Annotated in this window: 108 protein-coding genes, 2 other RNA genes and 2 pseudogenes; 39 read left to right on the plus strand and 73 right to left on the minus strand. The window is 60.4% G+C overall.

The features are described from left to right. Positions 1-252: 252 nt before the first annotated feature. Positions 253-1173, plus strand: coding sequence for a class I SAM-dependent methyltransferase (locus A7K61_RS06280; RefSeq protein WP_047710767.1), 921 nt, complete (start codon positions 253-255; stop codon positions 1171-1173). 148 nt (positions 1174-1321) lie between these two features. Further along, positions 1322-2038 (plus strand): phosphatidylcholine synthase, encoded by a 717-nt coding sequence (gene pcsA, locus A7K61_RS06285; protein WP_003191017.1) that lies wholly within the window; start codon positions 1322-1324, stop codon positions 2036-2038. Positions 2039-2042: 4 nt separating this feature from the next. Here the strand turns inward: pcsA and A7K61_RS06290 are convergent, their stop codons facing one another. Beyond that, on the minus strand, positions 2043-2264 hold the full coding sequence (locus tag A7K61_RS06290) for a hypothetical protein (protein ID WP_139129465.1): 222 nt from the start codon (positions 2262-2264) through the stop codon (positions 2043-2045). Between A7K61_RS06290 and A7K61_RS33560 the strand changes: the two are divergent. Then, positions 2263-2355 (plus strand): annotated as a pseudogene (locus A7K61_RS33560) (LysR family transcriptional regulator); the annotation flags it as partial. The gene A7K61_RS06290 and the pseudogene A7K61_RS33560 sit on opposite strands and share 2 nt — an antisense overlap. 361 nt (positions 2356-2716) lie before the next feature. Beyond that, complete coding sequence (locus A7K61_RS06295; RefSeq protein WP_003191011.1) at positions 2717-3496, plus strand: TSUP family transporter; 780 nt, start codon at positions 2717-2719, stop codon at positions 3494-3496. On the opposite strand, the gene nudC is transcribed toward A7K61_RS06295, so the two are convergent. Then, on the minus strand, positions 3464-4297 hold the full coding sequence (gene nudC / locus A7K61_RS06300; RefSeq protein ID WP_069557188.1) for an NAD(+) diphosphatase: 834 nt from the start codon (positions 4295-4297) through the stop codon (positions 3464-3466). The genes A7K61_RS06295 and nudC overlap by 33 nt on opposite strands. A gap of 5 nt (positions 4298-4302) precedes the next feature. After that, positions 4303-5115, minus strand: coding sequence for a crotonase/enoyl-CoA hydratase family protein (locus tag A7K61_RS06305; RefSeq protein ID WP_069557189.1), 813 nt, complete (start codon positions 5113-5115; stop codon positions 4303-4305). A 184-nt stretch (positions 5116-5299) separates the two neighbouring features. On the opposite strand from A7K61_RS06305, the gene A7K61_RS06310 reads away from it, so the two are divergent. The 3 genes from A7K61_RS06310 (at position 5300) to A7K61_RS06320 (ending at position 7892) form a co-directional block, all read left to right on the plus strand. Beyond that, positions 5300-5854: a UPF0149 family protein gene (locus tag A7K61_RS06310; protein WP_044273543.1), complete on the plus strand. Its 555-nt coding sequence runs from the start codon at positions 5300-5302 to the stop codon at positions 5852-5854. Between the two features lie 252 nt (positions 5855-6106). Continuing rightward, positions 6107-7363 (plus strand): 3-phosphoshikimate 1-carboxyvinyltransferase, encoded by a 1257-nt coding sequence (locus tag A7K61_RS06315; RefSeq protein WP_069557190.1) that lies wholly within the window; start codon positions 6107-6109, stop codon positions 7361-7363. Positions 7364-7502: 139 nt separating this feature from the next. Next, positions 7503-7892, plus strand: coding sequence for a hypothetical protein (locus A7K61_RS06320; RefSeq protein WP_047710762.1), 390 nt, complete (start codon positions 7503-7505; stop codon positions 7890-7892). Position 7893: 1 nt separating this feature from the next. Here the strand turns inward: A7K61_RS06320 and A7K61_RS06325 are convergent, their stop codons facing one another. Then, positions 7894-8493: an NAD(P)H-dependent oxidoreductase gene (locus A7K61_RS06325; RefSeq protein ID WP_047710761.1), complete on the minus strand. Its 600-nt coding sequence runs from the start codon at positions 8491-8493 to the stop codon at positions 7894-7896. 72 nt (positions 8494-8565) lie between these two features. Here A7K61_RS06325 and A7K61_RS06330 point away from each other — a divergent pair, with 72 nt between their 5' ends. Continuing rightward, the gene (locus A7K61_RS06330) at positions 8566-9168 is read left to right on the plus strand and encodes a TetR/AcrR family transcriptional regulator (protein ID WP_069557191.1); all 603 of its coding nucleotides are present in this window, start codon (positions 8566-8568) and stop codon (positions 9166-9168) included. Here the strand turns inward: A7K61_RS06330 and A7K61_RS06335 are convergent. Both A7K61_RS06335 and A7K61_RS06340 read right to left on the minus strand, forming a co-directional pair. After that, positions 9158-9835, minus strand: a complete 678-nt coding sequence (locus tag A7K61_RS06335; protein WP_047710759.1) for a GNAT family N-acetyltransferase — start codon at positions 9833-9835, stop codon at positions 9158-9160. The two genes, A7K61_RS06330 and A7K61_RS06335, sit on opposite strands and share 11 nt — an antisense overlap. 56 nt (positions 9836-9891) lie before the next feature. Next, positions 9892-10776, minus strand: coding sequence for a LysR family transcriptional regulator (locus tag A7K61_RS06340; protein WP_044273537.1), 885 nt, complete (start codon positions 10774-10776; stop codon positions 9892-9894). A 113-nt stretch (positions 10777-10889) separates the two neighbouring features. Between A7K61_RS06340 and A7K61_RS06345 the strand changes: the two genes are divergently transcribed. The 6 genes from A7K61_RS06345 (at position 10890) to A7K61_RS06370 (ending at position 18865) form a co-directional block, all read left to right on the plus strand. Beyond that, positions 10890-12122 (plus strand): MFS transporter, encoded by a 1233-nt coding sequence (locus A7K61_RS06345; protein WP_069557192.1) that lies wholly within the window; start codon positions 10890-10892, stop codon positions 12120-12122. 38 nt (positions 12123-12160) lie between these two features. After that, entirely contained in the window at positions 12161-12871 is a 711-nt protein-coding gene (locus A7K61_RS06350; RefSeq protein ID WP_047710756.1) for a FadR/GntR family transcriptional regulator, read from the plus strand. A 107-nt stretch (positions 12872-12978) separates the two neighbouring features. Beyond that, entirely contained in the window at positions 12979-14172 is a 1194-nt protein-coding gene (gene lhgO / locus A7K61_RS06355) for an L-2-hydroxyglutarate oxidase (protein ID WP_047710755.1), read from the plus strand. 56 nt (positions 14173-14228) lie between these two features. Further along, on the plus strand, positions 14229-15554 hold the full coding sequence (locus A7K61_RS06360; RefSeq protein WP_069557193.1) for an MFS transporter: 1326 nt from the start codon (positions 14229-14231) through the stop codon (positions 15552-15554). 81 nt (positions 15555-15635) lie between these two features. Then, on the plus strand, positions 15636-16487 hold the full coding sequence (locus A7K61_RS06365; protein ID WP_034135509.1) for a CAP domain-containing protein: 852 nt from the start codon (positions 15636-15638) through the stop codon (positions 16485-16487). A gap of 173 nt (positions 16488-16660) precedes the next feature. Next, entirely contained in the window at positions 16661-18865 is a 2205-nt protein-coding gene (locus A7K61_RS06370; RefSeq protein WP_069557194.1) for an ATP-binding protein, read from the plus strand. Here A7K61_RS06370 and A7K61_RS06375 read toward each other — a convergent pair. The 4 genes from A7K61_RS06375 to A7K61_RS06390 form a co-directional block, all read right to left on the minus strand. Further along, entirely contained in the window at positions 18844-20004 is a 1161-nt protein-coding gene (locus A7K61_RS06375; protein WP_069557195.1) for a diguanylate cyclase, read from the minus strand. The two genes, A7K61_RS06370 and A7K61_RS06375, sit on opposite strands and share 22 nt — an antisense overlap. 42 nt (positions 20005-20046) lie before the next feature. Further along, on the minus strand, positions 20047-22293 hold the full coding sequence (gene glgB / locus A7K61_RS06380; protein WP_069557196.1) for a 1,4-alpha-glucan branching protein GlgB: 2247 nt from the start codon (positions 22291-22293) through the stop codon (positions 20047-20049). Then, on the minus strand, positions 22290-25637 hold the full coding sequence (gene treS, locus A7K61_RS06385) for a maltose alpha-D-glucosyltransferase (RefSeq protein WP_069557197.1): 3348 nt from the start codon (positions 25635-25637) through the stop codon (positions 22290-22292). The genes glgB and treS overlap by 4 nt, the downstream gene beginning before the upstream one ends. Positions 25638-25793: 156 nt before the next feature. After that, a complete protein-coding gene (locus A7K61_RS06390) occupies positions 25794-27782 on the minus strand; it encodes an alpha-1,4-glucan--maltose-1-phosphate maltosyltransferase (RefSeq protein WP_069557198.1) in 1989 nt (662 codons plus the stop codon). A gap of 204 nt (positions 27783-27986) precedes the next feature. Here A7K61_RS06390 and A7K61_RS06395 point away from each other — a divergent pair, with 204 nt between their 5' ends. Next, on the plus strand, positions 27987-28175 hold the full coding sequence (locus tag A7K61_RS06395; protein WP_032892035.1) for a hypothetical protein: 189 nt from the start codon (positions 27987-27989) through the stop codon (positions 28173-28175). Between the two features lie 14 nt (positions 28176-28189). Here the strand turns inward: A7K61_RS06395 and A7K61_RS06400 are convergent, their stop codons facing one another. Then, complete coding sequence (locus A7K61_RS06400; RefSeq protein WP_044273527.1) at positions 28190-28681, minus strand: MgtC/SapB family protein; 492 nt, start codon at positions 28679-28681, stop codon at positions 28190-28192. A 123-nt stretch (positions 28682-28804) separates the two neighbouring features. On the opposite strand from A7K61_RS06400, the gene A7K61_RS06405 reads away from it, so the two are divergent. The 4 genes from A7K61_RS06405 to A7K61_RS06420 all read left to right on the plus strand — a co-directional run bounded on the left by A7K61_RS06405 (position 28805) and on the right by A7K61_RS06420 (position 32755). Next, positions 28805-29044, plus strand: coding sequence for a DUF3203 family protein (locus A7K61_RS06405; protein ID WP_044273526.1), 240 nt, complete (start codon positions 28805-28807; stop codon positions 29042-29044). 184 nt (positions 29045-29228) lie between these two features. Then, positions 29229-30638 (plus strand): cytochrome c oxidase accessory protein CcoG, encoded by a 1410-nt coding sequence (ccoG, locus tag A7K61_RS06410; protein ID WP_044273525.1) that lies wholly within the window; start codon positions 29229-29231, stop codon positions 30636-30638. 155 nt (positions 30639-30793) lie between these two features. Continuing rightward, positions 30794-32203: a GntR family transcriptional regulator MpaR gene (gene mapR, locus A7K61_RS06415; protein ID WP_069557199.1), complete on the plus strand. Its 1410-nt coding sequence runs from the start codon at positions 30794-30796 to the stop codon at positions 32201-32203. A gap of 63 nt (positions 32204-32266) precedes the next feature. After that, positions 32267-32755 (plus strand): hypothetical protein, encoded by a 489-nt coding sequence (locus tag A7K61_RS06420; RefSeq protein ID WP_241771009.1) that lies wholly within the window; start codon positions 32267-32269, stop codon positions 32753-32755. 12 nt (positions 32756-32767) lie between these two features. On the opposite strand, the gene A7K61_RS06425 is transcribed toward A7K61_RS06420, so the two are convergent. From A7K61_RS06425 to A7K61_RS06460, 8 genes are all read right to left on the minus strand, one after another. Continuing rightward, entirely contained in the window at positions 32768-33514 is a 747-nt protein-coding gene (locus A7K61_RS06425; RefSeq protein ID WP_044273522.1) for an SDR family oxidoreductase, read from the minus strand. A gap of 54 nt (positions 33515-33568) precedes the next feature. After that, positions 33569-35665 (minus strand): bifunctional diguanylate cyclase/phosphodiesterase, encoded by a 2097-nt coding sequence (locus A7K61_RS06430; protein ID WP_069557201.1) that lies wholly within the window; start codon positions 35663-35665, stop codon positions 33569-33571. A 353-nt stretch (positions 35666-36018) separates the two neighbouring features. Further along, positions 36019-37560: an efflux transporter outer membrane subunit gene (locus A7K61_RS06435; RefSeq protein WP_083263055.1), complete on the minus strand. Its 1542-nt coding sequence runs from the start codon at positions 37558-37560 to the stop codon at positions 36019-36021. Next, positions 37557-40664: an efflux RND transporter permease subunit gene (locus tag A7K61_RS06440; RefSeq protein WP_069557203.1), complete on the minus strand. Its 3108-nt coding sequence runs from the start codon at positions 40662-40664 to the stop codon at positions 37557-37559. The genes A7K61_RS06435 and A7K61_RS06440 overlap by 4 nt, the downstream gene beginning before the upstream one ends. Continuing rightward, positions 40661-43762, minus strand: coding sequence for an MdtB/MuxB family multidrug efflux RND transporter permease subunit (locus A7K61_RS06445; protein ID WP_047710745.1), 3102 nt, complete (start codon positions 43760-43762; stop codon positions 40661-40663). Before A7K61_RS06445 ends, A7K61_RS06440 begins: the two co-directional genes overlap by 4 nt. Further along, positions 43759-45057 (minus strand): MdtA/MuxA family multidrug efflux RND transporter periplasmic adaptor subunit, encoded by a 1299-nt coding sequence (locus A7K61_RS06450; protein ID WP_014718695.1) that lies wholly within the window; start codon positions 45055-45057, stop codon positions 43759-43761. Before A7K61_RS06450 ends, A7K61_RS06445 begins: the two co-directional genes overlap by 4 nt. A gap of 231 nt (positions 45058-45288) precedes the next feature. Then, complete coding sequence (gene tpx, locus A7K61_RS06455; RefSeq protein ID WP_044273518.1) at positions 45289-45789, minus strand: thiol peroxidase; 501 nt, start codon at positions 45787-45789, stop codon at positions 45289-45291. A 245-nt stretch (positions 45790-46034) separates the two neighbouring features. After that, positions 46035-46436, minus strand: a complete 402-nt coding sequence (locus tag A7K61_RS06460) for a hypothetical protein (protein WP_044273517.1) — start codon at positions 46434-46436, stop codon at positions 46035-46037. Positions 46437-46678: 242 nt separating this feature from the next. Between A7K61_RS06460 and A7K61_RS06465 the strand changes: the two genes are divergently transcribed. From A7K61_RS06465 to A7K61_RS06515, 11 genes are all read left to right on the plus strand, one after another. Continuing rightward, entirely contained in the window at positions 46679-47968 is a 1290-nt protein-coding gene (locus A7K61_RS06465; RefSeq protein ID WP_069557204.1) for a glycosyltransferase, read from the plus strand. 72 nt (positions 47969-48040) lie between these two features. Next, entirely contained in the window at positions 48041-48946 is a 906-nt protein-coding gene (locus tag A7K61_RS06470; RefSeq protein WP_069557205.1) for an AraC family transcriptional regulator, read from the plus strand. Positions 48947-49272: 326 nt separating this feature from the next. Further along, positions 49273-49509: a DUF6124 family protein gene (locus A7K61_RS06475; protein ID WP_034135497.1), complete on the plus strand. Its 237-nt coding sequence runs from the start codon at positions 49273-49275 to the stop codon at positions 49507-49509. Positions 49510-49710: 201 nt separating this feature from the next. Then, on the plus strand, positions 49711-51021 hold the full coding sequence (locus A7K61_RS06480) for a sugar ABC transporter substrate-binding protein (protein WP_069557206.1): 1311 nt from the start codon (positions 49711-49713) through the stop codon (positions 51019-51021). 176 nt (positions 51022-51197) lie between these two features. Further along, complete coding sequence (locus A7K61_RS06485) at positions 51198-52088, plus strand: carbohydrate ABC transporter permease (RefSeq protein WP_014718700.1); 891 nt, start codon at positions 51198-51200, stop codon at positions 52086-52088. A 10-nt stretch (positions 52089-52098) separates the two neighbouring features. After that, complete coding sequence (locus tag A7K61_RS06490; protein WP_005788583.1) at positions 52099-52929, plus strand: carbohydrate ABC transporter permease; 831 nt, start codon at positions 52099-52101, stop codon at positions 52927-52929. A 22-nt stretch (positions 52930-52951) separates the two neighbouring features. Next, positions 52952-54055, plus strand: a complete 1104-nt coding sequence (locus A7K61_RS06495; protein ID WP_069557207.1) for an ABC transporter ATP-binding protein — start codon at positions 52952-52954, stop codon at positions 54053-54055. Between the two features lie 18 nt (positions 54056-54073). After that, the gene (locus A7K61_RS06500; RefSeq protein ID WP_069557208.1) at positions 54074-55555 is read left to right on the plus strand and encodes a mannitol dehydrogenase family protein; all 1482 of its coding nucleotides are present in this window, start codon (positions 54074-54076) and stop codon (positions 55553-55555) included. Between the two features lie 136 nt (positions 55556-55691). Further along, entirely contained in the window at positions 55692-57173 is a 1482-nt protein-coding gene (gene xylB, locus A7K61_RS06505) for a xylulokinase (RefSeq protein WP_069557256.1), read from the plus strand. Positions 57174-57185: 12 nt separating this feature from the next. Further along, complete coding sequence (locus tag A7K61_RS06510) at positions 57186-58124, plus strand: carbohydrate kinase (RefSeq protein ID WP_047710739.1); 939 nt, start codon at positions 57186-57188, stop codon at positions 58122-58124. A gap of 145 nt (positions 58125-58269) precedes the next feature. After that, complete coding sequence (locus A7K61_RS06515) at positions 58270-60864, plus strand: autotransporter outer membrane beta-barrel domain-containing protein (RefSeq protein ID WP_069557209.1); 2595 nt, start codon at positions 58270-58272, stop codon at positions 60862-60864. Positions 60865-60936: 72 nt separating this feature from the next. Here A7K61_RS06515 and A7K61_RS31025 read toward each other — a convergent pair. Further along, positions 60937-61207 (minus strand): annotated as a pseudogene (locus A7K61_RS31025) (DUF1652 domain-containing protein). Between the two features lie 370 nt (positions 61208-61577). On the opposite strand from A7K61_RS31025, the gene A7K61_RS06520 reads away from it, so the two are divergent. Then, positions 61578-61778, plus strand: coding sequence for a ParD-like family protein (locus A7K61_RS06520; RefSeq protein ID WP_003190946.1), 201 nt, complete (start codon positions 61578-61580; stop codon positions 61776-61778). Next, a complete protein-coding gene (map, locus tag A7K61_RS06525) occupies positions 61778-62548 on the plus strand; it encodes a type I methionyl aminopeptidase (RefSeq protein ID WP_069557210.1) in 771 nt (256 codons plus the stop codon). The genes A7K61_RS06520 and map overlap by 1 nt, the downstream gene beginning before the upstream one ends. Before the next feature lie 37 nt (positions 62549-62585). On the opposite strand, the gene sfnG is transcribed toward map, so the two are convergent. Beyond that, positions 62586-63710, minus strand: coding sequence for a dimethylsulfone monooxygenase SfnG (gene sfnG, locus A7K61_RS06530; protein ID WP_069557211.1), 1125 nt, complete (start codon positions 63708-63710; stop codon positions 62586-62588). Between the two features lie 656 nt (positions 63711-64366). After that, positions 64367-65152, minus strand: coding sequence for a sulfite exporter TauE/SafE family protein (locus A7K61_RS06535; RefSeq protein ID WP_003190943.1), 786 nt, complete (start codon positions 65150-65152; stop codon positions 64367-64369). A 193-nt stretch (positions 65153-65345) separates the two neighbouring features. Here A7K61_RS06535 and A7K61_RS06540 point away from each other — a divergent pair, with 193 nt between their 5' ends. The 3 genes from A7K61_RS06540 to A7K61_RS06550 all read left to right on the plus strand — a co-directional run bounded on the left by A7K61_RS06540 (position 65346) and on the right by A7K61_RS06550 (position 67155). Next, positions 65346-65867: a DUF3455 domain-containing protein gene (locus tag A7K61_RS06540; RefSeq protein WP_003190941.1), complete on the plus strand. Its 522-nt coding sequence runs from the start codon at positions 65346-65348 to the stop codon at positions 65865-65867. An 86-nt stretch (positions 65868-65953) separates the two neighbouring features. Continuing rightward, complete coding sequence (locus tag A7K61_RS06545) at positions 65954-66484, plus strand: sigma-70 family RNA polymerase sigma factor (RefSeq protein WP_032892062.1); 531 nt, start codon at positions 65954-65956, stop codon at positions 66482-66484. Then, a complete protein-coding gene (locus A7K61_RS06550) occupies positions 66481-67155 on the plus strand; it encodes an anti-sigma factor domain-containing protein (RefSeq protein ID WP_069557212.1) in 675 nt (224 codons plus the stop codon). Before A7K61_RS06545 ends, A7K61_RS06550 begins: the two co-directional genes overlap by 4 nt. On the opposite strand, the gene A7K61_RS06555 is transcribed toward A7K61_RS06550, so the two are convergent. Both A7K61_RS06555 and A7K61_RS06560 read right to left on the minus strand, forming a co-directional pair. Beyond that, positions 67156-68457: an ATP-binding protein gene (locus A7K61_RS06555; RefSeq protein ID WP_047710734.1), complete on the minus strand. Its 1302-nt coding sequence runs from the start codon at positions 68455-68457 to the stop codon at positions 67156-67158. 3 nt (positions 68458-68460) lie between these two features. After that, positions 68461-69162 (minus strand): response regulator transcription factor, encoded by a 702-nt coding sequence (locus A7K61_RS06560; protein ID WP_003190934.1) that lies wholly within the window; start codon positions 69160-69162, stop codon positions 68461-68463. A 171-nt stretch (positions 69163-69333) separates the two neighbouring features. Here A7K61_RS06560 and A7K61_RS06565 point away from each other — a divergent pair, with 171 nt between their 5' ends. Both A7K61_RS06565 and A7K61_RS06570 read left to right on the plus strand, forming a co-directional pair. Further along, positions 69334-70476: an efflux RND transporter periplasmic adaptor subunit gene (locus A7K61_RS06565; RefSeq protein ID WP_032892065.1), complete on the plus strand. Its 1143-nt coding sequence runs from the start codon at positions 69334-69336 to the stop codon at positions 70474-70476. Between the two features lie 6 nt (positions 70477-70482). Continuing rightward, positions 70483-73581: an efflux RND transporter permease subunit gene (locus A7K61_RS06570; protein ID WP_069557213.1), complete on the plus strand. Its 3099-nt coding sequence runs from the start codon at positions 70483-70485 to the stop codon at positions 73579-73581. A gap of 186 nt (positions 73582-73767) precedes the next feature. Here A7K61_RS06570 and A7K61_RS06575 read toward each other — a convergent pair whose 3' ends face one another. The 49 genes from A7K61_RS06575 to A7K61_RS06815 all read right to left on the minus strand — a co-directional run bounded on the left by A7K61_RS06575 (position 73768) and on the right by A7K61_RS06815 (position 106926). Beyond that, the gene (locus A7K61_RS06575) at positions 73768-74322 is read right to left on the minus strand and encodes a DUF4376 domain-containing protein (protein ID WP_069557214.1); all 555 of its coding nucleotides are present in this window, start codon (positions 74320-74322) and stop codon (positions 73768-73770) included. Further along, complete coding sequence (locus A7K61_RS06580; RefSeq protein ID WP_069557215.1) at positions 74322-75680, minus strand: hypothetical protein; 1359 nt, start codon at positions 75678-75680, stop codon at positions 74322-74324. Before A7K61_RS06580 ends, A7K61_RS06575 begins: the two co-directional genes overlap by 1 nt. Beyond that, complete coding sequence (locus A7K61_RS06585; protein WP_069557216.1) at positions 75680-76255, minus strand: YmfQ family protein; 576 nt, start codon at positions 76253-76255, stop codon at positions 75680-75682. The genes A7K61_RS06580 and A7K61_RS06585 overlap by 1 nt, the downstream gene beginning before the upstream one ends. After that, positions 76252-77322 carry a baseplate J/gp47 family protein gene (locus A7K61_RS06590; RefSeq protein WP_069557217.1) on the minus strand — a complete coding sequence of 357 codons (1071 nt, stop codon included), beginning with the start codon at positions 77320-77322 and terminating at the stop codon, positions 76252-76254. Before A7K61_RS06590 ends, A7K61_RS06585 begins: the two co-directional genes overlap by 4 nt. A 1-nt stretch (position 77323) precedes the next feature. Then, positions 77324-77674 (minus strand): phage GP46 family protein, encoded by a 351-nt coding sequence (locus tag A7K61_RS06595; RefSeq protein WP_069557218.1) that lies wholly within the window; start codon positions 77672-77674, stop codon positions 77324-77326. Between the two features lie 80 nt (positions 77675-77754). After that, positions 77755-78252, minus strand: coding sequence for a phage baseplate assembly protein (locus A7K61_RS06600; protein WP_371914719.1), 498 nt, complete (start codon positions 78250-78252; stop codon positions 77755-77757). Between the two features lie 44 nt (positions 78253-78296). After that, positions 78297-79436, minus strand: a complete 1140-nt coding sequence (locus tag A7K61_RS06605; RefSeq protein WP_256557712.1) for a phage baseplate assembly protein — start codon at positions 79434-79436, stop codon at positions 78297-78299. Beyond that, positions 79420-80790: a DNA circularization protein gene (locus A7K61_RS06610; RefSeq protein WP_069557220.1), complete on the minus strand. Its 1371-nt coding sequence runs from the start codon at positions 80788-80790 to the stop codon at positions 79420-79422. The genes A7K61_RS06605 and A7K61_RS06610 overlap by 17 nt, the downstream gene beginning before the upstream one ends. Next, positions 80787-83198 carry a phage tail tape measure protein gene (locus A7K61_RS06615; RefSeq protein WP_256557713.1) on the minus strand — a complete coding sequence of 804 codons (2412 nt, stop codon included), beginning with the start codon at positions 83196-83198 and terminating at the stop codon, positions 80787-80789. The genes A7K61_RS06610 and A7K61_RS06615 overlap by 4 nt, the downstream gene beginning before the upstream one ends. Positions 83199-83375: 177 nt before the next feature. Next, positions 83376-83762 (minus strand): hypothetical protein, encoded by a 387-nt coding sequence (locus A7K61_RS06625; protein ID WP_069557222.1) that lies wholly within the window; start codon positions 83760-83762, stop codon positions 83376-83378. A 4-nt stretch (positions 83763-83766) separates the two neighbouring features. Next, on the minus strand, positions 83767-84138 hold the full coding sequence (locus A7K61_RS06630; RefSeq protein ID WP_069557223.1) for a phage tail protein: 372 nt from the start codon (positions 84136-84138) through the stop codon (positions 83767-83769). Between the two features lie 13 nt (positions 84139-84151). Further along, positions 84152-85252, minus strand: a complete 1101-nt coding sequence (locus A7K61_RS06635; RefSeq protein ID WP_069557224.1) for a phage tail sheath C-terminal domain-containing protein — start codon at positions 85250-85252, stop codon at positions 84152-84154. After that, positions 85249-85440, minus strand: coding sequence for a hypothetical protein (locus A7K61_RS06640; protein WP_069557225.1), 192 nt, complete (start codon positions 85438-85440; stop codon positions 85249-85251). Before A7K61_RS06640 ends, A7K61_RS06635 begins: the two co-directional genes overlap by 4 nt. Beyond that, positions 85440-86006: a phage protein Gp37 gene (locus A7K61_RS06645; protein ID WP_069557226.1), complete on the minus strand. Its 567-nt coding sequence runs from the start codon at positions 86004-86006 to the stop codon at positions 85440-85442. Before A7K61_RS06645 ends, A7K61_RS06640 begins: the two co-directional genes overlap by 1 nt. Further along, positions 86006-86497, minus strand: a complete 492-nt coding sequence (locus tag A7K61_RS06650) for a phage protein Gp36 family protein (protein ID WP_069557227.1) — start codon at positions 86495-86497, stop codon at positions 86006-86008. Before A7K61_RS06650 ends, A7K61_RS06645 begins: the two co-directional genes overlap by 1 nt. Next, positions 86494-87048 (minus strand): HI1506-related protein, encoded by a 555-nt coding sequence (locus tag A7K61_RS06655; protein WP_069557228.1) that lies wholly within the window; start codon positions 87046-87048, stop codon positions 86494-86496. The genes A7K61_RS06650 and A7K61_RS06655 overlap by 4 nt, the downstream gene beginning before the upstream one ends. A 9-nt stretch (positions 87049-87057) precedes the next feature. Continuing rightward, positions 87058-87951, minus strand: a complete 894-nt coding sequence (locus tag A7K61_RS06660) for a Mu-like prophage major head subunit gpT family protein (protein ID WP_044269141.1) — start codon at positions 87949-87951, stop codon at positions 87058-87060. A 28-nt stretch (positions 87952-87979) separates the two neighbouring features. Next, positions 87980-88954 (minus strand): phage protease, encoded by a 975-nt coding sequence (locus A7K61_RS06665; RefSeq protein ID WP_069557229.1) that lies wholly within the window; start codon positions 88952-88954, stop codon positions 87980-87982. Between the two features lie 253 nt (positions 88955-89207). Next, a complete protein-coding gene (locus A7K61_RS06670; RefSeq protein ID WP_069557230.1) occupies positions 89208-89771 on the minus strand; it encodes a phage virion morphogenesis protein in 564 nt (187 codons plus the stop codon). A gap of 9 nt (positions 89772-89780) precedes the next feature. Continuing rightward, complete coding sequence (locus A7K61_RS06675; RefSeq protein WP_069557231.1) at positions 89781-91043, minus strand: PBECR2 nuclease fold domain-containing protein; 1263 nt, start codon at positions 91041-91043, stop codon at positions 89781-89783. 2 nt (positions 91044-91045) lie between these two features. After that, positions 91046-92602 carry a DUF935 domain-containing protein gene (locus A7K61_RS06680; RefSeq protein WP_069557232.1) on the minus strand — a complete coding sequence of 519 codons (1557 nt, stop codon included), beginning with the start codon at positions 92600-92602 and terminating at the stop codon, positions 91046-91048. Beyond that, on the minus strand, positions 92602-94155 hold the full coding sequence (locus A7K61_RS06685) for a hypothetical protein (RefSeq protein ID WP_069557233.1): 1554 nt from the start codon (positions 94153-94155) through the stop codon (positions 92602-92604). The genes A7K61_RS06680 and A7K61_RS06685 overlap by 1 nt, the downstream gene beginning before the upstream one ends. Next, a complete protein-coding gene (locus A7K61_RS06690; RefSeq protein WP_069557234.1) occupies positions 94152-94664 on the minus strand; it encodes a DUF3486 family protein in 513 nt (170 codons plus the stop codon). The genes A7K61_RS06685 and A7K61_RS06690 overlap by 4 nt, the downstream gene beginning before the upstream one ends. Before the next feature lie 4 nt (positions 94665-94668). Next, positions 94669-94977, minus strand: a complete 309-nt coding sequence (locus A7K61_RS06695; RefSeq protein ID WP_069557235.1) for a hypothetical protein — start codon at positions 94975-94977, stop codon at positions 94669-94671. Then, positions 94974-95285, minus strand: coding sequence for a hypothetical protein (locus tag A7K61_RS06700; protein ID WP_069557236.1), 312 nt, complete (start codon positions 95283-95285; stop codon positions 94974-94976). Before A7K61_RS06700 ends, A7K61_RS06695 begins: the two co-directional genes overlap by 4 nt. Next, positions 95282-95503: a TraR/DksA C4-type zinc finger protein gene (locus tag A7K61_RS34185; RefSeq protein WP_010564660.1), complete on the minus strand. Its 222-nt coding sequence runs from the start codon at positions 95501-95503 to the stop codon at positions 95282-95284. The genes A7K61_RS06700 and A7K61_RS34185 overlap by 4 nt, the downstream gene beginning before the upstream one ends. Next, entirely contained in the window at positions 95494-96135 is a 642-nt protein-coding gene (locus tag A7K61_RS32255) for a DNA-packaging protein (RefSeq protein ID WP_069557237.1), read from the minus strand. The genes A7K61_RS34185 and A7K61_RS32255 overlap by 10 nt, the downstream gene beginning before the upstream one ends. Next, on the minus strand, positions 96132-96728 hold the full coding sequence (locus A7K61_RS06710) for a transglycosylase SLT domain-containing protein (protein WP_069557238.1): 597 nt from the start codon (positions 96726-96728) through the stop codon (positions 96132-96134). The genes A7K61_RS32255 and A7K61_RS06710 overlap by 4 nt, the downstream gene beginning before the upstream one ends. Before the next feature lie 43 nt (positions 96729-96771). Then, positions 96772-97023, minus strand: coding sequence for a putative holin (locus A7K61_RS06715; protein WP_083263058.1), 252 nt, complete (start codon positions 97021-97023; stop codon positions 96772-96774). Between the two features lie 38 nt (positions 97024-97061). Continuing rightward, a complete protein-coding gene (locus A7K61_RS06720) occupies positions 97062-97403 on the minus strand; it encodes a hypothetical protein (protein WP_069557240.1) in 342 nt (113 codons plus the stop codon). 120 nt (positions 97404-97523) lie between these two features. Next, positions 97524-98018 (minus strand): DUF4339 domain-containing protein, encoded by a 495-nt coding sequence (locus A7K61_RS06725; RefSeq protein WP_069557241.1) that lies wholly within the window; start codon positions 98016-98018, stop codon positions 97524-97526. Continuing rightward, positions 98018-98464, minus strand: coding sequence for a Mor transcription activator family protein (locus tag A7K61_RS06730; RefSeq protein ID WP_069557242.1), 447 nt, complete (start codon positions 98462-98464; stop codon positions 98018-98020). The genes A7K61_RS06725 and A7K61_RS06730 overlap by 1 nt, the downstream gene beginning before the upstream one ends. Then, the gene (locus tag A7K61_RS06735) at positions 98461-98877 is read right to left on the minus strand and encodes a gp16 family protein (protein ID WP_069557243.1); all 417 of its coding nucleotides are present in this window, start codon (positions 98875-98877) and stop codon (positions 98461-98463) included. The genes A7K61_RS06730 and A7K61_RS06735 overlap by 4 nt, the downstream gene beginning before the upstream one ends. Then, on the minus strand, positions 98874-99152 hold the full coding sequence (locus A7K61_RS06740) for a hypothetical protein (RefSeq protein WP_069557244.1): 279 nt from the start codon (positions 99150-99152) through the stop codon (positions 98874-98876). The genes A7K61_RS06735 and A7K61_RS06740 overlap by 4 nt, the downstream gene beginning before the upstream one ends. Further along, positions 99153-99223, minus strand: an RNA gene (locus A7K61_RS06745) — hammerhead ribozyme type II. A 1-nt stretch (position 99224) separates the two neighbouring features. Then, positions 99225-99896 carry a DUF2786 domain-containing protein gene (locus A7K61_RS06750; protein ID WP_069557245.1) on the minus strand — a complete coding sequence of 224 codons (672 nt, stop codon included), beginning with the start codon at positions 99894-99896 and terminating at the stop codon, positions 99225-99227. 4 nt (positions 99897-99900) lie between these two features. Further along, entirely contained in the window at positions 99901-100317 is a 417-nt protein-coding gene (locus tag A7K61_RS06755) for a hypothetical protein (RefSeq protein WP_069557246.1), read from the minus strand. 5 nt (positions 100318-100322) lie between these two features. Beyond that, positions 100323-100393, minus strand: an RNA gene (locus tag A7K61_RS06760) — hammerhead ribozyme type II. Beyond that, complete coding sequence (locus A7K61_RS06765; protein WP_069557247.1) at positions 100392-100613, minus strand: hypothetical protein; 222 nt, start codon at positions 100611-100613, stop codon at positions 100392-100394. Before A7K61_RS06765 ends, A7K61_RS06760 begins: the two co-directional genes overlap by 2 nt. 75 nt (positions 100614-100688) lie before the next feature. Then, on the minus strand, positions 100689-101192 hold the full coding sequence (locus tag A7K61_RS33565; protein WP_256557715.1) for a hypothetical protein: 504 nt from the start codon (positions 101190-101192) through the stop codon (positions 100689-100691). Between the two features lies 1 nt (position 101193). Further along, a complete protein-coding gene (locus tag A7K61_RS06775) occupies positions 101194-101424 on the minus strand; it encodes a hypothetical protein (protein WP_069557248.1) in 231 nt (76 codons plus the stop codon). Position 101425: 1 nt separating this feature from the next. Next, positions 101426-102046, minus strand: coding sequence for a DUF3164 family protein (locus A7K61_RS06780; RefSeq protein WP_069557249.1), 621 nt, complete (start codon positions 102044-102046; stop codon positions 101426-101428). Positions 102047-102057: 11 nt separating this feature from the next. Further along, positions 102058-102381 carry a hypothetical protein gene (locus A7K61_RS06785; protein WP_069557250.1) on the minus strand — a complete coding sequence of 108 codons (324 nt, stop codon included), beginning with the start codon at positions 102379-102381 and terminating at the stop codon, positions 102058-102060. Next, positions 102365-102745, minus strand: a complete 381-nt coding sequence (locus A7K61_RS06790; RefSeq protein WP_069557251.1) for a hypothetical protein — start codon at positions 102743-102745, stop codon at positions 102365-102367. Before A7K61_RS06790 ends, A7K61_RS06785 begins: the two co-directional genes overlap by 17 nt. Then, complete coding sequence (locus tag A7K61_RS06795) at positions 102742-103353, minus strand: hypothetical protein (protein WP_256557716.1); 612 nt, start codon at positions 103351-103353, stop codon at positions 102742-102744. The genes A7K61_RS06790 and A7K61_RS06795 overlap by 4 nt, the downstream gene beginning before the upstream one ends. Positions 103354-103356: 3 nt before the next feature. Continuing rightward, complete coding sequence (locus A7K61_RS06800; RefSeq protein ID WP_069557253.1) at positions 103357-104076, minus strand: AAA family ATPase; 720 nt, start codon at positions 104074-104076, stop codon at positions 103357-103359. A gap of 24 nt (positions 104077-104100) precedes the next feature. Further along, the gene (locus A7K61_RS06805) at positions 104101-106254 is read right to left on the minus strand and encodes a Mu transposase C-terminal domain-containing protein (protein ID WP_371914718.1); all 2154 of its coding nucleotides are present in this window, start codon (positions 106252-106254) and stop codon (positions 104101-104103) included. Beyond that, complete coding sequence (locus A7K61_RS06810) at positions 106145-106585, minus strand: hypothetical protein (RefSeq protein WP_044269078.1); 441 nt, start codon at positions 106583-106585, stop codon at positions 106145-106147. Before A7K61_RS06810 ends, A7K61_RS06805 begins: the two co-directional genes overlap by 110 nt. Before the next feature lie 2 nt (positions 106586-106587). Then, the gene (locus A7K61_RS06815) at positions 106588-106926 is read right to left on the minus strand and encodes a helix-turn-helix domain-containing protein (RefSeq protein WP_044269076.1); all 339 of its coding nucleotides are present in this window, start codon (positions 106924-106926) and stop codon (positions 106588-106590) included. Between the two features lie 45 nt (positions 106927-106971). On the opposite strand from A7K61_RS06815, the gene A7K61_RS32260 reads away from it, so the two are divergent. Together A7K61_RS32260 and A7K61_RS06820 are read left to right on the plus strand one after the other, a co-directional pair. After that, a complete protein-coding gene (locus A7K61_RS32260; RefSeq protein ID WP_138739401.1) occupies positions 106972-107172 on the plus strand; it encodes a hypothetical protein in 201 nt (66 codons plus the stop codon). Continuing rightward, positions 107169-107825: a S24 family peptidase gene (locus A7K61_RS06820; RefSeq protein WP_069557255.1), complete on the plus strand. Its 657-nt coding sequence runs from the start codon at positions 107169-107171 to the stop codon at positions 107823-107825. Before A7K61_RS32260 ends, A7K61_RS06820 begins: the two co-directional genes overlap by 4 nt. Positions 107826-108054: the final 229 nt, after the last annotated feature.

The raw sequence follows: 108054 nt of genomic DNA on the forward strand, positions 1-108054 counted from the left end.
TGGCCGTTACCTAAATAACGGATATATACCCGGTCCAACTGTGTTGACCGTCAGGCCGCCTTCGCGAGCAAGCCCGCTCCCACAGTTGGATGGTGGGGTGTCAGGTAGAGAAGTGTCGGCTGGTAGGCCGCCATCGCAGGCAAGCCAGCTCCCACAGTTGGATCGCGGGGTGTCATCCCCCTTCACAGACCAGCCACCCTCCCACCCAATTGTGTTTAAAATGCCGCCCGCCCCGATGACCGACGCTTAACGATGACCCCAGACGCCCTCGCTACCCTGCACGCCCACCTGCTCACTGCCCTGGCTGACGCGCCTGCAGAAACCCGGCGCCTGTTCCATGGCCGTGGCCGCTGCTGGCCAGGCCTGGAGCAACTCACCGTAGACTGGCTGCAAGGGGTCGTGCTGGTCGCCCTGTTCAAAGAAACCGAGCACCTGCAAGCCCTGAAGCACACCCTGTTGCAGATCGAATGGAGCCGTTTCGGCGTGCACACCGTAGCCCTGCAACACCGCTACCTGCCGCAAAGCACCACCGAATGGCTGGTGGGCGACGCCATCGATGAACTGACCATCACCGAAGGCGGCCTGCGCTACCTGATCGACCTGGGCAAAAAACAGAACAGCGGGCTGTTTCTCGACATGCGTTACGGGCGCAACTGGGTGCGCGAACAGGCCAAAGGCCAACGCGTGCTCAACCTGTTCGCCTATACCTGCGGTTTTTCCGTGGCCGCCATCGAAGGCGGCGCCGACCATGTGGTGAACCTGGACATGGCCCGTGGGGCCCTCAGCCGTGGCCGCGACAACCATCGCCTGAATGGGCATGACCTGAGCCGGGTGAGCTTCCTGGGTCACGACCTGTTCAAGTCCTGGGCCAAGGTGACGAACAACGGCCCTTACGACCTGGTGATCATCGACCCGCCCTCCTTCCAGAAAGGCAGTTTCCTCCTGACCAAGGATTACCAGCGCGTGCTGCGCCGCCTGCCGGACTTGCTCAGTGCCCACGGCACCGTGCTGGCATGCATGAACGATCCGGCCTTCGGTGAAGATTTCCTGATCGACGGCGTGACCCGCGAAGCACCGGGCCTGCGCTTTGTGCAGCGGCTGGAAAACCCACCGGAATTTCCTGATATCGACCCCCAGAGCGGGTTAAAGGCACTGGTGTTCCGTCAGGGCTGATGCCCAAATGTCCTACGCTTGCTACGCTAACGGATACGCCGGGCGGTGAACCTTATCCTCCCCTTCCCGGTCGATACCTGCATTCCCTGGCCAGACTCGACGGCGCTACGTCGTCGGCTGCCCCGTTTGACCTTTTGGAGAACCGCCCGTGATATCGACCCTGCATGTAGCCAGACTCAAAGCCTGGGGCGCCCACGGCTTTACCGCCACCGGTGTGGTACTGGCCTTTTTGGCCACCCTGGCGCTGCTGGAAAACTCCCCCAAGGCGTGCCTGCTGTGGCTGGGCCTGGCACTGGTGGTGGATGGCGTCGACGGCTCGCTGGCGCGACGGGTGAATGTCAGCACGGTGCTGCCCAGCTTTGACGGCTCGGTGCTGGACCTGGTGATCGACTACCTCACCTACGTATTCATTCCTGCACTGTTTATCTACCGCTACATCGACCTGCCCGATTTCACCCACCTGTTTGCAGTGTCGGTGATCCTGGTGTCGTCGCTGTTCTGCTTTTGCAACGTGAACATGAAGAGCAAGGACAACTACTTCGTCGGCTTCCCTGCCGCCTGGAACGTCGTTGCCCTGTGCGTCTATATCATCCAGCCGGATGCCTGGGTCACCTTGCTGACCGTGATTGGCCTGGCGCTGCTGACCGTGACGCCGATGAAGTTCCTGCACCCGTTCCGGGTCAAACGCTTCATGCCGATCAACATCGCGGTGACCACCATCTGGCTGCTGTGCAGCTTCCTGATGGTGGTGGATTATCCCAACACCAACCCTTGGACATTCGGCTTGTGGTCGCTGATGTCGGCCTACTTCCTGGGTATCTGCATCTGGCGCACGGCCGTGGAATGGCTGGGCGCGCACAAATAACGCTCTAGAACGCCCCGTTGTCGTGGGGTACGACATCGGGGAACACCGCCGCTACCTGCCATTGTTCAGCGATCTTTGCATGCGCATCGACTCTGAACAGATCCCGGAAGGTGTGGGTTTGACCATTGACCCGCCCTTCTGACTGGACCGCGACAAACTCACCTTCAGCCACCACCTGCCTGATCGCGACATACTCCTTGTCGCTCACCGCCAACGCTTGCTCCATGGTCGCCGAGCACGGCGGGTTTTCGGCGGCAGGACGAGTGCTGGGCATCCCCAAGTCGCGCCTCAGCGCACGCGGCGCGGCGCTCGAACAAAGTGTCTACCCGCTCCCACAGGGGTTTTGTGCCAAGCGCTGATTTTGTCGGCAATGCATAACCAATGTGGGAGCTGGCTTGCCTGCGATAGCGGAGGTTCAGTTGAATTTTCATTGACTGACACACCGCCTTCGCGAGCAAGCCCGCTCCCACAGGGGATCTGTGCCAGGCCTGATTTTGTGGGCAATACATAACCTATGTGGGAGCTGGCTTGCCTGCGATAGCGGTGGTTCAGTTGAAAATTCAGTGACTGACACTCCGCTATCGCAGGCAAGCCCGCTCCCACATTTGAATCGCCTAGACCCGCCACATCGCAGTAAGATGCTGGCTTTCTGCGGCCCTCCAACAATAAGCCCTGCCCATGCCTTTCGAACTCAGCGTTGACCTCACTACCCTGGCCATCCTGGCCGTTGTCGCTTTTATCGCCGGTTTTATCGACGCCATCGCCGGCGGTGGCGGTTTGTTGACCACGCCTGCCCTGCTCACCGCTGGCATGCCGCCGCATCTGGTACTGGGCACCAACAAACTCAGCTCCACCTTCGGTTCGGCCACCGCCAGCTTTACCTTCTACCGCCGCAAGCTGTTCCACCCACGCCAATGGGTGCACGCCATCGTCGGTACACTGATCGGTGCGCTGACCGGCGCGGTCGTCGCCCATTACTTGCCCGCCGAAACCCTGAACAAGATGCTCCCGGTGATCGTCTTCGCCTGCGGTGTGTACCTGCTGTTCGGTGGCACGCCCAAGGCGCCACTGGACGCCGAGGCACCGATCAAGAAGAAATGGCAAGCCACCCAGGGCTTCGGCCTGGGCTTCTACGACGGTGTGGCAGGGCCCGGCACGGGGGCGTTCTGGACGGTCAGCACGATGCTGCTGCACCCCATCGACCTGGTGAAGGCCAGCGGCGTGGCGCGCAGCATGAACTTCGTCAGCAACGCGGCGGCGCTGACGGTGTTCATCATCAATGGGTCGGTGGACTGGATTGTCGGCCTGGCGATGGGGGTGTCGGTGATGTGTGGCGCGTTCTTTGGCGCACGCAGCGCGATCAGCGGCGGCGCCAAATTCATTCGCCCGGTGTTTATCACCGTGGTGCTGGGCCTGACCGTGCGCCTAGCCTGGCAGCACTGGTTCAGCGTGGCCTAAGCGACGGGCCACGTAGAGGTCGATGAGGTAACGCGCAATCGAGCGTGACGCCGGCAACGGCGGCAGCTCGTGGATATTGAACCACTGCGCATCTTCGATCTCGTCGGCCTGGGGCACGATATCGCCACCGGCGTATTCGGCATGAAAGCCCAGCATCATCGAGTGAGGGAACGGCCAGCATTGGCTGCCCATGTACTGGATGTTCTTGACCTCCACCTGCACCTCTTCACGCACTTCCCGGATCAGGCAGTCTTCGGCGGATTCACCCGGTTCGGCAAAACCGGCCAGGGTGCTATAGACCCCCGTGACGAAACGCGGCGAACGCGCCAGCAGGATCTCATCGCCACGGGTCACCAGCACGATCATGCTTGGCGAGATACGCGGGTAGCTGCGCAGGTCGCAGGCCTGGCAATACATCGCCCGCTCCCTCGGCACCTGTACCATCGCCTGGCCGCAACTGCCACAAAAGCGGTGCTCCCGCGCCCAGGTACCGATCTGCGCGGCGTAGCCCAGCACCTTGTACAGGGTGTGATCGCCTTGCAGCATAAAACCGCGCAGGCCCTGCCAACTGCACCCTGGCACCTCTGCCGGCGCGTTGAGCTCCAACAGGTACACCGGCTCGCCATCAAGGTGACCGATACCGTGTTCGGCAAACACCGACAGGTCCTGGCGTTTGAGCCATTCGCGCGGGAACAGCGGGCCATTGGTGTCGTGTAAAAAGCCTTCGCGGCTGCGGGCGACGGCCCAGCCGCCAGGGGCGTCGTTGTCCAGCAGCGTTGTAGTAATCCAGCCTGGGGTCATGTCGGTCAATCCACGAATTCGGGTTTCTGCTTACTCATGTGGGCCGCGATGGCCACGCGCAGGTCGTTGGATTGCAACATAGCCGAGTTCCAGGTGGCAACGTATTCCAGGCCGTCATTGACTGTGTGGTCACGCATGTAGCTGATCATGGCCTTGGTGCCGGTCACGGCAATCGGCGACTTGGCGGCGATTTGCTGGGCCAGGTCCATGACACCCGCCAGCAGGCTTTCATGATCGGCAAACACGCGGTTGACCAGGCCGATGCTGCGCGCTTCTTCAGCGCCGAACTGACGGCCGGTGTAGGCCAGTTCGCGCAGCATGCCGTCGCCGATAATGCGCGGCAGGCGTTGCAAGGTGCCGACGTCGGCGGCCATGCCGATATCGATTTCCTTGATCGAGAATTGCGCGTCCTCGGCGGCATAGCGCATGTCGCAGGCACTGATCAGGTCGATGGCGCCGCCGATGCAGTAGCCCTGGATCGCCGCCAGCACGGGCTTGCGGCAAGTGTCCACAGCGTTGAACGAGGCTTGCAGTTCAAGGATCTTGCGGCGCAGCAGACGCGCATTGCGCCCCACGTCCTTGCCAAAATCATTGGCGATCGAGGCCAGCATCATCAGGTCGATGCCCGAGGAAAAGTGCTTGCCCGCCCCGCTGAGCACCACGGCACGCACGGCGTCGGTTTCGTCGATCCATTGGAAGATGTCGATGATTTCGGTCCAGAACGCCGCGTTCATGGCGTTGATCTTTTCCGGGCGATTGATCTGCACATGGGCAACGTTGCCGCTGAGTTCGACAACGAAGGCTTGGTATTCGGACATGGCAGTGATCCCTGACTGGCGATTGAGAAAGGCCAGACTATATCAAGGGTGCGCCACGGCGCATCGGCCAAAAGCGGGACTGGCACCGGCGCAGGAAAAGACGCTGGATAAAACCCCGTACACACGCCATCCTTCGCGCTTTAAGCCACCCCAACCGCGGCGCTCGACGTTTAAAGGACATGCCATGCAACTTCATCCCCTCGCCCCTGCCGATTTCGACGCCATCGAGGCCATCTTGCTGCAATACGGCGACGACCACTCGGTGCTGAACATGGCCGAACTCGACGGTTACTTCACCGCGCTGGTCTCAAGCCCCGCCCAAGTGGACGTGGCCGAGTGGTTCCCGGCTATCTGGGGCGGGCAGAACCCCGAATGGGACAACATGGACGAAGCCCAGGCTTTCCTTGATCTGTGCGTGCGTCATATGAATACCCTGGCCGCGCAGTTGGCCACCGACGCCCAGGCATTCAAGGCCCGTTTCGATGACACCGAGCATCAGGGCCAGGTGGTGACCCTTGCCGAGGAATGGTGCTTTGGCTATGTGCGCGGCGTGGCGATCGCCAACTGGCCGCCATTGCCCGCTGTACAAGCCGGGCAACTGGAGCGGATTTCCTGGTGCGCCGAGCAGGACAATTTCGAGCTGCCGGCAGACCTGGATGTAAACGCCCATCAACAGCGGGTCAGCGAGATCGAACCGGCTGCGCGTGCGCTGCATGACTACTGGCTGAGCCAGCGTTAAGGCAGGCAAACCTTTTTTGTAGGAGCGAGCTTGCTCGCGAAAAACTTCCAGGCGCCGCGTTCATTCAGGAAGCCCGCTTTATCGTTGGCGTTTTTCGCGAGCAAGCTCGCTCCTACAGTTAGGGCAAGTCCCTCACACATTTGGGCACGCAGATCACCCGCTCACTCGACAAGCATGGCGTGTTTGCCTGATGATTCGGGTCCGCACGTCGGCCACTCCACGCCACCTCGCCTTGACCAGGAGCCTTGTACCTTGAGTTCGCAGAAAACCGTGACCGTTACACCGCCCAACTTCCCCCTCACTGGCAAGGTCGCGCCCCCCGGCTCCAAATCTATTACCAACCGCGCGCTGTTGCTGGCGGCACTGGCCAAGGGCACCAGCCGTTTGAGCGGTGCGCTCAAAAGCGATGACACGCGCCACATGTCGGTCGCCCTGCGGCAGATGGGCGTCACCATCGACGAGCCGGACGACACCACCTTTGTCGTCACCAGCCAAGGCTCGCTGCAATTGCCGGCCCAGCCGTTGTTCCTCGGCAACGCTGGCACCGCCATGCGTTTTCTAACGGCTGCCGTGGCCACCGTGCAAGGCACCGTGGTGCTGGATGGCGACGAGTACATGCAAAAACGCCCGATTGGCCCGCTGCTGGCTACCCTGGGCCAGAACGGCATCCAGGTCGACAGCCCGACCGGTTGCCCACCGGTAACCGTGCACGGCGTGGGCAAAGTCCAGGCCAAGCGTTTCGAGATTGACGGTGGCTTGTCCAGCCAGTACGTATCGGCCCTGCTGATGCTCGCGGCGTGCGGCGAAGCGCCGATTGAAGTGGCGCTGACCGGCAAGGACATCGGCGCCCGTGGTTATGTGGACCTGACCCTCGATTGCATGCGTGCGTTCGGGGCCCAGGTGGACGCCGTGGACGACACCACCTGGCGCGTGGCCCCCACCGGCTATACCGCCCATGATTACCTGATCGAACCCGACGCTTCCGCCGCCACTTATTTGTGGGCCGCAGAAGTACTGACCGGTGGGCGTATCGACATCGGTGTAGCCGCGCAGGACTTCACCCAACCCGACGCCAAGGCCCAGGCCGTGATCGCGCAGTTCCCGAACATGCAGGCCACGGTGGTGGGCTCACAAATGCAGGACGCGATCCCGACCCTGGCGGTGCTCGCCGCGTTCAACAACACGCCCGTGCGTTTCACTGAACTGGCGAACCTGCGCGTCAAGGAATGTGACCGCGTGCAGGCGTTGCACGATGGCCTCAACGAAATTCGCCCGGGCCTGGCGACCATCGAGGGCGATGACCTGCTGGTCGCCAGCGACCCAGCCCTGGCTGGCACCGCCTGCACCGCACTGATCGACACCCACGCCGACCATCGCATCGCCATGTGCTTTGCCCTGGCGGGGCTGAAAGTCTCGGGCATTCGCATTCAAGACCCGGACTGCGTGGCCAAGACCTACCCTGACTACTGGAAAGCCCTGGCCAGCCTGGGCGTTCACCTAAACTACTGACACAGCCACCTGTAGGAGCGAGCTTGCTCGCGAAAAACGCACAGGCTCCGCGTTTCTTCAAGACACACGCGTTATCGCTGACGTTTTTCGCGAGCAAGCTGGCTCCTACAGTTGCAGTGACACCTTGCCGGGAGCGTCAATGACCCTTCGCCAACCCTGCCCACCCGGCGCCTGTGTCTGCAACCGTGAACAACTGCTGCAAGCGCCCGGCGCTGACCTGCGCATTCTCCAACTGACGCGACAGCAGGAAAAAATCCTGCTGGAGCGCCTGGAAAACCTCAAGAGCCTGCAAGACCTCGAACACCTGCAACAGCGGATGTACGACCAGTTGGGCATCCGCGTACACATCGCGCCAGGGCATACCGAGGTCAAGAGCATGCGCGGGATCCAGATCGTCATCGACGAACTGCCGGGCATGTGTCGCAAGACCCGCCAGTCCATCCCCGCGTCCATTCGCCGAGGCCTGGAGAAAAACCCAGAGATTGCCTACCGCTTGCTGGACGCCCACGACCTGTTTCGCGACGTCTGAATTATCCCGCCACGGCTTCTCGCTCGAACAACTCTTGCCCCACCGCCCGGGCCTTGTGCAAGTGCGCCTGGGCCGTGCCACTTTCCGAGTCCAGCAACAACTGCGAGGTGAGTACCCGCGCCCCGCAATAATCAAAGATGCCGTAGTCGATCTGGGTGTTCATGGCCTTGGCATAACCGTGTCGGTCAAAGGCACTTTCGTCAGCCGCCCCCAGGGCCAGCAGATGCACCTGCAAATGCCGCAGTTTCTTCTGCACCGGTGTATCGGGGCTGTAATCAATCGCCCAGCCATTGACGAATACGCGGTCTACCCAGCCCTTGAGCAATGCAGGCATCGACCACCAGTAGATGGGAAACGCCAGCACCAGCGCATCGGCGCGGTCAATACGGGCCTGTTCGGCCTGCACGTCGGCTGGTGGCGTGGCGCGTGTACGGTGCACCCGATGGTCGGCGGCGGTGTAACGTGGGTCGAACCCTTCAGCGGCAAGGTCAGCGATTTCGAAAGTGTGACCACAGTCGGTCAAGCCGGCGCCCACCTCGGCGGCCACGCTATGGGTGAGGGATTGTGGGTCGTGATGGGCAACAACGATCAGTGCGTGCATGACTTTGACTCCGTTTCGGCTTAATCTACTTTTAGTAAGTTACGTCGAATAAGTTACTTTTGGTATATAAGCATGTCAAGCCATGAATCTCCTGCCCCACGTCGTCGTTTATCTCGTGAAGATCGCTTGCGTCAGTTACTCGACGTGGCCTGGCAATTGGTGCGTGACGAGGGCACCGACGCCCTGACCCTGGGCCGCCTGGCCGAGTTGGCGGGCGTCACCAAGCCGGTGGTGTACGACCACTTTGCGACGCGTGCGGGGTTGCTGGCCGCGCTGTATGCAGACTTCGACGCGCGCCAGGACCAGGTATTTGCCAATGCCATCGCCACCAGCAACGCGACCCTTGAGGACCGCGCGTGGGTCATTGCCTCGTCGTATGTCGATTGTGTGTTGTTGCAAGGTCGGGAAATACCCGGGGTGATTGCCGCCTTGAGCGGTTCGCCGGAGTTGGAAGCATCCAAGCGCGAATACGAGGCGATCTTCCTCGATAAGTGCAGAGACGCGCTGTCGCCCTTCACCCACGGCGGCAGTATTTCCCAGGCCGGGTTGCGCGCCATGCTCGGCGCGGCGGAAGCGCTGTCCCACGCGGCGGCCAATGGTGAAATCAGCCGCGAGGAAGCTCAGCAAGAGCTGCTGGAGACTATCCTCGGGATGGTCAGGCGCGTCAGGCCGTAGGCAGACGGCTCTGGACGAACAGTTGCGCCTTGCGCGCCAACTGGTCCAGGTGCCGGTCGCGCTGTTTCTCTGCGTCGACCATGGCGCGCTTGCCGTGTTTTTGCAGCAGGTAGGTGTGGATCTGCCGCACTTCCAGCGAGCTGTAGATCGAGGCCACATCCAACACGCCCATCAGCCCTTCGCTGCCATAGTTACGGGTGTTCATCACGACCTGGGTACCCCGCGCACCGCGCACCTGGAACCCCATGGCTTCGAACACCGCAACCTTCTCTACCGCACAGGCCAGTTCGGCGTGGGGATAACGCGCCAACACCTCGTCCAGCATGCTGCGTGCCACACCCTGGCGACGAGATCCTGCCTGCACCGCCATAAACGCGATGCCACAGGCGTGCGGATCATCCTTCACCGGCAGATACAGGCAAAAGCCCACCACCGCGTCGTCTTCCATCGCCACGACCAACTCCACCGCAACGCCTTTTTCGCCATTCAGCGCCTCAAGGTACAGGTGCACCTCAAACCCGATGGCGTACTGGTAGATGTTGTACAGCAGGTTGCTCGGTGCCAACGCCACGCTGCTGATGTCGGTGAGGTTGTCTACCACCATCTGCAGGATCTGGCTGTTGATCGGTTCGGGGCACGGTGTGGTGTAGCGGGTAAGGCTGAACATGCAAATTCCTGGGGTTTCGCGTCAAGGCAGCGGCGATTGTACCTGTTGCGGGCTGCTCATGGCCCGCACACCTCGCGCAAACAGGTGCGCAGCCAGCGATGGGCCAGGTCGGCGTCCTGTCGCGGGTGCCACAGCATCGCCACGGTAAACGGCGGCAATGTCACCGGCAGCTCAAAGCAGTGCAAGCCTCGAGGCGGCACGGTGATATAGCGCTCAGGCACGCTGGCGATCAGGTCGGTGCCCCGCGCCAGGGCGATGGCCGTGTTGAAACCGGCGACCACAATGCTGACCTGCCGAACCAGACCTTGCGCCTCAAGGGCATCGTCGATCTGGCCACGGTCCTGCCCGCGCCGCGACACATAAACGTGTTGTCCCTGGGCGAAACGTGCTGCGCTGAGGGGGACGCGGCTCAGCGGATGGCCCTCGCGCACCACGCCCACCAGCCGGTCACGGAACAGCGCCTGGGTCAGCACCTCCGGGCTGGCGCCCACATCGACCACACCGGTTTCCAGGTCAACGCCACCGTCGCGCAGCAACGCACTGTGCTTGTCGCTCTTGTGCACGAAACGCAAGCGCACCCCTGGGGCGTCCTGGGCGATACGCGCGAGCAATGCAGGGCCGAAGCGTTCGACGAACTCCTCACTGGTGCGCAAGGTGAAGGTGCGTACCACTTCACCCAAATCCAGGGTGTGCGCGGGGCGCAATACGGCGTGGGCGTCCTGCACCAATTGGCTGACCTGCTCGCGCAGTTGCAACGCCCGGGGCGTCGGCACCAGGCCGCGGCCGGCACGCACCAGCAACGGATCGCCCGTGGCCGCACGCAAACGCGCCAGGGCCCGGCTCATGGCCGAAGGGCTCAGGCGCAAGCGCTGGGCGGCGCGAGCGACGCTGCCTTCGGCAAGCAGCACGTCCAGGGTGATGAGCAAATTGAGGTCGGGCATGCGGGCTCCTTATCAGGCGTTCGGTGCAGCTATAACCTGCAATCCATGCGTCTTCCGCCATGTTAGGCGACGCCGTAGATTCGTGACAGGTGCATTTACTCAAGGAAACGCGCATGCAAACCTCCACACGCGGCGGCCTGGTCGCTTTGTCGTTGTCCATGTTGCTGGCCGCCCTGGGCACCAGCATCGCCAATGTCGGCCTGCCCAGCCTGGCGCACGCCTTCGGGGCCTCGTTTCATGCCGTGCAGTGGGTGGTGCTGGCCTACCTGCTGGCCATCACCGCCGTGATCGTCAGCGCCGGGCGCCTGGGCGACCGTCTGGGGCGCCGGCGCTTGCTGCTCGCCGGCTTGCTGGTGTTTGCCCTGGCCTGCGCCGGCTGTGGCATCGCGCCAACCCTGCCCTGGCTGATCGGCGCACGGGCATTCCAGGGCCTGGGCGCGGCGATCATGATGGCGATGACCCTGGGCATGGTGGGTGACACCGTCACTAAAGAAAATACCGGCCGAGTCATGGGCCTGCTCGGCACCATGTCGGCACTCGGCACGGCCATGGGGCCAAGTGTCGGCGGGGTATTGCTCAGCCTGTGGAGCTGGCGCGCGCTGTTTTTGATCGGCCTGCCCTTGGCGGGCGTGGCTGCCGCCCTCGCCTACCGTTATTTGCCGGTGGATGCTGACCGCCGCGACGCTTGGCCAGGCGATACATTTTGGGCGCCCCTGCGCGATGCGCCGTTGCGCGCCGGCTTGGCCATGAGTGCTCTGGTGTCGGCGGTGATCATGGCCACGTTTGTGGTGGGCCCGTTCTACCTGTCCCGTGGACTGGGCCTCGATCCCGCCTGGATGGGCTTGGCCATGGCCGTGGGGCCTGCGGTCGCGGCGCTTACCGGTGTACCGGCGGGTTACCTGACCGATCGCCTCGGCAGCCAACGCCTGACCCTTGTGGGATTGGGCGTGATGCTCTGCGGGGCCTTATTGCTGTCGCAGGTGTCCGGGCTTGGCGTTTATCTCGCGGCCCTGATCGTGTTGACGGCCGGCTACAGCCTGTTCCAGGCGGCCAACAACACAGCGGTGATGAGCGACATACAGGCGACCCGCCGAGGCACGGTGTCCGGCCTGCTGAATCTGTCGCGCAACCTGGGCCTGATTTTCGGCGCATCGGCCCTCGGCGCGGTGTTCGCCCGCGTCACTCCGGATGTCAGTCACGCCGCGCCACAGGCGGTGGCCGCCGGTCTGCACGCCACCTTCGCCGTGGCAACGGGTTTGCTGCTGGTGGCCGCACTGATCGCCTGGAAACGTGCGCAAAGGCCGAGCAGCGCGAAGCAGACAAATATTGACAAGCTAAAATCGTAACGACTATTGTCTGACAACCTGATCACCAAGGTTTTCCCATGCTTGAGCTCCAGCGCCCCGATTCGCTTGTCGTACGGGTTGTCAGCGCCATTCGCGCAGAAATCGAATCCGGCCAACTGGCCCCGGAGTCGCGCCTGCCGACCGAACAGCAACTGGCCGAACAACTCAACGTCAGCCGTTCCGTGGTGCGTGAAGCCATTGCCCAGCTCAAGGCCGACGGTGTGCTCACCGCCCGCCGGGGGCTGGGCTCGTTTATTTCGCAGACCCCTGCGGGCACGGTGTTTCGGTTTCCGCAACCCAACGGTCGACGACCTGACCTGGCGCAGATGTTCGAAGTGCGCCTGTGGATCGAAACCCAGGCCGCTTCGATTGCCGCCCAGCGCCGCGACAGCGCCGACCTGCAACGCATGAAAAGCGCGTTGCAGGCCATGCAGGACAACCGCGACAACTTTGAAGCCGCAGCCCTGGCCGATGTGGAATTCCACCGCGCCATTGCCGACGCCAGCAAAAATGACTACTTCGTGGCCTTCCATGACTTCCTCAGGAGCCAGTTGGCCAGTGCGCGTAAAACCGCGTGGGAAAACTCGGCCTCGCGCTTTGCCACCGGGTCGGCCGACGCGACCCAGGAACACCAACAGCTCTACCAGGCCATTGCCGATGGCGACGCCCAATGTGCGGCTGCCTGTGCCGAGGCGCACCTGCGTGCCGCGGCGCGGCGCCTGCAACTGGAATTACCGACCACGAATTGATCCGTACTGTTTGCAGCGTGTCCCCGGACACGCCATTTTTTTAACAAAAACATTAGTCTGACAACCTGATAAGCAGACTGAAATGTTCAGCCTTAGGTAACCCTGCAATGATTCATGACTTTTGCATTATCGGCGGCGGCATCGTCGGCCTGGCCACCGCCATGGAGCTGCTCAAGCGCCAACCTGGCGCGTCGCTGGTGATCCTGGAAAAAGAGTCGGTGCTGGCCAAGCACCAGACCGGCCACAACAGCGGCGTGATCCATGCCGGCATCTACTACGCGCCCGGCAGCCTCAAGGCCGATTTGTGCAAGCGCGGCGCCGAAGCCACCAAGCAGTTCTGCCGCGAACACGGGATCAAATTCGAGGTGTGCGGCAAGCTGCTGGTGGCCTCAAGCCCGCTGGAAATGCAACGCATGGAAGCGCTGTACGCCCGTGCCCAGCTCAACGGCATGCAGGTCGAGCGCTTGAATGCCGAACAACTGTGCCAGCGTGAACCGAACATCGTCGGCCTCGGCGGCTTGTTTCTCGATGCCACCGGGATTGTGGATTACCGCCAGGTGTGCGAGACCATGGCCCAGGTGATTCGTCGCAACGGTGGGCAGATCTGCCTGGAACGCACCGTCACTGCCATCCACGAAAACACCGATACGGTCACCGTCAACACCGAGGGCGAGACTTGGCAGGCCCGCCACCTGGTGGTGTGCGCCGGCTTGCAGTCGGACCGCCTGGCACGCCTGGCCGGCATCCGTATCGACCATCAGATCATCCCGTTTCGTGGCGAATACTTCCGCCTGCCCGCCGCCAAGAACAACATCGTCAACCATCTGATCTACCCGATCCCCGACCCGGAGCTGCCCTTCCTCGGGGTGCACCTGACCCGCATGATAGACGGCAGCGTCACCGTCGGCCCCAATGCCGTGCTGGGCCTTGGCCGCGAGAACTACCGCAAGTTTTCGGTGAACTGGCGCGACGTGGCGCAGTACGCCAGCTTCCCGGGTTTCTGGAAAACCCTCTGGCAAAACCTCGGTTCGGGCACCACCGAGATGAAGAACTCCTTGTTCAAGTCCGGTTACCTGGAGCAGTGCCGCAAGTACTGCCCGTCCCTGACCCTCGATGACCTGCTGCCCTACGAGGCCGGTATCCGTGCCCAGGCAGTGATGCGCGACGGCAGCCTGGTGCACGACTTTCTGTTCGCCCAAACCTCACGAATGCTGCATGTGTGCAATGCGCCCTCGCCGGCCGCCACCTCAGCCATGCCCATCGGCGCGATGATCGCCGACCGCCTGTTCCACCCCCAGTAAGACCGCACCGCCCGTTCACCCAACAATAACTACAAAGACCCAGAAGGAAGTCCAGCATGTCGGCATCCGCCTCCATCCCCGGTACCGAAACGCCCGAACAAACCCGCAAGCGCCTGCGCAAAGTCGCCGCGGCCACCATCTTCGGCTCGATGCTGGAGTGGTACGACTTTTACCTGTACGCCACCATGGCGGCGATTGTGTTTTCGAAGATCTTCTTCGATAACAGCGACCCGAAGACTGCCACGCTGATGGCCTTTTCGACCTTTGCCATCGGCTTTATCGCCCGCCCTTTTGGCGGCATCCTGTTTGGCTACCTGGGCGACAAGTTCGGGCGCAAGCAAGTGCTGGTGCTGACCTTCTGCCTGATGGGCGTATGCACCACCTTGATTGGCTTGATTCCCAGCTACGCCTCCATCGGCATCTGGGCCCCGATCCTGCTGGTGTTTATCCGCATCATCCAGGGCCTGGGGGCGGGTGCCGAGCTGTCGGGCGCGGCAGTCACCTCCTACGAACATGCCTCCCAAGGCAAGCGTGGCAGCCAGGGCGCATGGCCGGCATTGGGCCTGAACCTGGGCCTGTTGCTGTCCTCGCTGACCATTTACCTGCTGACCATCAACGGCAACGAGTTCCTGCTGGCCGGCGGCTGGCGCATTCCGTTTATCTGCAGCATCGTGCTGGTGGGCGTCGGCCTGTGGGTGCGCAACAGCATTCCCGAAACTCCGCAGTTCGAAGCGCTGAGCACGGAAAAAGCCAAGGCCAAGCCATCCCCCCTCAAAGCCTTGTTCAAGAACGACCTCAAGGGCCTCGCCGTGGTGTTTTTTGTCGCGATTGGCTACAACGCCTTGAGCTACATCTTCAAGACCTTCTCCCTGGCGTACCTGACACAGTTCAAAGACGTGGATGTGCATGTCACCTCGCTGTCGGTGACCATCGCTAGCCTAGTGGCCATCGTCGCCGTGCCCTGCTTTGGCTGGCTGTGTGACAAGTGGAGCAGCAAGACCGTACTGATGCTCGGCGGGCTGTGCTCGCTGTTGTTCGCCTACCCGTTCCTGGCCCTGCTCAACAGTGGTGAAAGCCTGATGATCTACCTCGCCATCGGTGTGGGCACCGGTATCCTCGCGCCGATGATGTTTGCGCCCCAGGGCTCGTTCCTGAGCCGGCAGTTCCCGACGCAAACGCGCTCTTCGGGTTTTGGCACCGGGCGGGAAATCGGCACCGCCATTGCTGGTGGCCTGGCACCGCTGGGCGCACTGTCGATGGTAGCGGCCTCGGCCACCCACTCCACCGATGGTGTGGTGGTGATCCTGGCGATTTCTGCCTTGTTGGTGGTGGTGTTTGCCCTCTGCGATCAGGGCGCGAAACACTCGGCATTCAAGAACTGAGCAAAAAAGTTCGGACCAACGGGTGCATGGATGCACCTGGATCGCGCATCATGGGCACTTCCAAGCTCAAGGGTAACGTCCATGCGCGTTCTGTCATTGATGATGGGTCTTACGACGCTGGCCGCCACTACGGTGTTCTGCGCCAGCGCGATGGCGAATGAAGAAAGTCAGTTAGTCCAACAGATCAACCAATACCGCAGCCAGGTACAACGCTGCGGTGACCAGGGTTCCCAGGAGCTGCCACCGCTGGCCAGCGACACACGGCTGGTATTGCCGGCCTCCAATGTCGGCGATTTGCAGCAGTCGCTGGCGCGGGCTGCGTACCCGATGGTGAACGTGCAGGCCATCAGCCTGTCCGGGCCCAAGGATGCCGAGGCTGCGATGAAAGCGGTACGCGAAAGCTTCTGCCGCGTAGTGCTCGATCCGCAATTTGTCGACATCGGCGTCAGCAACAGCGGCCAGGACTGGCGCATCGTGCTGGCCCGCCCGCTGCTGACCAGTGGACTGGGCGACTGGCAAACCGAAGGGAGAAAACTGCTCGACCTGATCAACACCGCGCGTGCCGAGCCGCGCCAGTGCGGCACCCAGGCGTTCACCGCGACCACACCGCTGTCGTGGAACGACACGCTGGCCAGCGCGGCCAACAGCCACACGCGCAACATGGCCAACGGCAACTTCTTCGACCACCTGGACCACGACGGTCGTACGCCCGGTGACCGCGCCGAACTGGCCGGGTATATCGCGAAGAACATCGGCGAAACCATCGCCGCCGGCCTCGACACGCCGCGCAAGGTCGTCGACGGTTGGCTCGCCAGCCCCGGCCACTGCGCCACCCTGATGAACCCGCAATTTCGCGACTTGGGCGCCGCCTACGCGATGGACCCCAAGAGTGACGCGGGCATCTATTGGACGGGTTTATTCGGCACGCAGTGAAGGTTGGGCGCCGGCCCAACCCGGCCAACAATGACGGCGTGCAAATAGACAATGAAATCAAAGTGCTATCAGGGAGATAATCGCGCTGAACTGAATGCGGTCATTCCGGTCTGTTGCTAGTCGGTCGGGCTCTTCAAAGCTAAACAATACGTGGCAAGCAAGGTGTGAACCCAATGATGAATTGGCTGCAAGGCAGCAGCGAAATGGCAGAGCGGGTTCGTCAGCATGATTGGGCCAGCACGCCCCTGGGGCCGCTTGAGCACTGGCCCGATGTGTTGAAGACAACCGTTGCGCTGTCCTTCGCGTCAAGTTTCCCCCAGGCCATCGTCTGGGGGCCTCAGTTGATTACCCTCTACAACGACGCGTTCACGCCCATCCTGGGCAGCAAACCCGATGCGTTGGGCCGCCCGTTCAACGAGATCTGGCACGAGGTGTGGGACGATATCAGCCCTATCGCCGACGCTGCGTTCGACGGGCACGCCACCTATATCGAAAACTTCCCGCTGTTGATCCAACGCAACGAAGCGCCGGAACAAGCCTATTTCACCTTTTGCTACAGCCCGATTCGCAACGCCCAGGGCGTGGTGGTCGGTCTGCTCGACACGGTGACCGAAACCACTGCCACGGTGTTCCTGGCCCGTCGTCTTGAAGTGCTGGACGCCATTAGCAACTGCGTGACCAACGCCACCGACGCCGAAACCATCATGACGTCGACCACCCGTTTGTTGGCCCAGCACCTGCAGGTATCCATCTGCGCCTACGCCGACATGGACGAAGATCAAGACGGCTTCTCCATTCGCGGCGACTGGTCGGCGCAAGGCTCGCCGAGCATCATCGGCCATTACAGCCTGGCGGCGTTTGGCGAGTGCGCGGTCAACTGCTTGCGTGCCGGCGAGCCACTGGTGATACGCAATAACCTGATCGAGTTGCCGCCCCAGGATGCCGCAAGCTTCCAGGCGCTCGGTGTGACAGCCACTATTTGCATGCCCTTGATCAAAGACGGGCGGCTCACCGCCCTGATGGCCGTACACGACAAAGTGCCGCGTTTTTGGTCGTCCTACGACATCGCGCTGTTGGGCGAAGTCACCGAGCGTTCCTGGGCGCACATCGAGCGCGTGCGCGCCGACGCCGCCGTGCGTAAGGGCCTGGCCGCCTATGCGGAACTCAATGCCAACCTCGAGCAGCGCGTGAATGAGCGTACCCGTGCGCTGGCCGAAGCCGAAGCTGCACTGCGCCAGTCACAAAAACTTGAGGCCATCGGCCAACTGACCGGTGGCGTCGCCCATGACTTCAACAACCTGCTGACCATTATCCGCTCATCCGTGGATTTCCTGCGCCAACCGGGCCTGTCCGAAGAGCGTCGGCAACGTTATATGTGCGCGGTGTCCGACACCGTGGAGCGGGCCAGCAAGCTCACCAGCCAACTGCTCGCCTTTGCCCGTCGCCAACCGTTGAACCCGCAGGTCTTCGATGTCGGCCAGCGCGTGCAGAACATCGGCGAGATGCTCGAAAGCGTCACCGGCGCACGCATTCATGTGCAGGTGCAATTGCCTGATCAGCCCTGCTATGCGCGCATCGACCCCAGCCAGTTCGAAACCGCGCTGATCAACATCGCCCTCAACGCCCGCGATGCGATGGACGGCCAGGGTACCCTGACCCTGAAGGTTGCCGGGCAGCAAACGCTGCCACGTATCCGCGGGGATGCCGAGTCGTGCATGCCCTACATCGCCATTTCCCTGGCCGACACCGGCCCCGGGATTCCCAGCGATACCTTCGAGCGCATCTTCGAGCCGTTCTTCACCACCAAGGCCGTGGGCAAAGGCACGGGCCTTGGCCTGTCGCAGGTATTCGGCTTTGCCAAGCAGTCAGGCGGCAATATCGATGTGGCCAGCACCCTGGGCCACGGCACGGTGTTTACCTTGTACCTGCCGCAAGTAGAAGGCGAAGCGGCGCCGGAACAAGACTCGCATACAGACTTGCCAGCGCCGCAAGAGGCGGCTCATCAGCACGTGCTGATCGTCGAAGACAACCTTGAGGTAGGACGCTTCGCCAGCCAGATCCTCAAGGACCTGGGTTACCAGACCACGTGGGCGACCAATGCCGAACAGGCGCTGAACCTCGCCGGCACAGACGTCCAGGGGTTCGATGCGATTTTCTCCGACGTGGTGATGCCCGGCATGACCGGCGTGGCCATGGTCAAGCTACTGCGCCAGCGCCGCCCGGACCTGCCCGTGGTACTCGTCTCCGGCTACAGCGAGGAACTGGCGGACAGCGGCTATGAAGGCTTTGAATTCCTCGCCAAGCCCTACTCCGCCGACCAGGTTGCGCGAGTGCTGGCAAAGGCGATGAGCAAGGATCAGTCGACGACCGCCACCTGATTGCGGCCCGATGCCTTGGCCTGGTACAGGGCCTTGTCGGCGCTGTTCATCAAGCCGTTCAAATCCAGATGCTGAGCGTGGGTGGATGCCACGCCCAGGCTGGCGCTCACCCCCTGGACCGGGTCGGCGGGCAAGTCACCAATTTTCTGGATCAACTGCTCGGCAATGCCGCGCGCGGTTTCCAATGAGGTATTGGGCAGCAACACGGCAAACTCCTCGCCTCCCAGGCGACCGTAGATATCGGTCTGGCGAAAGGATGCGCTGATCACCGCGCCAATCTGGCGCAACACCTGGTCACCGGCTTGGTGGCCGTAGGTGTCATTGATGGCTTTGAAGTGGTCCATGTCCATCATCAACGCACACAGCGGCTGCTGCTCGCGCAGGCACTGGGCGTAAAGCAACTGGGCTTGCTCGTAAAACGCCCGACGGTTCATCAGCCCGGTCAGTTCATCGGTCTGGGCGGCGCGGGTGGAAATATGATGAGCGCGCTCCATCTGCCGCGTCAGGCGAAAGGCTTTCTCCAGGGCATCGGAGAGTTTGTGCGTCGCCCCGACCACAAACGAGGCAAACACCAGCACCGCCAGCGCCACGCCGACTTGCATCGGCGACGGCTGGAGCAGCATCCATACCGTACAGGGAAGCAACACCAGCGCCATGGAACCCAGCGTCATGTAGCGATAGGCCGAATAACAGGACACCGCACTGACCGACATGCCCACGGTAAACAGCATCACCAACACCTGGGATAAACGGTCATCCACCGGCATCACCGCCAGCGCCCCGCCGCCCCAAATCCCCGCCGACAGCATCAGCGTGACCCAGTAGCGGCGTTCCCAACGGGCGGGTGTGCGCCCCGCGTCCGGGCAGCGAAACCATTGCACGAACAGATGCAGGCGCACCAAGGACGAGCCCGCCAGCACCACCAGCCACACCAGGATGACCTGATGATCGAACCGATCCCAGCACAGCCAGCAGAGCATGACGGCGCCCAGGTAGCTGCCGAAGATCGCCGAGAATGATTGACGAAACAGCTGGTGCAAACGGTCGGTTCGCACCTGCTCTTCGATTTGCTGACCCTGATCTTGCCCGAGGCTATTCATGGGATTGGCCTGTGTGAACGGCGACGACAAAGGCGCCATTGTGGCACCTTGCCAGCAAGCCGAACAGCAGCATCCGCCGCGCTAGAGCGTTTCATGCTCCTCGGGCCGCAAAATCAGCACACCCAAGGGCGGCAAGTTCAGCGACAGCGACACCGGTTGCCCATGGCGCGGCTCATCCTGGGTAGATACCGCGCCGCCATTGCCGTAATTGGAGCCGGCGTAGGTGTCGGCATCACTGTTGATCACCTCACTCCAACGCCCGCCAAACGGCACACCGACTGCGTAGCCTTCGCGAGGCACCGGGGTGAAGTTGGCAACCACCAACACCGGTTTGCCATCCTTGCTCCAGCGCAGCCAGGCGTAAACGCTGTTGATCGCGTCATCACCGATCAGCCATTGGAAGCCCTGGGGCGCATCGTCCTGTTCGTGCAACGCAGGTTCTTCGCGGTACAGGCGGTTCAGGTCGCCCACCAGCTTCTGCACGCCACGGTGCTCGGGGTACTGCAGCAAATACCAATCCAGTTGCTGGTCGTGGTTCCACTCGCGCCATTGGCCAAATTCGCAGCCCATGAACAGCAGCTTCTTGCCGGGGTGCATCCACATGAAACTGAGGTAGGCGCGCAGGTTGGCAAATTTCTGCCAGCGGTCGCCGGGCATCTTGTCGATCAGCGAGTGCTTGCCGTGTACCACCTCATCATGGGAAATCGGCAGGATAAAGCGCTCGGACCAGGCATACACCAACCCGAAACTCAGCTCGTTGTGATGATGGGCGCGGTACACCGGATCTTGCTGGATGTAATGCAAGGAGTCGTGCATCCAGCCCATGTTCCATTTGTAGTTGAAGCCCAGGCCACCCTGTTGGGTCGGCTGGCTGACGCCCGGCCAGGCCGTGGACTCCTCGGCAATCACCAAGGCGCCCGGCGCTTCAAGGGCGACCACGTCGTTCAGGTGCCGCAAGAAGTCGATGGCTTCCAGGTTCTCGCGACCGCCATGGCGGTTGGGCACCCATTCACCGGCCTTGCGTGAATAATCGCGATACAGCATGGAGGCCACGGCGTCCACGCGCAGGCCGTCCACATGGAAATGCTTGAGCCAGTGCAAGGCCGACGCGAGCATGAAACCGTGGACCTCGGTGCGGCCCAGGTTGTAGATCAGCGTGTCCCAATCCTGGTGAAAACCTTCCAAGGGGTTGGCGTATTCGTACAGTGCGGTGCCGTCAAATTGCGCCAGGCCGTGGGTATCGGTGGGGAAATGCGCTGGCACCCAGTCGAGGATCACACCGATATCGGCCTGATGGCAGGCATTGACGAACCAGGCAAAGTCTTCCGGCGAGCCAAAGCGTGCGCTGGGGGCAAACTGGGATAACGCCTGATAGCCCCAGGAGCCACCGAAGGGGTGCTCCATGATCGGCATCAGTTCGATATGGGTGAAGCCCAATTGTTGAACGTAAGGAATCAGCCGCTCGGCCAGCTCACGCCAGCCATATTGCCGGGCCACTTCACCGGCCTCGTCCAGCTCGCACTGCCAGGACCCCACATGCAGCTCGTAGATCGACAACGGCGCGGTGGATTTCTGCTTGTCGCCCCGCGATTGCATCCACTCATGGTCCTGCCAATCCACTTGCAAAGGTGCGGCGACCTTGGAAGCGGTGTCCGGCGGCAGTTGGGTGGCCAGCGCCACGGGGTCGGCCTTGAGCGGCAGAATGCCGTGGGCGCCGAGAATTTCATACTTGTAGGCCGCGCCCGGCTGCAGGCGTGGGATGAAGATTTCCCACACGCCCGATGGATGGCGCAGGCGCATCGGGTGGCGGCGCCCGTCCCAGATATTGAAGTCGCCCACCACCGAAACCCGCCGTGCGTTCGGCGCCCAGACGGCAAAGCGCACGCCCTGCACGCCGTCGACGCTGACCACCTGAGCCCCCAGGCAGTTGCCCAGGTCACGGTGATTGCCTTCGGCAAACAGGTACAGGTCCATTTCCCCCAGCAGCAATTGGCTGAAGCTGTAAGGGTCTTCGGTGATCTGCTCACCGCCGGCCCACTGGATTTTCAGCAGGTAGGGCTGGCGAGGGTTGAAGTGCCCGACAAACAGGCCCGGCACCTGGGTGGCGTCGAGGCTGCCAAACGGCTCGCCCGTGTCACGCGCCAGCACCTGAACACTCAGGGCCTCCGGCAGGAACGCACGGATAAACTGGCCGCCCTGCTCGTCATCATGGGGCCCCAGGATCGAAAAGGGATCGGGGTGCTCGGCGCGCACCAGCGCATCGACGTCCTTGGACGCCGGCAATGCAGTCAACTTGGGCTGCAGCGGTTCTCTCTGTGTAAAACTCATGACGTCTCCCCACCGCGTACAGGTTTCGATATAGGTGTCAGCCCGCTCAGCAAGCCGTGCAGCCCTTGCAGGGGCACCGGCAGCCAGGTCGGGCGGTTTTCTGCTTCGTAGGCCACTTCGTACGCGGCCTTTTCCAGGCTGAACAAGGTCAGCGCTGCGTCGTGGCCGTTGGCATCCTGCCAGTCATGCGCCAGTGTAGACGCAGCGGCCTGATAAGCCTGGGTAAATGCTACGCGGGCTTCATTCAGGTAGCGGTCGGTCACGCGTTTGCGCGCTGCGTTCGCTTCTGGCGTGTGATCCACCCCTTGCACATTCAGCGCCATGGCCGCCGCATAATCGAAGGAACGCAGCACACCGCTCACATCCTTATAAGGGCTGTGCTTGCCGCGCCGCTCATGCAGCGGCCGCGCCGGCTCGCCCTCAAAGTCGATCAAGTAGGCATCGCCCTTGACCACCAATACCTGGCCCAGGTGCAAGTCACCGTGGACGCGAATACGCAACCCGCCCGCCGTGGCTTTGGCCAACGCCTGAACATGCGAGGCGATGGCTTTTTTCTGCGCCAGTAATTCACTGACCAACGCCTGGTCGGCGGGGTTCAACTGGCTTTGATGAAGCTTGAGCAACTGCAGGGCACGGTCGATCTGGGCCCCGACATCCTTGGCCCAGGCTTGGGTGTCCTTGGCCGTGGTGACTTCGGGCTTGAAGGCTTTATCGCTCGTTGGCGCACCCAATACCACGTGCATTTCACCCAGGCGCTGACCGAGCAAACCGGCAAAATCCGCCAACTCGCCGAGGGCGTTGTAGTGCTGTTCCTGTTCAGAGATCGCGTCGGCCAGCTCATCGCGGATCGCCCGCTCCAGGTTGTTCTGGGTCCAGCTCCAGGCATCGCCCTGGTTGCTCAAGTAACCCTGGGCAATCATCAGCAGGTTGTCCTGCCCCTGCCCGTCGCGGCGGCTCATAAAGCCCAGCAGCGGCGAAATGTTCGGGTAGCCGGCGGCGGTCAGGTAGGCGCTCATTTCCAGCTCCGGGTGCACGCCGGCGCTGACTTTACGAATCAGCTTGAGCACCAGGCTGTCACCGACCACCACCGAGCTGTTGGATTGCTCGGCAGACAAATAACGCACCGGCGATTCACGGGTCAGTTGCAGCGCGGCCAAGTGTTCAGTCGCCTCAAACCGTAGATCGCCGTCAGGGGTACTCAGCACGGTAGCGGCCTGCATGGCCTGGATCACCTCAAGGATAAAATGCTCAAGGCTGAAGGCATCGGTCACCAAACCCACCTGGCGGGTGCGTCGCACCCGGGCCAACGCCAATTGCTGGGGCAAGGCGCTGGTGAACTGGTCTTCGCCAAGGAAGCCCAAGGGCAGTTGGTAGCGGTTAACCTGGCCAGCACTGGTCACTTCGATCTCACTGAGCAACACCGGATGCTGCGGGTCGCCAAAACGCACGCCGTAGGCGATGTGCACCGTGTCGATTGCCGTGTCTTTGCCGGCAAACCAGCGACGCTTGGGCAGCCAGGCCGGCAATGAAGTGTGCTCCAGGCTGGTGCGGCAAGGTTCTTCCAATAACTCTTCCATGCGTTTTTTCAGTACCAAAGTGGTGAAGTCGGGCATGCTTTGCGCCGGTTCCACATGCCAGCTGGGCATCTGGTTTTCCGCGGCCAGCACGAACCAATAGAAACCATAGGGCGCCAGGGTCAGCAGGAAATTCAGCTGGCCGATCGGCGGGAAGGCATTACCGCCGAGCATCTCCACCGGCACCATGCCGGCAAAGGCCGACAGGTCCAGCTCCGCCGCCTGGGCGCTGCGCGACACGTTGGCCACGCACAGGATGATCTCGGTGTGGCCGTCTTCACCGGTGTATTCACGGGTGTAAGCCAGGATGCGCCGGTTAGCCGGTGACAACATTTTCAGGCTGCCACGGCCAAACGCCTTGGATTGTTTGCGCACTGCGAGCATGCGCCGGGTCCAGTTGAGCAATGAGTGCGGGTCCTGGGCCTGGGTCTCGACGTTGACCGACTGGTAGCCGTATTGCGGGTCCATGATCGGCGGCAGCACCAGGCTGGCCGGGTCGGCACGGGAAAAACCGCCATTGCGGTCGATGGACCATTGCATGGGCGTGCGCACGCCGTCACGGTCGCCCAGGTAGATGTTGTCGCCCATGCCGATTTCATCGCCGTAGTACAAGGTCGGCGTGCCGGGCATCGACAGCAACAAGCTGTTAAGCAGTTCCACCCGCCGACGATCACGCTCCACCAGCGGCGCCAGGCGCCGTCGAATGCCCAGGTTGATGCGGGCGCGGCGGTCTGCGGCGTAGTAGTTCCACAGGTAGTCACGCTCTTTGTCGGTGACCATTTCCAGGGTCAGCTCATCATGGTTGCGCAGGAAAATTGCCCACTGGCAATTGGCGGGAATCTCCGGGGTCTGGCGCAGAATGTCAGTGATGGGGAAGCGATCTTCCTGGGCCAACGCCATGTACATACGCGGCATCAGCGGGAAGTGGAATGCCATATGGCATTCATCGCCGTCGTCGCCCTTTCTGTCTCCAAAGTACAGCTGCGTGTCTTCCGGCCACTGGTTGGCTTCGGCCAGGAGCATGCGGTCGGGGTAATGGGCGTCGATCTCGGCGCGGATCTGCTTGAGGACGTCGTGGGTTTCCGCCAGGTTCTCGTTGTTGGTGCCGTCTCGTTCGATCAAATAGGGAATGGCGTCCAGGCGCAGGCCATCGATGCCCAGGTCGAGCCAATAGCGCATTACCGACAGCACCGCTTTCATGACCTGCGGGTTATCGAAGTTGAGGTCCGGTTGGTGCGAGTAAAAGCGGTGCCAGAAGTACTGGCCGGCCACCGGGTCCCAGGTCCAGTTGGACTTTTCGGTGTCGAGGAAAATAATGCGCGTGCCGTCGTATTTCTGGTCATCGTCCGACCACACGTAAAAGTCCCGTGCGGCCGAGCCTGGCTTGGCCTTGCGCGCACGCTGGAACCAGGGGTGCTGGTCGGAGGTGTGGTTGATCACCAGTTCAGTGATCACCCGCAGCCCGCGTTGGTGGGCTTGGGCAATAAAGCGCTTGGCATCGGCCATCGTCCCGTAGTCGCTGTGCACGCCGCGGTATTCGGCAATGTCGTAGCCGTCATCACGGCGCGGCGAGGGGTAGAACGGCAGCAGCCAGATGGTGTTCACGCCCAGGTCAGCGATGTAGTCAAGTTTGGCGATCAGCCCGGCAAAGTCGCCAATGCCGTCGTTGTTGGAGTCGAAATAGGATTTGACGTGAACCTGGTAGATCACCGCGTCTTTGTACCAGAGCGGGTCTTTGATAAAGGTGGCTGCCTTGGGTTTCTTGGCCATTGCAAACTCCTGGAAAACTCAACATTTTGCTAACTGAACTCGGTACATGTGGGAGCGGGCTTGCTCGCGAAAGCGGTGGATCAGTGCATAGATTCATTGGCTGACACAACGCTTTCGCGAGCAAGCCCGCTCCCACCATTTCGATCCTCATCAGACTCAGGGTGTGCTGATGCGCCAGATGCCGAACGGCATCTGCGGTTCCAGCCGGGTCCATTGGGTCTTGCCGTACCAGGTCCAGCGGTGGCCGTTCATCAAGTCTTCGCCCTGGGTCTGGGCATCGTCGGGCAAGCCCATCTCCCACAGTGGCAATTCGAAGTGGGCTTCCTGGGCGTTGTGCGGATCGAGATTGACGGCGACCAGAATGAAATTGCTGCCGTCTTCGCTGCGCTTGCCGAAATACAGGATGTTGTCGTTCCAGGCGTTGTAGAGCTTGAGCCCCAGGTGCGTGTGCAACGCCGGGTTCTGGCGGCGGATGCGGTTGAGCTGGGCGATCTCGGCGATGATGTTGCCGGGCGCGGTGAAGTCGCGGGGGCGTATCTCGTACTTCTCCGAGTCCAGGTATTCCTCTTTGCCCGGCACCGGCGCGGCTTCGCACAACTCAAAGCCTGAATACATCCCCCACAGCCCCGAGCCCATGGTGGCCAGCGCAGCACGGATCAGGAAGCCTGCGCGGCCGGATTCATGCAGGAAACCGGGGTTGATGTCTGGCGTATTGACGAAGAAGTTCGGGCGGTAGCACTCACGCCAGGGCGACTGGTTCAGTTGGGTGAGGTACTCGCTCAGCTCAGCCTTGGTGTTGCGCCAGGTGAAGTAGGTGTAGCTCTGGGAATAGCCGACCTTGCCCAGGCGCGCCATCATCGCCGGGGTGGTGAAGGCTTCGGCGAGGAAGATCACCTCCGGGTACTTGGCGCGCACGTCGCTGATCAGCCATTGCCAGAACGGCAGGGGCTTGGTGTGCGGGTTGTCGACGCGAAAGGTCTTCACGCCCTCTTGCACCCAGCCCACCACGATATCGCGCAGTTCGGTCCACAGGCTCGGGATGGCATCGGCCGCGTAGAAATCGACGTTGACGATGTCCTGGTATTTTTTCGGTGGGTTTTCCGCGTACTTGATCGTGCCGTCCGGGCGCCAGTTGAACCAACCCGGATGCTGCTTGAGCCAGGGGTGATCCTGGGAGCACTGGATCGCGAAGTCCAAGGCGATTTCCAGGCCGTGGTCGGCAGCGGCCTGGACCAACCGACGAAAATCATCGCGCGTGCCCAACTGCGGGTGGATCGCCTCGTGACCGCCCTCCTCACTCCCGATGGCATAGGGGCTGCCAGGATCATCGGGGCCGGCGGTGAGTGAATTGTTCTTGCCCTTGCGATGACTGCGGCCGATGGGGTGAATCGGCGGAAAGTACAGCACGTCAAAACCCATGTCATGGATCATCGGCAAGCGCGCGTGCACGTCGTTAAACGTGCCGTGCCGCGCCGGATCGTCGGTGATCGAGCGCGGAAACAGCTCGTACCAGCTGGCAAATTGTGCGGCTTCACGTTCCACGTCAATCGGGTACGCGGGGCTGACGCTCAAATAGGCCCGATGGTCGGCCTGGGTCATCAGGTGTGCACTGTCTTCGTGCAGGAACAACGCCACCTGCTCGGTTTCCAGCAGGCCGGAGAGCTCATGGTGCAACAACATCAAGCGGTCGCGCAGTTCGTTATCACTGCGTTCGGCGGCCTGCAACACCAGGCTGCGGCCCTCCTGCAACTCCAGGCTGACTGGCACGCCAGCTTCATGCTTCTTGCGCAGTTCGTAACAGAAGCTGGCAAAGGTGTCGATCCAGGCTTCGATGCAATACTCATGGCGGCCTTGGCGGGCGACGGTAAACGCGCCCTCCCAACCATTGTTGCCGATATCCAGCATGACCACGCTGTGCCAGCTTTCATCTCTCAGGGCGCGCCAGCGGATCAACACCGCCAGTTTATCGTGGCCATCGGCAAACACTTTGCTGGTCACATGGACCCGCTGGCCCACCACCGCCTTGACGGCAAACTCACCGTTGTCGATGACCGGCATGGTGCTTTCGATCGCGATCCTGGGTAACAGCAGCGCCTGGGACAGCGGCAGCACGGAGTCTTCTGGAACCAGTGTTTCAGCAGTCATCGAGCATCTTCCCCTTACGCCCTGTGGACGCTCTTGGCTTGATCCGAATTCAAAGGCGGCGGCGCTCTCCCCGAGCGTGGCCGTTTAAGGTCCGAGCCTGGGCGCGCAGCAAAAGTTCAGGTGGATATCCCGCCACTGGGCAGGGAATCAATTGCCCCAGGCCGCGGTCCACCGCTAGAGCAAAGCACAAAGGAGGCCACACCGATGAATATCCCGATCCCCCCTGAACCTGAAGATCCGAATATCGACAACCCGCCTCTGCCGCCCGGCGAACCGGCACCCGTTCCGGAGAAAGAACCGCCGGAAAACGACCCACCGCCCGTGGAGGAGCCGCCGACCACTATGCCGCCGGTAATAGGGATCCAAGCCTGGCATTCGCCAAGCATCCAGTGATCCATGATGCGGCATCATTTTTCCAACATTTTGACGATTCTGGGCATGATGCTGAACACCGCCAGGGCCAGCAGGGTACTGAGTACCGCGGTCGATTCACGGCCCATGCCCGCCGCCACGCCAATGGCGGCGGTCATCCACAACCCGGCTGCCGTGGTCAGACCCTTCACATGCTGGCCCTCCTCGTCTTCCTTGCCCTTGAGGATGGTGCCGGCACCGAGGAAGCCAATGCCCGCAATCACCCCCTGAACCACACGGCTCATGGCATCTGCCTGGTTGCCGGACATTTGCGGCACCAGCACGAACAGCGCGGCGCCCAGTGCCACCAGCATATGGGTGCGCACCCCGGCCGCCTTGCCCTTGTGCTCACGTTCAAACCCCAGGATGCCGCCGAGGATCGCCGCGATCAGCAGGCGCACGGTCACTTGGGTGAGTTGCCTGGCATCGCCGATGTCCGCGAATTCGGCTTGCAGGGTTTGCCATACCACATGCCACCAGGCGTCCATGGATACACTCCTTTTTATTATGGGTAGTTAAAGGGTGGACAGCGCAGACCGCCAGTCAGTTGCCTGGAACCTGCCTCCATAGGTGCCGCCTAAGGCTATATAGCCCATAGAAAGGAGATCGCCATGACCCTGCGCATCGACAACCATTTGTGCTACTTCAAGCTCGGCGTGGACGGCCAGGAGCAAAGCCTGCCAGCCACCCGCGTGAAGATCCTTACCGACAATGACAAAGCCATGTCCTATGTGGACCTGGCGGGCGAGCGGATCTATATCACTGAAGCCGAAGCCGACGCGCTGACGGTTGAAGGGGCCACGGATGGCCGTAACCATGTGAAGGCGCAAGAGCCTGGTTCGGTGATTTGATTGATCTGCATCATCGAATCCAATGAATCCCTGCACCCCTATGCCCTGGGGGTGCAGCACATTGACGCACAAGAACGCGCCAGGCCTATCTGATCCGGTTTTTATCGCTCCACCTGAGTCTGTTATGTAAACAGCCCGTCGCCCATATTTCATCGGCCTGATGGAGGCTGATGAGCGAACGACCATGAGCGAACGAATCCCAACCGTGGAAACCTTTGAGCCCATTCACCCAAAGAAGGTGAAGGCCAAATCCAGCGACAACCTGATCCATACCCGCAGTTTTACCGGGCTGTTTCGCACCTTGCGCGTGGGCGGTGCCGGCCTGCTGTTCCTGGCTTTTTTCGGCACCGTGTGGCTGAACTGGGGTGGGCGCCAAGCCGTACTGTGGGACCTGGCCGAGAGCAAATTTCATATCTTTGGTGCGACGTTCTGGCCTCAGGACTTCATCCTGCTCTCGGCGCTGCTGATCATCTGCGCCTTCGGCCTCTTTGCAATCACGGTGTTCGCCGGCCGCGTCTGGTGCGGCTACACCTGCCCGCAAAGCTCGTTCACCTGGCTGTTCATGTGGTGTGAAAAGGTCACCGAGGGTGAACGCAACCAGCGCATCAAACTGCAGGCCGCGCCCTGGAGCCTGAACAAGCTGGCACGTCGCTCGGCCAAACACACGATGTGGCTGGGTATCAGTGTGTTGACCGGGCTGACGTTTGTGGGCTATTTCACCCCCATCCGCCCCTTGGCCGCTGAATTGCTGACGTGGCAGATGGGCGGTGTGAGCCTGTTCTGGGTGTTGTTTTTCACGGGCGCCACCTACCTCAATGCCGGTTGGCTGCGCGAAGCGGTGTGCATGCACATGTGCCCCTATGCACGGTTCCAGAGCGTGATGTTTGATAAAGACACCCTGACCATTTCCTACGACGCCGCCCGTGGCGAGCAGCGTGGCCCGCGTAAGCGTGACGTGCAGCCAGCCGAAGTTGGCCTGGGCGATTGCATCGACTGCCAACTGTGCGTGCAGGTATGCCCCACCGGCATCGACATCCGCGACGGCCTGCAAATGGAATGCATCGGCTGCGCGGCCTGCATCGACGCCTGTGATTCGATCATGGACAAAATGGGCTATGCCCGTGGCTTGGTCAGTTACACCAGTGAGCATCAATTGCAGGGGGGCAAGACTCACCTGCTGCGGCCACGCCTGATCGGCTACAGTGCCGTGCTGCTGGTGATGATCGCGGCATTGGTGGTGGCCCTGATTGAACGGCCGATGGTGTCGCTGGATGTCACCAAGGACCGCGGTATGTTCCGCGAAAACAGCCAGGGCTTGATCGAGAACATCTACAGCCTCAAGGTGATCAACAAGACCCAGCAGCGCCAGGACTACCGCCTGGAACTGGTGGATGCCGAGGGCTTCCAGTTGCAAGGCAAGACCCAGGTCAGCCTGGCGCCCGGGGAAATTGTCGATGTACCGGTGTCGGTGGCGTTGCTGGCGGACACACCCGCCAGCAGTTCTCAAACTATCCGTTTTAAAGTGACGGATGTGGATGAGCCGTGGATTTATACCGCTGCCGACAGCCGCTTCGTTGCGCCCTTGAATCGCTGATATTTCATCAACAATAACGATCAAATGTGGGAGCTGGCTTGCCTGCGAAAGCGGTAGTGCAGTAACAGATGCAGTGACTGACACACCGCCTTCGCAGGCAAGCCAGCTCCCACAGTTCGCCCTGCGTACACATTCAAAAAGCAAATTAGGCCGCCATGAAACGCTACGAAAAATTCGCCGACGACATCGCAGAACTGATCCGCTCCGGCGTCCTCGGCCCCGGCCAGCGCGTGCCATCGGTGCGCTATGCCAGCCAGGCCTACGGCGTCAGCCCGTCCACCGTGTTCCAGGCCTATTACTTGCTGGAGCGTCGTGGCCTGATTCGCGCACGCCCCCGCTCTGGCTACTTCGTCAACACCCATGCGCCCAGCCCGTTTTCCGAACCCGTGGTGAGTGAGCAGGTGCATGAGTCCACCGATGTGGGCGTGAGCGAGCTGGTGTTCTCGGTACTGGACTCGATCAAAGACCCCAACACCGTACCCTTCGGTTCGGCCTTCCCCAGCCCCATGCTGTTCCCGCTGCCACGCCTGGCCCGCTCACTGGCCAGTGCCAGCCGCGAAATGGACCCACGCCTGGTGGTCACCGACATGTCGCCAGGCAACCCGCAACTGCGCCGCCAGATTGCCCTGCGCTATATGGTCGGCGGCCTGATGCTGCCGATGGAGGAGCTGCTGATCACCAACGGCGCCCTCGAAGCGCTCAACCTGTGCCTGCAGGCCGTGACCGAACCGGGCGACCTGGTCGCCATCGAAGCGCCGGCGTTCTACGCCTGCTTGCAAGTGCTTGAACGCTTGAAGCTCAAGGCCGTGGAGATTCCGGTGCATCCGCGTGACGGTATCGACCTGAGCGCCTTGGCCCAAAGCCTTGAGCGCTATCCGATCAAGGCCTGCTGGACCATGACCAGCTTCCAGAACCCCATGGGCGCCACGCTGCCTGAAGAGAAAAAACAGGCGCTGGTGGAACTGCTGCGCAGCCATCAAGTGCCGTTGATCGAAGATGACGTCTACGCCGAGCTGTATTACGGGCAACAAGCGCCGAAACCGGCCAAGGCCTTCGATACCGAAGGGTTGGTAATGCACTGCGGCTCCTTTGCCAAGAGCCTGGCGCCCGGTTACCGGGTGGGCTGGGTCGCCGCCGGGCGCTTCGCACAGAAGGTGGAGCGGCTGAAATTGATGACCTCACTGTGCCCGTCGATGCCGGCCCAGGCGGCGATTGCCGATTACCTGCAACACGGCGGCTATGACCGGCACCTGCGCAAACTGCGCTACGCCCTGGAAGAACAGCAAAGCGCCATGCTGGCGGCCATCGCCCGCTACTTCCCGGCACAGACGCGGGTCAGCCAACCTGCCGGAGGCTATTTTTTGTGGTTGGAATTGCCGGAGCAGACCGACTCGCTGAAATTGTTCCAGATGGCCCTGGCCCAGGGCATCAGCATTGCGCCGGGGCCAATCTTTTCCGCGACCCAGCGCTTCAGAAACTGCATACGCTTGAACTATGGCAGCCCGTGGAGCGAAGCCTCGGAGAAGGCCATGGAGACATTAGGGCGGATTGTGCGCTCGTTCTAAATGGAACCTACCGTCGCGTCTTAACGACTCAGAGGCCTCCACAGACCGAATAAAGAGACCTGCGTGATTACCTGGAAAAACTGCCCACTGCCAGCAAGTGCACCCCTTAACCTGAAGCCTTTTCCCGTCCCTCACCACTACATGCGCTGGGCGGAACAACAGCAGATGCGTCAGATGAAAGGTCCGAGCGGGCGCCCTGCCGGTGATCATCGCTCGGCAGAGGCGATCATTGAGCACAGTAGCGTGACGAAAAACTTCCTCAAGGGCTGCGATTTCTATCAGGTCGTCGATGACCTCAAGCGACAGGTCGGCGACTGGACGCAAGCCAATCCAGACCCGCAGGCCAGAGCTGATGCGGCCTACGATCTGGACAAAGTGCTGCGTTTTCTCGATAACGTCGATGATCGAACCCTCAATGGCAGCGATAGCCGCAATGGCCATATCGAGGGTTTTTCCAACTGCGGCTATGGCGTGGTGAAGCACTCCGAAGCCGACCTGCTCCGGCAGTTCTCCTGGTACGGCTACGAGGTGCTGCGCACGCTGCGGACCTGATCGGCCAACGCCTTAACGGCCGCCGCCCAGGTCAATGAACGTTCCGGTGGAATACGACGCCTTGTCCGACAGTAACCAGATAATCGCCTCCGCCACTTCATCCGGGCGCCCGCCCCGCGCCATCGGGATTCCGGACTCCAGCTTGCTGACCCGGTCCGGGTCGCCGCTCAGGGCATGGAAGTCGGTAAAGATATAGCCAGGGCGTACCGCGTTGACACGGATACCCTCACCTGCGACCTCTTTCGATAAGCCGATAGTGAAGGTATCCAGCGCGCCCTTGGAGGCGGCGTAGTCGACATACTCGCCCGGCGAGCCCAGCCGCGCCGCCACCGACGACACGTTGACGATACTGCCGCCCTGCCCGCCATGCCGTGGCGACATGCGCAGCACCGCGTGCTTGGCACACAGAATCGGGCCCAACACATTGGTCTTGAGGATTTTGAGGATACGAAACTCGGACATCTCATCAACCCGTGACTTGTGCCCCACGGTGCCAGCGTTGTTGACCAGCGCAGTGACCCGCCCCAACTCCGCATCAACACGATTGAACAGGCCGATCACTTCATCCTCGATGCTGACATCGGCCCGCACGGCAATCGCCTGGGCCCCCAACGCACGCACCTGTTCAAGTACACGGTGGGCCGCGTCTTCATCCGCCTGGTAGTTGATGCAGATGCGATAGCCCTGGCGAGCCGCGAGCAATGCTGTCTGGGCGCCAATGCCACGGCTGCCCCCCGTGATGATGACGACTTTGTCCATGGCTGCGGCCTCCTGATTCAACCGGATGTTTAGGGTTGGATCCAAGAATACCTTTCACTTAATGCTTTTGTCAGGCGCTACCGGCTCTTCGGTGCGACGGATATTGGCCATAAAGCTGTCGGCTGGCAACGGGTGCCCCAACAAGAAACCTTGCAAGGCGTCACATCCCAGGCGGGTGAGGAAGTCCTGCTGCATATCGGTCTCCACGCCTTCAGCGACAATTCGCAGGCCCAGGGCCTGGCCCAGGGCCACGATGGCCGAGACGATGGCCGCGTCGTCGCTGTCGTGTTCCAGGTCACGCACAAAACCGCGGTCGATCTTCAACTCGTTGGCCGGCAGGCGCTTGAGGTACATCAGGCTGGAGTAACCGGTGCCGAAGTCATCGATGGACAGGTCCACGCCCATGTCCGAGAGCTGCTGCAACACCGTCATGCTCGCATCGGCATCGCTCATGGCGGTGGTCTCGGTGATTTCCAGCGTGAGGCTGTTGGCCGGCAAGTGGTGAAGCTCCAGCGCCGCCGCTACGCTGTTGACCAGCCCGGCATGGCAGAACTGCAGCGCCGACAGGTTGACGGCGATGCGCCAGCTCTCATAGCCCTGGGCGTACCACAGGCGCATCTGGCGGCAGGCTTCATCGAGTACCCACTCACCGATGGGAATGATCAGCCCGGTTTTCTCCGCCAGTGCAATAAACGTAGCGGGCATCAGCAAGCCCTGTTGCGGATGCTCCCAGCGCAACAGCGCCTCGGCCCCCACGGCAACACCGCTGACGGCGTCGAACTTGGGTTGGTAATGCAAACGAAACTGCCCCTGCTCCAGGGCATTGCGCAGGTCTTGCAGCAATTGCAGCTGTTTGCGCGCGTTGGTGTTCATCGACACATCGAAGAAGCTATAGCCGTTCTTGCCCATGCCCTTGGCGTGATACATCGCCGCGTCGGCGTTCATCAGCAGTTCCTGGGGGTTATTACCGTTGCCCGGGAACATGGCGATACCGATGCTGGCCGAGATTTGCAGCTCATGGTCGGCCACCGTGAACGGGCGGTTGATCAGGCTCACCTGGCGCTCGGCCAAGCCCATGGCATCGTCGGGCTGGGTGAGCTGCACCAGCAACACGAACTCATCACCGCCGATGCGGGCCAGGGTGTCCTGGCTGCGCAAATCCTCGCGCAAGCGCAAGCCGACGTCGCGCAACAACTGGTCGCCCAGGTGATGGCCAAAGGCATCGTTGACTGGCTTGAAACCATCCAGGTCGATAAACATCAAGGCAAAGCAACCGCCCCGCTCGTTTACCGCCTGGATGCCTTGTTGAATGCGATCAGCCAGCAACGTGCGGTTAGGCAGGCCGGTGAGCATGTCATGCAGGGCCAGGTGGGTGAGTTCCTGGTTGGCCAGGGTCAGGGAATCGGTGAGCACGGCGGTGCGCGCTTCCAGGCGCGCATCCAGCACCGAGGTCAACAGCGCAATGACCAGCACCGCCAGCGAAGTGACCAAGACCAGGTTATCCAGGCCCTTGCCGCTCAGGCCGGTCAATGCGGCGCCGCAGAAGCTGCCATCGGCAAAGCGTGCCGCAGCCATCCCGGTGTAGTGCATCCCCACGATAGCCACGCCCATCACCACGGCGGCGCCACCCCGTGCCAGCCGTACATAAGGTGTGTTGCGCCGCAGGTTGAAGGCAATCCACAGCGCGGCGCCGGAAGCCACCACCGCGATCATCAACGAAGCGCCGAACAAGGTCGGGTCGTAATCAATCCCCGGCGTCATACGCATCGCGGCCATGCCGGTGTAATGCATGCTGGCGATACCGGCCCCCATCACCAGCGCGCCCAATGCCAGTTGCCAGGTTGGTAAGCGTGGCTGGCTGACCAGCCATAACGCAAACCCGCTGGATAGCACGGCGATCAACAGCGAGAACAGGGTAATGGCCACGTCAAAGCCCAAGGAAAACGGCAGGCGCAGGGCCAACATCCCGATAAAGTGCATGGACCAGATGCCGACACCCATCGCCACTGCGCCACCCGTGATCCACAGGTAAACAGCCCGCCCCTTGGCCGTCGCGATACGCCCGGCCAGGTCCAACGCGGTGTAGGACGCCAGGATGGCCACGCACAGGGAAATCACGACAAGGGAGGTTGAATAGCTACCGATCAGCATGGCATGTCTCGCAGGCGACGGGGCGCAAAAGCCCGTGCCGGGTGGCAAATCGGGCGATTGTAGCGAGTATGAATCTCGGGTAGGTGATTAATTAACCCATTGGCCATGACGCCGTTTCTGGCGTCAATCGCATGGCGCGATCAGGGTGTTTTCAACATCAAAATGCAGAGCTTGCGCAAGTCCCCTGTGGGAGCGGGCTTGCCCGCGAAGGCGGTGTGTCAGTCACCCCATCTGCTACTGCACTAACGCTTTCGCAGGCAAGCCAGCTCCCACAGGGAACGGTGCTTAACTGGCTGACATTGGGGCAAGCCCACACGTTGGGTCTTGCTCCCACAGGATGCGCGGCGCACCGGTCACTCCTTTTCAGCCAGGGACGTCTGGCCGTCCCAGCCTCCGCCCAACGCAGCGATCAACTGCACACTGGCCACCAGGCGCGATTGCAGCAAGGTCAACACCGTACGCTCGTTACTCAGGGCCGTTGCCTGCACCGTGACCACGTCCAGGTAGGCAATCAACCCGGCCTTGTACTGGTTTTCGGTCAAGCGCAACGATTCACGCGCGGCTTCCAGCGCTTCATTGCTGACCACCGCCTCGTCGGCGAGCACCTTGAGCTGCACCATGTAGTTTTCCACCTCACGGAAACCGTCCAGCACGGTCTGGCGGTACTTGGCCACGGTCTCGTCGTAGCTGGCCACGCTGCGGTCGACTTCCGCCGAACGCTGGCCGCCATCGAACAAGGTCATCGCCAGTTTCGGCCCCACTGACCAGAAACGGTTCGGCAGGCTGATCCAGTCCTCGTACGTACTGCTGGAATAGCCGCCCTGCAGGCTCAGGCTGAGGTCCGGATAATAAGCCGCCTTGGCCACGCCGATATTGGCGTTGGCGGCGATGACCGAGCGCTCGGCCGAGGCGATATCGGGGCGGCGCTCCAGCAATTGGGACGGCAGGCTCACCGGTATCTGCGGCAGGGCCGGGATGTCGTTGCTCACAGCCAGATTGAAGTTAGCCGGCGCCTCGCCGATCAACACCGCAATGGCGTTTTCCAGCTGGGCGCGCTGCCAGATCAGGTCAATCAGGCTGGCCTGGGTGGTCTTGAGCTGAGTTTGCGCCTGGGCGATGGCATCCTTGCCGGCCACACCGGCACGGTACTGGTTTTCGGTCATTTTCAACGAGCGCTGGTAGGTGTCCAACGTGGCTTGCAGCAGGCGCGTCTGCTCGTCCATGACCCGCAATTGCAGGTAGCTTTGCACCAGTTCCGACTGTTGGCTCAGGCGCATTGCGGCCAGGTCGGCCGAGCTTGCCTCGGCACTGGCTTCGTTGGCCTCCAGGCCACGGCGCAATTTGCCCCAGATATCGGCTTCCCAGCTCACACCTAACTGCGCGTTGAGGGTGTCGCGGATGCCGCTGCTGGAACTGCTGAGGCTGGCACTGCTGCTGCCGGTGCCCTGGCTGGCGCGGGTTTTGCCAACGCTCAGGTCAACGCTGGGGTAAAACGCCCCGCGTGAGCTGCGCACCAATGCCTTTGCCTGACGAAAACGCGCTTCGGCCTGGGCGACGGTCTGGTTGGAGGCGTTGAGGCGTACCACCAGGTCGTTGAGTTGACGGTCACCGTACAGCTCCCACCAGGCGCCGCGGGCCAGGGAGTCGCTGGGGTTGGCCTGGCGCCAGCCCTGGGCCTCCTTGAACTGCACCGGCTCGATGACCTGCGGGCGGTTGTAGTCAGGGCCGATGGCGCAGGCGCTGAGCAACATAGCCAGTCCCACTGTAGGAGCGAGCTTGCTCGCGAAAGCCGTCAACGATAACGCGTTCATTCTGGATGAGCGCGGCGCATGGGCGTTCTTCGCGAGCAAGCTCGCTCCTACAGGGGTTGCAGGGGCGTTGGTGGGGTCGGTCATAGCGCAGTGTCCAGGGCAGCATCGGTACGCACGCCGCGCCAGGCATTGAAGCGGTGGCGCGCGCGGTCGAGGTAAAGGTAAACCACCGGGGTGGTGTAAAGGGTCAGGATCTGGCTGAACACCAGGCCGCCAATGATGGTCAGGCCCAACGGGTGACGCATTTCCGCGCCATCGCCGCTGCCGAGCAGCAACGGCAAGGCACCGAGGATCGCGGCCAGGGTCGTCATCAGGATCGGCCGCAGCCGCAAGAGGCAGGCGCTGCGGATCGACTCCAGCGGGCTCATGCCGTCGTTGCGCTCCAACTGCAGCGCGAGGTCGATCATCAGGATCGCGTTTTTCTTCACCACGCCGATCAACAGGAACAAACCCAGCAAGGAAATCAGGCTGAACTCGCCGCCTAGCAGGTAGATCGCCAACAACGCACCGACACCGGCCGACGGCAGCGTAGACAGGATGGTCAGCGGGTGAATGTAGCTTTCATACAAAATACCCAGCACCAGGTACACCGCCACCAGCGCGCCGAGAATCATGAACGGCTGGCCTTTCTGAGTCGCGGCGAACGCATCGGCGGTGCCGGCCATCTTGGCGATCACATCTTCGGGCAACCCGACCTTGGCAATCGCACGCTCGATGGCCGCCGTGCCCTGCTCCACCGTGACGCCGGGCGCCATGTCGAAGGCAATATTCTCCGAAGCAAACTGGCCTTCATGGCTGACACGGTCGTCGGCCAGGCTGTTTTCATAATGGGCAATGGTCGACAACGGTACCCGCGCGCCGTCGGCCGTGATCACCTGCATCTGGTTGAGGGTGATTGGGTCCTGGGCGTATTTGGGGTTGACCTCCATCACCACCTGGTACTGGTTGAGGCTGTCGTAGATGGTGGAAATCTGCCGCTGACTGTAGGCGTTGTTGAGCACCGCCGTGACCATATCCATGTCGATGCCCAGGCGCTTGGCCTGGTCGCGGTCGACAATCAACGTCACCTGGGCCGCGCCGCGGCCTTCGCGGGCGTCGATGGCAGTCAGCTCCGGCAACTCACGCATCGCCGCCACCACTTTCGGGTACCACAGGCGCAACGCGGCCAGGTCGCCGCTTTGCAGGATGTAGGAATATTGCGCGCTGGTCTGGTCGCGGCCGCCCCCGAACTGCAGGTCCTGGTCGGCCATGAGGAACAAGCGCCCGCCCGGCACCAGCGGCACCTCCTTGCGCAAGCGCTCGATCACCGCCTGGGCGGAGATCTTGCGTTCGCCAAGCGGCTTGAGGCGCACCAGCATCACTGCGTTGTTAGTGCCTTGGTTGCCACCGATAAAGCCGGCCACACTGAGCACCGCCGGGTCCTTGAGCACCGCCTGGCGAAAGATCTCCATCTTCGGCTGCATCACGCTGAACGACAGGCCATCGTCGCCGCGCACAAAACCGATCAACTGGCCGGTGTCCTGCTGGGGCATGAAGGTTTTGGGCACCACCACGTACAGCGCGATATTCACGCCCACGGTGACCAACAGGCTGAGCAAGGTCAGGCGCCGATGGCGCAACACCCAATCCAGGCTGGTGGCGTAGCCGGCGACCATGCGGTCGTTGACCTTCTGGCTCCAGCGCTGCAAACCGGTCTGCCGCTCCTTCACATGCGGCTTCAACCAACGGGCACAGAGCATGGGCGTCAGGGTCAGCGAGACAATCAGTGAGACGATGATCGCCGCCGACAAGGTGATGGAAAACTCACGGAACAGGTTGGTGACAATGCCGCCCATAAACAGAATGGACAGGAACACCGCCACCAACGACACGTTCATCGACAGCAAGGTAAAGCCGACTTCCTGAGCGCCCAGGTAGGCGGCTTTCATCGGTGGCACGCCCTCGTCGATGTGCCGGGAAATGTTCTCCAGCACCACGATCGCATCGTCCACCACCAGCCCGGTGGCGAGGATCAGCGCCATCAGCGAGAAATTGTTCAACGAAAAGCCGTACAGGTACATCACCGCAAAGGTGCCCACCAGCGACACCGGCACCGCCAGAGTCGGGATCAGCGAAGCACGGAAGTTACCCAGGAACAGGTACACCACCAGGATCACCAGCCCCACGGCAATCAGCAGGGTCATTTCCGCCTCATGCAGGGTGGCGGTGATCACGGGTGAACGGTCCATGGCCAGGCTGAGCTTGACGCTGGACGGCAACACCGCCTGCAACGCCGGCAACTGCGCCTTGATCTGCCGCACGGTTTCGATGATGTTGGCGCCGGACTGGCGGTTGATCACCAGCAACACCGCCGAATCATTGTTGAAGAAGCCGCTGTTGTAGCGGTCTTCCACCCCATCGGTGATCTTCGCCACGTCTTTGAGACGCAGGGCCGCGCCATCCTGATAACGAATCAGCAGGGGCTCATAGTCCTTGGCTTTTTCCAACTGGTCATTGGCCTGGATCTGCCAATTGCGCTCGCTGTCTTCCAGCGAACCTTTGGGCCGGCGCTGGTTGGCGTTGGCGATGGTGTTGCGCACATCGTCCAGGGCGACGCCGTACTGATCGAGGGCCTTGGGTTCCAACTCGATGCGCACCGCCGGCAGCGAACTGCCGCCGATCTGCACTTCGCCCACGCCCGGCACCTGGGACAGGCTCTGGGACAGGATGGTCGAAGCCAGGTCGTACAACTGCCCTTTCTGCAACACGTCGGAGGTCAGCGACAGCACCATGATCGGCGCCTGGGACGGGTTGATCTTCTTGTAGGTGGGCATGCTGCGCATACCGCTGGGCAGCAGGTTGCGCGACGCGTTGATGGCCGCCTGCACTTCCCGCGCCGCGCCGTTGATGTCGCGGTCGGAATCGAACGCCAGAATCACCCGGGTAGAGCCCTGGCTCGAGGAACTGCTCATGGTGGTGATACCGGCAATCGCGCCGAATGAGCGCTCCAGCGGCGTAGCCACCGTAGACGCCATCACCTCGGGGCTGGCACCGGGCAAGCTGGCCGACACCACAATCACCGGGAAGTCGATCTGCGGCAATGGCGACACCGGCAGCAAGTTGAAGCTGACGCCACCGAGCAGCATGATCGCCAGGCTCAGCAGCATGGTGGCTACCGGCCGGCGGATGAAAGGTCCGGACAGGTTCATGGCTCAACCGGCTCCAGGCGTTGCGGCTCTTTGCGCCAGCGCCGGCCAAGACGATCGAAGTACAGGTAGATCACCGGCGTGGTGAACAGCGTCAACACCTGGCTCACCAGCAAGCCACCGACCATCACCAGGCCCAGGGGCTGGCGCAGTTCGGCGCCGGAGCCACTGGCGAGCATCAACGGCACGGCACCGAACAAGGCGGCCAGGGTGGTCATCAGGATCGGCCGGAAGCGCAGCAGCGCCGCCTGGTAGATCGCCGTCTGCGGGTCCAGGCCCTGGTTGCGTTCGGCGTCGAGGGCGAAGTCGATCATCATGATCGCGTTCTTTTTCACGATACCGATCAGCAGGATGATGCCGATGATCGCGATCATGCCCAGGTCATTGCCGCTGAGCAGCAACGCCAACAAGGCCCCCACTGCCGCCGATGGCAAGGTCGAGAGGATGGTGATCGGGTGGATATAGCTCTCATAGAGCACACCGAGCACGATGTACATGGTGACCACCGCCGCCAGGATCAACAGCAAAGTGCTCGACAACGAGGCTTCAAACGCCTGGGCCGCGCCCTGGAACTGGGTTTGCACGCCCACCGGCATGCCGATGTCCTTCTGGGTCTGGTTGATCAGCTCCACGCCTTTGCCCAGCGCCACGCCGGGCGCCAGGTTGAACGACATCATCACCGCCGGGAACTGGCCGATATGGGCAATTGCCAACTGTGCCTGGCGCTGTTCCACATGGGCCAGGCTCGACAGGCGTACTTGGCCACCGTCGGTGGTCTTCACATGGATCTGGTTGAGGGCCGCCGGGCCGAGGGTTTCGCCGGACTGGGCCTGCAACACCACCCGGTACTGGCTGGCCTGGGTATAGATGGTGGAGATCTGGCGCTGGCCGAAGGCGTCATACAGCGCATCGGTGATGGTCGAGACGCTCACGCCCAGGCGCGAGGCCGCATCGCGATCAATCACCAGGTACACCTGCAAGCCTTTGTCCTGCAGGTCACTGGCCACGTCGGTGAGTTCCGGCAACTGGCTGAGGGCATGTACCAGCTTGCCGCTCCACAACGCCAGCAGTTCGGCGTCCGGCGAGGACATGCTGAACTGATACTGGGTACGGCTGACCCGGTCCTCGATAGTGAGGTCCTGCACCGGTTGCATGAACAAGCGGATGCCCACCAGCTTGTCGATCTGCGGTTGCAGGCGAGTGATCACCTGGGCTGCGCTCAAGTCGCGCTGGCCGTGGGCCTTGAGGTTGATCAGCAAGCGGCCGCTGTTGAGGGTGGCGTTATCGCCATCCACACCAATGTAGGACGACAGGCTCTCGACCGCAGGGTCGGCGAGGATGATCTTCGCCAGTTCCTGTTGGCGCTGGCTCATGGCCGCAAAAGAAATCGACTGCGGCGCCTCGGAAATGCCCTGGATCACCCCGGTGTCCTGAACCGGGAAAAAGCCCTTGGGCACCACCAGGTACAGCACCACCGTGAGCCCCAGGGTGGCGATCGCCACCAGCAACGTCAGCGGCTGGTGCTTGAGCACCCATTGCAGCTTGCGGCCGTAGGCTTCGATCAGCCAATCAATCCAGGCGCCGCTGGCCTTGTAGAAGCGGCCCTGCTCTTCTTCCTTGGGTTCGCGCTTGAGCAGACGCGCGCACATCATGGGCGTGAGGGTCAGGGACACCACCAGGGAAATCAGGATCGCCACGGCCAGGGTGATAGCAAATTCACGGAACAGCCGCCCGACCACATCAGCCATGAACAGCAGCGGGATCAACACCGCAATCAGCGACAAGGTCAGGGATATCAGGGTGAAACCAATCTGCTTGGCGCCCTTGAGCGCGGCCGCCATCGGCGTCTCGCCTTCCTCGATATAGCGCGAGATGTTCTCCAGCATCACGATGGCGTCGTCCACCACAAACCCGGTGGCGATGGTCAGGGCCATCAGCGTCAGGTTATTGATGGAGAATCCGGCCAGGTACATCACGCCAAAGGTGCCCACCAGGGACAGCGGCACCGCGATGGACGGAATGATCGTGGCGCTGACGCGGCGCAGGAACAGGAACGTCACCATTACCACCAGGGCAATGGCGATCAGAAGCTCGTGCTGTACGTCTTTGACCGAGGCGCGGATGGTCTGGGTACGGTCGGTGAGCACCGTCACGTCCAGGCCGGCCGGCAGGTTGTCGGTGATGCTGGGCAGCAGGGCCTTGATGCGGTCCACCACCTCGATCACGTTGGCACCCGGCTGGCGCTGGATATTGAGCAGTACAGCCTGGTTCTCGTTGGCCCAGGCGGCGAGGCGCTCGTTTTCGGCGCCGTCGACGATCTGCGCCACATCCTTGAGCCGCAGCGGCGCGCCATTGTTGTAGGCCAGGATCAGTTCGGCATATTGCTCGGGCGAAACCAACTGGTCGTTGGCGTCGAGCATCGACACGCGGGTGGGGCCGTCAAAGTTACCCTTGGGCTGGTTGACGTTGGAGGCGGCGATCAGGGCGCGTACGTCCGAGAGGTTCAAGCCATTGGCCGCCAGGGCCTCGGGGTTGACCTTGATGCGCACGGCCTGGCGCTGGCCACCGGCGATGCTGACCATGCCGACGCCGCTGATCTGCGCGATTTTCTGCGCCATGCGCGTATCGACCAAATCATTGAGTTTGGGCAGCAACATGGTCTTGGAGGTGATTGCCAGGGTCAGCACCGGGGTATCTGCCGGGTTGACCTTGTTGTACACCGGCGGCGCCGGCAAATCCTTGGGCAGCAGGTTGGTGGCGGCGTTGATCGCGGCCTGCACCTGTTGCTCGGCGACATCCATATTGATGTCGAGGTTGAAACGCAGGGTCAGCACCGAGGCACCGCCGGAGCTGGTGGACGCCATCTGCGTCAGCCCGGGCATTTGCCCGAACTGGCGCTCCAGCGGTGCGGTGACCGCGCTGGTCATCACATCGGGGCTGGCGCCGGGGTACAGGGTCATCACCCGGATGGTCGGGTAATCCACCTGTGGCAACGCCGACACCGGCAGCAGGCGGTACGCGATGATGCCGGCCAGGACAATGGCCAGCATGCTCAGCGTGGTGGCGACCGGGCGAAGGATGAACAGACGCGACAGGTTCATGAACCGACCTTTTGCGCCTTGCCGGCGTCAGCACCGGTCTCCCCTTTTGCTGCGGGCTTGCCTTGCAGGTGTTCGGTCGGGGTGGTCGGCACCTCGCTGCTGGCGTTGACCACTTCGATCTCGCTGCCGTCCTTGAGGCGGTCAGTACCTTCCAGTACCACGCGGTCGCCAGCGACCAGGCCTTCCTTGATCACGGTGTTTTCGCCATCGGTGTCACCTACCACCAAGGGCTGGACCTTGACCTTCTTGTCGCCGTCGAGCTTGTAGACAAAGGTGCCATTGTTGCCGAACTGGATCGCCGCAGAGGGCGCCAGCACCACGTTCTTCAAGGTATCAGCCAGCAGGTGCACATTGACGAACTGGTTGGGGAACAGCGCCTGGTCCTTGTTATCGAAACGCGCCTTGAATTTCAGCGTGCCGGTAGTCACATCAATCTGGTTGTCCAGGCTTTGCAGTACACCGACCGCCTGTTTTTTCACGTCGCTACGGTCCCAGGCTTCCACGGGCAATTTGTTGCCGGCGTGGTAACGGGCCAACACGGTCTCCAGGGTATTTTCCGGCAGGGTGAAAGCCACGCTGATCGGCTGGGTCTGGGTGATCACCGCCAGGGCGGTGGTGTCGTTGGCGGCGACGAGGTTGCCGACGTCAAGCTGGCGCAAACCGACGCGGCCACTGATGGGCGCGCGGATCTTGGTGAATTCCAGGTTGAGCTTGGCGTCGTCCACCGCGCCCTGGTTGGTCTTGACCGTGCCCTGGTATTGCAGAACCAGCGCTTCGGCGGTGTCCAGGGTTTGCTTGGCGATACTGTCCTGGGCGTACAGGTCGCGATAACGCTGTACATCAACCTGGGCGTTCTTCAACTGGGCCTGGTTCTGCAGCAAGGTGCCCTGGGCCTGGAGCAAAGCGTTCTGGTAGCTGCGTGGGTCGATTTCTGCCAGCAGGTCGCCGGCCTTGACCATCTGCCCTTCCTCGAAGGCGATCTTGACCAGCTCACCGCCCACCCGGCTGCGCACATTAATGGTGTTCAGCGCAGTGACCGTCCCCAGGGCCTTGTAGTACACCGGGAACTCCCCCAGCACCGCCGGTGCCACACGCACCGGTACCGGCCCGGTGGAACCACCGAAGCCCGGCCGCGCCATGCCGGTCTTGCCCGTGTGCCCCGCCGGAGCATCTTTATGGGCCGCGCCACTGGGCCAGAATTTCCAGCACAGGCCGGCGATAACCAGCAGCACGAGCAGGCCAAACAGCCAGCGGCGGGAGTTGCGGGAGGAGGATTGCATGGAGTGATCAACCATTGGGGGTGAGAGCTTCTTCTTCGGGAGGCTGAAAGATAAGCACTGGGGTGCGTTTAGAAAAGCACCTTTACCGGCTATTTACCTTAGGCTTACAACGTTTAACTTTTGATCTTAGTCCACCGGCTATTTCGCTAAGCCGCTGACGCTCAAATAAAAACGGCCTGGACTAGGCCAGGCCGCAATCATGCATCATACGTGTTACTGCCAAACGACAGTCATACGTAGAAACAGTTACTTCAACACAGCCAGGGCGGCGTCGTAGTTTGGCTCTTCAGCGATTTCCTTGACCAACTCGCTGTGCAGCACGTTGTCGTTTTCGTCCAGTACCACGACAGCGCGTGCGGTCAGGCCTTTGAGCGGGCCGTCGGCAATGGCCACACCGTAATCAACAGCGAAGTCCGAATCACGGAAGTCCGACAGGTTCTTCACGTTTTCCAGGCCTTCGGAGCCGCAGAAACGTGCCTGGGCGAATGGCAGGTCGGTGGAGATGCACAGCACCACGGTGTTGGCCACGTCGTTGGCCTGGGCGTTGAACTTGCGCACCGAAGTGGCGCAGGTTGGGGTGTCAACGCTTGGGAAGATGTTCAGCACTTTGCGCTTGCCGGCAAAGGTAGCCAGGGTGGCGTTGGACAGATCGCCGGCGGTCAGGGTGAAGTCTGCAGCTTTGGCGCCTACTTTCGGCAGTTCGCCTTCAACCTGGACCGGGTTGCCTTTAAGGGTGACTTGAGCCATGAACGGAATCCTTATGCTGGGTTTGGTTAAACGAATTCGAGAGGCGGAAGTTAACCACAAAGTGCCGAAGCTACCTACCGCCAGACACAAATTGTCATGTCCCCACGCATGATCAATACCGACACCGCCTGGAATCGGGCGCGAACACGTGCTTACCCGCCGAAATTGCGCTGATATAGATTCAGTTCGATAGATAGGAAATGCCGGGCACCGGAGGTGCCCGGCAAGACGTTGGCGCTCGCGAGCTAGATGCTTACGGCATGCGTCGCTATTGCCCGATCATCGGGTCCGGACATATCAAAGATAAACTCTGCCCTGAACGTTATCGTCTGAGTCCCGCTCGGAATCGCTACTGACTTGTAGTTTGACCAAGTATGCCACTGCCCATCCTGCATACGGTCATCGGGCGAGTCCAGGTCCCATACAGTGTTGTTGCCGACCTTGACATCGTAATTAATATTGGCTTTGTTACGTGAACTATCGCCCTTGATCATGTAGTCCTCGGTTGTCAACGTCAGCGTGTTACCTGAGCGCTGAAACCTGATACGCAAATTGCCGCTATAGCCGGTAACACCCCTTGTCAATGTGACGTTATGCCAGTCAGCTTCAACCGCGTTCCCCTTGTTGGTTTGTTCATGGTCATCCATGGTAGGCACCTCCTGAAAACGATTTGATGAGTTTCCGACCGCCCTACATCCGGAAAGCTGTAGCGAACCTAACACCCTGCACAAGCCGCGATAACTGTGAACGTTGACAGGCCAAAAGCTCATTTCGCAATTAAAATCCACGCATTAATCAGCATTTCCTCGCAAGGCTTGTTGCGCCGCAAAAGTGTGATTTAATCAGCCGCTTTTTTAGGCCCGCCCCGACGGCACGAAGGACTCATTTCATGCATCAACCCGCCACCAAAGTCCTGGTCATTGGCTACGTCTGGCCCGAACCCCGTTCTTCTGCAGCGGGCGGGCATATGATGCAAATCCTTGAGAGTTTTCTTACGCAAGGTTGGGACATTACCTTCAGCAGCCCCGCCACCATTGGCGAGCACAAGGCCGACCTGCCCGCACTCGGGATCGCCGAACGCGCTATCGAACTGAATAACAGCAGTTTCGATGATTTTGTCCGCGAATTGGCCCCGGACATTGTGCTGTTCGACCGTTTCATGATGGAGGAGCAATTCGGCTGGCGCGTGGAACAATGCTGCCCCGACGCGCTACGGGTGCTGGAGACCTCCGACCTGCAAAGCCTGCGCGACGCCCGTCACCAGCGTTTCAAAGAACAAGTAAAAGCCAACCCCGACAGCGACGACTTCAGCGCCCTGTTCGCCCCGGCATTGGAGGACGAGTTCCAGCGCATGGCCGATACCGACCTGGCCAAACGCGAAATCGCCGCCATTTACCGCTGTGACATCAGCCTGATGATCTCTGACGTGGAAATCCGCCTGCTCACCGAACAGTTCAAGGTGCCGGCCGCCCTGCTCCACTGGTGCCCGTTGATGCTGCATCCGCCCAGCGCTGCATTTGCGCCCTTTGAAGACCGTGCGCATTTCCTCAGCATCGGCAACTTCCGCCACGCGCCCAACTGGGATGCGGTGCTGTGGATGAAGCACAGCCTGTGGCCGCTGATTCGCCAACAACTGCCGGGCGCGCAGTTGCATATCTACGGCGCCTACACCCCGCCCAAGGCCACGGCCCTGCACAACCCGGCGCAGGGTTTCCATGTGATGAACTGGGCCGAAGATGCATTGCAAGTCATGACCGCCGCGCGTATATGCCTGGCACCGCTGCGCTTTGGCGCCGGCATCAAGGGCAAGTTGGTGGACGCCATGCTGTGCGGCACGCCCGCTGTCACCACCCCAATCGGCGCCGAGGCCATGGGCGATGACCAACCCTGGCCCGGCGTGATCGCAGAGGACGCCCCGGCCCTGGCCGCCGCTGCCGTGGCCCTTTACCAAAACCGCGAGCGCTGGACTCAAGCCCAGGAACAAGGGCGCCAACTCCTGGCCCGGCGCTATGACCAGGACGTGCACGGGCCCGCCTTAGTGGAATGCCTGGAACGTTGCCGCAGCAACCTTGCCGTTCATCGCCGGGACAACTTCACCGGCAGCATGCTGCGCCACCACGCGCATAAAAGTACCCAGTACATGTCCCAGTGGATCGAGGCCAAAAACCGCACCCTATAAACACTGGCGCTGGCGAGGTCGCGCGGGACGGGGCATTATCCTACGCAGCAACCACAATAAAGCGACGGCAGCATGACCCGAGCAACGCGCATCACCGACCCTTCCTACGAGCTGATGGACGACCACAACGGCCTGTCCATCATCTATCGCCAGCACGGCTTCCCCTGCCCCCTGGTGCGCTGGCATTTCCACAAGGAATACGAGCTGCACCTGATCGTCGCCAGCTCCGGCAAGGTGTTTATCGGCGACTACATCGGCAACTTCTACCCCGAAAGCCTGTTCCTCACCGGCCCCAACCTGCCCCATAACTGGATCAGCCAGGTGGAAGAAGACGAAGTCGTGCCCAAGCGCGACATGCTGGTGAACTTCACCGATGAATTGTTCGAACATGGCAGCCACATCTTCACCGAACTCAAAAGCCTGGCGCCGCTGCTTGAACGTGCGCAATACGGCATCGAATTTCGCTGCAAAAAAACCATCGCCCACGCCATGACCCTGATGCAACGCATCGAAGACGCCCGGGGCATGGCACGCCTGGGGCACTTCTTTATCTTGCTGGAAGTGTTGAGCGCCTGTGAGAACTACCAGTTACTGTCCGGCGTGACCACGCCACAGCAAGCCGACGAACACAGCATCGACCGCACCAACCGCGCGGTGGACTACATCTTTGCCCACTACGCCCGCGAGCTGCCGCTGGAAGAAGTGGCGGAGTACCTGGGGATGAAGCCGACGTATTTTTCCCGGGTATTCAAACAGGCGACCGGGCGGACTTTTATTGAATTCGTCAATCGGCTGCGCATCAGCAAGTCCTGTGAATTGCTGGCCGATGGGGACAAGGCCGTGACGGATGTGTGCTTTGAGTCGGGGTTCAATAACATTTCCAACTTCAATCGGCGTTTTCAGCAGCTTAAGGGGATGACGCCGTCTCACTATCGGCGGTTGGCGGTGCAGCGGTTGACGGAGCAGAATTTGGCTTGAGGTTGATCGTTCGTCTAGGTAGTGGGAAACAGAAACGTCTTACAAGGCTTTGAGGTTGCCCCTAGGACACTCGATCTCTAGTCTCCGTACACCGCTGCATACTCAGCGGTCGGGCGTCGCGGCCCGGTTTAATCAGATGCAAAGTGCCATTTCCGCTTTTAGTCGGCGTTTTTTTATCGTCTACTGTGCGGCTTCATGGTGGCTGTGCGCGGGATACCTTCGGGTATGCCGGTTTCCTGATTCCGGTCCGCGAACCTGCGTACAGCTACCACCCAATAGCGTCGCGGCGAAAGGGTGGCAGCTCCACTTAAATCAGGAGTTTCACCATGATCAAACCCACACCAAATCCCCCTGCCAGCGTGCTATTCACCGTTAAAGACGGCATCTGCACCCAAGACCTACTCGTCAACCTCAGCGAATCCCTCGCCTCTGCCCACGCCCTCACCTGCGATTTCGCCTTTGAACTCGACGGCTCGCGACGAGAAGGTGCGCTGGGTATTGCACAGTTGATTGAGGTATCCAGGTTGTTGGCTGAACGCGTATTGGCTGATATCGAGCGCTAAATCCTGCATCGATCGCCCTCAAGCTTCGTTTGAGGGCGATCACCGAGTGCAAAAAAGTATCAGTGAGCGTGCTCCCAAGGATTTGTCACCGCCGCTTTTGAAGGCTGTAATCAACGCACACTCTTCCTGACTCCTGGTAGGAAGACACAACAACAATAACCGTCCTTCTGTAGCCCCCTGGGCGCGGAAATGGAGTGCGCGATGAAGTTCACAGCAAAAGCATTGCTTGCCTGCACCTGCATGACCCTCAGCGCCGTCAGCCTTGGCGCGCAAACCCTGACCATTGCCACCGTCAATAACAGCGACATGATCCGCATGCAGAAGCTCTCGAAAACCTTCGAGGCCGAGCATCCGGAGATCAAGTTGAACTGGGTGGTGCTCGAAGAAAACGTGCTGCGCCAACGCCTGACCACCGACATCGCCACCCAGGGCGGGCAGTTCGATGTGTTGACCATCGGCATGTACGAAGCCGCACTCTGGGGCGCCAAGGGGTGGCTGGAGCCGATGAGGGATTTGCCGGCGTCCTACGACCTTGATGACGTGTTCCCTTCGGTGCGTGACGGTTTGTCGGTCAAGGGCTCGTTGTACGCCCTGCCGTTCTACGCCGAAAGCTCGATCACCTATTACCGTACCGACCTGTTCAAGGACGCCGGGCTGAGCATGCCTGAGCACCCGACCTGGAGCCAGATCGGCGAATTCGCCGCCAAGCTTACCGACAAATCCAAAGAGCAATACGGCCTGTGCCTGCGCGGCAAAGCCGGTTGGGGTGAGAACATGGCGCTGATCACCACCCTGGCCAACGGCTTCGGCGCGCGCTGGTTCGATGAGAAGTGGCAGCCAGAATTCAACGGCCCCGAGTGGAAGAACGCGCTGAACTTCTACGTCGACAACATGAAAAAATCCGGCCCGCCGGGTGCTTCCAGCAACGGCTTCAATGAAAACCTGGCGCTGTTCAACAGCGGCAAGTGCGCGATCTGGGTGGATGCCAGCGTGGCCGGCTCGTTTGTTACCGACAAGAGCCAGAGTAAGGTCGCAGACCATGTCGGCTTTACCTTCGCGCCCCATGAGAAAACCGACAAGGGCACGTCGTGGCTGTACTCCTGGAGCCTGGCGATCCCCACCAGTTCCAAGGCCAAGGATGCCGCCAAGGTGTTCACCAGTTGGGCCACCTCCAAGGAATACGGCCAGCTCGTGGCCAAGACCGATGGCATCGCCAACGTGCCACCAGGTACCCGCCAATCCACCTACAGCGACGAGTACATGAAGGCCGCGCCGTTCGCCAAGGTGACGCTGGAATCGCTGAAAGTGGCCGACCCGACCAAGCCGACCGAGAAACCGGTGCCGTATATCGGTATCCAGTTGGTGACCATTCCTGAATTCCAGGCGATTGGTACCCAGGTGGGCAAGTTCTTCTCGGGGGCGCTGACCGGTCAGCAGACCGTCGATGCTGCATTGACCGCCGCGCAGAACACCACCGAGCGGGAAATGAAGCGGGCTGGTTACCCCAAGTAACCCTGCCCCATCACCGCAAATGTAGGCGCTGGGCTTTTGTGGAAGCTGGCTTGCCTGCGATGCAAACAACTCGGTCTATCCGTAACACCGAGGCGATGCCATCGCAGGCAAGCCAGCTCCCACAGTGACCGCGCTCCGACGCAGATTCTGTAGGCATCTGACTGGTTCTGATCACCATGAATACACCCACCAAAAACCGTCTGGCCAACCCCGGCTGGTTTCTCGTCAGCCCCTCGGTGGCCTTGCTGCTGCTGTGGATGATCGTGCCGCTGGGCATGACCCTGTACTTTTCGCTGATCCGCTACAACCTGCTCTACCCCGGCGAAAACCAATTCGTGGGGCTGGAAAACTTCAGCTACTTCATCACCGATTCGGGCTTCCTGCCTGGCGCCACCAATACCCTGTTGCTGGTGGGCAGCGTGTTGCTGATCAGCGTGGTGTTCGGCGTGTTGATCAGTGCGCTGCTGGAGGCCAGTGAATTTCTGGGGCGCGGCATCGTGCGGGTGATGCTGATCTCGCCGTTCTTCATCATGCCCACCGTCGGCGCGCTGATCTGGAAGAACCTGATTTTTCACCCGGTGTCGGGGATTCTCGCTGCCGTGTGGAAGTTCTTCGGCGCCGAGCCAGTGGACTGGCTGGCGCATTACCCGCTGCTGTCGATCATCATCATTGTGTCGTGGCAATGGCTGCCCTTCGCGATCCTGCTGCTGATGACCGCCATGCAGTCCCTGGACCAGGAGCAAAAGGAAGCCGCACGCCTGGATGGTGCCGGCGCCATTGCGATCTTCTGGCACCTGACCTTGCCCCACCTGGCCCGCCCGATTGCCGTGGTGGTGATGATCGAAACGATCTTTTTGCTCTCGGTGTTCGCCGAAATCTTCACCACCACCAACGGTGGCCCCGGCTACGCCTCCACCAACCTCGCCTACCTGATCTACAACCAGGCGCTGGTGCAGTTCGACGTGGGCATGGCCTCGGCCGGCGGCTTGATTGCCGTGGTCATCGCCAATATCGCGGCGATCATCCTGGTGCGGATGATCGGCAAAAACCTGACTGACAAGCCTTGAGGGCCGCGCCATGACGCTTCAACAATCCCGCCGCCTGCAAAGCCTGTTGCTCGGCACGTTGGCCTGGGCCATCGCGATCCTGATTTTCTTCCCGATCTTTTGGATGGTGCTGACCAGCTTCAAAACTGAAATCGACGCGTTCGCCACGCCGCCGCAGTTCATCTTCACGCCGACGCTGGAGAACTACCTGCACATCAACGAGCGCAGCAACTACTTCGCCTACGCCTGGAACTCGGTGGTGATTTCGTTCAGCGCCACCGCCCTGTGCCTGCTGATCTCGGTGCCGGCCGCCTACTCCATGGCGTTCTACGAAACCCAGCGCACCAAGGGCACACTGCTGTGGATGCTGTCCACCAAGATGCTGCCGCCGGTGGGCGTGCTGATGCCGATCTACCTGCTGGCCAAGAGCTTCGGCCTGCTGGATACGCGCATTGCGCTGATCATCATCTACACCCTGATCAACCTGCCGATCGTGGTATGGATGGTGTACACCTACTTCAAAGACATCCCCAAGGACATCCTCGAAGCCGCCCGCCTGGACGGCGCCACCCTGTGGCAGGAAATGGTCCGCGTGCTGCTGCCGATCGCCAAGGGCGGCCTGGCCTCAACGGTGTTGCTGTCGCTGATCCTGTGCTGGAACGAGGCGTTCTGGTCGCTCAACCTGACGTCCTCCAGCGCCGCGCCGTTGACCGCCTTGATCGCCTCTTACTCCAGCCCCGAAGGCTTGTTCTGGGCCAAGTTATCCGCCGTCTCGACCCTGGCCTGCGCGCCGATCCTGATCTTTGGCTGGATCAGCCAGAAGCAGTTGGTACGCGGTTTGTCCTTTGGCGCCGTCAAATAATAATTCGAAAAGGAGGCCCATCATGGCCAACCTGAAAATCAAGAATCTGCAAAAAGGCTTCGAAGGTTTTTCCATCATCAAGGGCATCGACCTGGAAGTGAACGACAAGGAATTCGTGGTATTTGTCGGCCCGTCGGGTTGTGGCAAGTCCACGCTGCTGCGCCTGATCGCCGGCCTGGAAGAGGTCAGCGACGGCACCATCGAACTCGATGGTCGCGACATCACCGAAGTGACCCCGGCCAAGCGCGACCTGGCCATGGTGTTCCAGACCTACGCGCTGTACCCGCACATGAGCGTGCGCAAGAACATGTCGTTTGCCCTGGACCTGGCCGGCGTGGACAAGAAGCTGGTCGAGAGCAAAGTCAGCGAAGCGGCGCGCATCCTTGAGCTGGGGCCTTTGCTGGAGCGCAAGCCCAAGCAACTCTCGGGCGGCCAGCGCCAGCGCGTGGCGATTGGACGGGCGATTGTGCGCAACCCGAAGATCTTTCTGTTCGACGAACCGCTGTCCAACCTCGACGCGGCCCTGCGCGTGCAAATGCGCCTGGAGCTGGCGCGCCTGCATAAAGAACTGCAAGCGACCATGATCTACGTGACCCACGACCAGGTCGAAGCCATGACCCTGGCCGACAAGGTGGTGGTGCTCAACAGCGGGCGCATCGAACAGGTCGGCTCGCCGCTGGATCTGTACCACCAACCGGCCAATCTGTTTGTCGCGGGTTTTCTCGGCACGCCGAAGATGGGCTTCCTCAAGGGCCAGGTCACCCGCGTCGACAACCAAAGCTGCGAGGTGCAACTGGACGCCGGCACACTGATCAGCCTGCCGTTGAGCGGCGCCACCCTGAGCGTGGGCAGCGCGGTGACCCTGGGCATTCGCCCGGAGCATCTGGAAATCGCCACGCCGGGGCAAACCACCCTGACCGTCACCGCCGACGTCGGCGAGCGCCTGGGCAGCGACACCTTCTGCCACGTCATCACCCGCAACGGCGAGCCGCTGACCATGCGTATCCGTGGCGACATGGCTAGCCAATACGGCGAGACGCTGCAGTTGCACCTGGACCCGGCGCACTGCCATCTGTTCGACACCGATGGCGTCGCCGTGGCCCGCCCACTGCGCGCTGCCGCCTGATTTCGTGAGTATTTCCCGATGAAATTGAATAAAGCCAACCTCACCCGACTGGCACCCGAAGTGCAGGTACCGACCTACGCGCTTGCCGATACCCGCCAGGGCATCGCGCACATTGGCGTCGGCGGTTTCCACCGTGCGCACCAGGCGTTTTACACCGATGCCCTGATGAACACCGGCGAGGGCCTGGACTGGGGCATCTGCGGCGTCGGCCTGCGCAGTGAAGACCGCAAGGCCCGCGACGACCTGGCCGGCCAGGATTACTTGTTCACCCTGTATGAACTGGGCGACACCGACGACACGCAAGTGCGTGTGATCGGCTCGATCAGCGACATGCTGCTGGCCGAAGACGGCGCCCAGACGCTGATCGATAAGCTCGCCAGCCCACAGATCCGCATCGTCTCGCTGACCATCACCGAAGGCGGCTACTGCATCGACGACAGCAACGGCGAGTTCATGGCCCACCTGCCGCAGATCCAGCATGACCTGGCGCACCCGAGAGCGCCGAACACCGTGTTCGGTTTTATCTGCGCCGCCCTCACCCAGCGCCGCGCCGCCGGCACCCCGGCCTTTACGGTGATGTCCTGCGATAACCTGCCCCACAACGGCGCCGTCACCCGCAAGGCCCTGCTGGCCTTCGCCGCCCTGCACGACGCCGGGCTGCATGATTGGATTGAGGCCAACGTGAGCTTCCCGAATGCCATGGTCGACCGCATCACGCCAATGACCAGCACCGCCCACCGCCTGCAACTGCACGACCAGCACGGCATTGACGACGCCTGGCCGGTGGTGTGCGAGCCGTTTGTGCAATGGGTGTTGGAAGACAAATTCGTCAAGGGTCGCCCGGCCTGGGAAAAGGTCGGCGTGCAGTTCACCGATGACGTCACGCCTTACGAAGAAATGAAAATCGGCCTGCTCAACGGCAGCCACCTGGCCCTCACGTACCTGGGGTTCCTCAAGGGCTACCGGTTCGTTCACGAGACCATGAACGACCCCGTGTTCGTGGCGTATATGCGCGCCTACATGGACCTGGACGTCACGCCGAACCTGGAACCGGTGCCCGGTATCGACCTGACCGAATACAAGCAGACCCTGGTGGAGCGCTTTTCCAACCAGGCGATTGCCGACCAATTGGAGCGCGTGTGCTCCGACGGTTCATCGAAGTTTCCCAAGTTCACCGTGCCGACCATCAACCGCCTGATTGCCGACGGCCGCGAGACTGAACGCGCGGCCCTGGTGGTGGCGGCCTGGGCGTTGTACTTGAAAGGCGTGGATGAAAACGGCGTGCGCTACAGCATCCCGGACCCACGGGCAGCGTTCTGCCAGGAGCTGGTGAGCGATGACGCGCTGATCAGCCAGCGGTTGCTGGGGGTGGAAGAGATTTTTGGCACGGCTATTCCCAAGTCGGCGGCGTTTGTGGCAGCGTTCGAGCGTTGCTATGCAAGCCTGCGTGACAAAGGCGTCACGGCCACGCTGCAAAACCTCCTGAACAAACCGGATTAAACATGTGGGAGCTGGCTTGCCTGCGATAGCGGTCCGGCAGTCACTGCAGGGTTGACTGGACCACCGCTATCGCAGGCAAGCCAGCTCCCACATCGACCGTATTTCCAACCCAATAATAATGCTGAGCACCCACCTCATGACCCAGCAAAACCTCTACCTCGGCATCGATTGCGGCACCCAGGGCACCAAAGCCATCGTCCTCGATGCGTCCAGCGGCAAGGTGCTGGGCCTGGGCGCCGCCGCGCACAGCTTGATCAGCGGCGCCAATGGCCGTCGTGAACAACACACCCAGGAATGGCTGGACGCCTTCACCGCCGCCACCCACCGCGCCTTGCAACAGGCCGGCGTGGACGGCCAGGACATCCTCGGCATCGGCGTGTCCGGCCAGCAACACGGCCTGGTGCTACTGGACGAACAAGGTGAAGTGTTGCGCCCGGCCAAGCTGTGGTGCGACACCGAAACCACGCCGGAGAACGACCGGCTGCTGCAGTATCTGGGGGGCGAACGTGGGTCCCTGGAGCGCCTGGGTGTGGCCATCGCACCGGGCTACACCGTGTCCAAGCTGCTCTGGACCCTTGAACAGCACCCGGACGTCTTCGCGCGCATTGCCCATATCCTGCTGCCCCACGATTACCTCAACTACTGGCTCACCGGCCGCGCCTGCGCCGAGTATGGCGATGCGTCGGGCACCGGTTACTTCAACGTGCGCCGCCGCGAATGGGATGTGGCATTGCTCCAGCACATCGACCCCAGCGGCCGCCTGCAAGCCGCGTTGCCGACACTGATCGAAGCCGACCAAGCGGTGGGCACGATCCTGCCGGCCATCGCCGAGCGCCTGGGCATCAACCCTGACGCGGTGGTGTCCAGTGGCGGCGGCGACAATATGATGGGCGCCATTGGCACCGGCAATATCGCCCCCGGGGTGATCACCATGAGCCTGGGTTCATCGGGCACCGTGTATGCCTTTGCCGACCAGCCGAACGTTAGCCCCCAAGCCTCGGTGGCGACCTTCTGCTCCTCCAGCGGCGGTTGGCTGCCGCTGATTTGCACCATGAACCTGACCAACGCCACCGGCGTGATCCGCGAGCTGTTCGAACTGGACCTCGACGCCTTCAACGCCTTGGTCGAACAGGCGCCCATCGGCGCCGATGGGGTGAGCATGCTGCCGTTTCTCAACGGTGAACGCGTGCCCGCCCTGCCCCACGCCACTGGCAGCCTGCTGGGCCTGACCATGACCAACCTGACCCGGGCCAACCTGTGCCGCGCGGTGGTCGAAGGCACCACCTTCGGCCTGCGTTATGGCCTCGACCTGCTGCGCCAGACCGGCCTGCAAAGCCAGAGCATCCGCCTGATCGGTGGCGGCTCGAAAAGCCCGCTGTGGCGGCAGATGGTCGCCGATATCATGCACACCGAAGTGGTGTGTACCGAACAGAGCGAGGCCGCCGCCCTGGGCGCGGCGATCCAGGCGGCGTGGTGCCAGAGCGGTGAACCGCTGGCCAGCCTGTGCAACAAATGCGTGAGCGTTGACCCTGCCAGCCGTACCTTACCCGTGGCGGCCAATGTCAGCGCTTATCAACAGGCGTATGAGCGTTATCAACAGCATGTGGCAACCCTTTAAGAGCGAGCAACTATGTATCTGGTGTGTGGTGAAGCGCTGTTTGATTTTTTCAGCGAGGAGGATGCCAGCGGGCAGGCCGCCAAGCTCCATTACAAGGCGATTGCCGGTGGCTCGCCGTTCAACGTGGCGGTGGGTTTACGGCGTCTGGGGATCGAGTCGGCGTTCTTTGCCGGCTTGTCCACCGATTACCTCGGACGGCGCTTGCAGCAGGTACTGAAAGACGAAGGCATCAGCGAAGGCTTTCTGGTGGAGTTCGACGCGCCGACCACCTTGGCGATGGTCGCCGTGGGTGCCAACGGCTCGCCGCAGTACAGCTTTCGCGGCGAAGGCTGCGCCGATCGGCAATTGCAACTGACGCACCTGCCGCCCCTGGGCGATGAGATTCGCGGGCTGCATGTGGGCTCGTTTTCACTGGTGGTACAGCCCATTGGTGACACGCTGCTGAGCCTGGTCAAGCGTGAAAGCGGCAAGCGCCTGATCAGCCTCGACCCCAACGTGCGCCTTAACCCGCAGCCCGATATTCAGCTGTGGCGCGCGCGCGTCGCAGAGCTGGTGCAACACGCCGACCTGATCAAGGTCAGCGACGAAGACCTGCACCTGCTCTACCCCGACCAGGCACCGGAAAGCGTGCTGCAAGGCTGGCTGCAACACCGTTGCCAATTGGTGTTCCTCACCCGTGGCGGCGACGGCGCGTCGGTATTCAGCCGTCAGCATGGCACCTGGTCGCAACCTGCGGTCAAGGTGGTGATGGCCGATACAGTGGGCGCTGGTGATACCTTCCAGGCGGCGCTGATTGCGTGGCTGACGGAACAGCAGTTGGATTCAGTTGACGGGCTGAAAAACCTGAGCCGCGAGCAGATCGACGCCATGCTGGGTTTCGCGATTCGGGCTGCCGCCCTGACCTGCGGCAAGACCGGCCCAGACCTGCCCTACCGTCACCAACTGGGTTGAGCTGAGCGGGCAAAAACCCAAAGTGCCATCACGCAGGCCACGTATTCCGTGGCCTGCGCGTCATGTACCAAAAAATTGCACTACTGAAAAACTGTGCTAAACCCAAAAACAGAAGCAGTTAATACAACAAACCTAGGACACACCCATGCAAAAGCCCAGTGGTTTCTCGACCCGGGCCGTTTTAGCTGTCGGCCTCATCTCATTGCAATACATGATCCCTCAACCCTCCCACGCCGCCTGCGTTCTCACCCCGGGAACCGGTAACGATACCTATACGTGCGACAACGGCAGCAGTCCCGGCCTGACCGATCTTTCCGGGGATAACAGCCTGACGCTCTCCACAGGCGGCGCCATCAATGGCGATGTGACCTTTGGCCCTGGAATAGATACGGTGGAACTCCGCAACGGCTGGGTCACCGGGATCGTGCAGCAAGGCGACGGTGTTGATCGTGTCGTCATGATGGGTGGGCGAATAGGCGGCCTGCTCCAGGGCGACGGCCGCGACTTGCTTGAAATGTATGACGGCATAATCGACGATGCTTTTGAAGACGGCGATGTGGCCTACCAGCGCGGTGGCAGCATTGGCCGCGTCAATATGAAACTGGACAAGAATTTCTATGAAATGACCGGGGGGAAAATCCTGGGCAACCTGGTCACAGGCTTTGATATCGACACGATCCGCATGTTCGACGGTTTCATCGGTGGCAATATCAGCACCAGCGGCGGTGATGACAGCATCACCGTCAGGGGCGGCGTGATCAATGGCGAGATTCGCGCCAGCGTCGGCAACGATACGTTCCAATGGCTGGGTGGCGGCCAGATCAACTCAGCGGTATTGATGGGTGATGGCGACGACACCGCCCTGCTGCAAGGCTTGAGTGAAAGCACACTGACCCACACACCCTCTATCGACGGTGGCCTGGGCAACGATCAACTGACCTTCGATACTACGACGTCCAGCACCGCCAGCCGCTACCTTGGCTGGGAGACCGTCAACCTCACCAACAAATCGCGCCTGGGCCTGGTCGGGGACTTTTTCTTCGGTGACAGTGACAGCAAAACCGGCATATTCAACATCGACGGCAGCAGTACCCTGGACGTGACCCAAGGCAGCATCCGCCCCTACACCGCCGGGCAACGGGTGACGTTCAATAACGCCGGCACGATCGACATGACCGCTGACAACAGCGCGACCAGCGTGTTGACGGTGCATGGCAACTACGTGGGCAACAACGGCCAGTTGCATCTGCAAACCGTACTCGGCGATGAAAACTCTGCCACCGACAAACTGGTGGTGACCGACGGCAGCATCAGCGGCCACACGCAATTGGCCGTCAGCAACCTCGGCGGTGTCGGTGGGCTTACCCGCAATGACGGAATCGAGGTGGTCCAGGCGCTTAACGGTGCGGTCAGCAGCAACGATGCGTTCGCTTTGAATGGCCCGGTATCGGCTGGGGCCTATCAGTATTTCTTATTCCATGGCGGCACCATCGCGGGCAAGGAAAACAACTGGTACCTGCGATCCTCGGTGGTCGCGGTGCAACCGCCAGCCGTTGTGACGCCGACGCCGCCCGTGATGCCCGCTGCGCCCGTAGCGCCCATTCCGGCAAATCCGCCAGCCGTCGACCCGGACGAGCCGCCTGTCGAACTCCCGACCGCGCAACCGGTAGCACCGGTCGAGCCCCCTGCGCCAGCACCCAACCAGGTTGCGGCGGCCCACTCACCGCAGTCCGCGGCGAGCAACCCGCCATTGCCGACCGCTATCCCCGGTGCCAAGCCGATTCCGTTGTATCGCCCGGAAGTGCCGATCTATTCAGTGGACATCCCGGCGGCGCAGGTCATGACGCTGCAAGCCCTCGGCACCTTTCATGAACGCCAGGGCGAGCAAAGCCTGCTGACCGAGACCGGTGCAGTGCCGGCAGGTTGGGGCCGTGCCTACGGCAGTGACTTCAACAAGAGCTGGTCGGGCATGGTGGCGCCCAGTTTCGACGGCACGTCCAGAGGCTTCCAGGTGGGTCATGATCTCTACGCCGCCCAAACCAGTGGCGGGCAGACGCAACGCTTTGGCCTGTTTATTGGCCAGAGTCGCCTGCGCGGCGACGTCAAAGGGTTTGCGCTGGGCTGGCAAAACCATCGTTCCGGGCGAGTCAAACTCGACGGCGACAATGTCGGCGCCTACTGGACCCTCACTGATCCCACCGGCTGGTACGTCGACCTGGTTGCCATGGGCACGCGCCTGGACGGCGACAACAAGTCCGACCGAGGCGTGAAGATGGACACCAAGGGCCACGCCCTGGCGTTATCCGCCGAGGCCGGCTACCCGATCACGCTGTCCGAGCATTGGGTCGTGGAGCCACAGGCGCAGGTGATCGGCCAGAAGATCGACCTGGATAGCCAGCACGATGGTATTTCCAAGGTCTCGTTTGACTCTCAGGAGTACTGGACCGGCCGCCTCGGCGCGCGCCTCAAGGGCCGCTATCTGGTCAGCAACACACCGGTGGAGCCGTACCTGCGGGCCAATGTCTGGCACACCTTCGGCGGGAGCGACACGGTGACGTACGACGAGGTCGACCGGATCAAAAGCGATCACAAGTCATCCACGGCTGATATTGGCGTCGGTGCTGTGGCTCAATTGTCATCCGCGGTCAGCGCCTATGTGGAGGGCAAATATGGAACCGGGCTGGACGACAATAACTTTGAGGGCGCCAGCGGTAGTATCGGCGTGAGAGTGAGCTGGTAAAGCTGAAGTCTTGTCAGCGTTGTGCCTGGCACATACCAGGCCCACGGTCTCAATTGCCCCTCAAGCGATCAACTAGTGATAACCGCGCCCGCCTGCTCGTTGCAGGACCGGTGCGTGGTGGTGCCTGAGGTCCTCACGCAACCCGGTGATCAGGTTGCAAATGGCTCGACTGCTGTCGAGTTTGTCAGCGTTTATACCTTTGACTTCCAAATCCACCCGGTCACGGTCGCGCTCATCGTAGACCCTGATCGTCAACGACGCATCCCTCGGCTTTGGTGCACTCGCACCGTTTAGGCAGGAAACTTCCTTCAATAATGCTGCGAAGCTCTAGTTCTGAAAGCATGGCTAACCTCTCCTTTTTTGAGACTGCCAACCTGTATATCTAACCGACAGGCACTTGCCTGCCACGTCTTGCCAACCTTGGAAGACGCTTTCAATCAGTAAGCCTACTCGGCAAAAACCGCTGTGGTTGTAACCTTTCCTCATAAGCAAGCCGCTTGCTCATATTAAACAAAACGCTCTTTTTGGCATCATCGTCGAACTACATCGATTAAACGTTTAACCCGCAGCGTGGGGGACAGGCGTTTATGTGGAAATCCGTTTTTCGGCAACATATCGCAACCAATCAGCCCACCACCGTTAAGCCGACGGCGGTTTGCGATAACCATACGAAACATATACGATTCGTATATCAATTAAACACAGTGAACCTCATGGGCATCGTCAAGATTACCGATCAACTGCACGAACAACTGCGCCTAGCCAGCGCCGCCATGGACCGCTCCATCAACGCCCAGGCCGAGTTCTGGATCAAGATCGGCCTGCTCGCCGAACTCAACCCGCACCTGCCCTACAACGAGCTGATCAACAAGCTGCTGCTGGACAAACCCGACCTGATCCGGGGGCGCAGCTGATGATCAAGACCCCCGCGCAGTTGGCCGTGATGCGTGAAGCCGGGCGCCTGTTGGCACAGGTCTTCGACATGCTCGATGGCTTCGTCGCCGCCGGCCGCTCTACCCTGGAACTGGACAGCGCCGTCGAAGCCTTCATCCGCAATGACCTCAAGGCCCGCCCTGCCAGCCTGGGGCAATACGACTACCCCTTTTGCATCAACACCTCGATCAACGAGGTGGTGTGCCACGGCATGCCCAGCGCCAAGCAGTTTCTCAAGGACGGCGACATCATCAACATCGACATCACCCTGGAAAAAGGCGGCTTCATTGCCGATTCCAGCAAGATGTACATGATCGGTAACGTAACACCCAAGGCCAGGCGCCTGGTGGACATGACGTTCGAGGCGATGTGGGCCGGTATCCGCCAGGTCAAGCCCGGCGCGCGCCTGGGCGATATCGGCCATGCGATCCAGAACCATGCGCAAGCCAATGGCTACAGCGTGGTGCGCGAATACTGCGGCCACGGCATCGGCCGGCAAATGCACGAAGAGCCGCAAATCCTGCACTTCGGCCGGCCTGGCACCGGCCTGGAACTGCGCGAGGGCATGGTGTTTACCATCGAACCGATGCTTAACCAGGGCAGCGCCAAAACTCGCAGCCTGAAAGACGGCTGGACGGTGGTCACCAAGGACAACAGCCTCTCGGCGCAATGGGAACATACCGTGGCGGTGACGGCGGATGGGTTTGAAGTGTTGACCTTGCAAACCCCTCAAAACCTTCACACCCTGTAGGAGCGAGCTTGCTCGCGAAGCCCTCAAGGACTACGCGTTAAACCAGGCTCCCCACTTTTTCGTTCACGTTTTTCGCGAGCGAGCTCGCTCCTACAGTGGCCTTGGCTTCGAGCTCGCGCACCAGCGGCAATACACGCTGGCCGAAATACTCCACTTCTTCCTGAAAGTGCAGAAAGCCTGCAAGCACCAAGTCCACCCCCACGGCCTTGAGTGCGACGATGCGCTCGGCGATCTGCTGCGGTGTGCCGATCAGGTTGGTCTTGAAGCCATCGTTGTATTGCACCAGGTCCTCAAAGCTGGACTTGGCCCAGTTGCCCTCGCCCTCCGGCGACGCCTTGCCTGCTTGCCTGGCCGCGTCACCAAAGGCATTGACCGCCTCCGGGTCGGCTTGGTCGATGATCTGCGCCAGCACCGCCCGCGCCTCCTCCTCCGTGTCCCGGGCGATCACAAAGGCGTTCACCCCCACCTTCACCGAGTGGTGGTTGGCAGCGGCCTTGGCGCGGATATCATCGACTTGGGCCTTGACGCCTTCGGGCGTGTTGCCGTTGGTGAAATACCAATCCGACACCCGCGCCGCCATATCCCGCGCCGCCCGCGAACTGCCGCCCTGGAAAATCTCCGGCTGGCCCAAGGGCTTAGGCCTGAGGGTGTACTGGTTGAAGCGATAGAAATCGCCCTTGAAGGTGAAATCGTCCTGGGTCCAGATGCCTTTGAGGGCACGAATAAACTCTTCGGAACGCCGATAGCGCTCATCATGCTCCAGCCAATGCTCGCCAATGGCCTGGAACTCGCCCTTGAACCAGCCACTGACGATATTCACCGCAATACGGCCATTGGTGAGTTGGTCGATGGTCGCCAATTGCTTGGCCGCCAACGCCGGTTGCCACGGCCCGGGCAGAATCGCCGCGATGACCTTGAGGGTGGTGGTTGCCGCGAGCAACGCATGGCTGAACGCCACGGACTCATGCTGGTTCTCGGCGCCATAACCTGCGGTGAAGCGAATCTGCGTCAAGCCATACTCAAAGCCCGCCGCCTCCGCCAGCTGCGCCAGCTTGCGGTTGTACTCGATGCCCCAGTGGGTGCGCTGTTCAATCTTGCTGACGACCAACCCACCGCTGACGTTGGGTACCCAATAGGCAAATTTCACGGCTTGCTGACTCATCGGACGGTACCTCGCACAAGGGATGTACAAGGGCTTACGCAGCAAGCGTGCCAGGGGCAGGCAAATGCCCGTAGCGTGGAGGTTACGAGGCAAAAAGGATGATTGAAGCGCTGGCTTGCCAGTGTCTGGTATCGCAGTGATTTGTGGATCTGCTGTTGCTCAAGCAACAGTGGCGACCGGCGCCGCCAAACGTACCCACGATGCGAAGCGAGCCGCTCTTGATCTGCTCTTGATCTTAGGCGCCCCGTTAAACCACGCTGGCCGTAATCCGACAGGGATTTGGGGGGTAAACCGGCAGGGATGCCGGTTTAGCCGCCCCGCGCCATGGATGGCGCGTGGCGGCGCCCCCCCAAATCACTGGCGGATTACGGGCACACCGAGCCCAAGCGAGGTGCCGAGTGATGGGGCATGAGCCCTTTGGTTACTTTGGGGCTTTTCCAAAGTGACCCGCCGTCAGGGCGGAACCCTAAGCGGCCGTTACCGCAGAAATGGATATATACACAACCCAATTGTGTCGCCTGTCAGGCCGCCTTCGCGAGCAAGCCCGCTCCCACAGTTGGATTGTGCGGTGTCAGGGAGATAGGCGTCGACTGGCAGGACGTCATCGCAGGCAAGCCAGCTCCCACAGTTGGATCAGGGCGTGTCAAGCAGAACACTCAGAACGCCAACTTGTACCCCACCGCCATCAACATCACCGCCAGGCACGGCCGCAATACCCCATCGGGAATCTTACCCGTCATATGGCTACCCACGTAGATCCCCGGCAACGACCCCATCAGCAAAAACCCCAGCAAATGCCAGTCCATATTCCCCATGCTGGCATGGCCCAAGCCCGCCACCAAGGTCAGAGGCACCGCATGGGCGATCTCGGTGCCAACCAGGCGCCGCGTGGCCAGGAACGGGTACAGAATAAACAACGCCACCGTGCCCAGAGCGCCAGCGCCGATCGAGGTCAGCGCCACCATGGTGCCGAGGATCGCACCTGTCACGACAGTGAGCACATTCAGATTGCGCGGGCGCAGATGGTAGGAATCGCCAGCATGACGTTGGGCAAAAGCCAACAAGCTTTTCTTGAACAGGATCGCCAGGGCCGTCAGCAGCAATACCACGCCAAGGGCCTGCTTGATCACCGCGTTCATCGCGCTGGGGTCGGTGTGCAGGCTGGCCAGGAACCATAACGTCAGCAACACCGCCGGCACGCTGCCCAGGGTGAGCCAGCCAGTGATGGTCCAGTCGATATTCTTGTTCTTGCTGTGCACCAGCACACCACCGGACTTGGTGATCGCGGCGTACAGCAGGTCAGTGCCCACCGCAGTGGCTGGGTTGATGCCAAACCACAGCAGGATCGGGGTCATCAGCGAACCGCCGCCCACCCCCGTCATGCCTACGATGAAACCCACGATCAGGCCGGCAACCACGAAACCAATATTACCTACATCCATTCCAGCTACCCGCGGCCTTATAAATTTCTGGCCGCAGGATAGCGATTTTTCTTATAACCACTTATACCGATGCGATCTGAGTTTATGCTTTTTTGGAAATCTTCACTTTTTTTTCAAAGCACTGCATCCAATGGGCGGGCCTGGGCCGTAGTCATCAGCGTAACCCTGCTGTTCTACCCAATGGAGAAACACCATGAACGCTAAAACACTGCTGTGCCTGACCGGCCTGCTCATCGCCGCGCCATCGGCGTTTGCCCAGGCGGGCCTGCCGGACAGCATCAAGGTGCCGGATGGCCACAAGCTGGCGATGCAAACCACCGGGGTCGGTGAAATCACCTATGAATGCCGCGACAAGGCCAACGCCGCCGGCCAGACCGAATGGACCTTCGTCGGCCCCAAAGCTGTGTTGAACGACCGTAACGGCCAGCAGGTCGGCACCTATTTCGGCCCACCCGCCACCTGGCAGGCCAAGGACGGCTCGACCATCACCGGCACGCAATTGGCCGTGGCACCGTCGAGCCCGGGTAACCTGCCTTATCAACTGGTCAAGGCCAACCCGGCCGAGGGCAAGGGTGCGATGAGCGGCGTGACCTATATCCAGCGGGTTGCGCTCAAAGGCGGCGTCGCTCCCGCTACGCCCTGCACCACGGCGAACAAAGGCGCCAAGGAAGTGGTGAAATACCAAGCGGATTACCTCTTCTGGGCCGCCAACTGAGCAAACTCAGCTACGCTGGCCAGGTAGGCGCGAGCAACCTCGCGCCTACCACGCGTAGACGTCTCCTCAGTGGCAGGAATTCTGGTTTGGCTGAAATCATCTTTGATTATGAAGTGTGCCTGTTAGCCTGCGCCCGCGGCGATCAACGCGCCCTGCACCAGCTCTATGAGCAGGACAGCAGCCGCTTGCTCGGTGTGGCATTGCGCATTACCCGCAACAAGGCCCTGGCCGAGGACATTGTGCATGACGCCTTTATCAAGATCTGGCATGGCGCGCGCAGTTTCGACCCCCTGCGAGGCTCCGCACGGGGTTGGGTGTTCAGCGTGACCCGCCACCTGGCCCTGGACGTGGTACGCAGCGCCGGACGTGACGTGCCGCTGGACGATCAGTACGAACCGCTGGCAGAGCCTGCCCAGGCTATCGAGTTTGCCGCACGCTCCGGGCAGATCCACCAATGCCTGGAACGGCTCGACCCGACACGCCGCACCTGCATCCTGCACGCCTATGTGGACGGTTACTCCCACAGCGAAATCGCGCAAAAGCTCAGTACCCCATTAGGCACAGTCAAAGCCTGGATCAAACGCAGCCTCACCGCCTTGCGCGAGTGCATGGCATGAACGACAGCCTGGATGAACTGGCCAGCGAATACGTGCTGGGGACCCTGCCCGCCGAACAGCGCGCGCAGGTGCAACAACGCCTGGCCCATGATGCGGCGCTGCGCGCAGCGGTGGATGCCTGGGAGCAGCGCTTGTTGCCTCTGGTGGCGCTGGCGCAACCGGTACCGCCTTCGGCACAGCTGTGGCGGCGCATTGAACGCCGCATCAAAGCCCCCGAAACGAGCGTGCCGTGGTGGAACCTGCTGGCGTTCTGGCGCGGGCTTTCTGCCGCGGGGCTGATGGCAAGCGTGGTGCTGGCGGCTTTGTTACTGACGCGCCCGCCCATCCCCGCACCCAGCTTCGTGGTGGTGCTGATGGCGCCACAAAGCCAGGCCCCGGGCTGGGTGGTACAGGCCAGTGATAATCAGCAGATTCAGTTGATCCCACTGGGGGTGATGGAGATTCCTGCTGACAAAGCCCTGGAGTTCTGGACCAAGGGCGATGGCTGGCAGGGTCCCGTCTCCTTGGGGCTGGTAAAACCGGGGCAGACCTTGTCGATACCCCTGGACAAGCTGCCGCCGCTGGCGCCGAACCAGTTGTTTGAACTGACGCTGGAAGGGCCCAATGGCTCGCCCACTGGCAAACCCACCGGGCCGATCCACGGGATTGGCCGTGCAGTCAAAGTGCTTTGATCACGAAAGGTTAGGCAGCCACACACGAAACCGCGCCCCGCCCAGGGGTGACGCCAGGGCCGTCAAGGTGCCGCCCTGGGCTTCCAGGGCACGCCGGCTGATCGCCAGGCCCAGGCCAAAGCCGCCGGTGGCGCGGTCGCGGCTGCGGTCCAGACGGTAGAACGGCTCGAAGATGCGCTCACGCTGGTCCGCCGGTATGCCGATGCCATCGTCGTCCACCCAGATTTCACAGCCTTTGGGGCATACACGCACGCCCACCTGGATGCGCTTGTCGCAGTAGCGCGTCGCGTTGCGCAGCAGGTTCTGCAAGGCTCGGGCGGTAAGGCGCGGGTCAAGGCTGAAGCGCTCCACGGCGCAATCGAGCACCACATCGATGACGATGTCGGGGTTTTCCAGCTCATCGTCGACGCTGCCCAACACGCTGTCGATAAACTCATCGAGCGCCACCTCTACCCGCTCCGGCAACTGCGCCGGGTTTTGCAGGCGGCTGTAAGACAGCAATTCCAGCACCAGTTCATCCAGCTCCCGAATATGCGCCACCAGGCTTTGCAAGCGCTCGCGGCTGGCCGCGGGCATGTCTTCGGAAAGCGCCAGGGCCAGGCCGAAATCCAGGCGGGTGAGCGGCGTGCGCAGTTCATGGGAGACCGCATTGAGCAAGTCGCGCTGCTGGTTCAAGAGGCGCTCGATATCGTCGGCCATGGTGTCGAACACCGCCGCCAGGCCACCGATGCTGGAGCTGGGTGCGAGCCCCGTACGCGCCTCCAGATGGCCCTTGCCCAATAGCGCGGCGGTACTTTTCAGGCGCTCCAGGTCACGCCAGTGCGGACGCAGCCACACCAGCAGGCACGCCAGCAAGGCGGCGCCGACCAGCACGTTCATCGACCAGTACAGCAGGTTCATGTCCAGCGGGTCTGGCGGCACGGTCAACTTGACTGCGAACTGCTGGTTGATCGGCGAACTGATTTCTTCCATCCAGCCCCACTCGCCCAGGCGGATCACTGGCTTGCCTTGCTCCAGTAGCTGTTCTTCCTCAGGGGTATAGCGGGCGTCCTGGCGCAGCAACAGCTGCACCTTCAACGGCGCAAAATCATGGCTCAACTGGTCGGTCACCTGGGACCAGCGCTCCACCGGCGCCCGCTGGTACTGCTTGACCATGAGCTTTTGCAGGCCACGGGACTGTTCGATGTTGTAGTCCATGTAGCGGTGTTCGAACAGCTGGATCACCAGCTTGGGAATCAGGTAAATAGCCGCACTGTAAGTGACGATGGTGATCAGGTAGAGGCGCAGCAGTACGCGAAACATGCTTCAGCATTCCCACTCGGAACGGCTGAACAGATACCCCTTGCCCCACACCGTCTTGATCTTGCGCGCCTCGCCCGCATGGTCGTCGAACTTGCGCCGCAGCTTGGAGATGGCCACGTCCACCGAACGGTCGGTGCCGTTGAACTCGATACCGCGCAGGCGTTGCAGGATCTGATCGCGGCTGAGCACTTCGCCGGCATGCCGGGCCAGCACCACCAGCAGGTTGTACTCACCGCTGGACAGCTCCACCGCCTGCTCGCGCCAGGTCACGGTGCGCTCGGACAAATCGATGCAGAGGTTGCCCATGACGATCTGGTCGCTGGCCACCTGGGGCTCGGACAGGCTACTGCGACGCAGCAATGTGCGCACCCGGGCCAGCAATACGCGAGGCTCACAGGGTTTGGTCACATAATCGTCGGCGCCCATTTCCAGGCCCAGTACCTGGTCGTGGCTGTCATCGCGGGCGGTCAGCATCAGGATCGGCAGGCCCGCCGAATCGGCGCGCAGCAAGCGGCACACCTGCAGGCCGTCGAGGCCTGGCAGCATCAGGTCGAGGATCACCAGGTCCGGTGGGTTCAGGCGTGCGCGTTCACGGACATGGTCGCCACGGCTGAGCACGCTGACGTGGTAGCCATTGCGTTCCAGGTAGCTGGCAATCAGCTCGGAGAGTGCGGCGTCGTCTTCCACCAGGAGGATGTTGGGCATGGTGTTTCCAAATAATGCGGTTTGTTGGTGTGTTGCAGGATTGTGCAAGGATATACGCCCCCGGCGCCCTGCGCGCCGTACCTTACACTTCTTCACAGACCCGCTACACAGCTTCACAGCACCACGGCGCAGGTGTCCCTAGGATGCGCCAGTCAATATTGGGATAAGAGCATGTCGAAGAATCTATTTGCGCCGTTTTGCCTGTTGGCCCTCACACTGGCGCTGAGCGCGTGTGGTCAGTCGGCAGACGAGGCGCCACAAATGCCCCTGGCCAAAGTGCGGATCGAAACCCTGCAGGCCAAACCCCTCTCTATTACCAGCGAACTGAGCGGGCGCATCGCCGCACCGCGTATCGCCGAAGTCCGCGCGCGGGTCGCCGGGGTGGTCATGCAGCGGGTGTTTAACGAAGGCCACGACGTCAAGCAAGGCGACGTGTTGTTCCGTATTGACCCGGCGCCGTTCAAGGCCGACCTGGACAGTGCCCAGGCCAACCTGAGCAAGGCCGAGGCCAATGCGTTCCAGGCGCGCCTGCAAGAACAGCGCTACAGCCAACTGGTGGAAGGCAACGCCATCAGCGGCCAGGAATACGACAACGCCCGCGCCGCCTTGCGCCAAACCAACGCCGAAGTCGCCGCCAACAAAGCCGCCGTCGAGCGTGCCAAGCTGAATTTGGGCTATGCCACCGTAACCGCACCGATTTCCGGGCGCATCGGCCGCGCCCTGGTGACCGAAGGCGCGCTGGTCGGCCAGAACGAAGCCACGCCGCTGGCGATTATTCAGCAACTGGACCCGATCCACGCCGACCTGACTCAATCTACCCGTGAGCTGAACGACCTACGCCGTGCGTTTCGTGCCGGCAGCCTGAAGCAGGTCGGCCAGGACCAGGCCAAGGCCACCTTGATCCAGGACGACGGCAGCCAGTACCCATTGCCGGGAAAATTGCTGTTTGCCGACATCAGCGTCGACCCGGGCACCGGGCAGATCATCCTGCGCAGCGAGTTCCCCAACCCGGACCTCGACCTGCTGCCGGGCAGCTTTGTGCGGGTGCGTGTCGAACAGGCCGTCGACAAGCAAGGCCTCAGCGTGCCGCAACGCGCCATTACCCGTGACAGCGCCGGTATCCCGATGGTGTTGCTGCTGGATGCCGAGCAGACCGTCAGCCAGCAACCGGTGGAACTGGGCGCGGTGGTCGACAATCGCTGGATCGTCACCAGTGGCCTCAAGCCCGGCGACCGCATCATCGTCGAGGGCCTGCAACATGCGCGCCCCGGTGAAAAAGTTGAAGTGGACGACAGCCCGCTCGTAAAGGAATAACCCGTCATGCCGCAGTTCTTTATTGACCGCCCGATCTTCGCCTGGGTGGTGGCTTTGTTCATCTTGCTGGCCGGTGCGCTGGCCATCCCGCAGTTGCCGGTGGCCCAGTACCCCAACGTCGCGCCGCCCAAGGTGGAAATCTACGCGGTGTACCCCGGCGCCTCGGCCCAGACCCTGGATGAGAGCGTGGTCAGCCTGATCGAGCAGGAGCTCAACGGCGCCGATCACCTGCTGTATTTCGAATCCCAGAGCAGCCTGGGCTCGGCGACCATTACCGCCACGTTCCAGCCGGGTACCAACCCGGAAATGGCCCAGGTGGATGTGCAAAACCGCCTCAAGGCCGTGGAGCCGCGCCTGCCGCAAGCGGTGACCCAGCAGGGCTTGCAGGTGGAGAAAGTCTCCGCCGGCTTCCTGCTGCTGGTCACCCTGACCTCCAACGACGGCAAGCTCGACGACGTGGCGCTCAGCGATTACCTGGCGCGCAACGTGATGAACGAGCTCAAGCGCCTGGACGGCGTCGGCAAGGCCCAGTTGTACGGGGCCGAACGCGCCATGCGTATCTGGATTGACCCGCAGAAGCTGATCGGTTTCAACCTCACGCCGGCCGACGTCAACGCCGCGATCAGCGCCCAGAACGCCCAGGTCTCTGCGGGCAGCATCGGTGACCTGCCGGGTACCCACACCCAGGAAATCACCGCAGCGGTGCTGGTCAAGGGGCAACTCTCCACCCCGGCCGAATTCGCCGACATCGTGCTCAAAGCCAACCCCGACGGCTCCACCGTGCGCATCGGCGATGTGGCGCGGGTGGAAGTCGGCAGCCAGGAGTACCAGTTCTCCACCCGCCTGAACGGCAAGCCGTCCACCGCCGTCAGCGTGCAACTGTCGCCCGGCGCTAATGCCTTGAGCACCGCAACGCTGGTGCGGGCGAAAATGGACGAGTTGTCGCGCTACTTCCCCGCCAATGTGGAATACAAGATTCCCTACGACACCTCGCCCTTCGTCAAGGTCTCGATCACCAAGGTGGTCTACACCTTGCTGGAGGCGATGGCGCTGGTGTTCGCGGTGATGTTCCTGTTCCTGCAGAACGTGCGCTACACCTTGATTCCTACGCTGGTGGTGCCGATCGCGCTGATGGGCACCTTCGCCACCATGTTGCTGCTGGGTTTCTCGATCAACGTGCTGACCATGTTCGGCATGGTGCTGGCGATCGGTATCCTGGTGGACGATGCCATCGTGGTGGTGGAAAACGTCGAGCGGATCATGGCCACCGAGGGCCTGTCGCCCAAGGACGCGACGAAGAAAGCCATGGGCCAGATCACCGGGGCCATCATCGGTATCACCCTGGTGCTGGTGGCGGTGTTCCTGCCGATGGCCTTCATGCCCGGCTCGGTGGGGGTGATCTACCAACAGTTCTCGCTGTCGATGGCCACCTCGATCCTGTTCTCGGCGTTCCTGGCCCTGACCTTGACCCCGGCCCTGTGCGCCACCTTGCTCAAGCCGATTGCCAAGGGCGAGCACCATGCCAAGGGCGGGTTCTTCGGCTGGTTCAACCAGCGCTTTGACCAACTCACCAACCGCTACGAAGGTTGGGTGGCCTATGCCCTCAAGCGCAGCGGCCGCTACTTGCTGATCTACCTGGTATTAATAGTGGGCATGGGACTGTTGTTCAGCCGCCTGCCCTCCTCGTTCCTGCCGGTGGAAGACCAGGGTTACACCATCACGGATATCCAGTTGCCGCCGGGCGCCAGCAAGAACCGTACGGTGCAGGTGGCCGAACAGATCGAGGCGCATAACGCAGGCGAGCCTGGGGTGGGTGATACCACCATGATCATGGGTTTCAGCTTTTCCGGTTCCGGGCAAAACGCGGCGCTGGCGTTTACCACGCTCAAGGATTGGTCGGAACGTGGCAGTGATGACTCGGCTGCCTCGATTGCCGATCGCGCCAACATGGCCTTCAGCGAACTCAAGGACGCGATTGCCTACGCCGTTCTGCCGCCACCGGTAGACGGCCTGGGCACGTCCAGCGGTTTCGAGTTCCGCTTGCAGGACCGCGGTGGCGTCGGCCATGTCGGGTTGATGGCCGCCCGTACCGAATTGCTGGACGCTGCGGCGAAAAGCCCGATCCTGGCCAACGTGCGCGAAAGCGCCCTGGCCGAAGCACCGCAAGTGCAGCTGGAAGTGGACCGCAAGCAGGCTAATGCCCTGGGTGTGTCGTTTGCCGACGTAGGCAACGTGCTGTCCTCGGCGATCGGCTCGGCGTACATCAACGACTTCCCCAACCAGGGCCGTATGCAGCGCGTGGTGGTGCAGGCCGAAGGCGACCAGCGCAGCCAGGTGGCCGACCTGATGAAGATCCACGTGCGCAACAACGCCGGGAAGATGGTGCCGCTGTCAGCCTTCGTCCAAGCCAAGTGGACCCAGGGCCCGACGCAGTTGACCCGTTACAACGGCTACCCGGCCATCGCCATCAGCGGTGAAGCGGCGCCGGGGCACAGCACGGGCGAGGCCATGAACGAAATCCAGCGTTTGGTCAGCCAACTGCCTGCCGGGCTGGGCCAGGAATGGACGGGGTTGTCATTGCAGGAACGCTTGTCCGGCTCCCAGGCACCGCTGCTGTTGGGCCTGTCGTTGCTGATCGTGTTCCTGTGCCTGGCCGCGCTGTATGAAAGCTGGTCGATCCCTACCTCAGTGTTGCTGGTGGTGCCGCTGGGCGTGCTCGGTGCGGTGTTGGCCGTGAGCTTGCGCGGGATGCCCAACGACGTGTTCTTCAAGGTCGGCTTGATCACCATCATCGGCCTGTCGGCGAAGAACGCGATCCTGATCATCGAGTTCGCCAAGGACCTGTATGACCAGGGCGAAGACTTGATCGACGCCACCTTGAAGGCGGCGCGGTTGCGATTGCGGCCGATCATCATGACGTCCCTGGCGTTCATCCTCGGCGTGGTGCCCTTGGCAATTGCCACCGGGGCCAGCTCGGCCAGCCAACAGGCGATTGGTACCGGTGTGATTGGCGGGATGATCACGGCGACATTGGCGGTGGTGTTTGTGCCGGTGTTTTTTGTGGTGGTGATGAAGCTGGTGCGCAAGCGCCATAAACCAAACTGATCAACGCCGTAGCCAATGTAGTGGCTTGCAAGTTATAGCCGTGGACGGTAACCACGATGCGAAGTGTAAGCGAGCGCCGGTTTTGGCACCGCCTAACGGGATAATTGGCACAAGTAATAATACAGGTGGCTTAATTAATTAGCGCTTTGTTTGGCACCCTATGCGGCCGCCCTCCGGCGCAAGCAGTCACCGGGGGCTTTCAGCGTATTGGGGCCACCCTTCGCCAAGCATCATCTCGGTAAACTCTCCAGCATTCAGCGCATTGAGTAGCTCATGTTCACGCTCAAAGCACGCTTGGACATGCTCATTTACAGCGTCTGCCACAGCAAGCAGTTGAGAGCCGGAGATTTCCACAAACCCATCGGACGTCTTCCATTTCAAGACATGCTCGGGATTGCGCATCCCCTGCAAGGCGGCCGAAGCAATTAAAGCCTTGCTGCGGTCGTCCGTGGCGATAGACATGCCCTGGACAACGATCCCGCCGATTTCACGTTCATAGCGAGTATTTGCGATGGTAAGTGTCAACTGTCGGGCGATTTCTTCTTGCGTAGGCGGTGCGGGCTCGACTTTCGAAATACCCCCGTCCTTGCCTAGGGTCCAGATACCATCAGTTTCCTGGATCAAACGGACCCATAGCTCCTCATCAACGCTCACCGCACCCTTTGGAAGGGTATGCAGACCTTTGATCAGACGCAGGTCCAATGTCCCATCGGGTTTAAATGTCGCATATTTATCAGCCATCAAAATGCCCCTCCAATCGCGAACCATGAGCCCGTCCTAGGCGCGCTATCCGCAGACCCCTTGCCAACAATCATTGCGGTACTTGTAATCCCCTGAGTGCCGATCTGGTCGTTTGCTGCGCCATCAACCCCTGTCCAAGCGTGTAGTACCGTCCCGAACGGAATTGGGAAGTTAACGGCAACTTGAGCCCCTGAATTTGCAGTCAATGAGTACCGACCCCACTGGAACATAAAGCTCCCCATCCAAGTTGGAAAAACGATGTAACCCGTCGCGCCCAGGCTGACGAAGAAGCCTAGCCGAAGGTTCTTAGGTGTTACCGCAGAAAGGGTGTCTGAGCCCTGCTGTGTGGCGGCGAGCGTCGCCAATCTGATAATGCCGGCCACGCCCTCTTGCGCCGTGTCTTTATCAGTAATGAGGCTACCTAAATCCGTATTGTCTACAGTCGCCTTTAATCTGCTGTTAGTGCCGAACCCAAGGAATATTTTATTTTCAGTCGTACCGGTTTGCCCAATGCCGCCGCCTTGCTGCACAGGCACAAAGCCCAGCGATGCCTGAAAGCCTTTCAGTACCTTGGTCACGTACTGCGCAACCCGCAACGATGTAGATGCCTTTGAGTTATCAGTCCCTGCCTCGGCTTCCGCCTGACTGGCAATAGCAATTCCATAGCCAGTCAGGCTGGATGCTGTATCGGCTTTATTGCTGAGCTTTACATTGAGATTTTGCGCAAAGTTCGCGTCATTGCCCACCGCATACGCCAGCTTTTCCAGCGTATCAAGGTTAGCGGGAGGGTCGGCAACGATCTGATCGACCAAGGCTTGCAGATTGGATGTGAACGCCACATACCCTAGATCCGAACTATCGACCGTGACTTTGAGACGCCCCTCCGGCGACCAACCAATTACGACTTTATTTGCTGTGCCAGAGGTTTGCCCAATACCGCCCCCTTGCTGCACGGGCGCGAAGCCCAGCGATGCCTGAAAGCCTTTCAGTACCTTGGTCACGTACTGCGCAACCCGCAACGATGTAGATGCCTTTGAGTTATCAGTCCCTGCCTCGGCTTCCGCCTGACTGGCAATAGCAATATCGTAATCAGCTAAAGATGTTCCTTTATCGGCTTTCCCTGCCGCAGCCGCAGCCGCTTTTGCCTGAGCAACAGCCTTGACCGCGTTCAATATCTGATAATCGTCAGCTGAGTCGAGGGGCGCGCCCGCTCCCATTGCCAAGTGCACCAGTTCGCGCTGGACGGCATTAAGCCAAGCAGCCTTAAGCAACGTCGCATCGACGCCCGCCCCTGGATTGCCCTCGGTGAACTCACCAGCGGCGTTTGCCGTGTTGGTGCTGTCGCTGATCTTCTGCATTAGTTGTCTCCGTAACCGAACAGCAAAATAGATTCTGCGGGCTTCATTTGCCCCAGCCGACACTCAAGGGCTCGATTGCCCCAGGCGGATAAAGGATCGCCAGCGCCAGTAGCACCTGCCCTGGCATGGCTGACGGTTACGTTCGGTGCGTTAACCCGCCAGGTGAAATTCCAGTCGCCCCCATTTATGGGGTCGCCAGCCCGCGCAATTCCTGCACGTGCTGGTCGGAATGTGGTGATGGTGATGTCGTAGCCCATGGACTTTGCCAGGGCTATAAAGAAGGGTTTGCTTTGACCTGCACGACCTTGCAATTTGCTGACAACAGCCTGTACGCGCTGGCCGACAGTTTGAGCCTGGCCAACCAGACAGGGATCAGGCAGCGCGAGTACGCGCTCCCAGTCAGTCAGGCCCTCGCCGGAGTCTGGGAATATGGCGTTGTAGACCATGCTTGCCTGGGTGTCTGCCAAGTCCATCGCATTGGCTTCGGCTTCGATGGTGGCTGACAGATAAGGTGCCGAGCCATCATAGGAAACAGGCGGTAGGAGTAGCCGGAGCTGATCAGCGAGTGTGGTCATTCCATCAGCCCCAAAGTGATGGTCCCTGGCCGAATCCAACCAATGATTTTTGGATCATAAGATGCCTGGACGTTACCGGTCGGTGTAGTAACAGACCTATCCAGAACGCCCGCCAAGTTGTTGATCATTGCCTCAATTTGGGATCTCTTGAGGGACTCACCCGGTTTTAAAGCACCCAAGAGGACGTTGTAAGCCTTCTGCGCGGCAGCCTGCACGTCGGCCATGGTGAAGTCGGGGGCCAGTTCAATTCTGGCGGTGGAATCGACGGTGCGAATCGTCGGTGCGTAGACCCATACATCGACGATGACAGAACACAGGCTTTGGATATGTGCCAGGCAGGCCGCAATTACCTCGGCGGAAGGCGTACCGGTGCTGGCGGTGATGACGACATCGACAGTTCCGCCACCACGGCGCTTAGGGATAACCTTGGCATCGGCAACACCCTCGACCTCCAGCGCCCAACGGCGGTAGTCATAATCGGCACCACCGGCCGGGGGTGACCGGAGAATGTCGAGGTAGCGCGCCAAGAGGGATTCGATTTTTTCCTCATCTTCGCCGCCCGTGGTCTTGCCCACGAATGTTGCTGCCGAGTCCATCCCCAGGGGCGGACTGGTGAGGACCAGAGCGCCGGTCAGGCCGTTGAGAGCTACACCGACGGTCTGAGCTTCGACCAGGACCACGGCGGTGCTGTCGGTGCCAATCTTCGCGCCAGTTTTAGCTGTGAACAGTTCGCCCGTGACAACGTGCCTCAAGGTGGCGCCGATCAGCAGTTCGACACCGGGCGTACCCTTTAAAGCTACGGAACCAGTTGCCGCAACGGGGTCTTTACGGAAGACACCACGAAGCCCGGCCGAGTGAATCAGTTCCTCTTCATCTGCGGTGTCCGGGAATATCTGCCGATAGAGCCAGGCCAGCTTTTGATACAGGCCCTCGATTGCCGACGCCACAGCGGCTGATCGTACATAGTTATCGCTGTCCGGGCCGATATCGGCCTCGGCTTGAAGGTTGCGAATATCGCGCAGGATGTCCCGCAAAATGGCGTCCAGGGATCGACCGGTGTAGGCCATGTCAAATCACTCTTACAGGGTGGCGAAATACCTGCGGATTGCCGGTAGCGTCGATAATTTCGATGTGAAGATAGAGCCAGCCGTTGTGGGGCTGCTCGGCGCTGACAGTTATGGTTTCGGCGCGACCGTCTTCAAGTAATGGCTTGAGAGCATCAGCGGCGTACTGCTTGGCGTTTTTGCTAACCCGTGCGACGTCTTTGGAGCGTTTTAGCTCATGCAGGCGGGAGCCCACGGTGGTGTCTTTCCACCAGGTGCCGAGGGGTGTCATGAGGCGGATGTAAACGGCGTTGCCCAGCGTATTGATACGCTGGCCCGTCAAGTCGCCAGTGGTTGGGTTTATGCCTGCGTCCATAGGTTGGCATACTGACGCGCAGGCTCGCCCGGCTGAGTATCAGCGGGGTTTAAGAATATTTACATCCGAGCAAACTAGGCCTATTGAGGCGGATCTGGCGGCGGTCCATCTGGGTGGCCGTGCGCGTTATACAGATCGCGATCTTGCTGCATGCTTCGGGTATGGTCGGTGATCTCGCCATCAGCCTTTGCATCCCCGCTCATTTCGACCAGGGGCGTTTCAAAACGAACCTTGGTCTTGGCCTTCACCACCAAAGTGTCGGTTTCAATCTCAATCAACCGGCCGCGCTTCATGTGGATGTAGTCGCCTTCATCGGTATACAAAGCCACTTCGCCATCCTTGACCACGACCCGATAACGCCCATCCTCGCTGGCTACGACGACCGTGTGCTTGCTGTTACCGCCTACAGGAATCGCGATAAATTCAGCACCAGGCAACGGCGCCGAACTGAATCCATAGTGCTGCATCAGCTCCCCTGAAACGGACTCACCCGCAAGCCCTTCCATTTCGATGCCAATCAACGTGCCATGGGTATTACGTGCCGCCGTACCCCGAAACGCCTGGCGTACGTTGCTCATCACCCGACTGACCTGATCGCGCACCAGGCGCGCCATATTGCTCATCATGCCCCCTTGATAATTTCGATTAATGCCGCGTCGGGGTTACCTTTCTTACTCTTGCCCTTGCGCTTTTTGGTGGGGTTGCTGTCCAGCACCCACATCTTGTCTTCGCGCAATCGCAGCTCAGTGATAGGCCCTTCGCCACGGGTCAGGCGCAAGGTGCGGGCCATCAGGAAATACGTTGCGTCGAGCCCATGGGGCTCGCTACGCACGATGATGCGCTGACCTGGACTCCAGACCTCACCGTTATCAGCACGGTGGCCCATGACCACAGCGCGGATCTCGAAACCCTCCAAACGACTATCGGCCAGAAGCTTGCGGGCACGGGTGGTAGCCATGTCCTGGTTCTCGCTGGAGCTGTCGATAATCACCTTCGGCCGGAAGATCCCGCGACGGGCCAGAGTTTCGTCCTGGATGACCGAACGCAGGTGGGCGCGCTTGCTGTCCAGGCCGTCATTGTCGTACTGGCCGTGCTGGCCCAAGACGGTGATCTGGCTGTAGCGATTGGCGATAGAACGCCGCACGCTGAGGCGTTGGATGTTATTGCCGACGCCGTCTTCCCGCATGATCAGCGTGCCGACTGGCGCGGCGTTGTAGTCCGGCCCGCCAATGATCAGTCGGCCATCAGGCTCGACCCACGGCCACAGGCCGTTGGCCTCGGCGACCTGGAGCAATGCCTCCCATGCGCTTTGACCTGGCTCGACCTGCACACGGCGCCTGGTCTTGGCCTGGGCTGCGCGGATTTCTATTTGAGTGATGCCCAGCGGCTTTACGACCTGATCCAAGATCTGCGCCAACGTGGCTTCCCGCATCGAAACGAACGGCGCGGAACAGTCGACCAGGGGCGCCGCACGGTCTCGGCCGGTGATGCGCATAGAGATACCCTGACGGGAGATGTCATGTTCGAACTCGTCGACCTGGCCGGTCAAGACGCGATCCTTACCCAAGGTCAGCGAGCACGGCGCGCCCTCGGCCAGCACACTGGGCAAGCGGGTGGCGTCCTTGGTGTACAGCTCCAGTTCGAAACCATCAGCGGCGGTCAGCAGGTCCGACTCAACTGACCAGCCGTCCCATTCTTCATGCGACAGGCCACCAATGGAAAGGCGTATGGATTCGTCCAGGACGTTACTTGGCGTAGGCACGTAGCACCTCACCGGCTTGAATGTTGTGCGGGGTTTTCAGGTCGGGATTCAGGCGGATCAGCTCGACAGCACGGGTATGGTCGCCATACCAGCGGTGAGCCAAAAGACGTAGGCTCGCCGGGGTTTCAACCACGCGCTCCAGCATTGGCGGACTTTGCAAAATCACCTGACGGGCGCGGGCCTGAATCAATGCGGCGACGTTGCGTAAAGCCTCAATGATCGGCCGGGCGGTTTCCACGTCGTATAGGTGACGTTGCAGCAAGATGGACGACTGCACCAGGGAGCGCACCAGGTTAACCAGGCCCTCCAACTCCAGCGGGCTCAAGGTCGGCGTGTCGGCTTCGTCCTCGATGACGGTAGCTACCGCCTGGGCGTGGGCCAACGCCAGTTCGGTGATGACCAGGACAACCAGGGCGAAACCGTTAGCGATCACCGGATCGTCTGGCATTCCATCGGGCAGCAGCACCAGGACGTTACCCGGAATAGTCGGTGCGCCCTCAGTCAGCGGGCCGACGGTAGGCGCCACGCCCTGGCGCGCACCGATCAAAAAGCCCGCCCCTGCACGCGCCGCATCCGCTGTCAGGCTGGCATTGCCTGGCAAGGCTGCGGGCACGCCGGTACGAGCGAGTAGCGCCGTCGACGAACTGGGCGTGCTGCCTTGGATGGCGCTTCGAATCTCAGAGGGCGTGCGCATCAGGTCGACCAAGGGATCAAACGCCCCTGACGGTCGCTTAGCCATCGACCCAACGCCGGACACCACGCCGAGGATCTGCGAGCGCAGTTGTTGCAGGCGCAGGCCAATACCCGGCAGGCCCAAGGCCTTTTCGAGCAGGCCGACCCAGCCCCCGCCTATCCACGATTGAATCTCGCTGACCAGGGAGTCAATGCGGCCGAACAGATCAAAGATGCCGTCCTGCCAGGTGTATTCATCTTCCAGCCCCAATACGCCGATATCGACGAACTCAAACTGCCGCTCAAAGAAAGGTGCGTCGGGCGTGTCCTCCACAAACACGACGCTGATCTCGGCATAGTCCGGCCGCTCGGCGTGGTGCTTGGCCTCGCCGGTACTACTGACGACATTCATGCTGCCGTAGATCGGGTGGATCAGTTCGCCTGTACCTGGTGTATTCAGGGTACGGAGAATGTTCTGGAGTTCGATTTCATAGTTGACGCCGAACACCACCACTTGCATGGGAATGCGTCGGGCGCCACGGCCCAGGTCTTTGACCCGGTCGCCATCCTTGAAAGGCGTTCCATGCTCAGACAAAGCGCGCTGCCATTGCAGGCTTTCGCTTTCGACCTGGAGCGGGACGCCACGGAAAGAAGCATCCAGCAAGTTCTCTGCCCAGCTCATCCGCCGCGCCTCATTTGAATGTCAGTTCGGCGTTCGACCTCGGCCTGGATCATCCGCGAGTCAGTACGCACTTCGATTACCAGGGGCTGGGCGAGCAACGAACGGAGGCGATCCTCAGCGGCTTGCGCGGCAGGATTGGCACCGATTGCACCTGGTGCGGGAGTGTTGCCCGCAATGCCAGGAAAACCCGGAGTGGTGGCCGCTGATAGTGGATTAGCCAGGCGCTGTGCCTGGGAAGCTAACCAGGTCGATGGCTGCGCTGTTCCAGATTGCGACATCATGTCCCGCAGGCGTTGTTGTGCGGTGAAGGTGTCGGCACCCGCAGCCAGGGCGCGATTGGAGATGCCCTGCGCCCAGGTATTTGCGCCATCGATAGGCAGGCCCGCAGCCGTAAGGCCGGTTTCATGGTGCGCCAGGCGCTGCGCCTCGGTGGACAGCCAATCAGATGACTGGTCGGGGTTCTTGTCGGCCAGGGCCATGCGATTACGGTAGAAGGATGTTTGGTAAGTACGCTGATCGTCGTCGAGCAGTTTGCTGCGTTGAGCATCACGCAGCCTGCCTGCATCAGTACTTGCGCTGTCCCCACCTAATTGAGTTGCACTAGCACCGAGTGCCAACGGAGCCAACCACGGCGCGATAAATCCGCCCGGCTTACCCTTGGCCTTGTCCGGGCCAGAACCATTTGGCAGATCTGGCCCGCCACCACTAAGAACGGCACCACCAGGCCAATTGGTGACGAACACTGATGTCACGCCTGTTGCCTCTTCCAGCACCTTGCCCACGGCGATGTTCTTCAAAGTCTCAGGGCCGCCCATGAACTTGTTGATCAATGCACCTGCGCCAGATTTGGCTCCGCGAGCGGCATAGTAACCACCGACACCGAGAGCAGCGCCACCGGCCAGCATCTGCGTGCCCGACAAGTTCAGGTCGTCCAACAAGTAAGAGCCCATATCGGCAAGGCCTTTATTCAACGGAGTTGCCATACGGTCCATGGCCTCAGCCAGTGTTGCCTTCATGCGTGCGGCAGTACCACTTGTGCTTTCGGTGTTTTCTTTCAAGTCTTTGCTGTAAATAGGTTCAGCATTACCCAGCGTTTTAGCACCCGACTTTAAGTCATTCAGCCGGTCGCCAGTTAGCATGCTGCGCCAGCCACGCACGGTGTCCTGGTCCATGCCCTTGAAAACAATGCCCATGAACTTGGCGCGCTGCTCATCATTTTTCATTGCTTCATACTTACGCTTTATTTCGCTGAAAATTTCTTCCGGGTTACGTGAGCTTTTATCTTTATTGAAAAATTTGACGCCAGTTTGCTTGGTAACTTGCTCTCTATACTCTTTAGTGCTGAATACGCGCAGCGTCGACTCAGCTAGCGTGCCAAGTCTTTCGGGCTGTAACTCCACCTTGGATAAAGATTCGGTGAATGCTAATGCTTGCTCAATCGACATGCCCGCAGCCGCTGCGGCGCCACCGATTTTTGGAAACAGGCCAGACAAGTTTTCAAGCTCAGCATTACCAAGCCTTCCCGCAACTGTCATTTTTTGCAGAAGATCAAGCGCGGCACCTTCTTTATTCAAGTCAATGTTAAATGCAGCAGACGCAGCAACAACTGCGTCGCCTAAAACTGCTGGGTTAGCACCAGTAATAGCATTAGCTTGGCCAATCGCATCGCCAGTCTTTTTTGCTGCATCGTACTTCACGCCAGATGCGATCAATGTATTGAATCCGGTATCTACGTCTTCTCGACTGGCCCCGTAAGTTTTAGCGATGCGCCAGCCCTCGGTATGCCATTCTTCCTTTTGTTCGTTGGTCATCCCCGCAGTTTGTTTTGTGCGGATCAATACACGCTCCAAATTGGCATTGGATTTCAGTCCAGCAATGACCCCAACGCCGACGCCAAGCCCCGCAAGCTGACCTTGCATACTGCCGCCCAGGCCCTTGATGCGATCAACCTCCTGACGTACCCCCATAGCGATGGTTTTCAAGGTCCGAAGACTGCGGCCGCTGTTTTGAGCCATGCGTCGGAACGACGCTTCTGTCTTGTCGACGCTCTGACGCAAGGGCTGCACGCCTTGTCGGTCGGTACTCACCAATTCAGTTTTCGCGTCACGCGCTGCCTTGCGAGCGGCGGTGGCCATCTCCTTAAGTTCGACAGAAGTCTTGCTGACCTCGATGCGAGTGCTGGAACCGGCAACGGCGGTTTCGCGCATGGCTGCACGAATGGTTTTATAGCTGTTGGCCCCGACCTGGCCGACCTTGGTGATGGCAGAGGAAGCCTTCCAGCTTTCATCAGCCAAGGACTTAGCGCCTTCTTTACCCGCTTTGCGCAGGTCGCGGTTGATCTGCTCGATCTCGCGCCGACTGTTACCTGCATGGGCTTGGAAACGAAGCGCGACGCGCAGATCGGACATGGATAACTCCTGGAGACGGACTTACAGGGACAAGAAAGGCCCGGTGTCGAGCCTGTCATCTGGGTTTAGGCAACGCCTTGCGCTGGCGCTGACTGACATAGCGTGTGCCTTTGACCTTGCCAATGATCAGATCAATACGAGCATCGATCTCGGCCCTGGTCATCTGGCGCAGCTCTTCTAGCCGGTAGCCGTGCCGGACGAAGGCGTGTTCGATTCGTCGCCAGTCAGCGTTGCCGCGCTCAGCGGCGCGAGCTTTTTTTCCAGTTCAGCATCGGCGTCGGCGATGATGGCCAAGTCGCTTTCCAGCAATGACTCGCGGAGCAATTCAGTGGTCAAGTTCTCGGCTGGAATGTCCCCAATCGAAAGCAATTGGCGACGGAAAACTTCAATGGTTGTGAGATGCCACGGCGCACCTGGATACGTCTCATGGGCACCGATCAAATCACCCGCTACGGGAGCGCGCAGAGTGAAGCGCTTATGCCGTGTTCCTGCGAAGTAAACACCGACGGCCAGGTCGCGGGTGATGGTTAAACCGTCCCACTTTTTATCCACTTGTTCGGTCATAACGTTATTCCGTGTAGTAGTTGAGAGCAGCGATGGTCAGGTCACGGGTGGCTTCACCCTCTACCTGGTATTTGCTGCCCATTTCCATCAGGGAACAGCCCGTCCAGGTCTGACGCTTGCTTCCACCGTCCTGCGGATAGATGGTCAGCTTGGCGTCCATCAGGGCACGCCAATCCGGCTCACCGGTTTTCGGAATGGGTACCGAGATTTTCAGCTCGTGTTCCTCAATGCCATTTGCCGTGCCCAAAGGTCGGCCGGTACGGTTCATGGTCTTGACCACCTTGCGACCGGTTTTGAGACTCGGCTCAACGCTGGTCACCTCATAGTCAGTGCCGTTGATCTCCAGGACAATCTGCCCTACATAGCTATCAGCCATCTAAAATCACCTCTTACAGGAGCAGGTCAATACGACCGGCGAACACGTGTAGGCCGTTGACAACATCGGCCGGAATGGAACTGTTAAGGCGGTTTGCGTCCTGGGTAGAACGCTCGACCACCAGCCCGGCCGCGTTGGCCTCGACCTCTTCGACGATCTCCAGCTCCTGCGCCTTGAGCAGCACGTCCAGCAGCTCGCCGCGTACCGCCGCAGGGGTTTTCTTCGAAAGTTTGGAGCGCGGGAAGCGCAGGCGAATACGGTCACGGCACGCCATGCGGATGTAATACAGGGTGCGAATGGTGGTCAGGTCAAGCAGCGAAACGTCTGTGGCGCCCGCAGCAGACTTGGTATATGTGGTCACGGCACGGACGATCTGAATGACATCGCCCGCCGCGACTTCCAGCGGCGTGACACCGTTAGCCAGAGCGGTTTCCTGCTCGGTACGGCCGAGACGCTGAGTGATGGGCGGCACTTTGATCCCGGCTAGTACTAGGGTGTTCAGCGGCCGCGCCGGATCTTCTTCCGAGGCAATCATCGCGGCATAGGCCGCGGCCACCTGGTGCGGTTTCGATGCAGTGCCTGGCAACACCGCCAGACTGATCGCGCCGGAGTTCAGCGACGTCGCCAAGGTGGTGGCGGCGGACAGCGTGCTGGTCAAAGCCGCAACGCCGATAATGCCTTGCTGCTCCATCGAGTTGGTGTAGACCTTGATGTGCTCGCGCAACGAGGTCAGTGCCGTACTGCTGTTCCAGGCCGGGACCAGGATGGTAAATCCGCCAAGCGCAGTCGCGTCCAGTGCAGCTTTGATGTCCGGTTCTACATCGCCCTCAACGACCACGCCCACGGCCGACACGGCGGCGTAGCGATAAGCCGTGATAAAGGCGTCGGCCATTTCCCCAGCGATGATGCTGCCGAACAAGGCTTTAGCCTCCGGTGCGCTATAGAACGGCGTCGGCACGTTGGCCTCAACGGTTGCCCCTTCGCCCAGGGGAACGATGAAACACACGCTCTGTTTGTTGGTCGGCAGGTTCCGTTGTGCCAGGCTGGTGTTGAACTCCATGTAAACACCAGGTTTACGGATAGACGCCGGGATCGTGTCGAATTCGATGCTCATTCAGTGGATTCCTGTGCGGGTTGTTTGGCACTGGCACGCGGTTTCTTCACGGTCAGCAGCTCCTGCGCCGCCACACGGCGCCGGTAGTAAGAGGTGTCCGGCACGTCGACTGCCTCGGCCTCTTCGATGTACGTGTACGGATCGTTTTCCGTGGGCACCCGATGACCAGGTGCAGCTATAACGTGCATTACACGTCCCTCAGTTCGATGTTATCGGTGGCCACCGGCTCGGGGTTATCCGACGGGGTGTGGTATTCCATGGTGATGCCCAGGAAGTCAGGCAACGCCTCTTTCGGTTTCTCCCAGTCCAGTTCGATGACGAACGATTGCCCCAGGACTGAGAGGTGGTCGCTTGCCAACTTTCCGTTGACCAGGTTGGAAAGTTCAGTTGGTCTGATAGCGGCACGATCAACCCACGGTTGCCAGTCAACCAGTTGGTGCATGCAGGCCTCCCACAACGCGTATGTGCCAATGTCAGTGGGCGTTGTTCCGCGCCGAGTTTCCCTTTCGCCGCGTGGATGACGCGCAGCAATGACCAGTCTGAACGTGATCGGTAAGGTGTAACGGGTGGTGCTTTTCCGGGTGAACGTCACCTTGGGCACCATCAGCAAGATCGCCGGACAACGCTTGAGCAGGCCCGACAATAGATCAGGGTCGCTCAGTTCGCCGCCGTAGCTGGCGACTGTCAGGCGCGGGAGCTTCACGCTCAACTCCCTGAGCCGTGCCTCGATCAAGTCCTCCAGCTCGCCCAGCATTACAAGTTCCTCAACGTGGTACGGGTCATCAGCCGAGGCTGGTGGCTGATCTGAAGACCAGACTGCCCACCATCCGAGGCGCCACGCTCCTTGTCTTCCTTGGCCAAGGTTTCCAGGCGCTTGATTACGTCCTTGTAAAGCACCCGCACAGTCGAATCTTCCTTTCCGGCATCGTCGTACAGGTGGTAGCGGGCGATCTCGGCCAGGTCATCCGTGACCCATGCGGGAGCATCCTCTCCAGCCGCACGGAACCGTAGGTAAAACGAAACTTCGCTACGCGCCCGAGTGACCGCGTCAGCGATCCTGGCCAACGCCATGACCGCGATGGCCACTTCTTCCGCAGGCCAGTCATCCAACGGCTTGCCAGCGGCAGCGGCTACCAGCAGCTCAGGCTCGATGACTCGGTCGGTGTCCGCGACTGCAATCTGGGTGATGTCACGAGGGCCAAAGCGGACCAGGAGCTGACTGGCGGACGGCAGCGAGAGGTTCATTTATCCGCTGCCTTTTTCGGCTTTGCTGGTGCCTTCGTCGCCGTTACTTTGGCCGTCTCCCGCAGTACATCCTCCGCAATCGCTTCATCCCAAAGCGTTTCGGTCTCTGCGTTCGGTTTGGCCGCTTCCCGTTGCTCGGCTTCCAGGAGCGCGGCGGTCCAAAGTGCTTCAAGGTCTGGCTCAGGCTTGACCTTATCTGCCGAAACACCACCACCTACCTGCGACAAATCAAGCCCATGGCTGGCTCCGTCCTGGAGGTTAAGCCCAGCGTTACCCACTGCCGCAGGGTCTGCCTGACCCAAGCTCTGCAAGGCACTTTCAGAGGTGCCGGCCGCTTTCGATACATCGACTTCCTGGAGGTTTTCATCGCGGCGGTCCTGTACCTGGTCGAATTCATCCTCCTCATAAGCGAGGATCAACTGAGGCTCTTTTGACAGAGCCCGCAACTGCGCTTCCGAAAAGAAGTCATCCGGGTAACGCGCTGCCGAGTTGGCGTGGGCGATGCCACAACGGCGGAAACCGTCATGTTTCGAGGTGATCACAATGGTCATGACGCCCCCTTAGCCCAGCCAGGCCGGTGCAAGTACTTCGGCGGTGCCTGCCCATTCGTTGCCGTTGTCCGCATCCTTGACCAGGATCTTGCGAGCAGCACCTTCCAGTTGGGATGGAACAACCAGGAGGCCGGGGTTGATGCCCAAAGGGCGACCGCCATCGGCCTGGAAGTTCTTCATGGCAGCACGGGCCAAGCCGTAGTTTTCAGCTGTCAGCGGGGCTTTAGAGCAGTAAGCGAACTGCCAGAAGCCGAAGCCGACGTTCACACGGGCATCAACGCCATAGCGGTACTCGTCGCGCATAAAGACGCTTTCGTCGTCCATGGCGGTCATCGCTTTCAGATCGTAGTTGCGGCGGTTCTGAAAGATGATGGGTTTCAGGGCGCGGCTGACATCGAGCAGATACCAGGCCGGGCCTGTACCGTCTTGATAGTTGCTGACGGAAACCGCCGTGCCGGTCGCATCGGTCGATGGGTAGACCGGATGATCGGTGTCGAAGAAGTACTGACCGTCGTAACAGGTCGTGGTCAAGCCAGCCTTGAGCAGCGCGAACACCAGCTCGTCCGGGTGCGCACTGGAAGCACGACCCATCTCGGCAAACAGCGGCTTATAAACGCCGATCTCGTCGTCTTCGATGGCATCACGCGGGACACCCACCGAAGATTCAAATTTCTTGTTGGTGATGGAGTAGCCATGCGCTGCCATGTTCTTGAGAACGCGGTCGCCGATCCACTCACGGAACGTCGGGAACTGACCCAGCCAGCCATAGGTATTGCTGGCGGATGAGGACGGGACAGGCGTGGCAATACGTTTCCAGTCGGTCGGTGTCGCGGCCTGGGCGTTTTGGAACTCAGCCTTGTACGCAACAAACAGTGCGTTCAAGACACTGGCGTTAATGATCATGAATCTCTTCCTTTATATAGAGGGGGAGTTACGCCTTGCCCTTGATGAATTCCGCTTCGCTCATACCCAGCAACGATGCGACCTTTTGTTCCTCTGCATTGAGGGCTGTGCCGGTATTCGCCGGGTTCCTGTTGCCCAGGTCAGATGCCGCAGCCACGACAGGGGCCGCTGTCACAAAATCTTTGAACCGCGCCAGGCCCGCTTCGTCATGGCACATGGCGCGGTGGTACTCGACGGTGGATGGGGTGATTTTTCCGGCCTGGGTAGCCGAGGTTATGACCGCATCGACTTCCTTGTCGTGCTCGGCCTTCTTCTGGCTGGCCAGCGCCTGTTCGGCGTTGGTGGCACGGCCGACCAGGGCGTCGTAGTCCGCACGCGGGACGAACTGCGCCAAATTTGGCTGTTCGGTGTTAGCGGCCTGGGCGGTAGTTTTGAGTTGGCTTGCGGCCGACATGGCCTGCTCTTCAGTGGCGGTGTCGGGCAGGCCGAGCAGTGCCAAAAACGCAGCTGAAAGTTTCACTGGTGTGTTCTCCGGGGCTTCTTGGTTGAGGGCGGTCATGATGAGGTTGGGGATGTTGGTCAGCGCCGCGCTGACCATGCGCACGATGCGTTTGTTGTCGAGGTCGTAGTCGAACACCGGGGACAGGTAGCGATACTCTTTGGCCTCGACCTGAGCAGCACCGCGAGGCGTCCATTCAACGCGGCCCCACAGAGCGCCATTGCGGACTTCGAATTGTTTGACCCAGGCACCGGCTGGGGCTTCCTGGCCAACGGATGCACGGAGCTGTGTGGCGTGCTCCCGGTCAATGACCAGATCGATTGCTCGGCTGATGAAATTGGACTGCACCAGTTCGGAGGCCATGTCATCGAACAGCCAGGCGCGGCCATCGCGACCGGTGACGGTCGGACCTGCGGGGATAAGTTCAACCCAGTCGGGAGCCTTCCCATCGGAAAGCTCGACGGAGCTGTAAATTTCTGAGTTAGCGGCGAGTTGAGTTTTCATGCCGCCAGTCTGTGCGGCTAGGCGGAATGAGTGAGTATCAGCGGGGTTTAAGAATTTGCGCCTTAGGGGAAGGCTGCGAGGGAATGTAACGTCAACCCATTCTATACGCAAAGAGTGGGGGTAGCGGTCTCGCGAAGACGTTATCAATACTGCTACAACTGAATCTAACGCAGGTCTAACGCTGTTTAGCTAATCCACAGGCGGCGGATGTACCTGTAAGCCGCTATTAGAGCGCCTACGTGATTCTGCGTCGTTACTCTGTTATTGGTTCCATAAGATAGTCCTGGATGATCGCCAGTATCTCGATATCGTCGTCTGATGATAGGCCCAGGTAGGGTCTTGCCTTGATCTCGGAGTCATGAGCACCACGGGTAACCCACTGCGCAAAGTTGGACTTGCTCTTCTTCACAAAGCGGTTGCCCACTGAGCCATCTTTGCCCTGACGGAAGTAGACCTGCTGTGATCTGGCTGCATGCTGGACCTTGCCACCGAACTGGTGGATGGCGCCGTACACGCGGTCTGTACCGAACGACAGTTCATTGCGGCTGACGTTGTGACGCAATGTATCCTGGAGCGTGCCCTTGTCGCGCAGGATGCGACCTCCTTTCTTACGCGCCAGGGTCGAGGGGGCAAGTGGCGCCCAGGGCGAACCGTCTGGAGCGACCTGCTGACGAAAGCGGTCATCAGTCGATTGGTGCAGGTATTCCGCGATGTCATTGAGCGGCGTTGTCAGGTCGCCCAGTCGCTCGACCAGATCGTCCAGAGCTTTGCCTACTGGGCTTGTATCGACGGATACCTCAAGCATTGAACCAGCCATGTCTGCTCTCTATTCGGTACGTCGGTAAAGCAGGACACCCAGGCGCAATGCCTCAAGGTACTGCTCACTGTCATCTACAAACCCTGTAACGCCGGTCCAGCCATCTGCGCCCTGGTCGAATACAGCAACAGCTGGATCAGTCTTCCCTTTGACCTGGACGTGCGCCAGGTAACGACGGCGCAACACCGCTTTGCCTTGGTCTGGCTGCCATTCCAAGCGCGCCCAGATCTCATCAGGTGCCTTAATGGCTTCAGCCAACAATGGCAACTCGCGAGCCTTGACTTGTTGGGCCAACGCTATTGCGCCTGTTTTGGCATCGCTGAACATCTCCCGCCCGATGACCAGGGCATCACCGGTCACATCACGGAACACTGCTGGGGTGGTGTCGGTAGCCCCGAACTCGCCCAGGAACTGCATCACCGCTTGAGGGGCAGGTGTTTTGGCCGGGAGCAGACTCTTTGCCGGGACCTGCCGGGGTTGCGGTAAAGGTCCGCTTGGCTGCTTGTTGGGTAAACCTATTGTCGGTGCCGGAGCGGCTGACGATGCAGGTATCAAGTCGCGGGTGCCCAGCTGGGGCACGTGGTTGGCCAACCGTGATTGACCAGGTGCATATTCAAAGCCGGGATCAATCCCCTTGGGTACTCGCACGGTGCTTGGACCATTCGGGCTGTTCTTGCCAATGACCCGATCTTCCCATTCAATGGCCGGTGCCGGACCAATCGTCAGCCCTTGGCGCTCAACGTCCCTGACCGAGAGCATGAATTTTTTGCACTTGCAGCCCCAGCCGTTTTGCGGGGTATGAGTTGCCCACCATGGGTCATCGAGCGGCAACGTGATGCCGTTCCAGGACAGGTGCATTGGTCGTGGGTGTGCGCTGTCGCCATGACGATAGACTGCATAGGGACGGCGTTTGCGTAGCTCCGGGTCGGCCATCTGGGCTTCGCGGCCAGCGTTGTACGACTGGCGCAGGTTAGTTTCCCAGATAACATTGGTGCGCCAACCGCGCTCGCCCTTGTACTGCCAGCCGTGTTTACCGACGACCTGGTCAAAGTCTTTGCGGAACTGCTCCAGGGTGGTGCCACTGGCGATGGACTTCTCTACGGCCCCCCTCAGGTCGGTCAGCAGATCCCGTTTCGCAGCACCCGCCACGACGAAGGCATAGTCGTGTTCAGCGGCGTAAGCATCGGTCCATGCGCGGGTCGGTAGGTCGACCTTGCCACGGAAGTAGTCGATCTGTTCTTTGAATGGCAAGGAGCCGTGTGAGAGCGCCATGGTTACAGGCCTCTCAGAATATCATCGCGGCCAGCCAGGCTGGCGGCCACAAGGCCATCAGCAATCGCATCGGCCAATTGGTTGGTGGTCATCGCTGGATAGGCTTCAATCAGCCGATCTCGGAACTCTTCCAAGCTGCTGACGGTGTCGAGCAGTTCCTTGATCTGCTCGACCATGTCATCCATATAACCCCCCGCCGTCCGCTCTAGCGTCCGCACCTGGTTATCCACGATGTCCGGCATTGCCACCAGCTTGGCTGGCATTTGCTCGCTGTTAGTAGCCTGGGCCAGCACAGGCGTGGCCACAGGCGGCGGGATGCCCAATAGCTCGGCGCCCTCGGCCGGAGCCGGGATATTGAGCTTGTCGCGGATAACCGACTGCTCGACTTTCAATCCCAGCGGTACGAGCTTTTCGAGTGCCTCGATCAGGATCTTGGTATTTTCAGGCTCTGGCACATCGATGATCAGTCTGGGATACGGACGACCAGGTGCAAAGTTCAGATCGCACCAGGGCCGCACAAAGTAGCGGTTCAAGGTGTTGGATTCGGCCTTGGCATCGGCTTGCAGCAGGTCTATACGAACTTCATTATGAATCGTTGCCTGGGCTTGGCTGGAGCCGTCATCGGTGGACATGGTCTGGCCAACCACGGCCTTACTGACTTGTTTATCCCACCATTCGGCCAGCCCTTTGAAGAAGTCCCCGGCACCGCTCACATTGGCGGCCTGGGTAAACTCAATGCGCATGCTGTCCGGGATCACTGCTGCTGCATCGCTGCCCAGGTTGGCCACCGCTGACATCAGGGTGCTGATGTCTTCCTTGCTCGCACCTGCGCCGTATCGGCCGACGCGCATCGGCATGCCGAAGATGTCAGCAAAGCCCATCCAGTCCTTCCAAGTCCAGGCTTTGCACATGTATCCAACAGCCGCGAGACGCGCCAGACCGCCCCGGATCGGCAGACCAGAGCGGATACGCGGCAGATGCACAATGAACTTGTACGGTGCCAGGGCAACACCATTGATCGGATCAGCCTCATCGAGCAAGCGCAGCTCCCGGCCGGTTTCACGGTCAAATTGGAAGAATCGCTGATCGCGGGGCTCAAAACGCTCAGGATTCCAAGTCTTACCACTACGGTCCCACATGATTTCCGAGACGGCATAGCCTTTGCCCATGGCGTCGGTCAGGTCCGCTTGCAGTTCTCCGAACTCGGGAGAGTCAACCAGCTCCTTGAGCTGATCGGCCCGGCGTACGTCCTCGGGATCGTCGCTCGCTGCCTCGACCCGAACGGACAATCCAGCCACTGCCAGCTTGCGTGTGCCTAACACCGAGGCGTAATGCAGATCGCGCTCTTCCATTTCTTCGGCAAGGGTCAGGTAGTCATTGGCCGATCCCTCGGCAGCGGCCCGCAAAATACTCGCCAGGCGCTGGGGCGTTAGGCCGTTAGCCACCGACTGGTGCCAGATCTGGCGAATGCCGGTGGTGCGGGCTGCAGCCAGCTCTTGCGTGAGTTTGTCGTACTGGATCGGATGACCGTACTGGTCGACGATGCGGGATTGAGCCATTACCAAATGCCTTTCTGAGAGCGCCACCCAGCCCCTTGCTTGATCTCACGATCATGCTGGGCGGCGGGCTGGACGCGGTGATATTCGAAAATCTCAACATCCTGACGGGACGCATATTCGGCCAGTACGGCCGCGATACCCGCGTCGCCGTGACGCTTTGGCCCGGACTTTTCGCCCTTTTCGTTGGTCCGCTTTTCGGGGATGCGAGCCACGCCCTTGACCATCCGAAAGGCACGCACGTCGCTAACCACGTCCTTGTCAGCCGGGATGTCATAGAAGCTGTCGTCTTCCAGGGCGGCCTTGAACGGCGGCATGTTGTCGCGATACCAGCCCTCGGTGAGCATGACACGCTCAATGCGGTTGAAGCCGAACTCGACGGCAGTGTCTTCCGACAGTTGCGAGCCGTTGCCCCTGGCGTCGTCGGCGCCTTTGAGGAAGTTGGGTAAGCGACGAATGATGTAAAACTTAATCTGGAGTTGTTGCTTGAACGGGACGTTACGCAGCTCGACCACAAATGGCGTGCGTTTGCGCAGATTCTGTTCTTTGAGCAATGGCCAGAAGACCGAGAGGTCGCCGGAGCGACCGAAGTCCATGCCATAGAAGCTCTGAACGTCCAGCGGAATCGCCGAAAGCAGCGGGAGCAAATGCTCTTCACACCACTCCAGGGACTCGGCCAGGCGCAGGTGTTCGGCGATGGTTTCGTAACCCTGCGGATACGCCAGGCGCAGCACCGGTACATTGCGGTTACTGCGCTGTTCGACTAGGGCCAGGCTAAGAAAAGCACCGCCGCCCTGGGACGGTACGCAGTCCAGCTCTTCGTCGGCCGCATCGCCATAGAAGTCATAAACGTCCTGGACCCATGCGGCTTCTTCCTCGGGCTTGTATTCAATGCCTTTGCGTAGGCAGACGCGCTTATAGAGCCCATCTGCCACGGCTTGGCGGAAGGGACAGCGGAACAGCACACCCTTCCGCTTACCCGCACGGATGTCGTTGATCAGCTCATTAAACGCATTCTCGGTGCCATCGTGGGTGCTAATCACATGGACTTCGCCGCCCCAGATTAGCAGGGCCAGTGCCGCTTTCAGCAGCTCGGCCAAGTCTTGGTGGAACGCGGCTTCATCAATTACGACAATACCCTGACGGCCCCGCAAGTTGGACGGGCGACTGGTCAGCGCGACGATACGGTGCCCACTGGGGAAGCCAATGGTATAGGTCTTGATGTGTTTGTCGGGGTCGCTATCGGGCCAGATGCCTTCTTCTATTTGTTCGGCCGCGTAGTTGTACGCCCGCGCCCACATGGCGCAGGCCTGAATGTACTCCACGGTCATGTCCTGGTTGTAGCCCAGGTAATAGACGGTTTGACCACCTGCCGATTTTTCTGACGCTGCTACCAGAACATTGTCTGCCGCCTCGGCCCAGGTGAGACCGATACGCCGGGACTTCTCGCCCACCTTGAGCGGGGCACGGAGGCCAATCCACTCTTTCTGGTAGTCGAGCAGCGCTGCCGGGGCAAGCAAGGTGGCAGTGCTGTCCAGGACAAGGGGCAGGCTCACGATGCCATCCCCAAGATCTCGCGCCGGATTTCGTCGGCCGTCGCCTGAGTAAGGCCACCTTTCTGGGCGATTTTATCAACGCGAGCTGCCGCCGTTTCAACCTTTTCCTTCCACTCGGCATTCCATTTTTTCTGCACAACCGAGACCTTGCCCAACTCGGCTACCGCCTTGGCCATCTTGTATGGGTCGAACTTGTCATCTCCAGCCAGCAACATCTTGAACAGGTGTTCCTGAACAAAGCGCATGAGTGCCTCGTTGACCGAACCTTCCTCATCAGGCGCCGCCTCCACTACAGCACGGGCCTGCTCGCTTGCCATCTTCAAAGCCGAGAGCTTGGACTCAAAGTCCTGGCCATAGCGATGTAGCGCCGACTTGCTGATCGAAAAACCACGGCTCGCCAGTTCTTCGGCCAGGGCTTCATAGTCACTAAAATTGTTTTCGACCAGGGCCTTGTCGAACCAGGTTTTTACCGACTTAGGCAGACTCGCAACCTTGCTGCGCGGGGGCATGGGGTCACCAGTACTTTTCTGGGCGGGCAACGCCTGGATTGCAGGCGATGGTGTATTCCGCAATGTCGACTCCGTAGTGGGTCAGGCCGCAGATCCACACACCGTTGGGCTTTTTGTCCAGCGTCACCAGGCTACGGTCGGCCAGGTAGTCGAGTTCGCGACGCAGTTCCATGGTGGTGGCGTCGGGATAGATGCCCTGAATGGTGGACAGCACGATAGCCTCATGAGGATCTACCGGGCGCGAGGTGTCCAGGGTCTTGATGATGTACCAGCGCAGGGATTCCCGGCGCGTTTTGGCGGCGTCGATGTTCATTGCTTCAGTCCTTTTAGTTGAACGGTTTCTAGCTTGAGGGCCAACGCATCAAGCTTGGCCTCGATCACGGTTTGGCCGCGCACGTAGTCTTCCCGGCGCACGTAGTGCACGGGCATGTCACCGCGCAGCCGTTCAAAGGATATTTCCAGCGTGCGCAGGCGTTCACTGTCCTTGTCTGTTATTGCAAAGCGCTGATCCAGTCGGCGCTCCATTTGCATGACCATAACCTTCACAAGTCCAGCGAAAGCGCCGAGGATGGTTACGGCAATACTCACCAGTTGCCACGCAGGCATTTCAATCGTCGTCATCGACGGCCCCTCTTTTCGCGATGCGTTTGGCACTGCGCGCAAAGCTGCACACCTGGTATGGCCACACGGCGTTGTTCCGGGATTGGCATATCGCAATCCTCTCCTGTGCAGAACTCGGCCGAAGGACCGGTCAATACTTCACGTTGTGCCAAATGTGCCGCCAAGGAGGATTCGTTGTGGATCGCCTCCAGGTGACTGGCAAAGTCAGTTACTTCCATTGAGTGATCCAATCGATCAGGCGGTTGAGTGAAGCCCGGCAGGAACTGTGCAGTTCGCCGTTGCGAATCTGGTTGGCGAGGACAAGCGGCTGGGTGACGCCTGAGTCGAGGCTGTCAGCGGCTCCGGCTCCATCGGGCGGCGTAGCAATTCCGCTGGCGGCTTGTCGGGCTTGCTGGGCAGGCACTGAGGTGCCGATTCCGTTGGCGTTGTTCCACACGCGGACAAAGCCAACAGTGAACACGCCAGCAGGCAAAGGCTCAGGTGCCGACTTGAGGGTGCGGCGATACAGGGTCGTGACACGGGCAATCTCTCCCTTGAGTTGGTCGGTATTCTTACGAAAGGATTCCTTTACATCGGCGAGCTGGGTGGCGAGCAGGTCGCCCCGATCCCGCTGAACGCGCAGATCCTCAACCGCCTGATTGGCGGCTTTAGCTGTTGCCTCGGCGATACGTTGCTGTTCCTGGGAATGTTCTAGGCGCAGCTTGGCGATAGCTGTTTCCCCTTCGCCCAAGGCCTTGGCGTAACCCTGGTCATAGCCGTCCTGCCAGTTGAGGTGCAGGCCGATCACTACTGCCGCGATGACGCCCACGTACCAGGTGGCAGGCTTGATTAGGTTGAGCAATCCATTCATTGGCACACCCCCTGGCCCCAGTCGGCTGCGACGTACAGGGCTTCCCAGCGCAACAGGATCAAGCGCGGGTATTGACGGTTTTCCTTGAAGGCAGCGGTCGAACGGCCGTTGTTGAACCGCTCGACGGAGTTGAACCAGGTCAGCGGGTCGGCCCCTTTAGCCGATGCCAACTTGCGATCTTTGATTACCCAGCCCAAACCGCCGTTGTAGGCAGAAAGGATCAGCGCCCCTTGTTCGCAGGGGGACCGCGCCCGGATGCGGTTCGCCAGCCAGCGGTCATAGCTGACAAGGGCTTGCATGGACCAAACCGGGTTGTACGGTTCGACCTTGCCGAGGGCCTTGGGGAACAGCTCGGCAAGCCAGGTGGCGGTCGAGGGCATCACCTGGCCCAGGCCTTGCGCGCCGACGGGCGACTTCGCGTCGAACTTCCAGCGGCTTTCCTGGTGGATCTGTGCGGCGAAGGTGGACACCGGGGCGTCAAGGCCCCATTCGGCCTGGGCAATGCGGGTCAGGTCACGGCGGTAGCGCTCGGCTTGGTCCGGGATCTCGGCCTTGACCGGAGGGCTTGCGGCCATGGTAACCAGCGCGCCCATGCAACCCGCAGCTATATATAGAAGAGAACGAGAGCGGTGCATGTCAAAGCCCCAAGGTCAGGCCGAGGACGCAGCCCAGCACGACCAGAGCGCGGCGAATGCCTGCCATGGAGCGCTCGCAACTGGGCACCATGTCCGGCCGGGCATAAGGGAACAGCGCCCGATCCAGCCAGTAGCCCAGTACGCAGCCCAGCGTGACCAGGCCACATTTATAGAGGACTACAGGCAGCTTGGTCGGGGCGACGATGGCCAGGCAGAACAGCAAGGCGATGGTGATTAGCGCCCAGAAAGTCATACGGGGCGTGCGGGGACGCCGCTTCGGTGCGATGGAAGTCATTGGGATACTCGCGGTGAGTGGATGGCGGCACGCAATGCGGCCAGGTGTTGAGCAGCGACCACGGCGTTGCCGGGTACATGGACGGGTGCCCGGTACTCGGCGAAGGTCGGCGTGATAGTTCTTACAGCGGGGCGTAATTTCTCTTGTTGGCGCACATGCTGCTCGATGCGGCCGTCAGCCTGTGCAATATGTAGTTGCACCAACTCCCTCCAGTCGGCCGGAACCTTGGCCCATAACACCGCACGCGCAGCATCATCACCAGCGGCGAGAATGAGCTGGGCGAACTGGCGCGGCCATCGAGGCCGGGAAACTTTGGGAAGAGCGGGAGCGGAATGCATGGTGCGAACCTGCCGTTGGGGGAACGGTGCCAGCTTCGCTTACGGTGGGAATGGGGTGAGTATCAGCGGGGTTTAAGAAAAAGCCCCGCTCGATGGCGGGGCTGGGTGTCTAAGTTCTTATTATCGCTGTATGACGAACAATACTGCGTTAATCAGAGTCCAGACAATCAATGGAGAGTAATTGCTCTTTAGACGTTTAGATCGAAAATAAAGATAGCCCGGAACAAACACGCACCACCAAATAGCGGGAGCCTGATGGCCCGCCTGTCGTATCTTGCCTATATCCAAGGCACAGAGTGCAACGGTTAGGACCCAGATCGCAACAAATCCTGCATTCAATACACTGGTATCAACGGCTAACCACGCAATTGGCGAAACAGCTAACAACCATACCCACAAATCGGAAACACGATCCTTCCTCAACGGCGGTGGAGTGTTAGTTAGTTCGATATTTAGCTCGCTCGATTCAACTGGAACCCAGTCGGCCATACCGGTGCGCCACACAAGAGTGCCGTGGCCAATCTTGCTGACTTTTAACAGTCCCTTGATATCGCTTTCGGTGACAGGTCCTACGCGAGAACCGCTGTCGTCATAAAACCATTGCACCTGGGTCATCAGTGGACACTCCTTCCTTGATCTTCGTCGTAGCCAAATAGGTCAGGCTCATTCTTGCGATGCAGAGCCCGTTGTCGGCGAATGATGTCATAAATGGTCTGGTTCGCAAGATCGTATTTGCTGACCAGGTCCGGGATCGGGGTATTGTTGTCTTTCCAGTCCCGATAGATTTTGGCGTCTCGCAAGGCCCGCTTAAGTGCATCCCCGCGAGGAAAATAAATCAGCCCCCCGCCCATCACACTGCAAATCGCAAAGACAACATGTCGGGCCAGTTCAGCGGCTTCCACCCCTGGCTTAATTTCGACCAGGAGCTTGGCCTCGGCGATTTCTACCATTTCACGCAATGAGCCCTCCCAGCGGGATATAACCGTGGGGTCTTGCATGTTCGCCAATACCTTTTTGGCGTCCAGTTGATCGATATCATCCGGGAACAGTTCTTCGTTCATCGCTCAGGTCTCCCATGTCGGCGGGCATCATAGGTCAATGCCGCAACCATTTTTTGCAGTTGCCCAGGGTCGAGCCATTCCACCCGCTCAACCTTGAACATGCGCAAGGCCATGCCATCGGCATACGCCCAGGAGCGTTTGGCCTCGGCGAGAAATGCCTCTATCTTGCCCACCAGCTTTGCCCGGTCTGGCGCCGCTGTCGGTGCTTTTCGGCCCTGCTTTTTAACTTGTGCGGGCTCCCAACCCAAGCGGGCGAATTCGGCTAGTACGGCGCCGGTTTGGCGTGGCGTAAGGTCTTTGGCCGAACGCACACCTGCCACGCGAGCCAGCAAGGCGCGGTAGGTTTCGTCATCCAGGCCGAGGTCTTTCTTGGCAATATGGATTTTGCTCAATTGCAGATTTCGTGTGCTCATTGTCTCCCTCCTTTGATCAATACCTGGAACGCTGCCGGGTCGGTTCGGGACAGTGCGGCGACACCATGAATGGTCATCGTGAGCGCATGGTCTGTTTCGTCGAATTTACCGGCGATGCGGATCTGTTCCAGCTCGTTATAGGTGCCGCTGTAGATTTCCATCTTGAGCTTGCTGGCCCCCATGGCTAGGCGCTTGTCTCTTTCGCGCTTGCGCTGGGCGCGTTTACGCTCGCGTGCCAGGCGGGTTTTGCGCTGTTTAGGTGTTTCGTCTGTCATGGGTGGCTGCTCATCAGTACCGGACAACCACGTCCGGCAGACCGCCCCAGCAGGCCGGGGCGGTTTCGCTTCTTAATGCAGGGCAAGTTGTTCCTGGCCGTTGACGCCATGGTTGAGACGCACATCGCTAGCCGCGAGAACGCCATGCATAGCGTCAGTCATGGTGCGCATACCATTGCCCTTGTTGGCGTTGCGGTCGCGGCAATCAAGCTTTTCTGTCTCTGAATGGTGCTTGAGCATGTATGCCGTTGTTGCTGGTGAAGGCTCATCGTTGCCAGCAAACGCCATGACCTGTCGGCGCACTGCCGACACCCAAGCACCACAAAACACGTCGGCGCGCTTGGTCTTGGTCGCTGGCTTGCAGCGCTTCAACTGGGTGCTGATGAAGTCACGGCGGGACTGGCGGACCTGGCGGAGCAGTAAAACCATGGTGTAGCTCGCCAGCTCTGCCAGTTCACCGATAAAGCGCCATTCGCCAATGCCTGCCATGAACAAAACTTTGCAGGCGTAGGCTTGAGTGACAGCACCAACCAGGTTGGCTTCCCATTGAGGCGGCGTCATTTTCGAACCACTGCGAGCAGCGCATTCGAATACCTCGGAAAGCTGAATGTCCGACTCTTCCAGGCGGTATTTTTCCATCAGGGCGCGTGCCTGGCGCATGGCTGCGGCAGCTTCGTGCGGGTTATCGCTTGCTGCCAGGCGCAGTAGCTTCTTGATTTTGTCTAGGGCTTTGCTGTGGTCCATAACTTTAGTTCTCAAGGATTCGGGTGATGTTGGTATTGTTGGCCAGCAGGTGCTTTTTCAGGGAGTTGAAGCTTTTCCAGGACCAGTCATAGGTGATGAACTTGACCGCTGCCATTTCAGTGGCTCTGCGCTTGCCGAAGGCTTTCCGATAGGCCTCGACTTCCTTCTTTGCATAAAGAGCGCGAGTTACCTTGCGGTAAAAACGGCGAGTTTCTTCGTGCTTTGGTTCGCCGGTTTTGTGGTCACAATCCAACCAGACGCCTTTCAAATAGCCATCCACATAGATCATCGTGGACCAGCTCTTTTTAGTGCGGTCAGTTTCCTGCGATAGACTGATCTCAAACCCATCACATTTGAGCTTCATGTGGCCCCACGGGCTTGTCATCTGCTCTTTCAGCGCATCCCAATCCGCTTGTTCCATCTTTTCCTCGGCTGCTCGTCAGTACCAGGCAACCACGCCTGGCAGACCACCCCGGATGACCAGGGCGGTTTCGCTTATTGAAGAGTTGTGGTGGTGGGTTGCCAGCGACAGGCAGGAATGGCACCCAACATCTTTTCGCTGGCAACCAGGTCAAACAGCTTGTTGAAGATGCGCACTGCCTCGGTCGGGCGAGGTGTTCCCAGGTTGGTAGTCGGTACACCTGTCATATCGACGGCGACCGAAGGTTTGCCGTTATCGTCACGGCGGTCTTCCAGGGTGATAGTTATCTTGGCCATGAGGCGTCCTATCGCTGAGTGTGGAATGTGATGTGATAGTCGCGGGCGACCTGACGTACGTATTTCTCGGTCATGTCAGGCCCCCAATGCTCGAAAGCCTGACTGGTTGCTGCGAGCGAGCCACTGAATGAAACGGGCCAACGCCGTCAGTCCCTCGCGCTGGTTGGCAGCTTCTGGCACCCCAGGTACATAGAGTGTTTTGTTGTCGATGCGGGACAGGCGGGCGTGCAATTCGACAATCTCGCGAACCTTCTTTTCCTCGCCGACAGCAATGCTGATGCCGCCTTCGGGCACCTCAGTGCCGAACTCGATTTGGCCCGAGGCAAAGCAATAGGCAGTGACCAACGCGGCCTTGCTACCGCCTGCGACGTAGGAAAAACGGTGCACTGCGGGCTTGCTGTTAGATTCGAGGCTGATCGTCTCTGCCCCTGCAACCTTGGCGCCTGGATGCAGCTTATTGATCAGTGCGGAGCCAGCGAGGAAGGCACTGATGCTGGATGATGCGTTTGCTTTTTCGCCCTGCGCCGAGGCGTGATAGGCACCGGTTCTATAACGGATCTTGATATCGATCAGTTCCATATCACTTGGTCTCCTGGTGGCCGGTGTCAGGCGTGCAGCCCAACACTTCATCAAACAAAACAGCGGACTCCTTGAGTTCCGCCAAGCGAGCCGCCGCATGCTCAAACGACAGGGCATACAGCCAGCCGCTGCCGTTGCCATCGGCGGTGGCGTAGTTGAAGGAATAGAGGCGCCAAGTAATGCCATTGACTACTGGTGCCACGTCGAGGAAAAGGCAGGGTTTCACGCTCATGTCACACCCCCGCGATATCAAGGCTGATGGGCTCGTATTGGTCCGTATCGCCGACACGCTGATACACGCGGATATAGGACTTGGAGCCGACAACCTGGCATGCGTCGCCGATGGCTTGCATGGCGCGCTGCCAGCGTTCATCGGTGATTTCCATACGGCGCAACGCCAGGACGCGGGCTGTGCGGATATCGCCTTTTTGGTCAGTGCGAAAGGCGTCATTTACCAGCGTGACCACTTCGGGACGCGCTCCGGTGGTCCAGTCGCGCAGGCACTCGTCAATCAACGCCCGCGCAGCCTGGAGGCGCTCGTCGAAAGCGATGCTTTCCTGGACGGCACGCATGATCTTGAAGCGCCCATCGAAGCTGATCAGGCTGACATTTCCCTTCTTGCCACCGATCTGGGCGCCGTACTGCTCGGCGCTGAGTTCGACAAAGGCTTCGATATCACCGAAGGCCGAAGCCTTGAACTTCGCCAGCACGTCGCTGGCAGCACGGGCTTTTTCAACCAGGCCAAGTACCAGGGCATCCCGCTCCAGGTCGATAGGTTTGATCATGCTTTCCGGGATCAGCCGCTTTTGAGCATCGACTCGGTAGCCTTCGGGAATGATTTGTTGTTGTGTCATTGCAAGGTTCCTCAGTGGAGAGTCAGTCGCGACCAGTCACCAGGACGGGAAGCGCTAATGAGTTCGCGCCATTCCAGGGTCACGCCCTGGAACTGCACGTTGTAGCGAGTGCTACCGGCCGATACGTGACGCATGTAGCCTTCGCGGTCGGCTCGACCGAGCAGGCGGTTTCCGTCTTCGGGGCCGATTACCAGAAGGTTGTGGGCCGGGTGAAAAGCCAGTACGCGGATACCGTTCGCTTGCAAGCTACGGGCGGCGGCGTTGAACACTCGCAGACGGTCTGCCAGTGTTGGGGTCAGAACTTTCAATTGCGTGCGGTTAATGGAGGCGAGCATGGGCGTTCTCCTGGTTGCAGCAGTCGGGGTTAATTGGGCAGTGTTGGCAGGCACGCCAGTGCTGCATGGCCTGCGGGTTGTGGGTGGGTGCCGGTTTTTCGCGGTAGCTTTGGCATTGGTCAGAGGTGACGGTCTCGTCCAGGGCGACACATTCAATGCGTCCCAGGGTTTCCATCACGCGCCGCTCGACGCCCGCTGTGCTAGGCGATGCGTAGCGGTTGGAAAGGATCAGGCTAACGGCAGTGCGGCTCATGCCGATGCGCTGGCTGGCCTTCGTTTTATTGCTGGCAGCAACTTCGGCAGCGAGCAGACGCACGAACAGCGGCACCTCGTTGCCCCAGGCGGATAGGTTGACCTGGTTCATCGGGCCACCTCCTGGTCAGCCTTGCGCCATACCACCTGATCCAAGTTCGGGTCGTAGACCTGGTCGAAGTCGCGCTGGTAGATGGGGTGTTTAGGTCCGCTGTACCGAGACGGGATCAAGCGGAAGCGGGTTTTAAAGCCGGCAGTGCCGCCCCTGCGGGTCAAGTAGCCAGCCTTTGCCAGGCCCGACAAATACACATGAGCACCAAACTCACTGATCGACACGTCGTTAACGCTGGCGGTGGCTGCGGCCTCGGCGGCGGTGAATTCACCGAGGATGCGCAATGCCCGCCAGATGTTTTCGGCTCCGCCTGCATAGCTCGAAACCTTCCCGTTTTTGGTGACGCGGGGAGCTTCAACGCCTTCGTCTTTAAGGAGCTTCCATTCGGCATCGAAGCGGCCGATGCTTCGTACCTTGCTGACAATCCCGGCTTTTTCCATGTCCCGGAAGTAGGCGCGTACTGCCTCATCATCTTGGTTGGATTTGCGCGCAACGGTGTACGTCGTCAACTCTTTAGGGCTGGCGTTCACGGCGCGAATGGCTTCCCAAATATGCTGGCGTGGGGTCTTACCGCCCACCATCACCAGGTCTGCTCTTGCTCTAGGCATCCCTCAAGCCCTCCGCGACGGCGCTTCGCCGGTGAACCAGCCGCGTGAGCCCCAACCTGCAAGGTCGATGCTGTCGATGGCCTGGGCTTGGGTTTCGCTGTACACCCGGTACAGGTTGACCGCGACACGGCGAAGGCACCCGCCGACCTTAGTCCGCAGATCCTCCAATAGATCATCGGCAAAGCGCAGACTTGGATAGCTGGCGTGGGCCAAGGCGCGCAGGTCGTCAAGGGTGGCACGTTGTGCAGGCACCCACTCCAGCACACGGTTATGCAGGCGCTCCAACTTAGCCAGGCTGGCGGGTACACGTTCTTCACCAATCAGAACGATGGTCCCTTGGCTGGCGTTGTAGATATCGGTTAATACGTTGGCAACGGCCTTTTCCAGCAGGTATTGCACGTCGTCAATCAGCAGCGGGCGACCACTGCGGGAAAGCTGCTCGGCGATCTGGTCGACCATCTGCGACAAAGTGCGTTCTGGCTGGATGCTCATTTCGCGCAAGATGGCGAGTAAGAAAGCCTTTTTGCTCCAGGTATCGCGGCACTCGACGTAATAGGCGCGGTGTTGGTTGGCGGCGAAGGCGGCGCCGACGCTTTTACCCAACCCGCTTGCGCCGTACATCACCACCATGCCAGGCAGGCCCGATGGGCGGTCGTGGGCTCGGCCGATGGCGGCGGATAAGAGGCCGACATTGGTCAGGGGAACGATTTTGGTAACACTCATAATGCGACTCCTAAAGGTCTTGGGTTAAGCGCGGGCCTGGTCGGCGAACGCGAACATTTTCTGAATGGATTTGAAGTCCGGGTGCTGCGGATAACGGGCATGCCATTGGGTTTCTTCTGACGACAGCGATTCGCCGCTGGTGATACGGGCGTCGATGTGGTTCCAGAGGCGGTAGCGGGCGGTTGGGTCGGTTGGCAATTCGAAGGTCGAGGCCTGCGGTGCAGCCAATTGGGCGAAACGCTGGGCCTCGGCGAGCTGTTCAGGCGAGAGGTCGTACTGGCTCGACTGCGGAGCAATGACGCGCATTTCTACGTCTTGTCCGGTAATGGTTTTGGCTTTTTTGACCAGGCGAGACAACTGGCCGCGTTCGCGTTTCTCGCTGGCCTTTTCCAGCATGGTTTTCGGCATGGCTGGGCTGGCGTTGCCATCGAGCAGCGCCTCGCCGATCAGATCGCCCTCCAGGGAGTGGACCCAAACACGGCTGGCGTCGCGGAAGTCATAGGCCACGCGGACCTGTTCCCCGTGGAAACCGTCCAGGTCTTTAAGGAAGTAGGTGCCGCTGTTCCATTGCACCTGGCAACGGTGGACGGTGCGCTCGACCTGCGGCCGGGTTAGGCTTTCGACGATGTTGCTGTCAGCCAATAATGGTTCCCAACCCTCGGCCTCTGCCGATTTCCAAGACTCCATTGGGCTTTGGTGGCGCTTGCGCATGGTCGCAAGGTCGCGGAACTTCGGCAGGCCGCGATGTGGGCGGCGGTTGTAGTCATCGAGTGCTTCTTGCAGGGCCGCGAAGAACACCGAAAATTCAGGTACGACTGTCGGCGCGATACCCAGGGCGAGCTGTTTACGGGACAGTTTGTGGGTCTTGGTAGCGGCCTCTTTATCCATGTCGGCGCCGATGTAACTGTCGAACGTCTTGGCGAGCCGAACCAGGATGGTTTTATGAGGGCGCTCAATTACGCCGCGAGCCTGAGAGTTGTAGGGCAGCGAGTGCGTGATAGTGCCGCCGAGACGGTCGTTGACCTCGTAAACAACGGCGTTGTCAAAACCGCTGCCGTTGTCGACGTAAAACACCTTGTACATGCCGCAACGACTTACGCCGTCACGTAAGGTGTCCAGTGTGGCTAAAGTTGACTCAGCCAGGTTGACGGAGAAACCGACGATACGGCGGGTGCCCCAATCAATAACCATGGTGATTTCCGGGCGGAAAATCTGCCCCGTTAACGGATTGATCACTTCGGCGTCAAAGGTATGACCGTCGGCCACCCACACGTCATTCGGCCAGAGCATGTCGGCCTGACGGCGGTTATAGGCTTTTAAGGCATTCAGTTCGTGCGGGCCCATGCGCCCATGCTCACGCACCGATGGGCTGAGTTTTTTCAGCCAGCGGCGTACCGCGTGAATGCTGGGGCAAACGCTGGCATTGATATCCTGGTGCAATTGCTTGAACTGCTCATACGCCGCTTCAACGCTCGGCTTCTGCGGACGCTGATAGTGCTTGAGGAATGCTTGCGCCCAGGTCGGAACGCTCATGTCTTTCTGACGACGAGCCGGAGCCAGGCCTATTTCGCCGTGGGCGCGGTAGTCCGCCAGCCAACGCTTGAGCGTGCGCTCAGACAGGGTGCGGTCTTCGGTCTTGCGGTCGTTAGCGCGGATGACCCTGTCATTCAGGTACGGGCTGAGGTCGCCGGTTTTTGCCAGTGCGACCAGGGTCAGGATGGCGCGGTTTTGGCTGACCACCTTGCTCATACGCTCGATTTCACGCACGAACGCAAGGCGCGCCGTCATCACGGAAGACTGTGAGTCGTTCAAGTGTGACGCTTTTTCTGAGTCACGCCCTATTGTTATTACATGTTTTTCAGCGACTGGTTCAACGGTGTTTTCTACGAGCGTCGCTGTCAAAAGTGCTGCCTGGGTTTCCTTTGGCAGGACCGAAAGGGTGTACTCAATGGCCTTACTGCCAAGACGCTGCTGGCCTTCCCAACGCTCACGCTTGGCGCGTATTTGAATGGCACGCTCTGTACCTGGCATTCCAGGCAAGCCAGCCAGCTCGCCGGCTGAATACCAATTACGCATGGCTGCCACCCAATGCACGCTTGAGTTCGCGAGCCTTACGTCCGGCATCATCGCGCAGGCGTTCCAGCCGCCCCAGCTCCGCATTGAGTGCGTCACGACCATAAGCAATTCGCCCGCCGCGTTGTTCTGCCAGCCAGTTGGTCAGCGCGTGGCAACTGCATACTTCTTCCAACAGCGGGGCTCTGTAGAACGGCAGGTTGTGATCAGTCCGGGCCGGGCTCGACCATGCATCAAGCATGTGCTTGCTTACATCGTCACCCGATAGTCGAGACATACGAGCTGCAATTTCATAGCGGTCAAGATCGGAACCTTTAAGGATCTCGCCGATCAGTTCACTTACCTGGGCTGCATTGTTGCCGTTACCCGGTATAGCTAGAACCGGCTGGGGGACGGAGAAGATGTCTAACGTCCGGTCGTCTTTGACTTTGCGCATGTTTATCCCTCCGTACCTGTTTTACGGTGCCGAAGGTCATAAGCTGGGTTATGCTCTTGGCTATAAGTTGCGTTCTTCTCGGCACGTTGTGACCTGATGCGATATGGGGTGCCGTTGGCGTTCCAGCGCTCAGGCCACAAGTCGATTGGCTGAAGGCCCAGAGCCTCCGCAATCGCTCGCTCCATACGTGGGTAAGCTGTACGTTTAGCGTTTTTAACGGCGGTGTCAGAGACGTTGAGTTCACGCGCCAACATAGCCAGCGAAGTGCCTTTGGCACGTAGCTGGTACTTGATCCATTCCCAGCGTTGGGTCGGATTCAGAGGGATTTCGGTTTTGTTCATGCCATACGTCCATTTTTAACCACCGGGAAGGGTGGTTTTTTTGGGGTGTCTAACGTCACTTACGGCATAAACATAGCCGCTTTGTTCTTGGTGGTAAAGCGAAAAGCGGCATTTCGCTTTGCCGGAACCGGCATTTTTGTAAGCGGTGAAGCTATGTCATTGTTTTTAAAGGCTTTAACTGGAATACGAAATTTCGTTTTCTTTTGCGGCAGTGTTTCGTTTTCTCCTTTGGAGAAAGCGAAATGAGTGAGGGGCTAGCGGCGCGCATCCGAGAGTGCGCGGAGATAGCCGGAAGCGGCGACGAGCTTTCGCGCTTAACGGCTATACCTCGACGAACTCTGGAGTACTACTTGACGGGGCACCGGGAACCGAAGGTTGCCCGTTGCGTTGATATTGCAAAGGCCGTAGGTGTGGACATTGGGTGGCTTGCGTCAGGAGAGGGGGATAGACAGAGGGGTATGGTTGCGGCGGCACCTGACGAGAGTGCGTATGTCTACGTGCCTCTGTACGACGCCTATTGCAGCGGTGGGCATGGATCGTGGAACGACGGGGCGAAGGTACTGACTATGCTCGCTTTCACGGCCTACTCACTTCGTAAGAAGGGCTTGGAGCCTTCCAGGCTGTCCGCTATCCGAGTAGACGGCGACTCGATGCTCGGGCTATTGAACGACGGGGATACGGTTGTCATTGACCATGGCCGCAATACCCTTGAGGGTGAGGCTGTCTACGTCATCCAATTGGATGACCATCTTTACGCCAAGAGGCTTCAACGTCAGTTCGACGGATCGATCCACATCATCAGCGAGAACAAGGCCTACAAAGATATGATCGTGCCCAAGGAGAAGCTGAATGATCTGCGGATCATTGGCCGCGTTGTATGGGCTGGTGGCTGGATTTAGTCACACCGCTATCGGTGCCAAAGAACCTGTAAAATTTTGGCGCACTGCTCAAGATTGATTGATTTTGATCTTGCAGCTCTTTGGCACCGATCTTGAGCCGCCCGGTAGTGGGTGCTCCCCGCAACACCCCGTCTTGCCTGGCTTGTCACGAATTGTCCTGCTTAATCCAGCTTCTTCCCACCAGATCCTCCCCGGTGCCAAAGCTGCCACTAACCCACACGAAGCGAGC

The sequence above is a fragment of the Pseudomonas sp. AP42 genome, from assembly GCF_001728935.1.
GTDB lineage: Bacteria > Pseudomonadota > Gammaproteobacteria > Pseudomonadales > Pseudomonadaceae > Aquipseudomonas > Aquipseudomonas lactis.

Bases quoted from the DNA above. Each gene is read 5' to 3' on its own strand.
- A7K61_RS06280 (WP_047710767.1), top strand. From the start codon at position 253: ATGACCCCAGACGCCCTCGCTACCCTGCACGCCCACCTGCTCACTGCC.
- A7K61_RS06795 (WP_256557716.1), bottom strand. From the start codon at position 103,353: ATGCCTAGAGCAAGAGCAGACCTGGTGATGGTGGGCGGTAAGACCCCA.
- A7K61_RS34185 (WP_010564660.1), bottom strand. From the start codon at position 95,503: ATGGAAGTAACTGACTTTGCCAGTCACCTGGAGGCGATCCACAACGAA.
- A7K61_RS06630 (WP_069557223.1), bottom strand. From the start codon at position 84,138: ATGGCTGATAGCTATGTAGGGCAGATTGTCCTGGAGATCAACGGCACT.
- A7K61_RS06490 (WP_005788583.1), top strand. From the start codon at position 52,099: ATGACGCTTCAACAATCCCGCCGCCTGCAAAGCCTGTTGCTCGGCACG.
- A7K61_RS06695 (WP_069557235.1), bottom strand. From the start codon at position 94,977: ATGAACATCGACGCCGCCAAAACGCGCCGGGAATCCCTGCGCTGGTAC.
- A7K61_RS06625 (WP_069557222.1), bottom strand. From the start codon at position 83,762: ATGACCGAACAAGTGGATAAAAAGTGGGACGGTTTAACCATCACCCGC.
- A7K61_RS06720 (WP_069557240.1), bottom strand. From the start codon at position 97,403: ATGCATTCCGCTCCCGCTCTTCCCAAAGTTTCCCGGCCTCGATGGCCG.
- map (WP_069557210.1), top strand. From the start codon at position 61,778: ATGATCAAGACCCCCGCGCAGTTGGCCGTGATGCGTGAAGCCGGGCGC.
- A7K61_RS06565 (WP_032892065.1), top strand. From the start codon at position 69,334: ATGTCGAAGAATCTATTTGCGCCGTTTTGCCTGTTGGCCCTCACACTG.
- A7K61_RS06675 (WP_069557231.1), bottom strand. From the start codon at position 91,043: ATGGCGCTCTCACACGGCTCCTTGCCATTCAAAGAACAGATCGACTAC.
- A7K61_RS06360 (WP_069557193.1), top strand. From the start codon at position 14,229: ATGTCGGCATCCGCCTCCATCCCCGGTACCGAAACGCCCGAACAAACC.
- A7K61_RS06330 (WP_069557191.1), top strand. From the start codon at position 8,566: ATGTCAAGCCATGAATCTCCTGCCCCACGTCGTCGTTTATCTCGTGAA.
- A7K61_RS06460 (WP_044273517.1), bottom strand. From the start codon at position 46,436: ATGGATGACCATGAACAAACCAACAAGGGGAACGCGGTTGAAGCTGAC.
- A7K61_RS06405 (WP_044273526.1), top strand. From the start codon at position 28,805: ATGACCCTGCGCATCGACAACCATTTGTGCTACTTCAAGCTCGGCGTG.
- A7K61_RS06730 (WP_069557242.1), bottom strand. From the start codon at position 98,464: ATGAACGAAGAACTGTTCCCGGATGATATCGATCAACTGGACGCCAAA.
- A7K61_RS06365 (WP_034135509.1), top strand. From the start codon at position 15,636: ATGCGCGTTCTGTCATTGATGATGGGTCTTACGACGCTGGCCGCCACT.
- A7K61_RS06370 (WP_069557194.1), top strand. From the start codon at position 16,661: ATGATGAATTGGCTGCAAGGCAGCAGCGAAATGGCAGAGCGGGTTCGT.
- A7K61_RS06395 (WP_032892035.1), top strand. From the start codon at position 27,987: ATGAATATCCCGATCCCCCCTGAACCTGAAGATCCGAATATCGACAAC.
- A7K61_RS06510 (WP_047710739.1), top strand. From the start codon at position 57,186: ATGTATCTGGTGTGTGGTGAAGCGCTGTTTGATTTTTTCAGCGAGGAG.
- A7K61_RS06550 (WP_069557212.1), top strand. From the start codon at position 66,481: ATGAACGACAGCCTGGATGAACTGGCCAGCGAATACGTGCTGGGGACC.
- A7K61_RS06480 (WP_069557206.1), top strand. From the start codon at position 49,711: ATGAAGTTCACAGCAAAAGCATTGCTTGCCTGCACCTGCATGACCCTC.
- ccoG (WP_044273525.1), top strand. From the start codon at position 29,229: ATGAGCGAACGAATCCCAACCGTGGAAACCTTTGAGCCCATTCACCCA.
- A7K61_RS06650 (WP_069557227.1), bottom strand. From the start codon at position 86,497: ATGAACCTCTCGCTGCCGTCCGCCAGTCAGCTCCTGGTCCGCTTTGGC.
- A7K61_RS06570 (WP_069557213.1), top strand. From the start codon at position 70,483: ATGCCGCAGTTCTTTATTGACCGCCCGATCTTCGCCTGGGTGGTGGCT.
- A7K61_RS06615 (WP_256557713.1), bottom strand. From the start codon at position 83,198: ATGTCCGATCTGCGCGTCGCGCTTCGTTTCCAAGCCCATGCAGGTAAC.
- A7K61_RS06560 (WP_003190934.1), bottom strand. From the start codon at position 69,162: ATGCCCAACATCCTCCTGGTGGAAGACGACGCCGCACTCTCCGAGCTG.
- A7K61_RS06435 (WP_083263055.1), bottom strand. From the start codon at position 37,560: ATGACCGACCCCACCAACGCCCCTGCAACCCCTGTAGGAGCGAGCTTG.
- A7K61_RS06335 (WP_047710759.1), bottom strand. From the start codon at position 9,835: ATGTTCAGCCTTACCCGCTACACCACACCGTGCCCCGAACCGATCAAC.
- A7K61_RS06520 (WP_003190946.1), top strand. From the start codon at position 61,578: ATGGGCATCGTCAAGATTACCGATCAACTGCACGAACAACTGCGCCTA.
- A7K61_RS06320 (WP_047710762.1), top strand. From the start codon at position 7,503: ATGACCCTTCGCCAACCCTGCCCACCCGGCGCCTGTGTCTGCAACCGT.
- A7K61_RS06785 (WP_069557250.1), bottom strand. From the start codon at position 102,381: ATGCTCGCCTCCATTAACCGCACGCAATTGAAAGTTCTGACCCCAACA.
- A7K61_RS06715 (WP_083263058.1), bottom strand. From the start codon at position 97,023: ATGACTTTCTGGGCGCTAATCACCATCGCCTTGCTGTTCTGCCTGGCC.
- xylB (WP_069557256.1), top strand. From the start codon at position 55,692: ATGACCCAGCAAAACCTCTACCTCGGCATCGATTGCGGCACCCAGGGC.
- A7K61_RS06575 (WP_069557214.1), bottom strand. From the start codon at position 74,322: ATGGCTGATAAATATGCGACATTTAAACCCGATGGGACATTGGACCTG.
- A7K61_RS06425 (WP_044273522.1), bottom strand. From the start codon at position 33,514: ATGGACAAAGTCGTCATCATCACGGGGGGCAGCCGTGGCATTGGCGCC.
- A7K61_RS06640 (WP_069557225.1), bottom strand. From the start codon at position 85,440: ATGCACGTTATAGCTGCACCTGGTCATCGGGTGCCCACGGAAAACGAT.
- A7K61_RS06540 (WP_003190941.1), top strand. From the start codon at position 65,346: ATGAACGCTAAAACACTGCTGTGCCTGACCGGCCTGCTCATCGCCGCG.
- A7K61_RS06765 (WP_069557247.1), bottom strand. From the start codon at position 100,613: ATGGCCAAGATAACTATCACCCTGGAAGACCGCCGTGACGATAACGGC.
- A7K61_RS06430 (WP_069557201.1), bottom strand. From the start codon at position 35,665: ATGCTGATCGGTAGCTATTCAACCTCCCTTGTCGTGATTTCCCTGTGC.
- glgB (WP_069557196.1), bottom strand. From the start codon at position 22,293: ATGAGTTTTACACAGAGAGAACCGCTGCAGCCCAAGTTGACTGCATTG.
- A7K61_RS06470 (WP_069557205.1), top strand. From the start codon at position 48,041: ATGACCCGAGCAACGCGCATCACCGACCCTTCCTACGAGCTGATGGAC.
- A7K61_RS06515 (WP_069557209.1), top strand. From the start codon at position 58,270: ATGCAAAAGCCCAGTGGTTTCTCGACCCGGGCCGTTTTAGCTGTCGGC.
- A7K61_RS06475 (WP_034135497.1), top strand. From the start codon at position 49,273: ATGATCAAACCCACACCAAATCCCCCTGCCAGCGTGCTATTCACCGTT.
- A7K61_RS06295 (WP_003191011.1), top strand. From the start codon at position 2,717: ATGCCTTTCGAACTCAGCGTTGACCTCACTACCCTGGCCATCCTGGCC.
- A7K61_RS06305 (WP_069557189.1), bottom strand. From the start codon at position 5,115: ATGTCCGAATACCAAGCCTTCGTTGTCGAACTCAGCGGCAACGTTGCC.
- A7K61_RS33565 (WP_256557715.1), bottom strand. From the start codon at position 101,192: ATGGAACTGATCGATATCAAGATCCGTTATAGAACCGGTGCCTATCAC.
- A7K61_RS06595 (WP_069557218.1), bottom strand. From the start codon at position 77,674: ATGGACGCAGGCATAAACCCAACCACTGGCGACTTGACGGGCCAGCGT.
- A7K61_RS06660 (WP_044269141.1), bottom strand. From the start codon at position 87,951: ATGATCATTAACGCCAGTGTCTTGAACGCACTGTTTGTTGCGTACAAG.
- A7K61_RS06635 (WP_069557224.1), bottom strand. From the start codon at position 85,252: ATGAGCATCGAATTCGACACGATCCCGGCGTCTATCCGTAAACCTGGT.
- A7K61_RS06780 (WP_069557249.1), bottom strand. From the start codon at position 102,046: ATGACACAACAACAAATCATTCCCGAAGGCTACCGAGTCGATGCTCAA.
- A7K61_RS06310 (WP_044273543.1), top strand. From the start codon at position 5,300: ATGCAACTTCATCCCCTCGCCCCTGCCGATTTCGACGCCATCGAGGCC.
- A7K61_RS06700 (WP_069557236.1), bottom strand. From the start codon at position 95,285: ATGACGACGATTGAAATGCCTGCGTGGCAACTGGTGAGTATTGCCGTA.
- A7K61_RS06580 (WP_069557215.1), bottom strand. From the start codon at position 75,680: ATGCAGAAGATCAGCGACAGCACCAACACGGCAAACGCCGCTGGTGAG.
- sfnG (WP_069557211.1), bottom strand. From the start codon at position 63,710: ATGAGTCAGCAAGCCGTGAAATTTGCCTATTGGGTACCCAACGTCAGC.
- A7K61_RS06665 (WP_069557229.1), bottom strand. From the start codon at position 88,954: ATGAAAACTCAACTCGCCGCTAACTCAGAAATTTACAGCTCCGTCGAG.
- A7K61_RS06815 (WP_044269076.1), bottom strand. From the start codon at position 106,926: ATGAACAAAACCGAAATCCCTCTGAATCCGACCCAACGCTGGGAATGG.
- A7K61_RS06690 (WP_069557234.1), bottom strand. From the start codon at position 94,664: ATGCCCCCGCGCAGCAAGGTTGCGAGTCTGCCTAAGTCGGTAAAAACC.
- A7K61_RS06810 (WP_044269078.1), bottom strand. From the start codon at position 106,585: ATGCGCAAAGTCAAAGACGACCGGACGTTAGACATCTTCTCCGTCCCC.
- A7K61_RS06535 (WP_003190943.1), bottom strand. From the start codon at position 65,152: ATGGATGTAGGTAATATTGGTTTCGTGGTTGCCGGCCTGATCGTGGGT.
- A7K61_RS06680 (WP_069557232.1), bottom strand. From the start codon at position 92,602: ATGGCTCAATCCCGCATCGTCGACCAGTACGGTCATCCGATCCAGTAC.
- lhgO (WP_047710755.1), top strand. From the start codon at position 12,979: ATGATTCATGACTTTTGCATTATCGGCGGCGGCATCGTCGGCCTGGCC.
- A7K61_RS06585 (WP_069557216.1), bottom strand. From the start codon at position 76,255: ATGACCACACTCGCTGATCAGCTCCGGCTACTCCTACCGCCTGTTTCC.
- A7K61_RS06805 (WP_371914718.1), bottom strand. From the start codon at position 106,254: ATGGTCGTGACGCACTCAATGCGGAGCTGGGGCGGCTGGAACGCCTGC.
- treS (WP_069557197.1), bottom strand. From the start codon at position 25,637: ATGGCCAAGAAACCCAAGGCAGCCACCTTTATCAAAGACCCGCTCTGG.
- A7K61_RS06465 (WP_069557204.1), top strand. From the start codon at position 46,679: ATGCATCAACCCGCCACCAAAGTCCTGGTCATTGGCTACGTCTGGCCC.
- A7K61_RS06485 (WP_014718700.1), top strand. From the start codon at position 51,198: ATGAATACACCCACCAAAAACCGTCTGGCCAACCCCGGCTGGTTTCTC.
- nudC (WP_069557188.1), bottom strand. From the start codon at position 4,297: ATGACCCCAGGCTGGATTACTACAACGCTGCTGGACAACGACGCCCCT.
- A7K61_RS06775 (WP_069557248.1), bottom strand. From the start codon at position 101,424: ATGAGCGTGAAACCCTGCCTTTTCCTCGACGTGGCACCAGTAGTCAAT.
- A7K61_RS06590 (WP_069557217.1), bottom strand. From the start codon at position 77,322: ATGGCCTACACCGGTCGATCCCTGGACGCCATTTTGCGGGACATCCTG.
- A7K61_RS06755 (WP_069557246.1), bottom strand. From the start codon at position 100,317: ATGGAACAAGCGGATTGGGATGCGCTGAAAGAGCAGATGACAAGCCCG.
- A7K61_RS06555 (WP_047710734.1), bottom strand. From the start codon at position 68,457: ATGTTTCGCGTACTGCTGCGCCTCTACCTGATCACCATCGTCACTTAC.
- A7K61_RS06820 (WP_069557255.1), top strand. From the start codon at position 107,169: ATGAGTGAGGGGCTAGCGGCGCGCATCCGAGAGTGCGCGGAGATAGCC.
- A7K61_RS06750 (WP_069557245.1), bottom strand. From the start codon at position 99,896: ATGGACCACAGCAAAGCCCTAGACAAAATCAAGAAGCTACTGCGCCTG.
- A7K61_RS06345 (WP_069557192.1), top strand. From the start codon at position 10,890: ATGCAAACCTCCACACGCGGCGGCCTGGTCGCTTTGTCGTTGTCCATG.
- A7K61_RS06400 (WP_044273527.1), bottom strand. From the start codon at position 28,681: ATGGACGCCTGGTGGCATGTGGTATGGCAAACCCTGCAAGCCGAATTC.
- A7K61_RS06655 (WP_069557228.1), bottom strand. From the start codon at position 87,048: ATGACCATTGTGATCACCTCGAAACATGACGGTTTCCGCCGTTGTGGC.
- A7K61_RS06800 (WP_069557253.1), bottom strand. From the start codon at position 104,076: ATGAGTGTTACCAAAATCGTTCCCCTGACCAATGTCGGCCTCTTATCC.
- A7K61_RS06290 (WP_139129465.1), bottom strand. From the start codon at position 2,264: ATGGAGCAAGCGTTGGCGGTGAGCGACAAGGAGTATGTCGCGATCAGG.
- A7K61_RS06790 (WP_069557251.1), bottom strand. From the start codon at position 102,745: ATGAACCAGGTCAACCTATCCGCCTGGGGCAACGAGGTGCCGCTGTTC.
- A7K61_RS06610 (WP_069557220.1), bottom strand. From the start codon at position 80,790: ATGAGCTGGGCAGAGAACTTGCTGGATGCTTCTTTCCGTGGCGTCCCG.
- mapR (WP_069557199.1), top strand. From the start codon at position 30,794: ATGAAACGCTACGAAAAATTCGCCGACGACATCGCAGAACTGATCCGC.
- A7K61_RS06725 (WP_069557241.1), bottom strand. From the start codon at position 98,018: ATGACCCAGGTGCAATGGTTTTATGACGACAGCGGTTCTCGCGTAGGA.
- A7K61_RS06495 (WP_069557207.1), top strand. From the start codon at position 52,952: ATGGCCAACCTGAAAATCAAGAATCTGCAAAAAGGCTTCGAAGGTTTT.
- A7K61_RS06350 (WP_047710756.1), top strand. From the start codon at position 12,161: ATGCTTGAGCTCCAGCGCCCCGATTCGCTTGTCGTACGGGTTGTCAGC.
- A7K61_RS06440 (WP_069557203.1), bottom strand. From the start codon at position 40,664: ATGAACCTGTCCGGACCTTTCATCCGCCGGCCGGTAGCCACCATGCTG.
- A7K61_RS06600 (WP_371914719.1), bottom strand. From the start codon at position 78,252: ATGAGCAACGTACGCCAGGCGTTTCGGGGTACGGCGGCACGTAATACC.
- A7K61_RS06450 (WP_014718695.1), bottom strand. From the start codon at position 45,057: ATGGTTGATCACTCCATGCAATCCTCCTCCCGCAACTCCCGCCGCTGG.
- A7K61_RS06645 (WP_069557226.1), bottom strand. From the start codon at position 86,006: ATGCTGGGCGAGCTGGAGGACTTGATCGAGGCACGGCTCAGGGAGTTG.
- A7K61_RS06375 (WP_069557195.1), bottom strand. From the start codon at position 20,004: ATGGCGCCTTTGTCGTCGCCGTTCACACAGGCCAATCCCATGAATAGC.
- A7K61_RS06735 (WP_069557243.1), bottom strand. From the start codon at position 98,877: ATGAGCACACGAAATCTGCAATTGAGCAAAATCCATATTGCCAAGAAA.
- tpx (WP_044273518.1), bottom strand. From the start codon at position 45,789: ATGGCTCAAGTCACCCTTAAAGGCAACCCGGTCCAGGTTGAAGGCGAA.
- A7K61_RS06500 (WP_069557208.1), top strand. From the start codon at position 54,074: ATGAAATTGAATAAAGCCAACCTCACCCGACTGGCACCCGAAGTGCAG.
- A7K61_RS06325 (WP_047710761.1), bottom strand. From the start codon at position 8,493: ATGCACGCACTGATCGTTGTTGCCCATCACGACCCACAATCCCTCACC.
- A7K61_RS06340 (WP_044273537.1), bottom strand. From the start codon at position 10,776: ATGCCCGACCTCAATTTGCTCATCACCCTGGACGTGCTGCTTGCCGAA.
- A7K61_RS06710 (WP_069557238.1), bottom strand. From the start codon at position 96,728: ATGGGCGCGCTGGTTACCATGGCCGCAAGCCCTCCGGTCAAGGCCGAG.
- A7K61_RS06390 (WP_069557198.1), bottom strand. From the start codon at position 27,782: ATGACTGCTGAAACACTGGTTCCAGAAGACTCCGTGCTGCCGCTGTCC.
- A7K61_RS06670 (WP_069557230.1), bottom strand. From the start codon at position 89,771: ATGGCTGGTTCAATGCTTGAGGTATCCGTCGATACAAGCCCAGTAGGC.
- A7K61_RS06740 (WP_069557244.1), bottom strand. From the start codon at position 99,152: ATGACAGACGAAACACCTAAACAGCGCAAAACCCGCCTGGCACGCGAG.
- A7K61_RS32255 (WP_069557237.1), bottom strand. From the start codon at position 96,135: ATGAATGGATTGCTCAACCTAATCAAGCCTGCCACCTGGTACGTGGGC.
- A7K61_RS06445 (WP_047710745.1), bottom strand. From the start codon at position 43,762: ATGAACCTGTCGCGTCTGTTCATCCTTCGCCCGGTCGCCACCACGCTG.